Source organism: Moorella thermoacetica, from assembly GCF_001267405.1.
GTDB classification, from domain to species: domain Bacteria; phylum Bacillota; class DSM-521; order Neomoorellales; family Neomoorellaceae; genus Neomoorella; species Neomoorella thermoacetica.
The window spans coordinates 57,672-147,500 of the sequence record NZ_CP012369.1 but is presented as its reverse complement, the minus strand read 5'-3'; the positions used below and the strand labels follow the sequence as shown (position 1 = coordinate 147,500).

At 58.3% G+C, this 89,829-nt stretch carries 94 protein-coding genes, 2 tRNA genes, 1 pseudogene and 1 riboswitch (1 of these 98 cut by a window edge); of the genes and pseudogenes, 9 read left to right on the top strand and 88 right to left on the bottom strand.

The annotated features are described in order from the left end of the window. Positions 1-294: 294 nt before the first annotated feature. The 14 genes from lysS to folK form a co-directional block, all read right to left on the bottom strand. Positions 295-1,764, bottom strand: a complete 1,470-nt coding sequence (lysS, locus tag MOTHE_RS00790; protein ID WP_011391699.1) for a lysine--tRNA ligase — start codon at positions 1,762-1,764, stop codon at positions 295-297. Between the two features lie 4 nt (positions 1,765-1,768). Then, on the bottom strand, positions 1,769-2,251 hold the full coding sequence (gene greA / locus MOTHE_RS00785; RefSeq protein ID WP_053094547.1) for a transcription elongation factor GreA: 483 nt from the start codon (positions 2,249-2,251) through the stop codon (positions 1,769-1,771). 260 nt (positions 2,252-2,511) lie between these two features. After that, positions 2,512-3,594 (bottom strand): polysaccharide biosynthesis protein, encoded by a 1,083-nt coding sequence (locus MOTHE_RS00780; RefSeq protein ID WP_011391697.1) that lies wholly within the window; start codon positions 3,592-3,594, stop codon positions 2,512-2,514. A 125-nt stretch (positions 3,595-3,719) separates the two neighbouring features. Then, positions 3,720-4,622 carry a DUF8754 domain-containing protein gene (locus MOTHE_RS00775; protein ID WP_053094546.1) on the bottom strand — a complete coding sequence of 301 codons (903 nt, stop codon included), beginning with the start codon at positions 4,620-4,622 and terminating at the stop codon, positions 3,720-3,722. A 150-nt stretch (positions 4,623-4,772) separates the two neighbouring features. After that, positions 4,773-5,300 carry a transcriptional regulator gene (locus MOTHE_RS00770; protein WP_011391695.1) on the bottom strand — a complete coding sequence of 176 codons (528 nt, stop codon included), beginning with the start codon at positions 5,298-5,300 and terminating at the stop codon, positions 4,773-4,775. A 41-nt stretch (positions 5,301-5,341) separates the two neighbouring features. Further along, entirely contained in the window at positions 5,342-6,346 is a 1,005-nt protein-coding gene (gene dusB, locus MOTHE_RS00765; protein ID WP_011391694.1) for a tRNA dihydrouridine synthase DusB, read from the bottom strand. Continuing rightward, on the bottom strand, positions 6,330-7,094 hold the full coding sequence (locus MOTHE_RS00760; protein ID WP_011391693.1) for a type III pantothenate kinase: 765 nt from the start codon (positions 7,092-7,094) through the stop codon (positions 6,330-6,332). Before MOTHE_RS00760 ends, dusB begins: the two co-directional genes overlap by 17 nt. A 374-nt stretch (positions 7,095-7,468) precedes the next feature. Continuing rightward, complete coding sequence (locus tag MOTHE_RS00755) at positions 7,469-7,831, bottom strand: DUF1284 domain-containing protein (RefSeq protein ID WP_011391692.1); 363 nt, start codon at positions 7,829-7,831, stop codon at positions 7,469-7,471. After that, positions 7,831-8,400 carry a biotin transporter BioY gene (locus MOTHE_RS00750; RefSeq protein ID WP_011391691.1) on the bottom strand — a complete coding sequence of 190 codons (570 nt, stop codon included), beginning with the start codon at positions 8,398-8,400 and terminating at the stop codon, positions 7,831-7,833. Before MOTHE_RS00750 ends, MOTHE_RS00755 begins: the two co-directional genes overlap by 1 nt. A gap of 180 nt (positions 8,401-8,580) precedes the next feature. Further along, positions 8,581-9,705, bottom strand: a complete 1,125-nt coding sequence (locus MOTHE_RS00745) for a biotin--[acetyl-CoA-carboxylase] ligase (RefSeq protein ID WP_201776966.1) — start codon at positions 9,703-9,705, stop codon at positions 8,581-8,583. A gap of 21 nt (positions 9,706-9,726) precedes the next feature. After that, entirely contained in the window at positions 9,727-10,113 is a 387-nt protein-coding gene (gene panD / locus MOTHE_RS00740; protein ID WP_011391689.1) for an aspartate 1-decarboxylase, read from the bottom strand. Continuing rightward, on the bottom strand, positions 10,113-10,964 hold the full coding sequence (gene panC / locus MOTHE_RS00735) for a pantoate--beta-alanine ligase (RefSeq protein WP_011391688.1): 852 nt from the start codon (positions 10,962-10,964) through the stop codon (positions 10,113-10,115). Before panC ends, panD begins: the two co-directional genes overlap by 1 nt. Before the next feature lie 140 nt (positions 10,965-11,104). Then, positions 11,105-12,028 carry a Rossmann-like and DUF2520 domain-containing protein gene (locus MOTHE_RS00730; protein ID WP_011391687.1) on the bottom strand — a complete coding sequence of 308 codons (924 nt, stop codon included), beginning with the start codon at positions 12,026-12,028 and terminating at the stop codon, positions 11,105-11,107. A gap of 157 nt (positions 12,029-12,185) precedes the next feature. After that, positions 12,186-12,701: a 2-amino-4-hydroxy-6-hydroxymethyldihydropteridine diphosphokinase gene (folK, locus tag MOTHE_RS00725; RefSeq protein ID WP_011391686.1), complete on the bottom strand. Its 516-nt coding sequence runs from the start codon at positions 12,699-12,701 to the stop codon at positions 12,186-12,188. A 198-nt stretch (positions 12,702-12,899) separates the two neighbouring features. Further along, a riboswitch (TPP riboswitch) is annotated at positions 12,900-13,003 on the top strand. 113 nt (positions 13,004-13,116) lie between these two features. Between folK and cytX the strand changes: the two genes are divergently transcribed. Beyond that, positions 13,117-14,412, top strand: a complete 1,296-nt coding sequence (cytX, locus tag MOTHE_RS00720; RefSeq protein WP_053094545.1) for a putative hydroxymethylpyrimidine transporter CytX — start codon at positions 13,117-13,119, stop codon at positions 14,410-14,412. 144 nt (positions 14,413-14,556) lie between these two features. Beyond that, positions 14,557-15,840, top strand: coding sequence for a hydroxylamine reductase (gene hcp, locus MOTHE_RS00715; protein ID WP_053094544.1), 1,284 nt, complete (start codon positions 14,557-14,559; stop codon positions 15,838-15,840). 41 nt (positions 15,841-15,881) lie between these two features. Here hcp and MOTHE_RS00710 read toward each other — a convergent pair whose 3' ends face one another. The 9 genes from MOTHE_RS00710 to rpsF all read right to left on the bottom strand — a co-directional run bounded on the left by MOTHE_RS00710 (position 15,882) and on the right by rpsF (position 23,799). After that, positions 15,882-16,970, bottom strand: a complete 1,089-nt coding sequence (locus MOTHE_RS00710; protein WP_011391684.1) for a DUF763 domain-containing protein — start codon at positions 16,968-16,970, stop codon at positions 15,882-15,884. 26 nt (positions 16,971-16,996) lie between these two features. After that, positions 16,997-17,557 (bottom strand): O-acetyl-ADP-ribose deacetylase, encoded by a 561-nt coding sequence (locus tag MOTHE_RS00705; protein ID WP_011391683.1) that lies wholly within the window; start codon positions 17,555-17,557, stop codon positions 16,997-16,999. 151 nt (positions 17,558-17,708) lie between these two features. Continuing rightward, complete coding sequence (dnaB, locus tag MOTHE_RS00700; RefSeq protein WP_011391682.1) at positions 17,709-19,043, bottom strand: replicative DNA helicase; 1,335 nt, start codon at positions 19,041-19,043, stop codon at positions 17,709-17,711. Between the two features lie 6 nt (positions 19,044-19,049). Continuing rightward, positions 19,050-20,939: a Lon family ATP-dependent protease gene (gene lonC, locus MOTHE_RS00695; protein ID WP_373878635.1), complete on the bottom strand. Its 1,890-nt coding sequence runs from the start codon at positions 20,937-20,939 to the stop codon at positions 19,050-19,052. An 82-nt stretch (positions 20,940-21,021) separates the two neighbouring features. Next, the gene (rplI, locus tag MOTHE_RS00690; RefSeq protein WP_011391680.1) at positions 21,022-21,474 is read right to left on the bottom strand and encodes a 50S ribosomal protein L9; all 453 of its coding nucleotides are present in this window, start codon (positions 21,472-21,474) and stop codon (positions 21,022-21,024) included. 5 nt (positions 21,475-21,479) lie between these two features. After that, positions 21,480-22,466: a YybS family protein gene (locus tag MOTHE_RS00685; protein ID WP_011391679.1), complete on the bottom strand. Its 987-nt coding sequence runs from the start codon at positions 22,464-22,466 to the stop codon at positions 21,480-21,482. 85 nt (positions 22,467-22,551) lie between these two features. Next, positions 22,552-22,779: a 30S ribosomal protein S18 gene (gene rpsR / locus MOTHE_RS00680; protein ID WP_011391678.1), complete on the bottom strand. Its 228-nt coding sequence runs from the start codon at positions 22,777-22,779 to the stop codon at positions 22,552-22,554. A gap of 235 nt (positions 22,780-23,014) precedes the next feature. Then, positions 23,015-23,479: a single-stranded DNA-binding protein gene (locus tag MOTHE_RS00675; RefSeq protein ID WP_011391677.1), complete on the bottom strand. Its 465-nt coding sequence runs from the start codon at positions 23,477-23,479 to the stop codon at positions 23,015-23,017. Positions 23,480-23,502: 23 nt separating this feature from the next. Then, positions 23,503-23,799, bottom strand: coding sequence for a 30S ribosomal protein S6 (gene rpsF, locus MOTHE_RS00670; protein ID WP_011391676.1), 297 nt, complete (start codon positions 23,797-23,799; stop codon positions 23,503-23,505). Positions 23,800-24,068: 269 nt separating this feature from the next. On the opposite strand from rpsF, the gene MOTHE_RS00665 reads away from it, so the two are divergent. Then, positions 24,069-24,578, top strand: coding sequence for a CGGC domain-containing protein (locus MOTHE_RS00665; protein WP_011391675.1), 510 nt, complete (start codon positions 24,069-24,071; stop codon positions 24,576-24,578). Here MOTHE_RS00665 and MOTHE_RS00660 read toward each other — a convergent pair. From MOTHE_RS00660 to MOTHE_RS00615, 10 genes are all read right to left on the bottom strand, one after another. Continuing rightward, positions 24,565-24,750, bottom strand: coding sequence for a DUF951 domain-containing protein (locus MOTHE_RS00660; RefSeq protein ID WP_025773685.1), 186 nt, complete (start codon positions 24,748-24,750; stop codon positions 24,565-24,567). The two genes, MOTHE_RS00665 and MOTHE_RS00660, sit on opposite strands and share 14 nt — an antisense overlap. Positions 24,751-24,811: 61 nt before the next feature. Further along, positions 24,812-25,672, bottom strand: coding sequence for a HEAT repeat domain-containing protein (locus tag MOTHE_RS00655; protein WP_011391673.1), 861 nt, complete (start codon positions 25,670-25,672; stop codon positions 24,812-24,814). Between the two features lie 13 nt (positions 25,673-25,685). Continuing rightward, positions 25,686-26,267 (bottom strand): sulfurtransferase-like selenium metabolism protein YedF, encoded by a 582-nt coding sequence (gene yedF, locus MOTHE_RS00650; protein ID WP_011391672.1) that lies wholly within the window; start codon positions 26,265-26,267, stop codon positions 25,686-25,688. Between the two features lie 112 nt (positions 26,268-26,379). Further along, complete coding sequence (locus tag MOTHE_RS00645) at positions 26,380-27,810, bottom strand: aminopeptidase (RefSeq protein WP_053095194.1); 1,431 nt, start codon at positions 27,808-27,810, stop codon at positions 26,380-26,382. A 70-nt stretch (positions 27,811-27,880) separates the two neighbouring features. Further along, positions 27,881-28,591, bottom strand: coding sequence for a hypothetical protein (locus MOTHE_RS00640; RefSeq protein ID WP_011391670.1), 711 nt, complete (start codon positions 28,589-28,591; stop codon positions 27,881-27,883). A 14-nt stretch (positions 28,592-28,605) separates the two neighbouring features. After that, the gene (gene panB, locus MOTHE_RS00635; RefSeq protein ID WP_011391669.1) at positions 28,606-29,415 is read right to left on the bottom strand and encodes a 3-methyl-2-oxobutanoate hydroxymethyltransferase; all 810 of its coding nucleotides are present in this window, start codon (positions 29,413-29,415) and stop codon (positions 28,606-28,608) included. A 276-nt stretch (positions 29,416-29,691) separates the two neighbouring features. Then, complete coding sequence (locus MOTHE_RS00630) at positions 29,692-30,147, bottom strand: DUF441 domain-containing protein (RefSeq protein WP_053094543.1); 456 nt, start codon at positions 30,145-30,147, stop codon at positions 29,692-29,694. A 73-nt stretch (positions 30,148-30,220) separates the two neighbouring features. Beyond that, on the bottom strand, positions 30,221-30,952 hold the full coding sequence (locus MOTHE_RS00625; RefSeq protein WP_025773678.1) for a 2-phosphosulfolactate phosphatase family protein: 732 nt from the start codon (positions 30,950-30,952) through the stop codon (positions 30,221-30,223). A gap of 128 nt (positions 30,953-31,080) precedes the next feature. Further along, positions 31,081-31,896 (bottom strand): phosphosulfolactate synthase, encoded by an 816-nt coding sequence (gene comA, locus MOTHE_RS00620; protein ID WP_011391666.1) that lies wholly within the window; start codon positions 31,894-31,896, stop codon positions 31,081-31,083. Between the two features lie 127 nt (positions 31,897-32,023). Then, positions 32,024-32,299 carry a YqhV family protein gene (locus MOTHE_RS00615; RefSeq protein ID WP_011391665.1) on the bottom strand — a complete coding sequence of 92 codons (276 nt, stop codon included), beginning with the start codon at positions 32,297-32,299 and terminating at the stop codon, positions 32,024-32,026. Between the two features lie 74 nt (positions 32,300-32,373). On the opposite strand from MOTHE_RS00615, the gene MOTHE_RS00610 reads away from it, so the two are divergent. Next, complete coding sequence (locus MOTHE_RS00610; protein WP_011391664.1) at positions 32,374-33,594, top strand: MFS transporter; 1,221 nt, start codon at positions 32,374-32,376, stop codon at positions 33,592-33,594. 36 nt (positions 33,595-33,630) lie between these two features. Here MOTHE_RS00610 and phoU read toward each other — a convergent pair whose 3' ends face one another. The 16 genes from phoU to MOTHE_RS00530 form a co-directional block, all read right to left on the bottom strand. Beyond that, positions 33,631-34,335, bottom strand: a complete 705-nt coding sequence (gene phoU / locus MOTHE_RS00605) for a phosphate signaling complex protein PhoU (protein ID WP_011391663.1) — start codon at positions 34,333-34,335, stop codon at positions 33,631-33,633. A gap of 70 nt (positions 34,336-34,405) precedes the next feature. Beyond that, complete coding sequence (gene pstB, locus MOTHE_RS00600) at positions 34,406-35,164, bottom strand: phosphate ABC transporter ATP-binding protein PstB (RefSeq protein WP_011391662.1); 759 nt, start codon at positions 35,162-35,164, stop codon at positions 34,406-34,408. A gap of 22 nt (positions 35,165-35,186) precedes the next feature. After that, complete coding sequence (gene pstA, locus MOTHE_RS00595; RefSeq protein ID WP_011391661.1) at positions 35,187-36,119, bottom strand: phosphate ABC transporter permease PstA; 933 nt, start codon at positions 36,117-36,119, stop codon at positions 35,187-35,189. Further along, on the bottom strand, positions 36,116-37,018 hold the full coding sequence (gene pstC, locus MOTHE_RS00590) for a phosphate ABC transporter permease subunit PstC (RefSeq protein ID WP_053095193.1): 903 nt from the start codon (positions 37,016-37,018) through the stop codon (positions 36,116-36,118). The genes pstA and pstC overlap by 4 nt, the downstream gene beginning before the upstream one ends. 129 nt (positions 37,019-37,147) lie before the next feature. Continuing rightward, positions 37,148-37,672, bottom strand: a complete 525-nt coding sequence (locus MOTHE_RS00585) for a phosphatase PAP2 family protein (protein WP_011391659.1) — start codon at positions 37,670-37,672, stop codon at positions 37,148-37,150. Between the two features lie 112 nt (positions 37,673-37,784). Beyond that, positions 37,785-38,993 (bottom strand): dihydropteroate synthase, encoded by a 1,209-nt coding sequence (folP, locus tag MOTHE_RS00580; RefSeq protein WP_011391658.1) that lies wholly within the window; start codon positions 38,991-38,993, stop codon positions 37,785-37,787. 200 nt (positions 38,994-39,193) lie between these two features. Beyond that, positions 39,194-40,873, bottom strand: coding sequence for a formate--tetrahydrofolate ligase (locus MOTHE_RS00575; RefSeq protein ID WP_011391657.1), 1,680 nt, complete (start codon positions 40,871-40,873; stop codon positions 39,194-39,196). A 168-nt stretch (positions 40,874-41,041) separates the two neighbouring features. Beyond that, positions 41,042-41,488 carry a hypothetical protein gene (locus MOTHE_RS00570; RefSeq protein ID WP_011391656.1) on the bottom strand — a complete coding sequence of 149 codons (447 nt, stop codon included), beginning with the start codon at positions 41,486-41,488 and terminating at the stop codon, positions 41,042-41,044. 18 nt (positions 41,489-41,506) lie between these two features. After that, on the bottom strand, positions 41,507-42,016 hold the full coding sequence (locus tag MOTHE_RS00565; protein ID WP_011391655.1) for a transcription repressor NadR: 510 nt from the start codon (positions 42,014-42,016) through the stop codon (positions 41,507-41,509). A gap of 103 nt (positions 42,017-42,119) precedes the next feature. After that, positions 42,120-42,539 carry a nucleoside-diphosphate kinase gene (ndk, locus tag MOTHE_RS00560; RefSeq protein WP_011391654.1) on the bottom strand — a complete coding sequence of 140 codons (420 nt, stop codon included), beginning with the start codon at positions 42,537-42,539 and terminating at the stop codon, positions 42,120-42,122. After that, complete coding sequence (gene ftsH, locus MOTHE_RS00555; RefSeq protein WP_053094541.1) at positions 42,540-44,477, bottom strand: ATP-dependent zinc metalloprotease FtsH; 1,938 nt, start codon at positions 44,475-44,477, stop codon at positions 42,540-42,542. Positions 44,478-44,571: 94 nt separating this feature from the next. After that, positions 44,572-45,939 carry a tRNA lysidine(34) synthetase TilS gene (gene tilS / locus MOTHE_RS00550; RefSeq protein WP_011391652.1) on the bottom strand — a complete coding sequence of 456 codons (1,368 nt, stop codon included), beginning with the start codon at positions 45,937-45,939 and terminating at the stop codon, positions 44,572-44,574. A gap of 102 nt (positions 45,940-46,041) precedes the next feature. Beyond that, positions 46,042-48,057 (bottom strand): SpoIIE family protein phosphatase, encoded by a 2,016-nt coding sequence (locus MOTHE_RS00545; RefSeq protein WP_162490009.1) that lies wholly within the window; start codon positions 48,055-48,057, stop codon positions 46,042-46,044. A gap of 188 nt (positions 48,058-48,245) precedes the next feature. Next, positions 48,246-48,320 (bottom strand) — tRNA-Glu (locus tag MOTHE_RS00540). A gap of 8 nt (positions 48,321-48,328) precedes the next feature. Then, positions 48,329-48,405: transfer RNA gene (locus MOTHE_RS00535), tRNA-Met, on the bottom strand. 66 nt (positions 48,406-48,471) lie between these two features. Beyond that, complete coding sequence (locus MOTHE_RS00530) at positions 48,472-48,903, bottom strand: DMT family transporter (protein WP_011391650.1); 432 nt, start codon at positions 48,901-48,903, stop codon at positions 48,472-48,474. A gap of 66 nt (positions 48,904-48,969) precedes the next feature. Between MOTHE_RS00530 and MOTHE_RS00525 the strand changes: the two genes are divergently transcribed. Then, entirely contained in the window at positions 48,970-49,968 is a 999-nt protein-coding gene (locus MOTHE_RS00525; RefSeq protein ID WP_053094538.1) for a L,D-transpeptidase family protein, read from the top strand. On the opposite strand, the gene lpdD is transcribed toward MOTHE_RS00525, so the two are convergent. The 23 genes and pseudogenes from lpdD to MOTHE_RS00410 form a co-directional block, all read right to left on the bottom strand. Next, complete coding sequence (gene lpdD, locus MOTHE_RS00520; RefSeq protein WP_011391648.1) at positions 49,901-50,323, bottom strand: prenylated flavin chaperone LpdD; 423 nt, start codon at positions 50,321-50,323, stop codon at positions 49,901-49,903. The genes MOTHE_RS00525 and lpdD overlap by 68 nt on opposite strands. Before the next feature lie 158 nt (positions 50,324-50,481). Beyond that, positions 50,482-51,222 (bottom strand): annotated as a pseudogene (locus tag MOTHE_RS13970) (ABC transporter permease). A 318-nt stretch (positions 51,223-51,540) separates the two neighbouring features. Beyond that, the gene (locus MOTHE_RS00510) at positions 51,541-52,281 is read right to left on the bottom strand and encodes an ABC transporter ATP-binding protein (RefSeq protein ID WP_011391646.1); all 741 of its coding nucleotides are present in this window, start codon (positions 52,279-52,281) and stop codon (positions 51,541-51,543) included. Further along, complete coding sequence (locus MOTHE_RS00505) at positions 52,278-53,264, bottom strand: ABC transporter substrate-binding protein (RefSeq protein WP_011391645.1); 987 nt, start codon at positions 53,262-53,264, stop codon at positions 52,278-52,280. The genes MOTHE_RS00510 and MOTHE_RS00505 overlap by 4 nt, the downstream gene beginning before the upstream one ends. Before the next feature lie 38 nt (positions 53,265-53,302). Next, positions 53,303-54,160 (bottom strand): UbiA-like polyprenyltransferase, encoded by an 858-nt coding sequence (locus MOTHE_RS00500; protein ID WP_011391644.1) that lies wholly within the window; start codon positions 54,158-54,160, stop codon positions 53,303-53,305. After that, positions 54,147-55,583: a menaquinone biosynthesis decarboxylase gene (locus MOTHE_RS00495; protein ID WP_011391643.1), complete on the bottom strand. Its 1,437-nt coding sequence runs from the start codon at positions 55,581-55,583 to the stop codon at positions 54,147-54,149. Before MOTHE_RS00495 ends, MOTHE_RS00500 begins: the two co-directional genes overlap by 14 nt. Positions 55,584-55,639: 56 nt before the next feature. Continuing rightward, positions 55,640-56,206, bottom strand: a complete 567-nt coding sequence (locus MOTHE_RS00490; RefSeq protein WP_011391642.1) for a UbiX family flavin prenyltransferase — start codon at positions 56,204-56,206, stop codon at positions 55,640-55,642. Next, complete coding sequence (locus MOTHE_RS00485) at positions 56,203-57,093, bottom strand: Ppx/GppA phosphatase family protein (protein WP_011391641.1); 891 nt, start codon at positions 57,091-57,093, stop codon at positions 56,203-56,205. Before MOTHE_RS00485 ends, MOTHE_RS00490 begins: the two co-directional genes overlap by 4 nt. An 80-nt stretch (positions 57,094-57,173) precedes the next feature. Beyond that, positions 57,174-57,566: a S1 RNA-binding domain-containing protein gene (locus MOTHE_RS00480; RefSeq protein ID WP_011391640.1), complete on the bottom strand. Its 393-nt coding sequence runs from the start codon at positions 57,564-57,566 to the stop codon at positions 57,174-57,176. A gap of 80 nt (positions 57,567-57,646) precedes the next feature. Further along, positions 57,647-57,991, bottom strand: a complete 345-nt coding sequence (locus MOTHE_RS00475) for an FtsB family cell division protein (RefSeq protein WP_011391639.1) — start codon at positions 57,989-57,991, stop codon at positions 57,647-57,649. Next, positions 57,966-58,208, bottom strand: a complete 243-nt coding sequence (locus tag MOTHE_RS00470; protein ID WP_011391638.1) for an RNA polymerase sigma factor — start codon at positions 58,206-58,208, stop codon at positions 57,966-57,968. The genes MOTHE_RS00475 and MOTHE_RS00470 overlap by 26 nt, the downstream gene beginning before the upstream one ends. 110 nt (positions 58,209-58,318) lie before the next feature. Next, a complete protein-coding gene (gene yabQ / locus MOTHE_RS00465) occupies positions 58,319-58,795 on the bottom strand; it encodes a spore cortex biosynthesis protein YabQ (protein WP_011391637.1) in 477 nt (158 codons plus the stop codon). Further along, positions 58,792-59,058, bottom strand: a complete 267-nt coding sequence (yabP, locus tag MOTHE_RS00460) for a sporulation protein YabP (protein WP_011391636.1) — start codon at positions 59,056-59,058, stop codon at positions 58,792-58,794. Before yabP ends, yabQ begins: the two co-directional genes overlap by 4 nt. A gap of 69 nt (positions 59,059-59,127) precedes the next feature. Further along, positions 59,128-60,057, bottom strand: a complete 930-nt coding sequence (locus tag MOTHE_RS00455) for a SpoIID/LytB domain-containing protein (protein ID WP_011391635.1) — start codon at positions 60,055-60,057, stop codon at positions 59,128-59,130. Between the two features lie 70 nt (positions 60,058-60,127). Then, positions 60,128-60,397 carry an RNA-binding S4 domain-containing protein gene (locus MOTHE_RS00450; RefSeq protein ID WP_011391634.1) on the bottom strand — a complete coding sequence of 90 codons (270 nt, stop codon included), beginning with the start codon at positions 60,395-60,397 and terminating at the stop codon, positions 60,128-60,130. A gap of 57 nt (positions 60,398-60,454) precedes the next feature. Further along, the gene (locus MOTHE_RS00445) at positions 60,455-60,730 is read right to left on the bottom strand and encodes an HU family DNA-binding protein (RefSeq protein ID WP_011391633.1); all 276 of its coding nucleotides are present in this window, start codon (positions 60,728-60,730) and stop codon (positions 60,455-60,457) included. Positions 60,731-60,811: 81 nt separating this feature from the next. Then, the gene (gene yabN / locus MOTHE_RS13750) at positions 60,812-62,284 is read right to left on the bottom strand and encodes a bifunctional methyltransferase/pyrophosphohydrolase YabN (protein WP_011391632.1); all 1,473 of its coding nucleotides are present in this window, start codon (positions 62,282-62,284) and stop codon (positions 60,812-60,814) included. Positions 62,285-62,367: 83 nt separating this feature from the next. After that, positions 62,368-62,919, bottom strand: a complete 552-nt coding sequence (gene spoVT, locus MOTHE_RS00435; RefSeq protein WP_011391631.1) for a stage V sporulation protein T — start codon at positions 62,917-62,919, stop codon at positions 62,368-62,370. 162 nt (positions 62,920-63,081) lie between these two features. After that, positions 63,082-63,993 carry a mechanosensitive ion channel family protein gene (locus tag MOTHE_RS00430; RefSeq protein ID WP_053094537.1) on the bottom strand — a complete coding sequence of 304 codons (912 nt, stop codon included), beginning with the start codon at positions 63,991-63,993 and terminating at the stop codon, positions 63,082-63,084. Positions 63,994-64,004: 11 nt separating this feature from the next. Next, the gene (gene mfd, locus MOTHE_RS00425) at positions 64,005-67,556 is read right to left on the bottom strand and encodes a transcription-repair coupling factor (protein ID WP_011391629.1); all 3,552 of its coding nucleotides are present in this window, start codon (positions 67,554-67,556) and stop codon (positions 64,005-64,007) included. Between the two features lie 146 nt (positions 67,557-67,702). After that, positions 67,703-68,134 (bottom strand): hypothetical protein, encoded by a 432-nt coding sequence (locus tag MOTHE_RS00420; RefSeq protein ID WP_011391628.1) that lies wholly within the window; start codon positions 68,132-68,134, stop codon positions 67,703-67,705. A gap of 82 nt (positions 68,135-68,216) precedes the next feature. Beyond that, a complete protein-coding gene (gene pth / locus MOTHE_RS00415) occupies positions 68,217-68,789 on the bottom strand; it encodes an aminoacyl-tRNA hydrolase (protein ID WP_011391627.1) in 573 nt (190 codons plus the stop codon). Between the two features lie 247 nt (positions 68,790-69,036). Then, positions 69,037-69,663, bottom strand: a complete 627-nt coding sequence (locus tag MOTHE_RS00410; protein ID WP_011391626.1) for a 50S ribosomal protein L25/general stress protein Ctc — start codon at positions 69,661-69,663, stop codon at positions 69,037-69,039. Positions 69,664-69,762: 99 nt separating this feature from the next. Between MOTHE_RS00410 and MOTHE_RS00405 the strand changes: the two genes are divergently transcribed. Further along, positions 69,763-70,425, top strand: coding sequence for a PRC-barrel domain-containing protein (locus MOTHE_RS00405; RefSeq protein WP_011391625.1), 663 nt, complete (start codon positions 69,763-69,765; stop codon positions 70,423-70,425). Here MOTHE_RS00405 and MOTHE_RS00400 read toward each other — a convergent pair. The 5 genes from MOTHE_RS00400 to ispE all read right to left on the bottom strand — a co-directional run bounded on the left by MOTHE_RS00400 (position 70,422) and on the right by ispE (position 75,342). Then, entirely contained in the window at positions 70,422-71,369 is a 948-nt protein-coding gene (locus MOTHE_RS00400) for a ribose-phosphate diphosphokinase (protein WP_025773653.1), read from the bottom strand. The two genes, MOTHE_RS00405 and MOTHE_RS00400, sit on opposite strands and share 4 nt — an antisense overlap. A 62-nt stretch (positions 71,370-71,431) precedes the next feature. Beyond that, a complete protein-coding gene (glmU, locus tag MOTHE_RS00395) occupies positions 71,432-72,814 on the bottom strand; it encodes a bifunctional UDP-N-acetylglucosamine diphosphorylase/glucosamine-1-phosphate N-acetyltransferase GlmU (protein WP_053094536.1) in 1,383 nt (460 codons plus the stop codon). A gap of 191 nt (positions 72,815-73,005) precedes the next feature. Then, on the bottom strand, positions 73,006-73,758 hold the full coding sequence (locus MOTHE_RS00390; RefSeq protein ID WP_011391622.1) for a nucleotidyltransferase family protein: 753 nt from the start codon (positions 73,756-73,758) through the stop codon (positions 73,006-73,008). Positions 73,759-73,770: 12 nt separating this feature from the next. After that, the gene (locus tag MOTHE_RS00385) at positions 73,771-74,469 is read right to left on the bottom strand and encodes a GntR family transcriptional regulator (protein ID WP_011391621.1); all 699 of its coding nucleotides are present in this window, start codon (positions 74,467-74,469) and stop codon (positions 73,771-73,773) included. Between the two features lie 15 nt (positions 74,470-74,484). Next, positions 74,485-75,342, bottom strand: coding sequence for a 4-(cytidine 5'-diphospho)-2-C-methyl-D-erythritol kinase (gene ispE / locus MOTHE_RS00380; protein WP_053094535.1), 858 nt, complete (start codon positions 75,340-75,342; stop codon positions 74,485-74,487). A gap of 199 nt (positions 75,343-75,541) precedes the next feature. On the opposite strand from ispE, the gene MOTHE_RS00375 reads away from it, so the two are divergent. Beyond that, a complete protein-coding gene (locus MOTHE_RS00375; protein WP_011391619.1) occupies positions 75,542-75,835 on the top strand; it encodes a late competence development ComFB family protein in 294 nt (97 codons plus the stop codon). Here the strand turns inward: MOTHE_RS00375 and MOTHE_RS00370 are convergent. From MOTHE_RS00370 to MOTHE_RS00350, 5 genes are all read right to left on the bottom strand, one after another. Next, positions 75,832-76,521, bottom strand: a complete 690-nt coding sequence (locus MOTHE_RS00370) for a response regulator transcription factor (protein ID WP_011391618.1) — start codon at positions 76,519-76,521, stop codon at positions 75,832-75,834. The two genes, MOTHE_RS00375 and MOTHE_RS00370, sit on opposite strands and share 4 nt — an antisense overlap. A 45-nt stretch (positions 76,522-76,566) precedes the next feature. Then, a complete protein-coding gene (locus tag MOTHE_RS00365; protein WP_011391617.1) occupies positions 76,567-77,637 on the bottom strand; it encodes an ABC transporter ATP-binding protein in 1,071 nt (356 codons plus the stop codon). A 28-nt stretch (positions 77,638-77,665) separates the two neighbouring features. Next, positions 77,666-78,403 carry an ABC transporter permease gene (locus MOTHE_RS00360; RefSeq protein WP_011391616.1) on the bottom strand — a complete coding sequence of 246 codons (738 nt, stop codon included), beginning with the start codon at positions 78,401-78,403 and terminating at the stop codon, positions 77,666-77,668. A gap of 71 nt (positions 78,404-78,474) precedes the next feature. Then, the gene (locus tag MOTHE_RS00355) at positions 78,475-79,377 is read right to left on the bottom strand and encodes an ABC transporter substrate-binding protein (protein WP_011391615.1); all 903 of its coding nucleotides are present in this window, start codon (positions 79,375-79,377) and stop codon (positions 78,475-78,477) included. A 270-nt stretch (positions 79,378-79,647) separates the two neighbouring features. Beyond that, on the bottom strand, positions 79,648-79,974 hold the full coding sequence (locus tag MOTHE_RS00350) for a winged helix-turn-helix domain-containing protein (protein WP_011391614.1): 327 nt from the start codon (positions 79,972-79,974) through the stop codon (positions 79,648-79,650). Between the two features lie 205 nt (positions 79,975-80,179). Here MOTHE_RS00350 and MOTHE_RS00345 point away from each other — a divergent pair, with 205 nt between their 5' ends. Together MOTHE_RS00345 and nifJ are read left to right on the top strand one after the other, a co-directional pair. Next, positions 80,180-81,460 (top strand): DUF4830 domain-containing protein, encoded by a 1,281-nt coding sequence (locus tag MOTHE_RS00345; RefSeq protein ID WP_011391613.1) that lies wholly within the window; start codon positions 80,180-80,182, stop codon positions 81,458-81,460. A 194-nt stretch (positions 81,461-81,654) separates the two neighbouring features. Continuing rightward, positions 81,655-85,170 carry a pyruvate:ferredoxin (flavodoxin) oxidoreductase gene (gene nifJ / locus MOTHE_RS00340; RefSeq protein ID WP_053094534.1) on the top strand — a complete coding sequence of 1,172 codons (3,516 nt, stop codon included), beginning with the start codon at positions 81,655-81,657 and terminating at the stop codon, positions 85,168-85,170. Positions 85,171-85,298: 128 nt separating this feature from the next. Here nifJ and MOTHE_RS00335 read toward each other — a convergent pair whose 3' ends face one another. From MOTHE_RS00335 to MOTHE_RS00310, 6 genes are all read right to left on the bottom strand, one after another. Continuing rightward, the gene (locus MOTHE_RS00335; RefSeq protein ID WP_025773645.1) at positions 85,299-86,216 is read right to left on the bottom strand and encodes a glycosyl hydrolase family 18 protein; all 918 of its coding nucleotides are present in this window, start codon (positions 86,214-86,216) and stop codon (positions 85,299-85,301) included. Positions 86,217-86,370: 154 nt separating this feature from the next. Further along, positions 86,371-86,799: a ferritin-like domain-containing protein gene (locus MOTHE_RS00330; RefSeq protein ID WP_011391610.1), complete on the bottom strand. Its 429-nt coding sequence runs from the start codon at positions 86,797-86,799 to the stop codon at positions 86,371-86,373. Between the two features lie 146 nt (positions 86,800-86,945). After that, positions 86,946-87,224 carry a ferredoxin family protein gene (locus MOTHE_RS00325; protein ID WP_011391609.1) on the bottom strand — a complete coding sequence of 93 codons (279 nt, stop codon included), beginning with the start codon at positions 87,222-87,224 and terminating at the stop codon, positions 86,946-86,948. Further along, complete coding sequence (locus tag MOTHE_RS00320) at positions 87,224-88,522, bottom strand: FAD-dependent oxidoreductase (protein ID WP_053094532.1); 1,299 nt, start codon at positions 88,520-88,522, stop codon at positions 87,224-87,226. The genes MOTHE_RS00325 and MOTHE_RS00320 overlap by 1 nt, the downstream gene beginning before the upstream one ends. Positions 88,523-88,572: 50 nt before the next feature. Further along, positions 88,573-89,598 (bottom strand): electron transfer flavoprotein subunit alpha/FixB family protein, encoded by a 1,026-nt coding sequence (locus MOTHE_RS00315; protein WP_053094531.1) that lies wholly within the window; start codon positions 89,596-89,598, stop codon positions 88,573-88,575. Positions 89,599-89,614: 16 nt separating this feature from the next. Next, a protein-coding gene (locus MOTHE_RS00310) for an electron transfer flavoprotein subunit beta/FixA family protein (protein ID WP_162490008.1) crosses the window boundary here: on the bottom strand, positions 89,615-89,829 show its 3' portion. It continues 595 nt past the right edge of the window; the window shows 215 of its 810 coding nt (coding positions 596-810); its start codon lies off the right edge, out of view; the stop codon is at positions 89,615-89,617.

The following is an 89,829-nucleotide window of genomic DNA, read 5'->3' as shown; positions in this document are numbered from 1 at the left end:
TTTATTTTATCACTTTCCGCGTCACCTTGTCAAGAGCTTTTTTTGCCTTCGCTCCTGACTTCCTCCCGGTCGCTCTCGCAACCGGCAAGTTTGTATTTTACTCTTCGCGAGGGTCCTTGTCAAGGGGTTTTTCTCCCCCAAATTCATTGGGCCCTCGTCGAAACGCAGGTGTTAATATAACACGAAAAAGGGTGGCGATCAAGGAAGGGCATTTCCTTTTAAGCGCCACCCATGGCTTTTTACACGCGTTAAGACCTGTCTTTCCCGCCCGTTTGAGCTTATAGGGCGTTTTGCTCATTCTTCCTTCGGCCGCATAGTGGGGAAGAGGATAACGTCCCTGATGGAGGGCGAATCCGTAAGAACCATGACCAGGCGGTCGATGCCGATGCCCATCCCCCCTGCAGGCGGCATGCCGTACTCCAGGGCCTGCAAGAAGTCTTCGTCCATCATGTGGGCCTCTTCGTCGCCGGCCGCCCTTTCAGCCATCTGGGCTTCAAAGCGCCGTCGCTGGTCGATGGGGTCATTGAGCTCGGAGAAAGCGTTGGCCAATTCCCTGCCGGCTATAAAGGCTTCAAAGCGGTAGGTAAAGTCCGGGTTTTCTTTTTTTCGCTTGGCCAGCGGGGATATGGCCACCGGGTAATCCAGGATGAAGGTCGGCTGAATAAGATGGGGTTCGACTGTGGCTTCAAAGACCTCGTTGATTATTTTCCCCCGCTCCATGCCCGGCTCTATCTCCAGGCCCAGGCTGATGGCTGCCCGCCGGGCGTCCTCGGCCGTGGGCAACTGATCAAAGTCCACGCCGTAGTATTTCTTAATAGCTTCCAGCATGGTTAACCGCGGCCAGGGAGGGGTGAGATCCAGCCTGTCCCCCTGGTAGGTAACAACAGTGGTACCCAGAGCCTCCCGGGCGACATAGGCTACCATTTCCTCCAGCAGATCCATCATGACATAATAATCGGCATAGGCCTGGTAGAGCTCCAGCATGGTAAACTCGGGGTTGTGTTTGGTGGAGATGCCTTCATTGCGGAAAATGCGGCCCATTTCGTAGACCTTTTCCAGGCCGCCCACCAGCAGCCGTTTTAAATGCAGTTCCAGGGCAATGCGCAGGTAGAGGTCAATATCCAGGGCGTTGTGATGGGTGATAAAGGGCCTGGCAGCGGCGCCGCCGGCAATGGGATGCATGGTCGGTGTCTCTACTTCCAAAAAGCCTCGGTTGTCCAGGAAGGACCGGATGGCGCGGATGATCCGGGCCCGGGTGATAAATACCTGTTTGACCTCCGGGTTGACAATCAGATCCAGGTAACGCTGCCGGTAGCGCAGGTCGACATCCTTCAAGCCATGCCATTTCTCCGGCAGGGGGCGTAAACTCTTGCACAGGAGTGTCAGTTGACGGACTTCTACTGATATTTCGCCGCGATGGGTACGAAAAACCTTGCCGCGGACGCCGACGATATCGCCGATATCGAGTTTTTGGAACAGTTCATAAATCCCGGGACCTACATTATCGAGGCGAATGTAAAGTTGCAAGCGGCCCTCCCGGTCCTGCAGATCAGCAAAGGAAGCCTTGCCGTGGCTCCTGATAGCCAGGAGGCGACCGGCCAGGGCTACCTCCTGACCTTCGAGTTCATCGAAGCGCTCCCGGATGGCGGTAGTGCTGTGGGTGACTTCGAAGGGGCCGCCGTAGGGTTCGATGCCGGCTTCCTGCAGCTGGTGCAGCTTTTCCAGCCTTACGGCCATTAAATCATTTTCAGCTTCCAACTTCATCCCCCTAGTGAACCTTGGCTATATTTAAAATCTGGTAACGCAGGTTGCCGGCCGGCACCTGGATAGTGACTGTTTCACCGGTATGATGCCCCAGGAGGGCCTTGCCCACGGGTGATTCATTGGAAATACGGTTTTCGGCCGGGTCGGCCTCCATGGATCCGACGATTTCGTACTGGATCTCTTCGCCTTCGTCCAGGTCCTTTAAGGTCACCCGGGAGCCCAGGGAAACTACGTCGTCAGATACCTCGCTGGCCACAATAACCTTGGCGTTACGCAGTTTCTTTTCCAGAGTAAGGATGCGGCCTTCGATGAAGGCCTGCTCGTTTTTGGCGTCCTCATATTCGGAGTTCTCACTGATGTCGCCAAACTCTATGGCCTGTTTTAAGCGTTCGGCCACTTCCTGGCGTTTGACGGTTTTAAGGTACTCCAGTTCTTCCTCCAGTTTTTTTAAGCCGTTGGCAGTCAACAAGGTTTCTTTTTCGGCCATCCTCTGCTCGCTCCCCTTAATACCACTGTGATAATTAGGTTGCCAGTGCTATCTCAATATATGTCTTTCCCCGCCTCTTTATGCGGGCAGCTAACAGGGCTAACTACCATAACAAGCACCGGGGCTTTCCGCCCCAGTGCTTGTTATACTTGCCCTCTCATGGTTATACTTTCCCTCTCTTTGTTTATGTGTATTATAGGTCTGCCCGGCAACCATGTCAAGACTTTTCATTTATCATTCACCGCCCTGATGGCGCGGGGTTAACGGGCCAGGGCGGCCCGCTGCCGTGCTCGCTCCCTGATGGCCGCCACCTGCTCCTCGGAAACAGGTAGTTCAAAGCTGCGGAAGCCGGCAACTTGAAAGCCGTGCTTGGCGGCCAGCCGGTTAATGGTGTCGATTTGTTCTACCGTCAACTCCCGGCCCAGGGTAAAGTTTTCAATCCTGCCCTCCAGGGCCAGGATCATGGTTTCGGCCATACAGGCGTAGGAGAGGCCCGGGGGATAGCCAAAGTTAAAATGGAAGTCGACATCCCCGGGGACCTGGACGACACCGCCGTCGATAACCAGGACGTCGTCGCGCACCTCGGCTACCCGCCGCGAGACATCCCGGGGCCGGGCGACGTCGCAAACTACGGCACCTGGTTTCAGGTCCTCGGGTTCAATCACGGTATCTACCGCCGAGGTGACGGTAATAATGACATCGGCCCGGCGCAGGGCTTCCCGGGAATGATTGGTTACCCGGGCCTTAAGACCGGTTTCTTCTTTAATCTGATGCGCCAGGCGGGCCAGTTTTTCTTCATTACGGGCAATCAGGGTCAGGTGCCGGCAGTTGCGGGCCAGAATCCGGGCACAGACGGCGCCAATGGAGCCCGTGGCCCCCATAATCGCTATCTCGGCCCGGGTCAGGTCGATGTCCATCATTGCAGCAGCCTTGGCGGTGGCTTCGAGGGCAGTGGCTACCGTGTAGCTGTTGCCGGTGGTGACGGCTATGTTCAGGTGGCGGGCAATGGTGATGCCGGCATCGCCCACTACGGAGGTCATGGCCCCCAGGCCCAGGATCTCGGCTCCCAGTTTTTCGGCCAAGCGACCGGTACGGATTAGCTTTTTGATGACCAGATCCTGGGGCAGAGAGAGCATCTGGCGGCTTGTCAGGGAGCAGGCCACAAACCACCCCTCGGTTTCAGCGTAGGCGGAGCGGACGCCGGTAATATGGGAAGCCTTGATGGGCGGCAGATAGCGTACCGCTTTCTCCAGCAGGGCCGGAGGCAGGTGGCGGGCAACAGGGAATTTACGGGTAACGTCGTGGATGTCCAGGGGGTGGATCATGAAGGCGAATTTATGCAAGGGCCATACCTCCTCCGAGAATAGGTCTACCAAAAATGGTTGTTGCTGGTTTGAGTTGCCCCAGCCTGTATTTTCATTGTTCGCGGATGGGGGCGCCAGCCCCCATGAGGGGCTGCAAGTTAAGATTAGGTCAGGTTGACTATCCGGGGTTTGAAGTTTAGTTGATCCAGGAGCCGGTTATAGTCGTCCGGGGTGACTGTATCCGGAGTCTTGCCGCTTAAGGTCAGGAGGACCCCTTCCATGACGTTGGTCCCGAAGGAGCGGCCGTTAAACTCCGGGGTGGTGGTTATGAGGGTTTTGATTCCCTGGCGGCGTAGTTCTTCGATGTCGGCGGCAGTGACGGTATTGGTAATGATAATCCGCCCCGGCAGTTCCGGCGGCAGGTGGCGGCGGATGAAGAGGAAATCCCCGGCGACGATCTCTGCGTCTTCATAGTAATGCTGGTATCGGTTATCGATCTTCTCCTGTTCTTTCCCCGTCGGATAGAGTATTTTAAAGGGCAGGAGGCGGACAATGGGCGCCAGCAGGTAGGCCACCCGCTGGAAGTTCGTCAGGGAGCGAATGGGTATGGGTATGCCCAGACCGAAAATCAGATCGCCGCAGATAAGGTCGGCACCGGCGGCATCCAGGGCTTCGGCCATGCCGAAGCGATCGACGGCGCTCACCATGAGGACCTTTTTGCCCCGGAAGTTTATGACCCCTTCCCGATCCAGGCAGGCGATTACCCGCCGTTCCAGGGTATCCTTTAAACCGCCGCCGTCGACCATCGGGGTTATCCGGGCAGCCCGGGCTACCCTGGCGGCATCGCGCAGGAGGTAGCGCCTGGAACCCACCCGGATGTAGAGGTCCATCCCCCCCAGGCCGAAGGCGTCCACCCGGCCGTCGAGCTCCCGGATCATGGTAATCATCCGCTCCATATCGCCGTCGGTGCCGATACGTTCGATCCGGAATTTTTCGCCCAGGAATTCGGTTTCTACCTGGTGGTCCCGTTTGGAGGATCCCAGGCTGATACTAACCACCCTTTTCATTTGTTTTCCTCCGAAAATAGACTTGTGTTTTCCACATCCCGTTCACCGCCGCCGAAGCTATCGGCTTTGCGTAAAGTTTACTTACGCCTCGAAGCAAGCCGCCCTTTAGCCTGTACTTTCCAGTCCCTTGCTTCAGCCCACATTTCTCCCTCAATCCCGCCCCAGCTGGTGTACCAGGCGGCGTAGTTCTTCAACGTCGACGGTGCGATCCCCCTGGATGGGGGAGGTGCCGATGCCGTACCCGACTACTTCCCGGCCCAGGAGGGCCTCGCTTACTTTGATACGGTAGTCGGAACCGATGATGATGACCACATCGTAATCCCGGAGCCGGGTGATAATCTCCATGAGGGAGTTAAACAGGTCCAGGCCGTTTTTCTGGCGTACGAAATCCCAGCGTTCGGCGTCGGTCAACAGCAGGATATATTCGACTCCTTCCTGCCGCAGTATGGCTTCTACCTCCGCCTTGTTGGCGATGGGAAAGCCGACCACCGCTATCCGCCTGCCGCGGCGGACCTCCCCCAGGGTCTCCAGCCGGGAGACGAAGGAACGATCCACACCGACCTGGCGGGCGGCCTCTTGCTGGGAAAAGCCCTGGCAGCGCAGGGTAAAAATGCGTTCCAGGGTGGCGTTAATTTTCCGCCGGCTGATGAGTTTATCGCCTATGCGTATGAGGTCCATCAAAATGCCGCCCCTTTGTGCACACATCTGTGCAAGGCAGATTATAGCAAAAAGTTATAGTCCTGGCAAGGGTAGTCACGCAGGTAGGCTTTGATAGCGGCGATAACTTCGGCAGCAGTGGTGAGGGTATTGATTTGCTGCCGCAAGCGGGCGGCCCCTGGCAAACCGCGGAAGTAACAAGCCAGGTGCTTGCGCATCTCTTTGACGGCGGTAGTCTCCCCTTTGAGTTCTACCAGGAGCTTTAAGTGCCGGCAGGCCATGGTCATCCTGGTCCTGACATCTACTGGCGGCGGTTCCGGTCGGCCTTCCAGGACGGCGCGGATGGCCGTCAACAGCCAGGGGTTACCGACTGCTCCCCGACCCACCATGACCCCGTCGCACCCTGTTTCCGCTAGCATGGTGACAGCGTCCCGGGCCGTTCTGACGTCGCCGTTGCCGATTACCGGCACATCCACGGCCTCCTTGACCCGGCGAAAATAGCTCCAGTCGGCGCGGCCGCTGTAAAACTGGCTCCTGGTGCGGCCATGGATGGCCACTGCCGCCGCGCCGGCATAAACCACCGCCCGGGCCGCCTCCACCACATTGATGGAATCCTCGTCCCAGCCCAGGCGCATTTTTACCGTTACCGGCACCGGGCCGGCGGCCCGGACCATGGCGGCAACAATGGCCGCCGCCCGGGGCAGGTCCCGCATCAGGGCCGAACCCTCGCCATTTTTGACGATCTTGGGGGTGGGGCAGCCCATATTCAGGTCAATGATAGCAGCACCGGCGGCTACGGCGATGCGGGTCGCTGCGGCCATGATCTCCGGTTCCCGGCCGAAGAGCTGGACCGCCACCGGACCCGGTTCCCCCTTCAGGTCTAGGAGGGCATGGGTGTTTTTGTTGTTATAAATAAGTCCCTGGGCGCTGATCATTTCTGTATAAGTCAGGGCCGCCCCAGCCTCCCGGGCCAGGAGGCGGAAAACGCGGTCCGTATAACCGGCCATGGGAGCCATAATCAGGGGGGCGGCCAGGGTGACCGGGCCGATTTTAAGTGTTGCGCTCATAAACTATCCGTAATCCCTCCAGGGTCAGCATGGGATCCACCCTGTCGATACAATTCACTTCCGGGCCGATAAGGCCGGCAAGCCCTCCGGTAGCCACCACTATGGCCTTACCGCCCATTTCGGCCTGCATGCGGGTAATAATCCCCTCCACCTGGCCGATAAAACCGTACATAATGCCGGCCTGCATGCAGGCCACGGTGTTTTTGCCGATGAGCCGGGGCGGGCGGACCAGCTCGACCCGGGGGAGTTTTGCAGCCCGGGCGAAGAGGGCGTCGGTGGCAATGCCAATGCCCGGGGCAATAGCTCCTCCCAGGTACTCGCCCTTTTCCGAGATGGCATCAAAGGTGGTGGCCGTGCCGAAATCAACTACAATGGCCGGGCCGCCGTAGAGTTCGTAGACGGCCACACCATTGACTATCCGGTCGGCCCCCACTTCCCGGGGGTTCTCAAAGCGGATGGGCATGCCGGTCTTCACCCCCGGGCCGATGACCAGGGGCTGGTGACCGAGCTGTTTGGTAATCATTTCCGTTAAAACCTGGGTCAGGGTGGGGACCACAGAAGCCAGGACCACTCCCTGGATCTCCTTCAGATCGAGGCCCTGGTAATGGGCAAGCTGGCGCAGGATCAGGCCGTATTCGTCGGCTGTCTTCTGGCGGTCGCTGGCCACCCGCCAGTGGCACTTCAGTTCGTGCCCGGCAAATATACCCAGGACGATATTAGTATTGCCTACATCTATGGCCAGTAACATGGCTGCATCTTCCTCCCGTCTGTTAACCTACCCTAAAAATAACTTCTCCCCAGGATGACATTGTTTTGCGGCTCCGCTGATCTTCCCTCGGTTTTGCCCAGGCTGCTCTACCGCTCGGCCCAAGATGCTCGCTACAAGCAAATGCCAGCCCGTTATTTTCAACCTTCTGGTGGTACCGCGCCAGCAGCATGGGTGTCTTGTTCAATTATTCCACAACACTGGCATTTATCCTCTTTGCCGGGAAAAAACAAGCCCCCTCCGGGGGGATGCAGGGCCTGGTGTTCTCCGGGTAGTATCGGTGCCCGGAGCAAAAAAATAGACCCCCGCAGGGGTCACTTGCCGTGGCGACGTCCTCGTTAATTGTGCGGGAGCGTTTACCAGCGACAGTAGCCGCCGTCCAGCCAGCGGCACCCGGTGCAGATATAGGTGGCAGCCCGGGAATCAATTTTCCGGTGGACCAGGTCCTGTGCCGCTGCCACCTCCAGGCGGGCGCCCGGGGCGAGACCCAGGCAGGCCAGGACCCTGGCGTCCCTGGCAGCGGCCTGGCGGCAATTGGAGGTGTCCCGGTTGGGGCAGGCCCGGCACCAGGCGTCGTGGCTCCGGGTAATGGTCAGGATGAGTCCCGGGCGGTGCCGCCACAATGCTATTACCCGGCTCACCCGCCGGACAAAGGCTTCACTGTAGCCATAGCCCCGGAACTGGAGGGCGCAAAGGAGGTGATGGGCCCGGATTCGCATCAGGATTCCCTCCGGGCTTCCCGGGAAACCAGGAAACCGGCCTGGCGCAGGGCCCGGCGCACTTGACGGCCGGCTAACGCCGCCACCACCAGCTTGGCGAGATCCAGGGGGATGAAGGGGATTACCCCCAGGAAAAGGCCCTTGACCAGGTTGACATGGAGGATGGCCGTTAGCTGGAGGGTGCCCAGGAGGTAGACCACCACCAGGCAGAGCAACATCCCGGCAATCAGGCGGGGATAGCCCGGTTCCCCTTTACCTGTTTCCAGGATCATACCCATGATGTACACGCCAATGGGGTAACCCCAGAGGTAGCCCCCGGAAGGACTGGCAAAGACCGCCAGGCCGGCGCCGCCACGGGCGAAGACCGGTAAACCTATAAGTCCCAGGAGTAAATAGACCAGCATGGCCAGGGCACCTTTGTTTTTGCCCAGGATGGCCCCTGTCAGTAGCACCCCCAGGACCTGCCCGGTAATGGGGACGGGGGTAAAGGGCAGGGGAATGGAGACCTGGGCCAAAACGGCCACCAGGGCGGCGAAAAGGGCTACCAGGGCGATATCTCTGGTTCGCATGCAGACACTTCCTTTCGTTCTGGTTAACTTGGGAACGGCCGGAGCAGTTCCCGGAGGGGCCGGTGGCGTCCTCTCTATTTTCCCCCCCGGCCAGGCCTATCGAAGGTTTTTGTTAACTGTTTATTGTATTGCTGGTTAACATTAGGGGTAATAATTATGTTGTCCGGCCCCGTTTTAAATCTACACCGGTCGCAGGCTTACTTCGCCGGAATTGAAACGCCGGATCCGGCCGCCAGCATCGCGGACGAGGAGGCTGCCTTCGTCGTCAATATCCAGGGCCACACCCTGGAATACCTCCCGCCAGGAATTTACCCGCACTTCCTGTCCCAGGGTTATGCTGGCCTCTTTCCAGGCCTCCCGGACCGGCGCGAAGCCTTCGTCCTGCCAGCGTTCATACCATTTTTCCAGGCAGGATAATATCCTCTGGAATAAAGGCAGCCGCTCTACCGGCCGTCCCAGTTCCAGGTAAAGGGAGGTGGCCTGCGGGCTGACCTCGGGGCTGAAGTCCCCGGCTTCCAGGTTGGCGTTGAGGCCGATCCCCAGGACAATATACTCGACGGCATCGATCTCCGCCTTAATCTCCGTGAGGATGCCGCAGACCTTGCGCCCGCCGGCCAGGAGATCGTTGGGCCACTTGATGCCCAGGGGCAGCCCCGTTCGCTCCCGGACGACGGCTACGACCGCCACAGCAGCCAGGAGGGTGAGCTGGGGCGCCTGGGCCGGCGCCACCCGGGGCCGTAAGATTACTGAAAACCAGATGCCTTTGCGGGCTGGCGATATCCAGCTACGTCCCCGCCGGCCCCGGCCGCCAGTCTGGCATTCGGCAACGATGACCGTGCCCTCCGGCGCGCCGTCGTCGGCTAGTTCCTTGGCCACCTGGTTGGTGGAGCCTACCTCGTCATAGTAATAAAGGGTACGCCCCAGCCAGGCGGTCTCCAGGCCGGCGGTCACCTCCTCCGGGTAAAAACAGTCGGGGGTGGCCAGCAGGCAGTAACCGCGTCGGGTCTGGGCGTCGATACGGTAGCCCTCCTGGCGCAGGGACTGAATATGTTTCCAAACGGCCGTCCGGGATATAGCCAGGTCACGGCTGAGGTCCTCCCCGGAGATATACTCTCCCCGGTGGCGGCGCAGGAACTCCAGCACCTGTTGTTTACTGCCCTCTATAGCCATGCTTATATTGTAATCTTCCTTTTCCTGGTTGTCAACTATTTCTTGCTCAAGCGGGTTAACATATTTTCCGGGAAAAGTACCCGGAAATATCCAGGTGGTAATTTCTGACTGGCGTTTGTTGCAACGTGGGAGCATCCTGCCGCTGGATGAAGCGACTTATACCCAGACCTGGCCCGGTTGCTCTCCTTTTTTGACGGCGGTTATTTTATTCCGGGCATCCAGAAAAATAACCCGGGGCTGGTAGGTCCTGGCCTCCCGGTCGTCAAAGATGCCATAGGCAATAATAATTATAATGTCGCCGGGTTGCACCAGCCGGGCAGCGGCACCGTTGGCGCAGATTACCCCGCTGCCGGCCGGGCCGGGGATAGCGTAGGTCTCCAGGCGGGCGCCGTTATTGTTATCGACTACCTGGACTTTCTCATTGGGTAAAATATCGGCGGCGGCCATCAAGTCGCTGTCAATGGTTATACTGCCGATGTAGTTCAGGTCCGCAGCGGTCACCGTCGCCCGGTGGAGTTTGCTTTTCATCATGATGCGCCACATCAATCATTCACCTCCAGGACTACATTATCAATCAGGCGAGTGTTGCCGACCCACACAGCCAGGGCCAGTAAAACCCGGCCGGCAATTTTCTCCAGGGGCTTTAGGGTGTCGGCATCGCTGATAGCGACATAATCAATCCTGGTCTCAGGCCAGGCGGTGATCTCTTTTTCCATCGCCCTGCGTACGACCGCTGCCTCGCGCTCACCGGCTTTGATGAGATCAGATCCCAGGTGTAGGGCCCGGTGGAGGGAAAGGGCGCTCCGGCGCTGCTCCGGGGTCAGGTATTTATTGCGCGAACTCAGAGCCAGGCCGTCGGCTTCGCGGACGGTGGGGATAGTTATAATTTCTATGGGAAAGTTTAAATCCCGGACCATTCTTTTTATTACCAGGGCCTGCTGGTAGTCTTTCTGGCCGAAATAGGCCCGGTCGGGCTGGACGATGTTAAAGAGCTTGCTGACGACAGTGGTCACGCCCCGGAAGTGACCGGGCCTGGAGGCGCCGCAGAGGACCTCCGTCAGGCCTTCAACCTGGACATAGGTGGCATACCCGGCGGGGTACATCTCCTCCACAGCCGGGGCGAAGACGGCGTCCACCCCTGCGCCTGCGGCCAGTTCCCGGTCCCGCTCCAGGTCCCGGGGATACCTGGCGAAATCTTCGTTGGGGCCAAACTGGGTCGGGTTGACAAAGATGCTCATGATAACAACGTCGTTTTGCTGCCGGGCCGCCCTGGCCAGGCTCAGGTGCCCCTCATGGAGGTAACCCATGGTGGGCACCAGGCCAATGCTCAGGCCCCGCTGCCTGGCCGCGGCAACATAATTGCGCACCGCTGCTATTGTTTGTAGTAACTCCATTACGGCTATCTCCTTTGAAAATAAGATTCTACCAAAAAATGGTTATTGCAAAACGCCGTTCTTCTGGAATTGGTTATCCTGAAAATAATGTTCTCTGCCATTTTCATCCTTCTGCTGGTGCCGCGTAGCAGCATGGACGTCTAGCTTCGTTTTTTATTAGGGCTCCGGCCGGGGACCCTGACCGGGGACTTGCCCCGGGAGTTTGCCAGGAGCTGTCCCAGGAGGGCTGCCCTGCGGGCGTTCAGGCTTCCCTTCCGGCCGGCCACGCCGATGGTATAACGACCCACGGCGCGGTAGATTTCTTCCAGTTCCGGAGCCCGGGCTGCCATAGCCTGCAGGTGACTGGCTATGGTGGCTACATCGCCCCGGGTGATAGGCCCGGTAAGGGCCCGGGGAACGCCTTTTTCTTTAATATTGCCCCAGGTGCCCTCAATTAGTGGCGCCAGGGCCCTGGCAACCATATCCGGCGCCATGCCGGCGGCTTGCATCAACCGGTAGCTTAAATCTACTATGCTGACCAGGTAATTGGAGGCCACGCAGGCAGCGGCATGGTAAAGGGGCTTGGCCTCCGGGCTGATGATAAAATACTCGCCCTCCAGGTCGTTAACCAGGCGCTCACCCAGGGGCAGGGCCTCCCGGTCGCCCTCCAGGCTGAAGACGGAACCAGGCAGGTTGGCTACGGCCATATCGGCGTCGGCACAGGACTGGAGGGGATGGAGGGCCAGAGCCAGGGCGCCGGCCTGCCGGGCCGGGTCCAGGACGGCCGAGGTCAGGGAACCGCTCATGTGGATTACCGTCTGCCCGGGGCAAAAGCCGCCCCGGCCGGCGATGGCTGTGGCCACCGGGCCGATGGCCCGATCTGTGGTGGTAATGAAAACTATCTCGGATCGCCGGGCCACGGTTTCCGGGTCGGCAAAGGCAGGGCAGTTTAACCTGGCTGCCGCCCGTTCAGCTGAAGCCATGGTCCGGCTGGACACGCCGGCGATGGTGTAACCACGCCGGCTCAACAGCAGGCCCATTCCCGTACCGACGGCTCCGGCCCCGATGATACCGACGCGCATCATCACCCCTCCTAGCTAAACAAAAAAGCTCCCGACAGGCTGCCGGAAGCTATTATTCCCTTGCACCCGTCTCGGTCCCTGGAGATCCAAGCGGCCTGGATGTAATTAAATTTAAAGTAGCCTCCGGTGCGCTCCACAGGTGGTAGCGCCCGCCTTTATTTTAGCACCTGGTACCCTTATACGGCAATACTTCCTGGCCGGGGAAGCCCTCCCGGGCGGCATCCGCCGCCCGCCGGCCGTCTGGCAGGAGAAGGTCGGGAGCTATTTCCGCCAGGGGTATCAAGACAAAGGCCCGTTCCAGCATTCGGGGATGGGGTATCTCCAGGTCCGGTTCGGTCACCTTGATATCATCATAGAGCAGGATATCAATATCGATGGTCCGCGGTCCCCAGCGTTCCCGCCGCACCCGTCCCAGGCGTTGTTCCACCGCCATGACGGCCCGCAGCAGTTCCCGAGCTGGCATGGTGGTCTTGATCCGGGCAACACCGTTTAAAAACCATCCCTGGTCAATCTTACCCACTGGAGCTGTTTCATACCAGGATGAGAGCCGTTCAACCTCGATGCCAACAATGGCATCGAGGAGAGCAACGGCCTGCTTTAGATTTTCTTCCCGGTTTCCCAGGTTGGAACCCAGACCCAGGTATGCCAGCTCACAGTTGCCTTCGTCGAGGGGCATTTTATCATCTCCGCTCTACAGGTTGCCGCGGCCCTCTGCCAGTAGCATATCCCCATTATGTTGCGACCCTGCATGGTCTAAAGGGTCCGTAATAAAAGGAAATATGTATAATTTTTTTCGACATTGAACCGGCATATCCTGCTAACGGCGGCCTTGACTCGGGAGAATTACAGGTGTTAAAATAGTTATAAAATTTAGGAGCGACCGTGGGGGAGCTTTAATTTAAGCTGAGATGGGGTAAGCCCCAAACCCCGGAACCTGATGTGGGTAATGCCACCGTAGGGAACGGTCGCTGGCACCACCCCCATCCCGGAGGTGACCCGTCCAGCAGCCGGCTCTACGCCGGTAATTTTTTTGCCTGTAGAAAGACGAGGCGTGCAGCCCCTGCTACCAATTTTTTTAAGGAGTGATCATCGTGAATAACATCACCCCCATCCCCCCAGGTGAAAGGACCATGAGCGGCCTGGACTTTTTCTTGCTATGGGCCGGGGCCGGCATCTCCCTGGCCGAGGTAATGGCCGGCGGTTTCCTGGCCCCCCTGGGATTCGGCGCAGGTGTCCTGGCCATCCTGGTGGGGCACCTGATCGGCAATAGTCTTTTTGCCGCCGGGGGCCTTATTGGCAGCAACTATGGTATACCAGCCATGGTCTCCACCCGTCCGGCCTTTGGAATCCGCGGCTCTTACCTGGGAGCGTTACTCAACATCCTCCAGCTTATCGGCTGGACGGCCATCATGCTCATCGTCGCCGCCCGGGCCGCCGACAGTCTGGGCCAGCATTACCTGGGTTCTTCCCACCTGCAGCTCTGGACCATCGTCATCGGCCTGGCCACCACTGCCTGGGCCTGGGCCGGCCGCCATTCCTGGCCCAAGCTGCAAAAACTGGTAACCAGCCTGCTGATCCTCCTGTGCCTGTACATGACTTATGTCGTCTTCCAGGGGCAGGGTTTAAGACGGCTCCTGGCGACAACCGGCGACGGCACCCTGGGTTTCGGCCTGGCTACGGATCTGGTAATTGCCATGCCCCTCTCCTGGCTGCCCCTTGCCGCCGATTACAGCCGTTTTGCCCGGGATAACGGCAGCAGCTTTGCCGGTAGCTGGCTGGGATACTTCCTGGCCAGCAGCTGGATGTACATCCTGGGCCTGGGGGCCACCCTGTTAACCGGCAGCGCCGACCCCATACCCATGATGCTGGGGTTGGGTCTGGGGCTCCCGGCCCTCTATATCATCTTCTTTTCTACTGTAACGACGACCTTTATGGATGTCTACTCGGCGGCCATTTCCAGCCTGGACCTCTTCAGCGGCTGGGATGAAAGACATACGACCATCGCCGCCGGCCTCGCCGGAACCCTGATAGCCCTCCTCTTCCCCATGGAGGCTTATGAAAACTTCCTGCTCCTCATCGGCGGCGCCTTCTGCCCCCTCTTCGGCATCGTCCTCACCGACTACTTTATCTACCGCCGCTGCCGCCTGGAGACCGGGGATCTCTTTGGTCCTGGCGCCTACTGGTATACCGGGGGCATCAACCTGATGGCCGTTATTACCTGGGTCCTGGGCTTCGGGCTTTACCTGTGGCTCACCAGGAGCGGGTTCCCCCTGGGCGCGTCTGTCCCCAGCCTGGTGGTCACCGGCGGCCTTTATTATTTCACCATGCTCTTTTACCGGCAACCGGCCTGGCAAGGGGGAGTAAACAGGTCGCACCAGGGGAAATAAATATTGAAAATATGGCCTCGGCCGTGGAAACCGCCCTTTGACAAAAATCTCCGTTTGTTGTGACCCAGGTCACAGTTTGCCCCCCTGTTTCCGTGTATGATGGGAGCCGTAAAAGAAATCCTTTGACCAAGGGGGAGAGGAAAGATGTTTTGTTACCAGTGCGAGCAGACCGCCGGTGGTAGCGGTTGCACCAGGGTAGGTGTCTGCGGCAAGAACGAGGATATCGCCAGCCTGCAGGACACCATCATCATCGGCCTGAAGGGTATTGCTGCCTACGCCTACCACGCCGGCGAACTCGGTGCCCGGGACCCTGAGGTAGACGCCTTTATGCACGAGGCTTTGTTTACCACCCTGACCAACGTTGATTTTGATCTTAATCGTCATATTGAAACGGCTTTAAAGGTAGGGGCCATGAATCTCAGGGTTATGGAGCTGCTGGACAGGGCCCATGTGGAGCGTTTCGGCGCCCCGGAACCGACGAAGGTCTCCACCGGTACCAAGGCCGGCCCCGGCATCCTGGTCACCGGCCACGACCTGCTGGATCTCTATGAACTCCTGCGGCAGACCGAGGGTACCGGCATCAACGTCTATACCCACGGCGAGATGCTCCCGGCCCACGCCTACCCGGAACTGAAGAAGTTCCCCCACCTGGTGGGCAACTACGGCTCCGCCTGGCAGAACCAGAAGAAGGAATTTGAGGACTTCCCCGGCGCTATCCTGGGAACCACCAACTGCGTGTTAATTCCTAAGGAATCTTACCGGGAACGCATGTTCACCTGCGGCATCGCCGGCCTGCCGGGGGTAACCCATATTAAAAATCGCGACTTTACCCCGGTAATTGAAAAGGCGAAATCCCTGCCGCCCCTGGAAGAGAAAGCCGGCGGCGAGCTAACCACCGGTTTCCATCACCAGGCCGTCTTAAAATTGGCCGGACAGATCATTGATGCCGTGAAGGCCGGCAAGATCCGCCACTTCTTCCTGGTAGGCGGCTGCGACGGCGCCAAGCCGGGCCGCAACTACTACACCGAATTTGTGGAGAAGGTGCCAAAGGACTGCGTCGTCCTGACTCTGGGCTGCGGCAAGTACCGCTTCAACCACCTCGACCTGGGCGACATCGACGGCATCCCGCGGCTCCTGGATATGGGCCAGTGCAATAACGCCTACTCGGCCCTTCAGGTGGCCCTGGCCCTGGCCGACGCCTTTAAATGCAGCGTCAACGAGCTGCCCCTGAGCCTGGTCCTGTCCTGGTTCGAGCAGAAAGCTGTGGCCATCCTGTTGACCCTCCTCCACCTAGGCGTCCGCAACATCCGCATCGGCCCGAGCCTGCCGGCCTTCCTGATGCCTGGCGTCCTGAAGGTCCTGCAGGAAAAATATAACCTGAAGCCCATCACTACGCCGGAACAGGACCTTAAGGAAATCCTGGGCTAAGTTAAAAAAACGCCACGCAGTTCATGCTGCGTGGCGTTTTTTTAACTTCCATTAGCCAATCTGCTCAGCCTTTTTAAAGCCTGTATTTTATCGGTCCGACCGATTTTAGCGGCCGCCAGGGCCTGTTCCAGGACGTTAATGGTGCGGTCGTATACCTGGCGGTCGACGGGGTAGGGATGGCCGTCCTTGCCGCCGTGGCTAAAACTGTAGCGAACGGGGTCCCGGAAGCTGGCCGGCGCGCCATAGGCCACTTCGGCCACCATGGCCAGGGCGCGGATGGTCTTGGGACCCACTCCTTCGATCCCCAGGACACCGGCGAAGTCCCGGGGCTGGACGTCGTAAACCTTTAACAGGGCTTTATTCAGGTAACCCGCCCGGGGCACGTCGTGGCGCCAGGGCAGGGCCAGGTTGGGGAGGTCCTTTTCCAGGATGCGGCTAAACTCGGCTACCACCTTCGCCGGTTGCTGGCGTACCAGTTCGGTTACCACCTGGCGGGAAGCCTCGCTTTCCCTGGCTACCATGTTCAGGGCCGTTTCCCTGGCGTCACAGCAGACGGCGGCGTGGGGCTCGCAGGCGAAGTCCTGCATCCCTTCCCCCAGCCAGTGGTAGCGCCGGGCCAGGCGGCTGGTTTCATTCATCCCCTGCTGGACGACGGCCCACTGGCCGTCAAAGGTGAAGATAAAGACGTGGTGGTAGAGCTGGTAGCCGTCCTGGAGGGCGGTGTTATCGACCTTGGCCGCCATGCGGCTGGCATAAACCAGATCTTCAGGCTCGAGGGAAGTCAGGGCCAATCTGTCGACCGCCGTTTCGATCTCATGGGGCGTCTGGCGGGAGGTACGGCCCTTGCCGCCGGCTATGACCAAGCCCAGATCCTTTTCCCGGCCGCGCAAACCTTCTTTGAGGGCGCCGCAAAGGGTGGTGGTCAGGCCCGAGGAGTGCCAGTCAAAACCCAGGACACAGCCGAAGGCCTGGAACCAGTGGGGATCGCTTAAGCGTCTTAAAACCTCCTGGGGGCCGTATTCCTGCACAATTACCTCCAGGATGGCCGGCCCCAGGCGCTGCATGCGCTCGAAGAGCCAGGGCGGGCAATGGCCGCCGTGGAGGGGCAGGCTGGCGGTACCGGTACGCATATAAAATCATCCTCAAAGGCCTTATTTTATTGCGGGCCGGCGTCTAATACCCCGGCCAGGGTCTTTTCATAGACTGCCAGAACAGGCTGGGAAAAGAGGACAAAACGTACTTCGCTAAAGATACCTGGATTGGCGGTCAAAAAATCCTTAACTGTGGTCAAGGCTATCCCGGCCGCCCGTTCCAGGGGGAAGCGATAGGCGCCGGTGCTGATGGACGGGAAGGCCAGGGATTTGATACCCTTCTCCCGGGCAAGCTGGAGGCTGCTGCGGTAGGCGCTGGCCAGGAGCTCATCTTCTCCCTCCCGGCCACCGCGCCAGATGGGACCTACGGTATGGATGACGTAGCGCGCTTTGAGGAATCCTCCGGAGGTGATGACTGCCTGGCCGACGGGGCAGCCACCCTGTTCCTCCCGGATACGGCGGCACTCTTCAGCAATGGCCGGTCCCCCGGCACGGTGGATGGCGCCGTCGACGCCGCTGCCACCCCAGAGGCCGGTATTGGCGGCATTGACTACGGCCTCGACCTCCTGATCGACAATATCCCCCTGCAGGAGTTGCAGCAAAGTACCGGCAATAATTGCTTCCATCGGAGTACCCCCTCGCTAAAAGCCAAGCCACGGGCTCGAGCCTATCTTTAACTTCCCCTGCCGGGAAATTCCCGCCCGTAAGGGCGGGGATGAAAGGCAGGGAGATAATCTTGGCATATAAGGTTGACTGTCCTATTCATGGTCCTGGCCTTTACCCGGCCGGTTCGGGGGCCAGGTCGACAAACTTGGTATACTCGGGTAGAAAGGCCATTTCCACCGTTCCCACGGGACCGTTGCGGTGCTTGGCCACGATGACTTCGGCGATGCCCTTTTTATCGGTGTCGGGATCGTAGTATTGGGGCCGGTAAAGGAAGATAATGACATCGGCGTCGGCCTCGATGGCGCCGCTTTCCAGGAGGTCGGCCATGACCGGGCGTTTATCCTGGCGCTGCTCGACACCCCGGTTCAACTGGGAGAGGACCATGACCGGGACGTTCAATTCCCGGGCCAGGGCCTTCATGGCCCGGGAGATGAGGGCGATCTCCTGCTGGCGACTGTCCACCCGGCGATGGGCCTGCATCAGCTGCAGGTAGTCGACTACCACCAGGCCCAGACCGGTCTCCGACTGCAGTCGTCGCGCCTTGGCCCGAACCTCCAGGGCGGAAATGGCCGGCGTATCGTCAATATAAATGGGCGCTTCACCCAGAATGCCGGCGGCGTTGACAAGCCGGGCCCAGTCGTCTTCCGTCAAATAGCCAGTCCGCAGGCGTTGCTGTTCGACCATGGCTTCGGCGGCCAGCATCCGCTGTACCAGCTGCTCCCGGGACATCTCCAGGCTGAAAATGGCTACCGGTAGTTTTTCCTTGACAGCCACCTGCTGGGCAATGTTCAGGCAAAAGGAGGTCTTGCCCATCCCCGGCCGGGCGGCGCAGATAATCAGGTCGGAGGGCTGGAGACCGGAAAGGAGACGGTCCAGATCGTGAAAGGTTGGCACTCCGGTGACCTCGCCCTTGTGGGTGCTCAGGCGCTCCAGCTGTTCGAAGGTCTGGAGAAGGACGTTTTTAATGGGAACGAAACCGCTCCGGTGCCGCCCCCCGGCTACTTCAAAGATCAGACGTTCGGCCTCGTCGAGAATCTGGTCGACGCTGCCGCTCTCGCTGAAGGCCATCTCGGTGATCTGGGAAGCTGCCTGGACGAGGGAGCGCAGGGCAGCCTTCTCAGCCACCAGGCGGGCATAATATCCGGCATTGGCGACGCTGGGGACATCCCCGGTCAGGGAAGTGAGGTAGGCGACACCGCCGGCTGCCTCCAGTTCACCCCGGCGACGGAGTTCTTCCGTCACCGTCAGCAGGTCGACGGCCTCGCCCCGCTCATTCAGGTCCAGGATGGCCCGATAGATCATGCGGTGGGCTTCCCGGTAAAAATCGTCTACCTTCAGGGTTTCCAGGACAGCGTAGAGGGCTTCCCGGTCCAGCATGATAGCCCCCAGAACCGATTGCTCGGCCTCTATACTCTGGGGCGGTACCCTCTCTATTTCTGCGGCCATAACCCTTTAGGCTCCCGTCCGGTTACGCCGGCGGCCCCGGCCCTCACCAGGACCCATTAGCAGATAATCCAGGGCCTCCTCCACGGTGGCTACCGGCTGGATGGCGATCCCCTGCAGGCTGTCCGGTACCTCCGCCGCATTTTCCGCCGGGAGTATAACGAGTTTCATTCCCGCCTGTTTGGCGCCATATATCTTCTCCATGACGCCCCCCACCGGCTTAACCTTGCCCCTGATAGATATCTCGCCGGTAACGGCTACATCCTGGCGTACGGGCCGCTCCTGGATGGCGCTGATGATGGCGGCGATAATGGCCAGGCCGGCCGAGGGGCCGTCAATATTGCCCCCGCCGACGACATTAACGTGGACATCGTAATTGGCCAGGTCGTCCCCAGTCAGGAGGCGATAGACGACAGCGGCATTAAAAACGGAATCCCGGGCCATGCTGCCCGCGGTCTCGTTGAAACGGATACTGCCCTTGCCCGCTTCCCGGGCCGGAAAGGCCATGGCCTCGACCTCCAGCACCGAGCCGACAAAGCCGGCTACGGCCAAGCCCAGCACCCGGCCCACCTCCGGCGTGTCCTTGGCCCGCACGGTGACGTAAGGGGTCAGGCGGGCATTCTGGATGACCTGCATGACGTTGGCCACGGTGATCAGCCGCCGGCGGCGACCCTTTTTCCGCTGTTGCTGGTAAAGGCTCAAGCCGTAGGCTTCGGCCAGGATGTTAATGGCCTTGCGGCCTTCAATGGTGTACTCGGCGATTAGACCCGGTACGGCCGGTTCCAGTTTTACCCCCAGCCGTCCCGCCCCTTCCCGGACAATGGTCTCTACGTCGGCCGGGGTCAGGGGCTCAAAGAATACCTCGGCGCAACGGGAACGCAAGGCCGGGTTTATCTCCTCCGGTTCCCGGGTGGTGGCACCGATGAGGATAAAGTCCGCCGGTGCTCCCTCGGTAAAGAGCTTCTTGATATACTGGGGTACGCTCTCGTCGTTGGGGTCGTAATAGGAGGAATCAAACTCTACCCGCTTATCCTCCAACACCTTGAGGAGCTTGTTGAGAAGAAGGGGGTCCATCTCGCCGATCTCATCGATAAATAATACCCCGCCATGGGCTTCAGTTACCAGGCCAAGCTTGGGTTCGGGAACGCCGTTCTCCGCCAGATCCCGTCTCGCCCCCTGGTAGATGGGATCGTGAACCGAACCCAGGAGGGGATTGGTTACCTCCCGGGGATCCCAGCGCAGGGTGGTCCCATCAACCTCAACGAAGGGTGCGCTGGCTTTAAAGGGTGAGCTGCTGATTTTCCTGGCCTCTTCCAGGGCCAGTCGGGCGGCTGTGGTTTTCCCCACCCCGGGGGGACCGTAGATAATCATATGCTGGGGGTAGGGGGAGGCCAGCTTGGCCAGGATGGACTGGACGGCCTGCTCCTGGCCGACAATTTCCTCCAGCCGCCGGGGGCGCAGGGCCTCCATGATTGTCCGCGAGAGGCTGGTATGGGACAGCTTTTCCAGAATAGCCAGTTTTTTAAGGGTCTGGGCGTTTTCCGGACCGCTACCTTCCTTTAAAACCTGGCGCCGGATCTCCTGGACATACTCCTCGTGGCGCTCCTGCATTTTTTCCGCGATGCGCTGTTCCAGTTTATCCTCTACCGTCCGCCGGGCAATAAACTCGGCTATTTCCTCCTGGATGGCCACCAGGATGGCCGGGATATCGCTTTCGGACGGGACATCGGTGATGGTTGGGTCCTCGTAGACCAGCTTCTGCAGGGCAAGGACTCGCTCTGGCAGAGCTTCCGAGCGCATCAGGTCCAGGGCCTCCAGCTTGCTGGCCTTTAAAACCACCTTGTCGGTCCCATAGATATCGCAGAGAACGTTAAAAAGGGCTCCCACCTGGCGACTCATTAAATTGAAATCATTGGCCAGAATGGGAAGCAAATCCACGTCATTAATGTTGATTGCTGCTCCGGCATTTTTATTCATATCTTTAACTCCCCTCCGCCACCACCTGGACCCGCAGGTGCGCCTGGACAGTTGGATGGAGCTTCAAGGTGACTTCATAACTCCCCAGGGCTTTAATGGGTTCTTTGAGATCTATTTTACGCCGGTCAAGGGAGATCTGAAAAGTGTTTTTAATTGCCTCGGCTATTTCTTTATTGGTAACCGAACCAAAAAGCTTGCCCGTCTCTCCAGCCCGCGTGGTAATCTTTACTACAGCGCCGTCCAGGCGGGCAGCCTGGCGCCGGGCGTTCTCCAATTCCTGGTTTTCCTTCTTCTCCCGGCGTTTCTTTTCCAGATCTAATTCTTTAAGGCGCCCGGCAGTGGCTTCCACGGCCAGACCCCGGGGGAGGAGGTAATTACGGGCGTAACCCTCGGAAACCTCCACCAGGGTACCCCGGTTGCCAAGTTTCGCGACGTCGGCGGTCAAAATAACCTTCATGGGTCTCACTCTCCTTTATCTGCCGGCGGCCTGAGGTGCCGTCGGAAACCGAAAAAGGGTTCAAATAGCCCCAGGGTTACCAGGGAGACCAGGGCCACGGGAAAGTACATCAAGGCGACAAGGACCAGGACCGCCTTGAAAAAGGGGGCCAGGCGCAGGTGATAGAAGATAAAGGTTACTGCCGCCAGGCCATTACCTGCCAGCAAGGGCAGATAAACATAAAGAATGTTTACCCCCACCCTGCTGGCCAGGGCCAGGTGATAGTAATCGCCCAGTTGCCACAGGGCCAGGCCTGCAATGACCCCCCATACGGCGTACCAGGGCAACTGCCAGTAGCGAAAGGGAGGAAGCCCCGCTGCTTTCAGGCCCAGACGCTGCAGGACTTTTTCAGCTACCAGGTAGTTGGCAAAGGCCGCCAGCAGGGAGGCCGTCATGAGAATACCCGGTAATAAGAGCTTTAACAGGTTGATCATGCCCTGGAGGCTGGCCTGAATCTGATCCGGGGTCAACCCCTGGCCGGCCAGGTGATCCAGGATCCCCGCCCGGCGGTAGAATTCCATGGCATAATTGACCGTACCCTCGAACTCCTGGATCAGGCCTCCCACCGGCAGGCCCGTCAGTTTGAAGGTCAGGGCCAGGGTCAGAAGCAGGGATAAAAGGGCAACCAGGGCTCCGATGACGATCGTGCGCCCGGCCCCGGCCTTGATTTTAAACAGGTAGCCGTAGACCAGCCCCAGGGCGGCAAACTGGACGAAGAGGAGGGTGGCGTTCAGGGGCCCGGTAAAGAGGGCGATTACCACCCCGGCAATAAAGGTGGCCATTACCCCCAGGCGCAGGTTCTGGCGGACAATGAGGACGACAATGGGCACTGTCCAGATGATATTGGTCAATAGCTGTAGCGGCGGGATAAAGTAGCCGGTCAAGACCAGAACAACCGTCAGGGCGGCCATTAAAGCCCCCTCCGCCAGAGCCGTTACCCTGCCTTCTGCCATAAATCTCCCACCCATCGTACCTCCGTTTCAGCTCAAGAATAGTGAAAAGAGGGAGTTATTATCCTCCCTCCTTAAATCCTTTTAATTATTCGGCCGTATACGGCAACAGGGCCAGGGCCCGGGCACGTTTAATGGCCCTCGTCAGCTGACGCTGGTGGTGGGCACAGTTGCCGGAGATACGGCGGGGTAAAATCTTACCCCTTTCGCTGATATACCGGCGGAGGCGGTTGACATCTTTGTAATCGACCTGTTCTATTTTATCGACACAGAAGCTGCACACCCGCTTCCGGGAACGTTTCTTATCACGTCGCAAACCTTTTGCACTCCTTTTTCACCTTTTCACCGGCGGCGGTAACCGGACCGCCCCGGAAGGCTTCTCCGAAAATAGGGTTCTCCCAAATCAGGCCTTTATTGGTTGGCTTTCCTTGCCTCGAACCAATTCGCCCTCCGTCTGTACCCTCCAGCCCCTTGCTTTAGCCTGGATTTCCTTGTTTATGGCGGAGGCGCCTAGGCGCCAGCCTCCATGAGGGGCTCTTCCGAAAATGCTCCTAAAAGGGGAGATCGTCTTCTCCTATTTCCACCTCGGTGCCAAGATCACTGAAATCCTGGTTGAAACCGCTCCCGGCCGTCTCCATACCGCCACCTGTCCCCGGACCAGCAACCGGACCACTGCCAGCCGGTCCCCGGCCTTCTTTGGGCCAGTCCAGGAAACGGACATCCTCGGCTACCACGTCCGTTACAGAACGTTTCTGGCCGTCGGGGGTTTCGTAGGTACGCGTCTGCAGGCGGCCGTCGACGGCCACCAGGCGACCCTTGCCCAGGTGGTTGGCGCAGGTTTCGGCCAGCTTGCGCCAGACGGTAATCCGGATGAAGTCAGTACCCCGTTCCCCCTGCTGGTTGACAAAATTACGGTCTACCGCCAGGGTAAAGGTAGTCATGGCTACACCGCTGGCTGTATAACGCAGCTCGGGGTCACGGGTGAGGCGGCCGATTAGAATTACCCGGTTTAACATCCTTCTCCCACCGCCTTTGTTCTTTAGCTGGCCTCTTCTTCCAGGCGTGTAATGAGGTAACGAATAACGTCGTCGCTAATTTTTAGCACCCGTTCTAATTCTTGGGCGACGGCCGGTGTGCCTTTGAACTCGACCAGGACGTAATAACCTTCCCGGTACTTGCGCACTTCATAGGCCATCCGCTTTTTACCCCATTGGTCGACCCTGGTAACCTGGCCACCCTGGTCGGTGATCAGCTGGGTAAATTTCTCTACCACTGCTGTGGTGGCTTCGGCTTCCAGGTCGGGCCTAATTACAAAGACGACTTCGTAATTACGCATCGCTGGAGCACCTCCTCCCTCTGGACTTATGGCCCCACTTCGTAGTGGAGCAGGGAAGCTTTTCCGGTTGATTATATCATACTTGATTCCCAGGGGCAAGGTTTTGTAAGGCGTATTAGCTCTCCTTTATATTTCGTAAAATTATTAAGTTGGGTTACTGGCAAATTCCGACATGATTTTTGGGTTAGATGTGCTAAACTACTCTTGTTGTGAAAATAAGCTGCATAAAACATAAATTGTCAACAATTGTAAAAAGGAGTTCTCTTAAAATGTTACGCGTTGGTATTATTGCTTGTCGAGATTACTGGAAGAAGGGTTGTCCCGGTTATCAAGCCCACATCCTCTGCTTCCTGGCCCGGGAAAAGCATCAAGGACCCCTGGGCGAGCTGGAGGGAGCAAATATTGTAGCCATGCAACCCTGCCCGGGTTGCCCGGGAACCGGTCGCCTGGCACTGGCCCGCAGGATGATCGCCCACGACAGGGTCGACTGCTTTGTTTTCCCTTCCTGCCTCTTCTTTAACAATCACTGCCCCACAGCCGCCAGCCACGCCAGGGCCATCGAGGCGGCCACCGGCCGGCCAGTTTTGCTGGGGAGTTACCTGGAGGCTGCCAGGGCCCGTTCCTGCGCTTCGGTGATTATCAAGCCCGGTGATATCCCCAGCATCACCGAGTGCCGCCAGCGGCTCCTCAACCTTAACTATTTACAATACCTCTATGACCGGCAGGCGAGCGCCCCCCGGAAGGCCCTGCAAATCCTTACGCTCCTCAAGATGGCTTAGGCAAAACCTTCTTGATACTCTTTTCCGCCTTTACCCGGGGTATGAGGATTAACCGGCCGCACCCCAGGCAGCGCAGGCGAAAATCCATCCCCACCCGGAGGATTTCCCACCGGTCGCTGCCGCAGGGGTGGGTTTTTTTGGTCTGGACGATATCACCTATGTGAAAATCCATGCTGCAGTTTTCCTCCGAAAACCTTCTATTCCCTCGCTGCAAAACATAGAAGCTCAAATTTTCAAATCTCCCTGGCGGCAGCGACTTCCTGCAGGGCTGCCGCCGCTGCGGCCCGGACTTCCCAGGCCCCGTCGTCCAGGCAGGCCTGGAGTTGTTTTCTAGCTTGCCGGTATTTCAGTCGTCCCAGGGCCCGGGCCGCCGCTGCCCTTACCCCGGCCTCCGGATCCGCCAGGGCCAGTTGCAGGAGTGGAGCGGCCCGTGCCAGGCCCATCTCACCCAGGGCCCGGGCCGCCGCTTCCCGGACCGGTGCCGGGCCCCTTTGCAGGCAATCTTCAAGGTCCGGGAGGGTCCGGGGGTCTTTAAATAATCCCAGGATGGCTATCACCCGGACCGCCAGTTCCGGCGCACTCTGTTTCAGGAGCGCCAGCAGGGGCGGGATACTCACCGGGCCCAGGGCCAGCAGTATTTCGGCCACCCTGGCCGGCGGCCAGCGCCGGGGTTCCGCCAGGGCTGCCAGCAGGGGTTCCAGGCAACGTGGGTCCCGCAGGCGGATCAGGGCTGCCGTTGCCGCCAGCTGGACACCCTCTTCCCTCTCCCCCAGGGCCTCGAGGAGGGGTCCCAGGGCCCGCCCCACCTCCATCTCGCCCAGGATGGTAGCCGCCGTAACCCTGGCCCCGGCCCGGCCCCGGGCCAGGAGCTCCAGCCAGCGGTCAACAAACCCCTCTTCTTCTGCCAGGGATACCAGCTGGCTCCGGATATCCGGCCCCAGCCGGGGCCAGGCAGCGATTAGCAAAGGGGCCAGCTCCAGGGGGTCCAGCAGTGAGAGTTGACGGCGCAAGCCCCGGCCTATTCTACCCCGGCATTGCTCCAGGTCTGTTATCAGGTGCTGCCGGTCCCGGCGGCGCCAGCCCGGCCACAACAAGGGGAATCCCCCCTCACAGGGAAATTACCTTCTCCGCTGCCATCAGGTGCTCGACAATGGTGTACATATTGGTAACGCTACCGACACAGAGTTTATCCTTGAGGTGATAGTAGTCCAGGCAGGTACCGCAGGCCAGGAGCTCCACTCCCTTTTGCTCCAGGGCCAGGAGGCTGTCCAGGACGGGTGAGCCCTGGCAGCAGAGCTGAACCCCGCTGTTGAAAAAGAGCACCCGGCGGGGCAGCACCTCTGCTTCACTCAGGCTGTAGAAGAAGTTGCGCATAAGGATGCTGCCCAGTTCTTCGGAACCGCGGCCCAGGGTAGCGGAACCGACCAGTAACACCTGGCCGGCAGTTAAAGACACCCCCGTCGTGGGCATGGCTCCTTTGCGGATCCGGATGTAGTAGTCACTCCCTTGTTCCTTAACCTCAGCCTCCCAAGCCATGCTCCGGGCCAGTTTCAGGACATTATCCCTGGCTACTTCGTTATCAACAATGGTCACCAGCTCGGTTTCTGGCCCTAGAGATTCCATGGCCTTTTTGGTCTGGATAACCGGCTGGGGACAGGCCAGGCCCCGGGCGTCGACAACCTTTTCCACTTCCGCCAACCCCTTTCTAAAAGAAAAGCACCTGGCGCAGAGCGCCTATGAGGTGCTGCTTTTATTTTTATTAAGTTTTCTACAGGGATAGTCGGTTTTCCTGCTGAACCTTTTAACTGGCAAGGAAGGCGCCATAGGCCCGGTAAGCCATATAGATATCTACTTTGCTGGCGATCTCCAGGGGGGCGTGCATGGAGAGGAGGGCCGGACCGCAATCGGCGACATCCAGGCCGAAATAGGCCAGGAACTTGGCAATGGTGCCCCCGCCGCCAGCGTCTACTTTACCCAGTTCGCCACTCTGCCAGATGACGCGGTTGTGGTTAAAGATATCCCTTAACCGGCCCATGAACTCGGCGCTAGCATCATTGGCATCGTATTTACCCCGGGAGCCTGAGTATTTATTGAGGACTACGCCGTATCCCAGGAAAGAGGCGTTATACATATCAAAGTAATTTTCGTAGGTAGGATCCACCCCGGCGGTTACGTCGGCGGATATAGCCTGGGAATTGGCCATTATCCGGCCGACATTGACGATACTGGCCGAACCCATACGGGCCGCCAGCTCCGTCAGGGCATACTCCAGGAAGCGGGAGTGGGCGCCGGTGTTGCCGGTACTGCCGATCTCTTCTTTATCGACCAGGAGTACCAGAGCTGTATGGCCGGGGTTCTCCAGTTCCAGGACGGCCTGCAGGGCGGTATAAGCGCACACCCGGTCGTCCTGGCCGTAGGCCCCTACCAGGGAACGATCCAGACCCAGGTCCCGCGCCGGACCGGCCGGTACCAGTTCCAGTTCGGCGGTGATGAAGTCTTCTTCCACCAGGCCGTAACGCTGGTTCAGGAGCTGGAGGATAGCCAGGCGGATCTTATCCTTGAGCTCTTCTTCACCCTCAAAGGGCAAGCTGCCAACCACCAGGTTCAGGTCGTCGCCGCTTAAGGCTTCTTCCATATTCTTTTTCATCTGCTCCTTGGCCAGGTGGGGCAGGAGGTCGCTGACGCTAAAGATGGGATCGCCGGCGTCTTCGCCGATTACCACTTCCACCCGGCGACCGTCGCGGAGCATGATCACGCCATGGAGGGCCAGGGGCAGGGCGGTCCACTGGTACTTCTTGATCCCCCCGTAGTAGTGGGTTTTAAACATGGCCAGACCGTCCTTTTCATACAGGGGCATGGGTTTCAGGTCCAGGCGCGGGGCGTCGACATGGGCCCCGACCAGCCTGATCCCTTCTTCCAGGGGAGCAGTACCGGCTATCCCCAGGAGCATGACCTTATCTCGCCAGGTTAAAAAGAAGCGGCTGCCGGGATCCAACCCCCGGCCGGAGGGAATATCGTTCAGGGAGATAAAGCCGTGACCCCGGGCAGCCTCCAGAGCGGCCCGAATGGCCTCTCGCTCGGTCTTGGCCCGGCTTAAGAAACCCTTATACCCCTCGGCAAAGGCAAAGACCTTTTCCCTGGTACCTGGCTCCAGGCGCTCCCAGGCGCTCTTACGGGGCAGACCCAGTTCTTTTTGTAGTTTCTTACCCCTGCTTTCTTCTCTTTCAGCCATTTTATCCATTCCTCCTTTTAAATGCCGGGACGGGGTTGGCCAAAACCCTATGGTTCCCGGCTGCCGGCTTCTAAATTAGGGTATGCAGTAAAGTGGCCAGCCAATCATAAAAATCGCCCAGTATGGCTGCTACCCCGGAGCTATGCAGTTGCCTAACCAGGGGTAGAAATACGGGGGCTGCCGTCATGGACGGAATGGTGAAGAGGGAACGCAGGATGCCGATGGCCAGGGCCAGACCGAAGGCCGGACCCAGGACACCCAGGAGCAGCCCCAGCCCCCGGTCAGCCATTTCCACGGTTCCTCTGGTCCCCGGGGAAAAACGCCGGGCAATATGCCGCAGGAGAAAAAAGCTGCCGTAAAAAAGGACTACCAGGATCAGCAGTTCCAGCCCCAGAAAGGCTATCTGCCCGGCCAGTACCTGGCCCACGGTTCCCCCGGAGGCCCTGTCCAGGGCACCCAGCAGGTTTTGCTGTACCGGCCCCGGCAGGGGCAGGCCGGATAAAAAACTCTCCGTTTGCCGGATGGCCGGCGTGCTCAGGGGCTGGTTCAGTACCGCTCCAGGCAGAGGTAGACGGGAGGCCAGTTCCCCGCCCCAGCGGCCGGTTAGGTGCCAGGTTTGATTCACAATTTCCGCCAGGGGCCGGGAGTAAATGGCAGACACCAGGCCTGCCACCAGGTAGCTGATCCACCCGGCCAGCAGGTTCACCAGGCCCAGGCGGTAACCCCGCCAGGCACCCCGGGCCAGGATTATAAGCAGGATCAAGTCCAGGTAATTCAGCACTGGGCGGCCATCCTTTACTTAAAGCTGTGCTCCTGATCCGGGAATTTACCCTGGCGCACCTCGTCCCGGTATTTTTCCAGGGCGGCGACTGTCGCTTCAGCGAGATTGGCGTACTGTTTGACGAATTTGGGGCGAAAACGGTCAAAGAGGCCCAGGAGGTCGTGGTAAACAAGCACCTGGCCGTCACAATCCGGCCCGGCGCCAATGCCGATGGTCGGCACCGGTAAAGCGGCCGTTATCCGGCGGGCCAGGTCGGCCGGGACACACTCCAGGACCAGGGCAAAAACCCCTGCCTCCACCAGGGCAGCCGCATCGGCGGCAATCTTCTCCCCTTCGGCCTCGCTCCGTCCCTGGACCCGGAAACCACCCAGCTGGACAGCCGACTGGGGTGTCAGACCCAGGTGTCCCATAACCGGGATTCCGGCGTTCACTATGGCCCGGACCGTAGGCACCACGGCCTGTCCCCCTTCCAGTTTTACGGCGTCGGCTCCGCCCTCCTTGATCAACCGGCCGGCGTTATAGACGGCATCGGGTACGCTGGTCTGGTAGGATAGGAAGGGCAGATCGGCCACCACCAGGGCAGCAGGATTGGCCCGCACCACTGCTTTGGTGTGGTGGATCATCTCGTCCATAGTTACAGGTACAGTGCTTGAATAGCCCAGGACTACCATTCCCAGGGAATCCCCCACCAGGATCATATCCATACCGGCCCTATCGGCCAGTAAAGAGGATGGGTAGTCGTAGGCAGTTACCATGGTAATCCTCTCGCCCCGCTCCTTCATGGCCTGGAGCTGGGGCAGGGTTACCCTGGAGCGTTGCGCCATCTTTATTCCCCCTCAATCCATCTATTGCCATTATAGCAGTAAAAGCGTTTTTTCGCCAGTTTACCCGGCGCCTGTTGGCCATTAAAAAATCCCCCTGGGGGGGATTGGCTACCGGTTCGTCCCAGGCGGGCAGCTCCGGCGGCGCGGTCTCGGGATGGGGCACACTGTTGGGCTCCGGGGCTTCCCGGGGCCAGTCAGGTATAATGATGCGGTTTACCAGTTTTACTGCACCTGCCTTTTTTACTTAGTCTGCCCACCCGGCACCTGGCTATGCGGTCACCGCAACCAGGCCATTAAATGGACCAGGAGGGCAGCGATACCCCCGGCCATGAGGGGGCCAACCGGTATACCGCCAAAAAAGGCCACCCCAATAATGGAACCGATAACCATACCGATCATCATCTGGGGGAAGCGTTGCAGGAGCTCCAGGCCCTGGCAATTCATATGGGTGGCGATGATGCCGCTGGCGATGGCAATTAACCCCGGCAAGGAGACAAAGGATTGGAGCATGTCTCGGGGAGCTACCCGGCCGGAAGCAAAGGGAACCAGGATCGAAACCACCAGAAAAATAAGGCCGGCCTCCAGGGCCCGGCGTTCGAGGATAGGATAAAACCTTTGCAGGCTGGTAAATTGCAGCAATAAAAGAAAGGCAGCCGCCGCCGCAATAACATTGGAGCGGCCCAGAATACCGAGCAGCATTAGCAGGATAAGAATTACGGTCGCTGCGCTCATGAAGCCAACGCCCCTTGTACCGGCCATTCATTCCCATTATATGCCGGGGCGTTCGTTGCAAGAACCGGGCCTCCTATTCTGTTCCCCGGTCCGGACTTTTGATAATTCCGCTGCTGTATACCGGGACAATGGTCGTGATGTCCACCTGGGCACAGTATTCAACATCATCCTCCATGCCCAGGCCGGCCAGGAGCTGGCCATGGTAGCTGGCTTTCATGGCTGCTTCCGGGTCTTCTCGGTGCAAACGGTAGTAATCCCGGGCCACCCGGGCACCGTCGCGAAGGGTAAAATCTCCCTGGTTGCCCAGTTCATCTACCAGCAGGCCGGCCGTTAAAAAATCCTCCAGGGAAAAGCGATCCCTCGTACCGGCGCAGATAATTGTTATATCCGCGGCGCCGGCGGCGGCAACCCTGGCTACCGCCGGACCGTTGATCATGGCTCCCAGGAGAACCTGCCGCCCGCTGGCGGCACGACGAATGGCCCGGGTGCCGTTGGTGGTGGTTATGATTAGCCTTTTGCCGGCCACGACGTCGGCCGTATATTCCAGGGGCGAATTACCCAGATCAAAACCTGGTATTTTCAGGGCGTTACGTTCACCGCCCAGGAGTACCCGGTCGTCTTCCAGCCGTTCGCGCATTTCGATGGCTTCTTCTGGAGTCAGGACGGGGATAATTTCCAGGCAACCGGCAGCCAGGGCTGCGGTGATGGTGGTCGTAGCCCGTAGGACATCGATTACTATGATGGTTTTGCTGTTTATGGTCTCATCAGGTATACCATTCAGGGTAGTAAAAACTTCGATCTCCATATCTTTACCTCCAATCATCACCAAGCCCTGTATATATTCGCACCGTCAGGCCTAAATTCCTGCCAGCCGTATCTACCTTTCCCACAGGCTGGAGATATTTCCCGGAGCCGCGCAGTCCAGTATTGTGCTTAACTGACTCCCTCCCGCACCAGAGTCGTCCGCAGGGTGTCTCCCCGGAGGCCTACCCGCAGGGCTTCCAGGGCCAGTACGTCCCCGGGCTGAACGTTACCCAGGTTGACATTAGCCCCCAGGTTTATGATTAAGACCTGCTGTTGCTGTTTCTGGGGTGCTTCCCAGATGATCCGGTCCAGGTCGCCGATGCCCTCGATCAGGTAGGCCAGGGTGTCCTCTTTAACGACGCCGCGGCTGTCGTAGATTACCACCCCCTGGCCGGACTCCCGGCCTTCAACGATCACATAATCGGCCCCGGCCTCCAGATCCATGGCTATCTGGCTCAAAATATGGGTATCGCTCAGGGCGTCCCGCGGGTCCTTCTTACCGACCTCGGTTATGACGCCAAAGCCAGCAGCCCGGGCCTGGCGCAGGGCGGCATACCGCAGGGTGCGGCTGAGGTCAATAGTGCCGTCCGAGATTTCAATAAAAGTGTACCCCAGCTCCCGTGCCGTCTGAAGGTAGAGGGACAGGCGGCCCTGGAGGACGGCCACTTCAAAGAAGGTGCCGCCGGGGAAAATGTCAACGGCGTGGGAACGAGCCAGGCGGATCTTCTCCCGCAGGATGTCCGCCGGGTAAAAAACTGAGGTGCCAAAGCCGAGCTTAATAAAGTCGATATAGGGCGCTGCCACCTCCAGCAGGTCTTTAAACTCCGTCAGGCCCAGGCCCTTGTCAATGACCATGGTCTTTCCCGTCCGGCGTGGTTTTTGCTGGCGACCGCCAATGGGAAACTCCAGGACATCCCGCCAGGCACTCTGATCCTTATACTGCATATAAAGTCGCCCCTTCTTGATTATTTTTTCTGGCTGCTTTTTTATCTTTATGCCTCCGGCGGGAAAGGGGTAACAGGTGGCGGGGCGGTAGTTTTTCACAGGTCCGAGGACTGTGCCCCCACCATCTTTAATGCCTGACACCATAAAAAATCAAACCGACTCCCAGGATAATGGCCAACATCTTTTCGGGGTGGATTTTTCCGGCCAGGCCCCAGAGTCCCAGGGCCATAACCAGCATCATGATCGTCGGGCCGACCAGGGCCAGGGTGGCATTTATTTTTAAGGCCGCCTCAACCTGGTTTAATTTAAGCATCAGCATGGCCGCCGTTAACTCGATTAAACTCGATAATACCCGCATGGCTGCCATGGCCAGGACATGCTTGTCCGGTAGAAAGAAAAACATGGCATCTCCTCCCGTTATCTTTTATGCTGCGGGAGGGCAAAATAGAAGCAGGCCCGAAGGAGGAATGAGCGAAATTGAAAGCATCTATGAAATTACCCTTTGCTATCCTCTGTACTGTTCCCTTCATTATGGTCCTGGGTAACTCGATGCTGGTTCCCCTGTTACCCCTGATGCGTTCGAGCCTCAATGTTACCCTGGTCCAGGTGAGCCTTTTCATCACGGCCTTCTCCCTGCCGGCCGGGATAGTAATCCCTTTTGCCGGCTTTCTGTCCGACTGCTACGGCCGTAAAACCATCATGGCCCCGGCCCTCATCATCTACGGAGCCGGCGGGATCCTGGCCGGCCTGGCCGCCTGGCTGGTAGCCTCCCCCTATTACCTGATCCTGGGTAGCCGCATCCTGCAAGGTATCGGCGCCGGTGGCACCTACCAGCTGGCTATGGCCCTGGCCAGTGATATCTTCCAGAGCAACGAGCGAACCAAAGCCCTGGGCCTGCTGGAGGCGGCCAATGGCCTGGGTAAGGTCGTCAGCCCCATTGCCGGCGCAGCCCTGGGCCTGCTGCTGTGGTTCGCCCCCTTTTTTGTCTATGGAATTCTGGCCATTCCCATCGGCCTGGCAGTATGGTTTCTGGTCCGGGAACCTGAACAGGGGAATAAAAACAAGACCGATTTTCATAGTTATTTCCATAACCTGGGGCAGGTCCTCCAGGAGAAAGGTCTTTCCCTCATGGCCAGTATCCTGGCCGGGATGATTGTTCTTTTTATTTTGTTCGGGGTCTTGAGTTATGTATCCGACCTGCTGGAAGGGAGGTACGGCGTCACAGGCATCCGCATCGGCCTGCTCATTGCCATCCCTGTAGGAACCATGGCCCTGACTTCCTATTTATCCGGCAGTTACTTACAGAAAACAGCCGGCAACTTTCTCAAAATCGTAATCATTGCCGGCCTGGTGCTGGAAGCCGCCGCTCTGGTGATCATGGGCTTCTTTGCCAATATTTATATCTTTTTCCTGGCTATGATCCTCATGGGTTTCGGAACGGGAATTGTCCTACCGGCGGTCAATACCCTGATTACCAGCGCTTCCGCCAGGGAACGGGGTGGTATTACCTGTCTTTATGGCTCGGCCCGGTTTTTTGGCGTCGCCCTTGGGCCCCCGGCCTTCGGCCTGGCCATGACCCTGGGAAAGTTACCCCTGTTCCTCGGAGCCGCCGTGCTGGTGGGGATTATTGCCTTTTTGACTATTGCCTTTATCCAGACCGAAAAGATGCTCCCGCCGGAATTACTGCCGGGACATTAAAAACCCCGGGGTCGTGAGACCCCGGGGTTTTCCCCTTCAGTCATTTAGTTCTTTTCGTTCGCCCGTGACCAGGTAAATGGCATCCTCGGCGATATTGGTCGCATGGTCGGCAATGCGCTCCAAGTAACGGCTGACAAAAAGGAGATGGGTGGCCTGATTGATTGTTTTGGGGTCTTCCATCATCAAAACCAGTAGCTCCCTGAAAACCTGATTGTGGAGGGAATCTATCTGATCATCCGCCCGGGCAACCCTGTAGGCCAGTTCGGTGTCTTCGCGCACGTAAGCGTCCAGGGATTGTTTGACCATCACCTGGGCCAGTTCGGCCATACGGGGAATATCTATCAACGGCTTGATCAGCGGTTGACCCGTGGCCAGGATCCTCTGGGCCGTACGGGCGATGTCCACCGAGTAGTCGGCCATCCGTTCCAGGTCGGTGATGATCTTGAACCCGGCGGCGATTTTACGTAAATCCTTGGCCATGGGCTGCTGGGTGGCAATCAGCTTTAAACACTGGTTTTCGATCAGGAGTTCCAGGTCGTCGACAACCACGTCCCCCTCAACTACTTCGGCCGCCATTTTGTCATCCTGTTTAGCGAGGCATTCAACCGATTTGGCAATGGTTTGCTCCACAATACTGCCCATCCGCAGGATATTCTGCTGTAACTCTTCCAGGGAATTCTGGAAGCCCTGCCTGGTGGTCGAGGCCATGGCCAGCCCTCCCGTAAGTTTATTACCTTCCATTATACTCACCTCCCTGTCTTTCTACTACTTATCATTCTTAAAAAAATACTGCTCCCATGTAAAAGGAGCGTTAACCGAAGCGCCCGGTGATATAATCCTCCGTCCGCTTGTCCCGGGGTTTGGTAAAGATGATCTCTGTCTCATCGTATTCTACCATTTCCCCGTTAAGGAAGAAAGCCGTATAATCGGAAACCCGGGCCGCCTGCTGCATGTTATGGGTCACAATGACAATGGTGTATTTTTCTTTCAAGTTATGAATTAGTTCTTCAATCTTTAATGTGGAAATGGGATCCAGGGCCGAGGAGGGCTCGTCCATCAGGACGACTTCCGGTTCCACGGCCAGAAGCCTGGCAATGCAAAGGCGCTGCTGCTGGCCCCCGGATAACCCCAGGGCCGAATGGCGCAAACGGCCGGCCACTTCGTCCCACAGGGCAGCGGCCTTGAGGCTGCGTTCAACAATCCCATCCAGTTCCCGGCGACTGGTTATACCGTGAATCCTGGGCCCGTAGGCGATATTATCATAGATGGACATGGGGAAAGGGTTGGGACGCTGGAATACCATCCCTACTCGCTTACGCAGGGCCACCACATCGACCTCGGGGGCGTAGATATTCTGCCCATCCAGGAGAATTTCCCCGGAGATACGGACCCCATCAATCAGGTCATTGAGGCGGTTCAGGGTCCGCAGGAAAGTGGATTTACCGCACCCTGAGGGACCGATAAGGGCTGTTACCGCATGAGCCTGTATTTCCAGGTTGACATCCTTTAAGGCCCTGTTGGAACCATAGTAAAAGTTTAAATTATTGATGGTAATTTTCGGTTGCGCCATTCTCTGGCATGCCTCCTACAGCCTAACTGGCCGTCATGCGCCGGTACAAAACGTTTCCCAGCCAACGGGCCAATAGATTAAATACCAAGACAACGATAATCAAGAGGGCGGCGGAACCGTCGGCCACCCGCCTGACATCGGGAATTAACCCCTCCGAGTTGATTTTCCAAATGTGAACTGCCAGGGTAGCCGCCGGCCGGAAAGGATTTAAGGGGGAGTTGGGATGCAGGGGGTTCCAGTCGCTGAAATCCAGGACCGGGCTACTCATTCCGGCGGTATACAAAAGGGCAGCGGCCTCGCCGAAAACCCGGCCGGCGGTAATGATCCCGCCCGTTACCAGCCCCGGGAAGGCGGCCGGCAAAACTACCTTCCAGATGGTCTCCCAACGGGAAGCCCCCAGGGCCAGGCTGGCCTCTTTGAGGTCCCTGGGTACTGCTTGAAGCGCTTCCAGGCTGATACGCACCATTACCGGTAAATTCAAGACCGTCAGGGCCAGAGCCCCGGCCATCAGGGAGTACCCCCAGCCGGTGCTGACGACAAAAACTAGCAGGCCAAAAAGGCCAACGACAATGGAGGGGAGGGAAGCCAGGGTCTCGATGGAGAGATTTAATGCCGCCAGCAGGTAATTAGTCGCCCTTTTGCTACGGGGCAGAGCAAGGGCCGGGTTTACGTCGCCGCTGCCAGCGTATTCCGCCAGGTAAATACCGGCCCCTACACCCAGGGGAATGGTAAAGAGCATGGATAAGACCAGGAGGTAAAAGGAATTAAAGAGCTGGGGCCCAACACCGCCGCCGGCTTTAAGATTCTCCGGCGGCCGGGTAATAAAAGCCAGGTCGAGCCACTTGCCCCCTTTAAACAGCACGTAGCCTACCAGGACGCCCAGCAACACCAAAATAATACCCGCTCCCAGCCAGAAAAAAAATGTTGCCACGTGATCCACCAGTCGAGCTTTCACCGGTAAACCCTCCCCTTGCCTACCAGTCGAATAAGGATAATAAAGCCGAAGGTAATAAGCAACAGGAGGAGACTCATGGACCAGAGGGCGTTATTCCAGGCCGTGCCTGGTATCGTATAACCCATATCAATGGTTATGGCGCTGGTCAGGGTGGTCATGGGCGACAATATGGAGGTCGGCAGGCTGCGGGTATTACCAATGACCATTTGCACCGCCAGGGCCTCCCCGAAGGCTCTGGCCAGCCCCAGCACTATGGCGGTCATAATGCCCGGCCTGGCCGCCGGTAAAAGGACCCTGGAGATCGTTTGCCAGCGGGTGCTGCCCAAAGCATAAGCAGCCTCCTTGAGATCCCTGGAAAGGGAACGCAGGCTATCGGCGGTCAAGCTGACGACGGTGGGGATAATCATCACCGCCAGGACCAGGCAACCTGCCAGGAGGCTGAAACCAAAGGTATGCAATTCGCGCCGCAGGAAGGGTACAAGGAGGCTCAGGCCAATCCAACCGTAGACTACCGAGGGGATACCGGCGAGGATTTCGACGGCCGGTTGCAGCACTCTTCGCCCCCACCTCGGAGCGATTTCGACCATAAAAACGGCGGCCACAATGCTTAGCGGGCCACCAATTAAGACCGCCAGCAAGGAGACGGCAATTGAGCCTACCGTAAAGGCAAGAGTACCGACCAGGGGACCTCCCTCACTCAGAGGGCGATCCGGTTGCCACTTGGTGCTGAAGAGGAATTGCCAGGGATTGATGTGATTGGCAAAGAACGTCGCCAGTCCCTGGAGGGCGATAAAAACAACGATGGCCACGGTAATGACAATCAACAGGGCTGCGCAGGCGAAAGTTAAATAATGGCCCAGGTATTCCCGGTAGAGTTGCTTTCGCCTGGTCGCCGTCATGGTACCAGTACCGCGCTGCACCGGTAGACCCACTCCCTATCTTCGGCCAAAATTCGACCTTTAATACCATTATAAATTATATGCCAGCCCTGTTAAGGTTTTATTAGTATTTTGTTAAGCTTAGGTTAATTACCAGGGCCAAGAGTGAACTATATAGGCAAAAAGGGCGCCCATGGTAGCTCCTCCCAGGACATCCGTAGGATAGTGCATGCCCACATACATGCGGCTGATGCCCGTCAGCCCGGCGAGGGCTACCAGAGGCAAGGTAAGGGCTGGAAAATTAAGGGCAAAAATAATAGCCAGAGAGAAGCTGGCCGCAGTATGCCCAGATGGGAAAGAGTAGTCCTGCCAGGGCCTGGCCAGGTAACGGGCCCCGGGCAGGGCCAGGTAAGGGCGGCAGCGACCTACCCAGTTTTTAAACAATCGGACCATGAGGTGACTCCCTGTCAGGGCGAAAAAGGCCTGCCAGCCTGCCGCCCGGGCCTGCTCCCGTCCCAGGATGGCTGTAGCCAGGGAAAAAAACAGGGCGAAAGCTGCACTCCCGAGTATGGTAAAGAAGGGCATAACCCGATCCAGGAAAGAGCACTGCAATCGCTGGTTGACATAATAGAAAAGGTAATAATCCCCCGCCTGCACCCAGCGCCTGATATTCATGCCGGGGCCTCTCCCTTTTCGTCAGATTACCCTTCTATTTTACCTTACCGGCATTTCCTGCGACAACCCGGATACTGTAAAACTTTTGTTAAGAGCACCCATGGGGTTACGCTCATCGGGTAGAGCCCTTTTTTCGGCGAACTATAGCGTCGGTCATCCGGGCTACCCGCACCATGGCCCGGACGTCGTGGACGCGAACGATATCCACGCCCCGGGCAATACCCAGGGCGACGGTGGCTGCCGTTCCCTCCAGGCGCTGATCAACGGGCAGGTCCAGGGTCCTGCCGATCATTGATTTACGGGAAGTTCCCAGCAGGACCGGTTTCCCCAGGACCTTAAACTCCTCCAGACGCCCCATCACCTCCAGGTTCTGGTCCAGGTCCTTTCCAAAACCGATACCCGGATCGACAATAATTTTTTCCGGGGGAACGCCGTTGTCCTCAGCCATTCGGATGCTCTGGCGCAGGAAGGTAAGGATGTCAAACATCAGGTCCTTGTAGCTGGTCCCCTCCTGGTTATGCATAAGGACAACTGCCGCCTGGTACTGGCCGCAAACCCGGGCCATTTCCGGGTCAGCCCGGAAGCCCCAGATATCATTGATTATGTCAACTCCCATCTCCAGTGCCCGGCGAGCAGTACTGGCTTTATAGGTATCTACCGATATGGGCACCTTGATTTCCCGGGTCAGGCGTGTCAGGACGGGCTCCAGGCGCCGCCATTCCTCTGCGGCACTCACCGGTTCATGACCGGGACGGGTGGATTCCCCGCCGACATCGATAATGTCAACCCCTTCAGCGACCAGCTGATGGGCGTGTTCCACCGCCGCACCCGGGTCATAGAATTGGCCACCGTCGGAAAAGGAATCCGGGGTGACATTGACGATGCCCATAACCAGGGTCCTCTTACCCAAAACCAGAGGACCCCGGGGACAACCTATTTTCCGGACGTCGTTCCTTTCCCAGTTGGCCAGGGTAGTTTTAATACCAGCCGCAAGTTTATCTAAGCCGAAGCCCTGGACGGGAAGTTTCGCCACCAGGAGTTCCAGCTGGCGCCGGGTGGCGAAAATGAGCACATCGGTCTTATCTACCGACCAGCCGGCTACCCCGGCAGCCATGGCGGCCTCGCCGCCCCGGGCCAGGATCTCCTGCTTGAGGATATTGGCCGCCCGGGCCGGTACATCCTTGAGTTTGAGGCAGTAGAAGCAGGCCTTAGGAAGCATCAGGTCGATCCCTCCCGCGTCAGCACCTACTTCCTGCATCAACCTGGCGGCAGTGGCGGCATCGGCTACGGTAATAACTTCTATCTCGTCATGCCAGGACATAAATCGTTCCTCCTCCGGTAAACAGAGTTCTAACATGAATGATATCTTTTTGCATTTTCGTGGTTCATGGGCGGTGGCGCAGCCCCTATGATAGGTACGGCTTGGAAAACCAGCTTCTTAGATTATATCATTCTCATATAGACAGCAAAAACCCCACTCCCTGGAGGAGTGGGGTAGGGATAGGCTTTACTCCAGGCATACTAGAAAAGACCGGTAATGACGCCGTCGGCATCGATGTCGATGTTGCAGGCCGCCGGGCGTTTGGGCAGCCCGGGCATGGTCATTATGGCGCCGGTGATGGGGACGATAAAGCCTGCTCCGGCCGAGAGGCGCACCTCGCGCACGGTGATGGTAAAGTTCCGCGGCCGCCCGAGCTTGGTCATGTCATCGGAAAAGGAGTATTGGGTCTTGGCCATGACCACCGGCAGGTTGCCGTAGCCCAGGGATTCATAACGCTGGATAGCTTTGTCGGCTTCGGCCGTATAGTTGACGCCGTCGGCCCCGTAGATCTCGGTGGCGATTTTGGCAATTTTGTCTTTAATACTCAGGTCCAGGTTGTAGAGGACATGGAAGTTGGATGGCCTGCTCTCCAGGGTCTGCAACACCTTCCGGGCAAGTTCCAGACCGCCTTCGCCGCCCTTAGCCCAGACTTCCGAGAGGGCAACTTCGGCCCCAGCTTTGGCGCACAACTCGTAGAGGAGATTTAGCTCGGCCTCGGTATCGGTGGGGAAGGCATTGATGGCCACGACTGCCGGTACGCCGAACTTGCCGATATTTTCGATGTGTTTCTCCAGGTTGGCAAAGCCTTCCCGCAGGGCTTCCAGGTTTTCAGTGGCCAGGTCTGATTTGGGTACGCCGCCGTGCATCTTGAGGGCGCGGACGGTAGCCACGATGACTGTGGCATCGGGTTTAAAGCCGGCATAACGGCATTTAACGTCATAGAACTTCTCGGCACCCAGGTCGGCACCGAAACCGGCTTCCGTCACGACATAATCCGCCAGTTTCAGGGCCGTCTTGGTTGCGATAATGCTGTTGCAACCGTGGGCGATATTGGCGAAGGGACCACCGTGGATAAAGGCCGGCGTATTCTCCAGGGTTTGGACCAGGTTGGGTTTAATGGCGTCCTTCATGAGAAGAGCCATGGAACCCTGGGCCTCCAGATCGCCGGCGGTGACCGGTTTGCCGTCATAGGTGTAGCCGACAACAATGCGGCTGAAACGTTCCTTGAGATCCATGAGGTCGCTGGCCAGGCACAGGCAGGCCATAACCTCCGAGGCAACGGAGATGTCAAACCCTGTCTCCCGCGGTACGCCGTTGGCTTTGCCACCCAGGCCGATGACTATGTTCCTCAGAGCCCGGTCATTAAGGTCGATGACCCGGCGCCAGGTGATGGTACGGGGATCAATATTCAGGACGTTACCCTGCTGCAGGTGGTTATCCACCATGGCCGCCAGCAGGTTGTGGGCATAGGTGACGGCGTGGATATCGCCGGTGAAGTGCAGGTTGATATCTTCCATGGGTACTACCTGGGCATAACCACCGCCGGCGGCACCGCCTTTGATACCAAAGCTGGGTCCCAGGGAGGGCTCCCGCAGGCAGACCATCACCCTTTTCCCCAGGCGAGCCAGGGCATCGGTGAGACCGACACTGGTAGTAGTTTTCCCTTCGCCGGCCGGAGTAGGGGTAATGGCGGTTACCAGGATTAGTTTCCCGTCAGGCTTGTCTTTGAGGCGACGATAGACATCGAGGGAGATCTTGGCCTTGTACTTACCATAAAGCTCGACCTCGTCCTCTTGGATGCCCAGTCCCCGGGCCAGTTCCATGACCGGTTTCATTTTGGCTGCCTGGGCAATCTCAATATCACTGGGTACCTTGGACAATGTAATCCACTCCTCTCATTCGAAAAAGTGAACATCCGGTTGCACGTCACATATTGTGAAGTTCTACACAAAGTTCGGTTTTCCTGCTTGTGCAGTTGTAAATTGAATATTAAATTTTTTGTTTCTTTATAGTCTACCAGGTGACTATTCATTATTATATACCAGTAATCATAAAAAACAAACAACATTTTTTGCCGTGTATAAAAATGATAATAACAAATAAACAAACATTAAACGGTACTGGCATCGGCCTTTCTCGGAGGCTTCTCGCAAAGGCTCCCGGGGAGTAGCCCCGGCAATTAGAGGTAAACGATCAAGCAGGAGGGCATGCTGAACCACTGCCAGGAGGGCTTCTACCGGTGCAGGACTAAGGTTTCCCCCGGTAACCTGGACGTTATAGTTCCTGGCCCCAGCCCGGACCGTCTCGAGGACACGCACCAGGGAAAACTCCTGCCAGCCAAAAATCCGGACCACTACCGCCGCCCCCCGTTCACTTTCCTGTCCCCGGGCGACAACGTCCCGTCCACCCTTCTGGTTCAATATCCGGGCCAGGTGATGGGCCACGCGGACATCATCGGTGCTGAGGTAAAGGGTGTACTCCAGGAATCCCGGCATTTTAATCCCTCCCCTACTTCATTTAAGGAGAAAACCGGCCCGGGCCAGCCTGTCTTCTATGGTATCTAAAAGTTCCTGCCGGCTGGCTTCCACCGTATGCAGGTGCACCCCGTTACCGGTGAGGGTATACAGGGGCCGCGCATCGCTGGCCTTCAGGTCGGTGACAAATTTGCGCACCTCGTAACGAGAGGAGAGCATCAGGTAACCCCGGATCTCGCCGTAGAGGGGATGCTCAACGATTACATCTATCACCTTGCCGCCGTAATCAACCATCAGGAGAAGCTCTTGCTCCAGACCAGCCAGGTCGTGCCGGCAGGCAAAGGTACGCCTGCATAAATTCTCCCGCCCGGGGAGGAGATAACCCTGGGGGGTAGCCAGGATATTGACACCCGCGGCCCGGAGGACAGCGATGTCCTGGACGATTACCTGGCGGCTGACGCCCAGGGCAGCAGCCAGGTCGGTTCCCTTCTGGGGGAGGTTGTTATCCAGGAGTTCCAGGATTTTTTGCCGCCGTTCCTTGGTTTTCATGGCAAGACCCGCAGCCTCCGGTTGTTACTCAATCCGCAAATGAATTAGCCGTCCAACGCCATGAACGGCCCATAAGAAAAAGGCCGGTTAACCGGCCTGGGCCTCACCCCAGTTCCGCCGGGGTAAAGTAAAGGGCTATTTCGCGCTCGGCGCTGGCTGGAGAATCGGCGCCATGGATGACGTTATCGCTCGTTTCCAGGGCAAAGTCCCCGCGGATGGTACCCGGAGCTGCTTCCTGGGGGTTGGTAGCCCCCATGAGCCGGCGCAGGCCGGCAATAACCCCGGGACCTTCCAGGACCATGGCTACTACCGGCCCGGAGGTGATATGGTTAATCAGGTCCTGGTAAAAGGGTTTATCCCGGTGTTCGGCATAGTGGGCAGCAGCCATTTCAGGTGTGAGCCGCAGCATTTTTAAAGCAACAATCCGGTAGCCCTTTTGTTCCAGGCGGGCCAGGATGGCTCCTACCAGGCCCCGCCGGACTCCTTCCGGTTTAATCATACTGAAGGTGCGTTCTACAGCCAACTACCATACCCCTTTCAGGCCCTGCAGGAAGGTTAACTTAATAAGAGTATTCCCGGGGGTATCTTTTCCCGTATCCTGGCCGCCGGCAGCTGCCGGTTTCCCGGCGTCGGAAGAATTCTCAGGAACCCCGTGTTCCCGGTCATAAGCCTCGATAATAGCCGTAAACTCCTCGGCTTCCAGGGTTTCTTTTTCCATCAACGCCCTGGCCACCAGGTGCAATTCCGCCAGGTGCTTCTGGAGCATTTCCTTTGCCCGGTTATAACACTCATCGATGATGTGCCGGGCTTCTTTGTCGATGGAAAAGGCTACAGCCTCGCTATAATTGCGATCCCGGGCGATATCCCGGCCCAGGAAGACGGTTTCCTGCCTGCGTCCGAAGGTCAAAGGGCCCAGTTCCTCCGACATGCCGAACTCGGTGATCATCTTACGAACCAGCTCGGTGGCCCGTTCCAGGTCGTTCTGGGCACCGGTACTGATCTCTTTAAGAACCAGGGCCTCGGCAACCCGCCCACCCAGGAGCATGGTGACCTGGTCGATAATCTGGGATTTGGTCATATAGCGACGGTCTTCCTTGGGCAAAAGCAGGGTATAACCGCCGGCCCTGCCCCGGGGAATAATGGATACTTTGTGGAGGGGATCCGTATGGGGTAAATAATGCCCCAGCAGGGCATGGCCCGCTTCGTGGAAGGCCACCAGCCTTTTCTCGTAGTCGCTGATGACCCGGGACTTTTTCTCAGGCCCGGCGATGACCCGTTCGATAGAGTCCTCCATTTCTTCCATACTGATTTTATGTTTACCGCGCCTGGCTGCCAGGAGGGCCGCCTCATTGACCAGGTTGGCCAGGTCGGCACCGGTGAAGCCAGGGGTACGGCGGGCAAGGACGTCCAGGTCAACGGTTTCATCAAGGGGTTTCCCCCGGACATGCACCTTTAAAATATCCTTCCTGCCGTTGACATCAGGTATATCAACTACAATCTGGCGGTCAAAACGGCCCGGGCGTAGCAGGGCCGGGTCCAGGATATCCGGCCGGTTGGTGGCGGCAATAATGATAATGCCTTCATTGGCATTAAAACCGTCCATCTCTACCAGCAGCTGGTTCAGGGTCTGCTCGCGCTCATCGTGGCCGCCGCCCAGGCCGGCACCTCGCTGGCGGCCGACGGCATCAATCTCGTCAATAAAAACGATACAGGGCGAATTTTTCTTGGCCTGTTCAAAAAGATCCCGCACCCGGGAAGCGCCCACACCGACGAACATTTCTACAAAGTCAGAGCCGCTGATACTAAAAAAGGGTACCCCTGCTTCTCCGGCCACAGCCCTGGCCAGCAAGGTTTTGCCTGTACCTGGCGGGCCGAAAAGGAGAACCCCTTTGGGTATCCTGGCCCCCAGCTCATTAAATTTGCGCGGGTTCTTCAGAAACTCGACGACTTCCTCCAGTTCTTCCTTGACCTCATCGGCCCCGGCAACATCTTCAAACGTGACTTTCCGCTTATCATCGGTATGCAACCTGGCCCGGCTCTTGCCGAATTGCATGACCCGCGAACCCCCACCCTGGGTCTGCTGCATCATAAAGAAGACCAGCCCCACCAGCAGGAGGATAGGTAAAAGGCTGCCCAGCAGGCTGGTCCACCAGGGCGGCTGGGGTGACGGCTGGGTTTTGATCCTGACGCCTTTGCTGATTAACCTGTCCGTCAGCGGGGTTGAAGACAGGGCATTAACGATAAACTTGGTGTTGTCCTTTAAGACCCCGTCAACTTTAATAATGTTGTCCTGAGGTGTCAAGGTTACTTCCCGAACCTGGTCCTGATCGACGGCCTGATAGAAACGGGTGAGATCCCATTCCTGCGCTGGTTTCTCCGGCGGTGTGGAAAGCCCGATAACGGAAACCGCCAGTAATACTATTAAAAGATAGATAGCCAGGTTCTTAAAAATTCGGTTCAAAGGGTTACCCTCCTCTTGCCCCGCCCCTTCATCTTATAGGTATATATTGTAGCACAGGGAAAATATGATTGCAATTTACCCTTTATGAACATTTTTACGGCCATGGCTCCAATTTCAGATGCAGGGTCTCCCGGGTTGCGGGTGTGACTTTGAAGTCTTCGGCCAGGCCAAGTCCTGCAACCCAGGCAATGCGGCCTTCACTGATAACCAGGGGTATCAGGGGGCGTCGGGCAGCCGGGAGGTGCCTGTCGATAAAATAGTCCTGTAGCTTTTTCGTCCCCTTCATTCCCAGGGGCCGGAAACAATCCCCTGGCAGCCAGTTACGTACCAGGAGGGGTTGTTTTAATTTGGCGCGGTCCAGCCAGGCCTCATCCTCCCTCCCGGGTTTAAAGGCCCGAGGTGGTGGAGCGATCTCCGCCCTGATGGCCTTGCCTACCTCCGGCAGGGGGGTCAGGCCGGGAACTTGCAGTTGATAAGAGAAGGAGACTTTACCAGCTGACTTGCCGGGTAACTGGAGGTGCAGCTCTGCACCCCGGGCCCGGATACTTAACCGGCCCGGCCAGGTCAGGGTGCCCCCTTCCCGGGCCACTGCCCGGGCCTTTTCCACCTGGTTAAAACTTACGCGCCGGCCCAGGGTAGCTGCCGCCAGCCTCAGAACCCGGCGCTGGAGGGCCGGGGCCAGGTCCTGCCACCCCTGGCGGTCCAGGACCAGGGTTTCCCCTTCTCGCCTTTTAATAATTCCTTCCAGGGCTCTGTGGGCCAGATCCGCCAGGAGGGCTTCGTCTTCCTGGAGGATCAGGGCCGTCCGCCCCAGGGTGGCAACTATGGCCGGGTTATACTCCCGGGCCAGGAGGGGGAGTAGCTGGTGCCGGATTTTATTGCGCCGGTAGGCCGGGTCCTCGTTGGTAAAATCCCGGCGCGGATGGAGGCCGTTATCCCGGCAGTAGGCCTCAATCTCGGCCCGGGTAACAAAAAGCAAAGGCCTGATAAGCCGCCCTCGTCGGGGCAACATGGCTTTTAGCCCGGTTAAGCCGCTGCCGCGCAGGAGGTTCAGGAGGACGGTTTCCGCCTGGTCTTCCGCCTGGTGGCCGACGGCTATCCTGGTCGCCCCGACTGCTGCCGCCACTTCCTGGAAGAAATTATAGCGTACCTCCCTGGCGGCGGCCTCGATGGATAGGTGGTGTTCCTGCCGGTAGGCTAAGACGTCGCGTTGGGCGACGGTAACCGGCAGGCCCCAGCCTGTGGCCAAATCGCGAACATACTCAGCATCAGCCGCTGCTTCCGGCCGCAGCCCGTGGTTTAGATGGGCTACCTGGAGGGTATAGCCATACTCTTCCTGCAGGGTCATGAGGCTGTGCAATAAAGCCAGGGAATCCGGCCCCCCGGACACCCCGACAACTACTTTGTCCCCCGGTACTAGCAGATGGTAGTCCTGAATTGTCTGCCGGACCCTGTCCAGCACCTGGCCCATTCCTCCGTAGTTTTGGCTCCTGAGTTCCTTATTTCGTCGTTAAGAGCCTTTTTCCTGCTTTCTTTTGGGGAGTTTTTCCTGAATTAAATGCCTTTATGCGCTGGCGGCCTTCTCCACCCTGGCAACTACCACCGTCATGTCATCGGGAGGATTGCCGCCGGCCAGGGCCCGGGCCTGTTTCAACAGACGATCGGCAATCTCCTGGGGCCGGGCATCCCCGGCTCGCTGCAGGGCTTTACTCACCCACTTTTCCTTTTCATTTAAATCGCGGTGGGCCTCCAGGACGCCGTCGCTGACCATTACCAGCAGGTCTCCTTCCTGCAGTTCTTCCTTGAGGGCTTCTACCTGGAGGTCTTCAAGGATACCTACCGGCAGGGAGTGGCTCCGCAAGATCTTGACGCCATCCTTCCCCTGGATAAAGCTGGGACAGGCCCCCAGCTTATAGAATTCAGTCTGGCCATTGTGGCAATTGACCATGGCCAGGTCAATGGTGGTAAAGTTCTCGCGGGTCGTTCTTAGCAGTAGCACCATGTTGACTGTCCGCAGGGCGAGCTCGGGGCTAAATCCGGCGGCCAGTAAATCCTGGAGCAACTCCAGGGCTGTGCCGCTGGCGTCTGCCGCTTCCCGCCCGGCGCCCATACCGTCGCCCAGAATTAACAGTTGCCTGCCTGGTTCCAGGGTAGCTGCGACGAAGGCGTCGCCAGTGACCTCCGCCCGGTGGCGCGGGGTAGCAGCCATACCAACGCTGATCTTCAAGGCCGGTTGACCGGTGCCGCTGCCCGCTGAATTTTCTTTTTTGATCCCCCTGTTTTCGACCATGACCGCCAGGTTATCAAAAATACTGGCCAGCCAGTTGGTCAGGCCATCCTCCAAGGGCTGGGGTTGCCCCTTGCCGGCCCTGGTGGTCAGGGCGGCCAGGAGTTCACGGCCGCGATTGCAACGCGAAGCCAGCCATTCGGGGAGGGCGGCCAAGGTCAGGGGGCCCTGGCTGCCCCGGTGCAATAGCTCCTGTAAAGTATTGAGCATCTGTTCCCCTTCAAGCTCCCAGCAAACCTTACCTGCCGGGCACCCGCGGCAGGCAGCCCTGGCCACCTGACGAACGGTCTCCAGGGGACTTTCGTTGAAACCATGGAATTTGAGGTTTTGAGCCAGGCTTTTCAGGGCAACTTTGAGGTTGTCCCGGGGGCTGGTATCTGCCGGCGCCTGCTGGGCGGCCACCGGTACCGCCAGGAATTCCCGAAAGTAATAAACCAGGAGGGGCGGTGTAGCCACCAGGAACAGGACAGCCAGGCCGCTTTCCCTCAGGGCGGCCTGGACACCGTCACTGCCTAGGAAGTAGTTGGCCAGTACCAGGTGGGCCAGCAAAAAGCCGCTAATCACTCCTGGTTTGCCCAGGTTCTTTAAAGAACCGGCCACCAGGCCGGTGAAGGCCATTAACCCCGCCAGGGAGGGTGTAATCAGGGTTGAAAGGCTGGGTAGGAAACCTACAGCCGCCCCGGCGGCAGCTCCTGTTCCTGCCCCCCCGGCCAGGGCTGCCAGGAGCAGGATATAACGGCTGATGATCCCCTGGATGGAAAGGCCGGATACCTGCCACCCCTGTAAACCCAGGAGGAGCCCCAGGAGGAAGAGCCCCCCGCCCAGCAGACGCTCCTCCTGGCGCCTGGCCGTGGCGGTTTCCAGCAACCCCAGGCTCAGTCCCCAGGCCAGAAGAGCTTCAAAGATCACCTGCACCCAGCCATAAAAGGAGGGTTGCCAGAGGGTCAGGCCCAGGCCCCTTACGAGGGTAATGGCTACCGGTGCCAGGGTAGCCCGGGTAAGGGGACCGCGCTGGTTGAGGGAAGGATAAAGGGTGCAGGCCAGGCCCAGGAACAGGAAAATCAGCAGGCGGCTGTATACCTGGGGCAGGCCGGCCAGCCAGGCGCTGACGGCTGCTACCACTACCGCCGGCCAGAGGAGGCGCCGCCTGGCACCGACAGCAATTATTACCGCCGGACCGAAGGGAAAGAGTTCCTCCAGAAGGGCCGCCCGAACAAGGAAAAATACTGCCCCCAGAAGCAAAACATCGAGAAAAAACTCGCTCCCTGCCAAAACCCCGGTTTGCTGTCGCATAGAGTGGGCACGGGTTTGACCGGACATGAAAACCACCGCCTTTACCATTACCTGGCAATATTATAAGCCATATTTTGCTAAAAATATTGTCAGCTCAAGGGAATGGTAAAGGACAATTTTTCGACAAAGAAACAGGGTCACCCCCCTACCGGAAAATAAAAAACCACCCTGCTGTCAGGGTGGTTGAGTGGTGACCCGTGGGGGAATCGAACCCCCGTTACGAGCGTGAAAGGCTCGTGTCTTAACCTCTTGACCAACGGGCCATGGGACATGGTAGCGGTGGTAGGATTCGAACCTACGACACTGCGGGTATGAACCGCATGCTCTAACCAACTGAGCTACACCGCCACGCATATGTTATTATGCCTGAATCGCGCCCGGTTGTCAAGGGTAAAATCAACCCCTCTGGTTGTCCTAATTTAACATCAGGCGGGCGCCGGTGGCCAGAAGGATCAGGCCGGCAGCCTTCCACCAGGTAAAGGGGATTTTATCCAGGCCAAAGAGACCGAGGTGGTCTATGATGAGAGCCGTCGTCACCTGGCCCACGATGATGGCTGTAGTAGCCAGGGCCACACCCACCCTGGGAATGCTGGCCACCACCCCATAGGTAATAACTACGCCAATCAGGCCACCCAGCCAGAGATACCAGGGGCACTGCCAGATCCGGCCCAGGTGGCCGTCGCTCAAAGGGAAGAAAAGGAGGACTCCCACTGCCAGGGTGGCAGTAAGGTGGACGACCAGGGTAGCCTGGAGCAGGCCGGTGATTTTGGCCAGGGCAGAATTCAAAGAACCCTGGAAGGCCATGGCAATACCGGATACCAGGGCGATTAAGAGGGCCAACCACATGGATGCATCCCTGCCAGCAAAATTTCTTTCCCCCTTAATGTTCCCGCCGACCGGGGGTATCTAAACATGAATATCCCCCTCCCGGCGCATACTATTCTGGAGGTATTTTACTGGGAGGAAAGGACTATGGTTCACGGGTACTGTCGCATCCTGGTTTTCCTGGCCTTTTTTTGCCTCTTTATGAACCCTGCCCTAGCCCATGGGCCCTGCCCCTGTAACGATACTGATTCCCGGGTCCTGGAGTTAACCGAGCCCCCCCTTACGGGCCTGGACGTCAGTGATCTCCAGCTGCGCCTGGCCCAGATGGGTTATTACTTCGGTCCCCTGAACGGTATTTATAATAAAACCACCCAGCGGGCCGTAATTAACTTTCAACGGGAACACCATTTAACCCCCCTGGGCCGGGTCGGGCCGGCTACCTGGAAGGAACTAGCCCGGGGTATCGCAGTCGCCCACCAGGCCCCGGCCGGCCCACCTCCCGGGAAAAACTTGAAGATTGTCATCGATACCGAACGCCTGGTACTGACAATTCTGGTGGATGGCCGGGTCTTTCAAAAATACCCCGTGGCAATAGGCAAATACACCAGCCCCTCGCCCGTCGGCGAGTGGAAAATCGTCGACAAGGCTTATGAGTCCGGGGGTGCCTTTGGCACCCGTTGGATGGGCCTCAATGTCCCCTGGGGCAACTACGGCATCCACGGCACCAACCGGCCCTGGTCCATCGGCTGGGCGGCCTCGGCGGGCTGTTTCCGCATGTTCAACGAGGATATCGAGACCATCTACCCCTGGATCCCGGTGGGAACCCCGGTAGTAGTTAAAGGGCCCTATATCATGCCCACCGGTCCCCTGAAACCCGGCCAGGGCTCCCCGGAGGTCATCACCCTGCAGGCCCGCCTACGGGAAAAGGGTTTTTACCTTTTCGGGCCCACTGATGGCGACTACGGCCTGATGACCGAGCTGGCCGTCAAGGAGTTCCAGCTCTACCACGGGCTCACGGCTACCGGGGTGGCTGATGCCCGGACCCTGAGGGCCCTGGGGTTCGACGTACCCCTTTCAGATACTTAAGGACCCCTGCCACAGCCCGGCGGGCATTCTCCTGGAGCTGTACCAGTTCCCCCGGCGTGGCCCCGTCCAGGTGAATGCCCGCGACGACTACCACCGGGGCCTGACAGGCTGCCGCCAGGGTGGTAGCAGCCGGCCGGGCCACCTCGTCATCCTTATGGCCCGTCAGGGTCAATACCGATGTAGTGGCGCTCGCACCCTCTCCCCGCAGACTCGGGCGCGGTATCCCCAGGGCCACTGCCCCCACATGGGGTTTTTCGCCCCCCAGCAGGTGGGCGATAAGGCCCTCGCCGGTGACAAAGACCCGGCAAGATACCCGGTAGCGTCCCCTGCCGGCTATGCAGTTTATACCCCGCATCACCTATCACCCCTTTCTTGTTAGGTTTATCCTTTCACCAGGCGCTTCGCGCCCAGACCAAGCTGCTTACTTCAGTAAATATCCGCCCGGAGAGTTTTCTTGCCCACGCCAGTATAGCCTCGTGCAACCACAGGAGGCTGCCAGAATCGTACCGGCTGCTACCGTTCCCACGGGCAGAGGAGGTATTCAAATAGATGCAGCAGGATATATAATACCAGGCCCATACCGGCCATGGTCAGGATGCCGGCGAACATGGCCCCGTAGTCGGCCCGGAAAAGGCCGTCCAGGATGAAGTACCCCAGGCCGCTATTACCGGCTATGGTCTCGCTCAAAAAAAGGACGGAAATGGCGCTGCCCAGGGAAACGCGGCTGGCCGTAATAATATCCGGCAGGCAGGCCGGCAGGATTACCTAGCGGAACAGGCTGGCTTTGCCGGCTCCCAGGGAGGCGACGGAGAGCAACAGCTGGTCCGGGATCTTACGGGCCGCATCCCGGGTGGTTATCAGGATCTGGTTGAAGATTACCAGGAAAATAATGAGCATCTTGGCCCCGTCCCCGATGCCCAAAAGGACCATGGCCACCGGCAGTAAAGCCACCTTGGGAACAGGGTAGAGGAGGTAAACCATGGGGGCCAGAAAGGAGTCAACAGCCCGGTTACGGCCGGCCCAGAGACCCAGGGGCACCGCCAGGAGCAGGGCCAGGGCCAGGCTGACCACCACCCGATAAACACTGAAATAAAGATGCCGGGCGAGTTCAGGCCAGAAACGGGCCAGCCCCTGCAAGGCCAGCCGGGGCTCCGGCAAACCGGGGTTGTTGATTCCCCGGGCCAGCAGCCACCAGCAGCCAAACAAAAAGAGAATGGATCCCAGGTAGGCGACTATTTTGTGTTTAAAAGGCATATCCACAAAAGCCCTCCTCATGGGGGCTAATGTCTCCGCCAGCGAACAATGAAAATGTAGGTTGAGGCAAGGGCTGGCGGGTACAGGCGGAGGGCGACTCGGTTCGAGACGCAAGCTTTGCGCCAGGCCGCGGCGCGGCGGTGGTGAACGGGATAGGGATGGTAACGTGGTTTCAGAAACGAGAAGTATCACGCCCCAAGCCACCACCGCCGCTTAAGCAACTGAGCGCCAAGTTTGTTCGCTTAAGCACCCGGAGCCCGGAGCTGCACCCGCCGGCTCCGAAACTGAATGGCATCTGCATCCCTTTTTACCAGAAGCCTATTTTTGGAGAAGCTGGCGCACCCGGGAGCAGTTACGGTGGAAGGTTTCGGAAAAGCGGTAGTCCGGGGTTCCTGCTTCCGGGTTCTCCAGGACGGCCTTGAGGCGCCCCGGGGCGGCCGTCAGGACTACAATCTGCTGCCCCAGGAAGACGGCCTCTTCGATGTTATGGGTAACCAGGACCGTCGTTAGACATCGCTGCCGGCGTATATCCACCAGGGTCTGCTGCAGGCCCTCCCGGGTCAGGGCGTCGAGGGCCGAAAAGGGTTCGTCCATCAGAAGGGTATCAGGTTCCAGGGAGAGGGCCCGGGCGATGGCTACTCGCTGCTTCTGGCCGCCGCTCAACTGGGCCGGGTAGCGCTTCTCCAGGCCGGACAGGCCTAGGGCAGCCAGAAGGGGTTCAAGGATCTCTTGCTGTCGCTGCCGGGAGCAGCCCCGCAGGGCCAGGCCCAGGGCGGCGTTTTTCCAGACTGTTTTCCAGGGCAGGAGGCCGTAATCCTGGAGGATAATGGCCGTCTGCCGGCGCGGCCGGGTCACCCTGGCGCCGTTAATCCGGATCTCCCCCCGGGTGGGTTTTAATAACCCGGCCAGCAGGTACAACAGGGTTGTTTTGCCGCAGCCCGAGGGCCCTATCAGAACGCAGGCCTGCCCGGCAGGTATGGTGAGGTTAATATCCTCCAGGGCCGATACCCTCGCGCCGTTGTTTATATAAGTATAGGAAACGCCGGTAACCCGGATCACCGGTTGTTCCCACCGGGGTTAACCAAATCCGGGTCAACCAGCTCTTCGTATTTATAGGGTGCGGCCAGGAGTTTTTTGGCCACCATCCAGTCCATCACCGCCGCGACCTCCTCCTGCCGGGGCAGTTGCGGCGGGGAGTATTGGGGCGCCAGGTAGGTGTCCCGGAGTTCCGCCGGTATCCTGGCCTTTTCAATAAATAGCTCCCGGTAGGCGGAGGGGTTCCGGGCAATCAAGCTCGCGGCCCCGGCATATACCTGGAGTAGCTTCTTAATAGCCGGTGTCTTATGTTTGATGGCTTCCTCCCGGAAGATAAGTACCACCTGGGAGAGATTGCGGTTAATTTTCGTATCGTCCAGGATCACCCTGGCCCCTTTCCTGGCGGCCAGGGAAGCAAAGGGATCAGGCAGCAGGGCGGCGTCCAACTTACCACCCAGCAAGAGCTGGAGCCGTTCCGGGATCTGGGGTACGGCGACTTTCTGGACGGAGCCGGGGTCTACCCCTCCTTCCCGCAGGAGGCCGTCAGCGACATACTCGATGATGGTGTTTTCCGAGATGCCGACGGTCCGGCCTTTGAGCTGGCCGGGGGAGCTGATATCGGCCCCGGGCCGGGCCAGGAGGGCGAAGCGTCCCTCGGCCGGGGTGGCCCCCATGGTCAGGGAGACGATCTTCACCGGCGTTCCGCCTTTACGTAGCAGGGCCGTAGCGACAATATCGGCCACCTCGCCGTCGATACTCCCGGACTGCAGGGCCAGATCGCGATCCCGGGCACTATTAAAGGGTACCAGTTCAACCTTCAAGCCGGCTTTGGTAAAGAGGCCTTCCTTCTCGGCGACAAAAAAGGGGAAGTTATCCTCCACCGGGATTAACCCCAGCTTCAGGCTCTCTTCCTGGCTGCTCCCGCTGCTAGCCGGGCTGCCGCAGCCAGATACGACAGGGACCAGGAAGAGTAGGAGTAAAAGAAGGGCCAGTCCCCTGATTTTCATATTCAACACCTCCGGATAGGGTCAGCAATCCCCGGCTGTTATTCAAGGGTTAAGGCCAGCAGGGTAAAGACAAACATCAGCACGCTCAAATAACCATTCATATTTAAGAAGGCCAGGTTCAAGCGCGACAGGTCTTCCGGCGATACCAGGCGATGTTCATAGGTCAGGATTACTGCGGCCAGCAAGACGCCCAGGAAGTACAGCCAGCCCAGGTGTAAAAGGTAGCCCACGCCGGCCAGCATGACGATGGAAAAGGCGTGCAGGTAGCGGGCGATAACCAGGGCCCGTTCTTTACCGAAACGGGCCGGGATGGAATGAATACCGTAGCGGCGGTCAAAATCATAATCCTGGCAGGCATAGATGATATCAAAACCCGCCACCCAGGTCCCCATCCCCAGGCCCAGGATGACGGCCGGCAGGTCAATGGCCGCCCGGATGGCCACCCAGGCCCCCACAGGCGCCAGGGCATCGGCCAGACCCAGGGCGAAATGGCAGGCCCAGGTCCAGCGCTTGGTATAGGAGTAGATGACCAGGACCAGGACGGCTATGGGCATCAGCTCCACACAGAGCCAGTTCAAGCGGGTGGCGGCAAAAAAAAGCAGGCCGAAAGACAGGATGGTATAGAGCCAGACTTCGGTTACGGATATAAGTCCCCGGGGCAGGGCGCGGTCGGCGGTGCGGGGATTGAGGGCGTCAATATGGCGGTCTATCAGCCGGTTCAAGGACATGGCCGCCGTGCGCGCCCCGAACATGGCCAGGGTTATCCATCCAAGCTGGGCCGCCGTCGGGCGGCCGCCAGCAGCAATAAAGGCCCCCAGGTAGGCAAAGGGGAGGGCGAAAATGGTATGTTCAAATTTAATCATGGCCAAAAAAATCCTGATTTTACGCCAGACCATACTCCTGCCACCTCCTGTCGATGAGTTCCAGGACCTCCCGGGCAGCCCGGGCCTCCTCCGGCCAGGGACGCGAGGCTCCTTCTTCCGGCAGTTTCCGGGTGGCATCCAGTCCCATCTTGCTACCGAAACCCCTGCGGGGAGCGGCGTGATCCAGGATATCCACCGGCCCGTCGACTATAACGGCATCCCGGCGGGGGTCGATATTACCCAGGACGCGCCAGGCGACCTCTTGAAGATCATGGACGTTGACATCGGCATCGACTACGATGATGAGCTTGGTAAACATCATCTGCCCCATCCCCCAGAGGGCATGCATGACCTTGCGCGCCTGGCCGGGGTAAGCTTTACGGATGGCGACAATGACGCAGTTATGGAAAACCCCTGCGGGGGGGAAGTTGATGTCCACCACCTCCGGGAGCTGGAGCTGGATCAAAGGCAGGAAGAGGCGTTCCGTTACTTTCCCCAGGTAGGCGTCCTCCATGGGCGGCGGTCCCACCACCGTAGCCGGGTAAACCGCCCGGCGGCGCCGGGTCAGGCAGGTCAGGTGAAAAACGGGATAATTGTCAGCCGGGGAGTAATAACCCGTATGGTCGCCGAAGGGGCCCTCTAGGCGGGTTTCCCCAGGGTCGACATAACCCTCGAGGATAATCTCCGCCCGGGCCGGGACATCGATATTCACCGTCAGGGCCGGTACCATCTCCACCGGTTCCCGGCGTAAAAACCCGGCCAGGAGCATCTCGTCCAGGCCCGGAGGCAGGGGGGCAGTGGCGGCGTAGATCACCGCCGGGTCAGCTCCCAGGGCGACAGCTACTTCCAGGCGGTCCCCGCTGCGGCGCAGGTGCTCGGCCCCGTCCTTGTGGATATGCCAGTGCATGCCGGTGGTGACCGCGTCAAACACCTGCATTCGGTACATGCCTACATTCCGGCGGCCGGTCAGGGGGTCATGGGTAAAGACCAGGGGCAGGGTAAGGAAACGGCCGCCGTCTCCCGGCCAGAGTTGCAGTACCGGCAGTTCCTCCAAAGATGGCGGTTCTACCCTGACCTCCTGGCAGGGAGCCTCCTTTACCCGGCGGGGGAGGTAACGGCCCAGTTCTGCCAGGCGGGGCAGAAAGCGCAGCTTATCCAGCCAGCCACCCGAATCGGCCGGCAGTTCCAGGAGGGCCCGGAGGCGCCGGGCCGGTTCCTCCAGGTCGGTCACTTCCAGGGCCGCCTTTACCAAGTCTATACTGCCGAAGAGGTTGGTGGCCACGGGCAGGGTCGAACCCTTTACCCGCTCGAAGAGCAGGGCCGGGCCGCCCCGTTTGACCACCCGGTCGCTGATGGCCGCAATCTCAAAGATGGGGTCGACCTCTACCTTAACGCGATGCAACAGTTTGTGGGCTTCTAGATAGGCCAGGTAGGCCTGCAAATCCTGGTGAGCCAAATTCCTTCTCCTTTCCCGGGAATAAATTCGCCGCCGGGCGGGTATTTCCTCCCGGCCTAATCCTCCCCGGGGGAGCCCCAGCGGGGTACCAGGTCCTGCTCCAGGCCCAGATGGTCCAGGATCCTGGCCACCAGGTGGTTGACCACATCGTCAACGGTTCGGGGCCGGTAATAAAAGGCCGGCATGGGAGGCATGATCACCACTCCCAGGCGAGCCAAGGTTAACATATTTTCCAGATGAATGGGGCTTAAGGGCGTTTCCCGAGGTACCAGGATCAGCTTGCGCCCCTCCTTGATGGTGACGTCGGCCGCCCGCATGATCAGGTTGGCGGCATAACCGTGGGCAATACCGGCCAGGGTCTTCATGCTGCAGGGGACAACTACCATCCCCTGGTGTTGGAAGGAACCGCTGGCTACCGGGGCTGCCAGGTCATTCTCCTGGTAGCAGCGAGTAGCCAGGCCCCGCAGGGTATCTACTGTAGTATCCGTCTCCAGGCGCAGGGTCTCTCCGGCCCAGCGGCTTAATACCAGGTGGACTTCGCTCCCCGTCGCCCGCAAGGCTTCCAAGAGTCTGACGGCGTAAACAGCCCCGGTGGCTCCGGTAACTGCGACAACCAGTTTCATTTTAGTCGTTCCCCCCGGGCCATGGCCAGGAGCAATCCCCACAGGAGGTCGGCCTCACTAACCTGCAGGTTGGCCGCCCCCAGCCCGGCCAGAATTATTTCCAGAATGGTTACTCCGGCTACGATAATATCCGCCCGCTCCGGCTGCAGGCCCGGCAGGTTGCGCCGGGCCTCCAGGGGCAGGGCCGCCAGGCGCCGCCGCCAGTCCTCCACCCTTCCTGCCGGTAAGACCAGGCCGTGAACCAGCTCCGGCCGGTAGGTGGGCAGGGCTAGTTCCAGGGCCGCCAGGGTGGTAATAGTACCGCCGGTACCGATAATAAACCCCGGCCGGCTCTTCCGGACCCGGGCCAGGACCGGGGCCAGCAGGGACCTGATGGCCTCCCGGTCCAGGGACTCTTCCATAACCCGCACGGCCCCCACCCTGACACTGGTAAACTGGACTTCCCCGCCCTCCCGCCAGCTAAACTCCGTGCTGCCGCCGCCAATGTCGATAACCAGGGGGTTGTCTACCGGTACGGTCAGGCCGGCCAGGGCTCCCCGGTAGGTCAGGCGGGCTTCGACAGAGCCATCAATAATAATAACATCCAAACCGGCTCCGGTCGCTACTGCGGCCGTTAAGATTTCCGGGTTGCGGGCCTCCCGGGCGGCACTGGTGGCGATGCAGGCCATCCCTGCCGGGTGATAGCCCCGGGCCAGGCCGGCCAGCTCGGCCACAGCCGCTGCCGTGCGCCGGACAGGTTCCTCCTGGAGCCAGCCGCCGGTGGCCCCGGCCAGGAGCCGGGTACTCCGGAGTTCGGCCCGGCGGGGCTTTACGTGTTCCCCCGCTACCTCTCCCAGCAGCAACCGGACCGAATTGGAGCCTATATCCAGGGCAGCGTAAAGGGTCATTATAACCATCACCTGCTGGCAAAATTTAAGGGCACCCTTAAGGTGCCCGGAGGAATTAGCACATATAATAAGTCCCTATTTCAATACCGCGTACCACGACCGCCCCTCTTGGAATCCGTATGCCGCTTTAAATCCTGGATGCGCTCCTCGCTCTCCTTCATAAAACGGGCCAGTTTATCCTCGAAGGAGGCTGAAGCAGCCTGGCGGCTGTGACGTGGCCCGCGCCGCTCCACGTAATCGGGATTGGCGCGTTTAATGGAAAGGCCGATTTTTCCCTTTTCATCGATGTTGATAACCTTTACCCTGACCCGGTCTTTTTCCTTCACGTAGTCATTGACATCTTTCACGTAGGTATCAGCAACCTCGGAAATATGCACCAGACCCGTCAAGCCGCCGGGTAATTCCACGAAGGCACCGAACTTGGTGATCCCGCTGACCACCCCTTCCAAAACAGTGCCTACAGCGATGGACATACGAGCGGAATTCCTCCTGTTCTCATCAAGCTGATCCCATTATATGCAAGAGTTAAGAAATTTGTCAATAACCAAGATGGTTAATCGCGAAATTGATGTCCCGGCTCCGGCGGTTTGTAAGGCCTTACCTGGCCGGGCTGAGCGGACATAATCACCCGCTCACCGGGTTTGACCAGTCCCAGTTCTTCCCGGGCCACCTTTTCAATATAACTATCGCTGTTTAATTCCTGGATTTCCTGGCGCAGGCGGGCATTCTCCTGAAGGAGGGCGGCCTTCTGGTTTTCATAGGCCTGTATCTGCAGGTTGGTCTGATAGAGAGCCAGGCCCAGGTGGGCAAAGGAGTACAGGAGATAGACGGCAACCAGTATAATTATCAGCTCAGGCCACAACCGGCGCTTTTTAGGCAGACGGATTACCTTGCTCATCCTCTTCCTCCGCAAATATTCCCAGGGTTTCGCCAGGCAGGACAATTACCACCTGATAGCCCTTAGTCCGGGCCCGGTGGTAAAGGGTAGCCACGCTGCTGGCACTCAGGCCCAGGCGCCGGGCAACCTCTTCGTTACTTAAGCCCATCTCCTTGAGGGCCACTACCTGGCGCTCCCGGAAACTCAGTTTTTCCGCACCCCGGATTTCAATTTGCACGTTCTCTTCCCCAGGTTTATCCACATATTATGCACAAATTGTGGACAACTATTGGACAAGTATATAATTCGCCGCCAGGGAGGGGAATCCTGCCAGCCGGGGTAAATAAATTAACCGCCTGCCGACCCTCCGGGACCGCCGGGCCGCCGCCAGCGGCGCCATATAAATTGCAAGGTTTTACGGGGCCAGGCCAGGAAATTGAGGGCCAGGCGACCGGGCAGGAGGACAACCAGCACCGTCCGGTTGAGAAGGCGCCGGCCCAGGGCCAGGGCTGACCCCAAAATACGCCCCCCGGCATAGAGGCAGCGGCGAGTGCTGCGGCTCAGGAAAAGGCCGTAAAGTAAGGCTCCCAGGACCAGGGCTAGAAAGGTATAGGCCCGTACCTCGCCCCAGTTGATGAGCATGAGCAGGATAAAGGTAAGGAGGGTAAATAAGAGCCAGAAAAGGGCATCCCCGACCATGGTAGCCAGGGACCGGGGCCGCCAGAAATAACGGCCCACCCGGTAGCAGTCGAAGGCAAAGGCCAGCACCATCCCCGCCCCGGCCAGGGCTAAAAATATCTGCCACTGGTCGAGAACAGGGATCATTTAAACAGGCGCTGCATCAGGCCTTTACCCCTGGCGCCCTTCCCCTCGCTGTAGCTGAGATTATTCACCCGGCCGCTGAGCTCCAGGTTGCCGGTCTCAAGGCTTAAATTGCTGATGTTAAAATTGCTGCCCTTAATAACCAGGTATCCCAGGGTGGTCTCCAGGAGAATTTCTTCTTCATCATAGTTCAGGACCTGGAGGACGCCGCTGATAACCAGTTTCTCCCGGTTGATTATGGACAGCTGGTGTTGCCCGTCAGCCATCCCGCCATACCCCCTCCCGTAAATTTTATGAGGTGAGGGGGTAAAAAAGTATAAAAAAAAGCCGGCGGCCTACCAGGCCTTGACCAGCTGGATGTCTTTGAAAAAGTATTTGATTATATCCTGGGGCGATTTCCCCTGCTGGGCCAGGGCCCTGGCCCCCCACTGGCTCATACCCACGCCGTGGCCGTAACCTTCGCCTTTAAAGGTCACCCGGCCGCCGCTGGTGGTGATCCCGGTTATCAAGGTGGAGCGCAGCCGGTCGTTGCCCAAGGCCAGCCGCAGGGCCGGGACATCGACGGTGAGTCTGCCGATTCTTAGCTGAGTGGCCCGGCCCGAGGGCCCTCTGGCGGCTACCCTTACACTGGTAATCGGCCCCGGGTCCTGGCCGGTAATCCTACGTACGGCCGCTGCCAGTTCGGCATTACTAAAGCTCGCCGTCCAGCTTTTATTTTCCGCCGTGGTGATGGCCATCCCCGGATCGGGTACGCTCTGGATATAGGGTGCCGGTTCACTACGAAAGTTCAGGCCTTCTATGGCCGAGGAGGCCGTCCGGGACCCGCCGGAGGCGTAGAACCAGGCGTTAATATAATTACCATTGTACTTGACAACCTCGCCCCGGGTCATCTCTACGGCCCGGCGAACGTTATCATTGATTTTAGTGGGATCATAGGCTTGAAACTCCTCGACGCTGGTGGAAGCATCAGTGCCGTGGGCCTTGACGCCGCCCTCCTGGATTTTTTTCATAGTGAAGGTCCGGGCTAAAATCGCCTGGGCTGCCAGGGCGTTGAGGGGCCAGGTGGGATCCATTTCCGCCGCCACCACTCCGGGCAGGTAGTCCTCGATCTTCATCCGCTTAACCTCGCCGGTTTGGTTTACATAAAGGGAGATTATTGGTTCCTGGGCTGCCGGTTTCCTGGCTGGTGCCCGGCAACCGGCAAAGAGTTGACTTAATAGCAAGATATTCAGGAGAACCGCTACCAGTTTAAACCCGCGCGCCATATCCTTCCCTGCCTTTAAAGGATTTAACCTTATTATAGGCCGGAAGGAGGCCGGAGTATGCACACCGGCCCTATTTTTCGGGATTCTCAGCCTGGCCTTCGGCCAGGACCCGGTAGGTTTCCCGGGCCTGGTTGGCGGCGATGTGTTCCGGTGTGGCCAGGACTTCAACAGTCTGCCAGCGATTGCCCAGCTTTAGAGTTAGGACGTCCCCCGGTTTTACCTCGGTGCTGGCCTTGGCCGGCCGGCGGTTAACCTCAACCCCGCCGCCGTCGCAGACCTCCTTGGCCAGGGTTCGCCGCTTTATCAGCCGGGACACCTTGAGAAATTTATCCAGGCGCATTGTATACCTCCCCCAAAAAGAAAATCAGGCCGTGGCCTGATTTTCTTTTTGCTTTCATTAGCGGGCGACAGCGTCTTTTAAGGCTTTACCCGCCTTAAAGACCGGCGCACGGGTGGCGGCAATCTGGATTTCTTCCCCCGTCCGCGGATTACGGCCTACCCGGGCCGCCCGTTCCTTGATCTCAAAGGTGCCGAAACCAACCAGCTGTACCTTTTCGCCCTGGGCCAGGGCTTCTTCGATGCTTGCCAGGACCGCGTTAACCACCTTTTCGGCGTCTTTTTTTGTCAGGTCCGTTTTTTCGGCGACGCTGGCAATCAGGTCCATTTTATTCATCCTTACTCAATCCCTCCTGCTGTGACATTTGCCCCTGTCGTCATGTATTCGCTATAATCCAACAATCTCCTGCATTTCCAGCTAAGATGGCCTAATTTTTTTCGCTTCTTCCCAGAGGGCGTCCATCTCCGCCAGGGAGAGATCCTCGATATCCCTGCCTCCCTTCAGGGCGGCCTTTTCTATATAATTGAAGCGCCGAGCGAATTTAGCAACCGTTGCCTGAAGCGCCGCCTCCGGTTCAATCTGGAGCCAGCGGGCCAGGTTGACCAGGGAGAAGAGGAGATCCCCCATCTCAGCCGCCTGCTCCTCCACCCCGGCGCCGGCAACCGCTTTTTTCAACTCGTCCAGTTCTTCTTCCACCTTGGTCCAGACTTCCTCTATCCGGGGCCAGTCAAAACCCACCCGGGCGGCCTGCTCCTGGACCTTCAAGGCCTTTAAGAGGGCCGGCAAGCCCCGGGGCACGCTCAATACCGACGGTGCTTCTTCGCCTTTTTCTCTCCTTTCGGTAGCCTTGATCTGGTCCCAGCGCGCCAGTACTTCCCCGGCCGTATTCAGAACGGCCTGGCCGAAGACGTGGGGGTGGCGCCGGCGCATCTTGGCACAGATACCCTCCAGGCAGTCGGCCAGGGTAAAATCACCCTCTTCCTCCGCCAGCCTGGCGTGGAAGACCACCTGTAGCAGTAAGTCTCCCAATTCTTCGCATAGTTTATTCATGTCCCCGGCGTCGATGGCCTCCAGGACCTCGTAGGTCTCTTCTACCAGATAACGTTTCAGAGTGATATGGGTTTGCTCCCGGTCCCAGGGGCACCCCTCCGGACTTCGTAAGCGAGCCATAATGGCTTCCAGGCCCGCCAGGGTGCGATCCCGGCCCTCGGGGTAGGGTGCCAGGTAAAGACTGGTTAAGTGATCAAGCCATTCCAGGCGGTCGATGGTGTAGAGGGGCACGGTGGCTACCCTTTCGCCGTCAGGAAGACCGGCGCCGCGGACGACGGTTACCGGGTATTCATCCGGGTAGACAGTCATAAGGTCTAATTTAATCTCCCCGGCTACCCGGCGGTTATATACCTGGGTAAGGATTAAACCCCGGGCCGGGTCCAGGCCAGCCACCGTGAAGGTCAGGGCGTCGGCTACGGTCAACCCCAGGGCGGGGTCTATTTTGAGGGTGGCGTAAAGGGCATCCAGGCAGCTCATTGCCGGAATAATCTCCAGGTCGACACCGGCTGCCGGGGCCTTTTCTAGCAGCAGGGCCACGCTTCGCTCCGCGACCAGGGGATGACCCGGTACGGCGTAGGCCAGTTTCTTATCTGTCTTAGCTACCGCGGTGAGGAGAAAACTGGCTATGCGCTGGTAGAGTTCCTCGAAGTCCGCCGCTTCCTCATAAAAAGAATCAAAGGTTTCCCACTTAAGGCCCCGTACCTCCAGGGCGGCTACCGCCGGGTGGTGGGCGGTTCTCAGGTAAATCTTATCCGCCCCGGCCAGGGCCTTAAGGACAGCTTCTGGCACCTGGGCCGGGTCCCCCGGCCCCAAGCCGGTAACTATCACCTTGCCTGCCATTACTTTCGCCTCACAGGAAAGGAATACCGCTTTATTGTACCAGAAACCAAGTCAAAAAGAAAGCAGCGCCCGGGGCGCTGCCATTATTGTTCCATTTGTTTGGCCAGGAAGCCTGCCGCCGTCTCCGCCAGCTTTAATTCCATATCTCCCATTTTTACCCCCGGTTCCCGGGAGCAGAGGATGACGGCTCCGATAGGGTCTCCTTCGGCGATGATTGGAGCGATAACTTCAGCTGTAAATTTATAGGCCTCGCCCTCGCCGTCAATGGGGAAAAGGTCTTCACTCGGGGAATTGGCCAGAAGAGGTTTCCTTTCCTCCATTACCCTCTCTATTGCCTGGCCGATAGGTTTATCCAGGAACTCCTTCTTGGGGGCACCTGCCACCGCGATAATATTGTCCCGATCTGCGATACAGGCAATATGACCGATGGCTTCGTGAAGCGAATCTGCGTACTCCTTGGCAAAGTCTCCCAGCTCGCCAATGGGCGAGTATTTTTTTAAAATCACCTCGCCCTCGCGGTCAACGAAGATCTCCAGGGGATCTCCTTCGCGGATCCGCAGGGTTCGCCTGATTTCTTTAGGTATCACTACGCGTCCTAGATCGTCGATGCGCCGTACAATGCCTGTTGCTTTCACTGCAATCTATCCCCCCTTTACCCTTTTTAAGGTAGCCTTTTTCCTAAGATAGCTTTCACTGTTAGTATATAATCCGCTGCAAGGGTTTATTCATTTTTTCCCTTCCTTTTCTATAACTGGAGCCAGGTATAAAATCAGGTTCTTTTGCTAAGACTATGGTATTTATAGCATCGGCGAGTTGCTCCCCGCCGGGACCTCTTCGCCGCCGGGCTGGTTGCCGACATAAACCCTGGTGGGGTAGGCCAGGCGGATACCGTTATCCCGGCAGGCCTGCCAGATCTTTTCCCGTAAAGCCCTTTCAACGGTCCAGAGGGCGCCGGTCCTGGTACGGGCCGTAATGGTAAACTGGCCCCCCTTATCCGTTTTATCAATATCAGTGACTCCGTAAATCTGGGGTGGCTCGGCCAGGCCCTGGCCAGAGGGGTCGGGGATAAATTCTTCATGGTACTCCCTTTCTACCTCACGGCACACCTGCTCCAGAACCGTCCGGATGCGGCGCGGGTCTTCCTCGAAGGGAAAGGTAACCGTAACAATGGCCCGCAGCTCATCCCGGTTATAATTGCGGACGGTTTTGATCTCGCTGTTGGCGATATAAAACTTCTTGCCGCTCCATTCCCGGACGGTGGTCATGCGCAGGCCCAGTTCCTCTACCGTCCCGGTCACCTGGCCGTTGATCTCCACCAGATCGCCGACGTGGAACTGGTCCTCAAAAATAATAAAGAAACCGGTAATGATATCTTTGACCAGGCTCTGGGCGCCAAAACCTATGGCCAGGCCCACCACTCCGGCACCGGCGATAATTGGGGTTATGTTAACAAACTGGTTTAAGGCCATCATGGCGGCTACAGTATAAATGAGGTAGCGCACGGCAGAGCTGAGGAGGATCTCCAGGGTTTTTTCCCTCTGGGGATCCCTCCTGGCAACCTGGAAAATGCGGTGAATAAACCTGGAGATCAGCCGGTAGAGGACCAGGGCGGCCACCATGATGACTGCGGCCCGGAATAATTTCGTGAGGATTGAGAGCAACCCCGGCTTAAGGCCCTGCCAGAGCCGGGTAAGATCATCCGAAAGCAATGTCGACCCTCCTAACTTGCTGCTTCGGTTACCAGGTACTTGATCCTGGTCAGGACTTTCTCCAGCAGGTCCAGTAATTCTTCCTGGCTCAGACCCATGACCCGTACCCTGATGGTAAGGCCGCCGGCTGAAGAGAAAGCCAGCTTCCGGGGGAAATACTGGTTGAGCTGCAGGAGTTTTTCTCCCCGCAGGCCGGTATGCTGGCCAAAGCTCAATTCTACTTCCCGGTTTTTCTGGTTGACGCTTATTACCCCTACCTCACGGGCCAGGATGCGGACCCTGGTCAGGGCCAGAAGGTTCCTGGCTTCCGGCGGCGGCGGTCCGTAACGGTCCTCCATTTCCGCGGCGATATCCTCTACGGCAGCTAGATCCCCGGCATTCATCAGGCGGTGGTAGAGTTCCATTTTTAAGGTAGCCTCCGGGATATAGTTATCACCCAGGAAGGTATCTACCGACAGTTCAATGGGGGTGGCCTGGGGTTCCGCCAAGGCTGGCCGGGGCACTCCCTCGCCACGTTGCTCCTTCAGTTTGCGGACTGCTTCCTCCAGGAGCTGGCAGTAGAGGTCAAAGCCGACGGCCACCATATGGCCGTGTTGCTCGGGCCCCAGGAAATTACCTGCACCCCGGATCTGCAGGTCCCGCAGGGCAATCTTATACCCCGAACCGAAAGCCGTAAACTCCCGGATAGCGGCCAGGCGTTTTTCAGCTATTTCACCGAGTACCTTGTCCGGCCGGTAGGTGAAGTAGGCATAGGCCAGGCGGTTGGTGCGGCCGACCCGGCCCCGGAGCTGGTAGAGCTGAGCCAGGCCGAAGTTATCACTCTCATCGACAATCAGGGTATTGGCATTCTGAATGTCCAGACCGTTTTCCACGATCGTGGTACTGACCAGGACGTCGTAGCGGCCGGAGATAAAGTCCAGCATCACATTCTCCAGCTCTTCTTCGCCCATCTGGCCGTGGCCGATGCCGACCCGGGCTTCCGGCACCAGTTGCTGAATATGGTAGGCGAAGCGATCAATATCCTGCACCCGGTTATGAACTATAAAGACCTGCCCGCCTCGATCCAGTTCCCGGCGGATGGCCTCCCGCACCAGCTCCGGGTTATACTCCACCACATAGGTCTGGACGGGGAAGCGGTCTTCGGGCGGTGTCTCAATCATACTCATATCGCGTACGCCGGCCAGGGACATATGCAGGGTCCGGGGTATAGGGGTAGCCGTCATGGTCAGGACGTCAACGCTGTAACGCAATTGCTTCAGCTTTTCTTTATGGGCAACGCCGAAGCGCTGTTCCTCATCGATAATCACCAGGCCGAGGTTTTTAAAATTTACATCGCTGGAGAGAAGCCGGTGGGTACCGATAACTATATCCACCTCACCCCGCTTTAAAGCCTCCACGACTACCTTTTGTTCCCTGGGCGAACAAAAGCGGCTCAATACGGCGATTTTTACCGGAAAAGGGGCAAAACGGGCTTTAAAGGTCTCGTAATGCTGCTGGGCCAGGATAGTGGTGGGTACCAGGACAGCCACCTGCATACCATCCATGACCGCCTTGAAGGCCGCCCGCATAGCCACTTCCGTCTTGCCGTAGCCCACGTCGCCGCAAAGGAGGCGGTCCATGGGCCGGGGCTTTTCCATATCGGCCTTAACCTCGGCGATGGCCCGGAGCTGATCCGGCGTTTCCGTATAAGGGAATGCCTCCTCGAATTCCCGCTGCCAGGGGGTATCGGGCCCAAAGGCATGCCCGGGGATGGCCTCCCGACGGGCATAAAGGTCCAGCAGTTCCTGAGCCATCTCCTGGACGGCCTCCTGAACCCGGCTCTTGACCTTGTTCCATTCATTGCCGCCCAGGCGATACAGGCGGGGAACATGCCCCTCACCGCCGACATACTTCTGGACCAGGGAAACCTGGTCCACAGGTACATAGAGGCGGTCCTTGCCCGCATATTGAATGAGGAGGTAGTCCTTTTTAACCCCGCCTACGTCCAGTTGTTGCAGGCCCAGGTAACGACCGATACCGTGGTGAACGTGGACAACATAGTCTCCCTCTTTGAGGTCAGTAAAGGAGCTAATCTTGCTTCCTTCGCGGGGCGTCTTGACCCGCCGCGGCCTCCTGATCGGGCCGTAGATCTCCGTATCCCCGATAATGGCCAGGCGCATCTCCGGCCAGGTAAAGCCCTGGCGCAGGCGGCCGGAGACCATTATTACCTCTCCCCGTCCCAGGGTGTCCCTGGCCTCAGGATGGGTCAGGGCCTCGATACCCTGCTCGGCCAGGGCCTGGCGCAGGGCTACCACCCGGTTCGGGTCAGCTACCATCAGGATGATCCGGTACCCCTCGCGGCGCCAGCGGGTCAATTCTTCTACCACCAGGCCGAGTTTACCCTGGAAAGCCGGTATGGTCTGGGCACTGATACCTACTGCCGGCCGGGGATTGCTCCCCGGTACCCGACGGGGTAGCAGGGAGAAATACAGGCGCTGGTAGCGCTGCCACAACCGTTCCAGGTCGGCGCTATCCAGATAGGCCTGGCCCTGGGAGGGCAGAGCCAGGCCAGCGGCCAGCATATCGGTAAAAATTCCCAGGCGCTGTTGCTCCCGACGGCGCATCTCTTCCAGCAGACGAGCCGGGTCGTCAAGGACCAGCAGGGGTTGGCGCTGGAAGTATTCAAAAAGGGTGGCCTGCCGGGGGTAAAAGAAGGGTTGGAGCTGGCTGCTACCACCGGGCCAGGAACCAGCCTCCAGCATGGCAATCAACTCCTGGACCCGGTCCTTCAGTTCCCTGGCGGCCTGGGGCTGGCGCTGGCGCAGGGTGGCATAGGTCTGGGAAAATTCTGCCTTCAGGGTTTCCAGCCCCGGCCCCAGGTCCGGGGGCGGGAGGACTTCCTGGGCCGGCCCCACGACTATAGCCCGCAGGTCGGCCACCGAGCGCTGGCTGACGGGGTCAAAGCGGCGCAAGGAATCGATTTCATCGCCAAATAATTCTAAACGCACCGGTTCCTCGGCTCCTAGGGGGAAGATATCAATAATACCTCCCCTTACCGCCAGCTGGCCCGGGGCCTCAACCACCTCTTCCCGCCTGTACCCCAGGCCAGTTAATTTCTGCAAAAGGGCCTCGCGGTCAATAATCTGGCCTACCTCCAGGGACTGGAGGGAATGGCGCAGGGTATCCGGCGGCGGCAGCTTGCGGAGCAAGTCCTCCACCGGCACCACAAGGATGCGGGTCCGGCCGCTGACCAGGTTCGTCAGGACCTTCAGGCGCTGGGCGGCCAGTTCCGGGCTGGGGGTATAAACCTCCAACGGCAGGAGCTCAGACGGCGGCAGGTAGTCAATGCCCTCCCCCGGCCAGAAGGATTCTATATCCGCTGCCAGGCGCTGGGCTTCTTCGCTCCCGGGGGTGACTACCAGAATGGGGTTAAATTCATCCAGCATAGCCGCCAGCCACAAGCCCTTCATCCCTTCCGGCAGGCCATAAAGCTGCACCTCGCCTGCGCCCCGACGCAGGCCCCCGGCGATGGCGTAAAATTGTTCGCTATCTCTGATAATTTGTAATATGCTGTTATTGTACATCTACCGCACTCCATTACCCAGGACAGGCCTCATTGGACTAATAAAAGGCCCTTTTAACCCGGGCCTCTTTTATATTCCCAATATAAGTTCAGTATATATTATATTCGGCCCCACTAAAGGAAGTCAAGTTTCCTTCCCGCGTAAATTTAGCGATGTAAGGCCAGGACGGCCCTGTTCCAGGCCAGATGGGCCAGGAGGCCCATAGCCCAGGCCGTACCTGGATGTCCGGTACGGGTATAGGTCAATAATACCAGCAAACCAAAAAAGGAATGGCCGCCCCAGGCCGCCAGGGCCGGCCCTATCCAGGCGCCAGGATACCCCCGGACCGGGGCGGCTGGAGCCCCCGGCGGGGTCCCGGCCGGCAGTTCCCAGAGTCCCTCAATCAGGCCAAAGGTGCTGTGGACGCCGGCCAGGGAGGCCCCGGCAGCCAGGGCCAGACCCGTTTTTAACGTCTCCTCGATAACCGGCCCCAGGAGGGCTGGGACTCCGTGAACTCCCAGGTGCAGCAGCAAGCGGTTGAGGAGCCAGGCGCAAAGGGCAGCGCTGAGACCCACCAGCAGGGTTTTAACGAAAAACATCACCTGACTTACTCCATGGCTGGCATTTGATGCTGCGAGAAACACGGAACAGGAAGAACATGCCAGCCGGCGGCAAATTTAGTTAATGGTTAAAGCGATTCATGGCCTCGTCCATACTGCCCCCTTCCAGGAGAAAACGGGCAGCCCGGGCGGCCTCGAGGAGCACCGGGCGTATCAGTTCCCAGTCCCCTTCACTGAAGGGCTTGAGGACGTAATCAATTACATTTTGCCCCAAGGGAGGCCTACCGATACCTATTTTTAACCGCGGAACGGCTGTTGTCCCCAGATGGGTGATAATCGACTGCAGGCCGCGGTGCCCCCCCGAACTCCCCCCGCGCCGGAGACGCAACCGCCCCGGCGCGAGGTCCAGGTCATCGTGGATGACCAGTATTGCCTCCGGGGCGATGCCGTACCAGCGGGCCAGTGGGGCTACCGCCTGACCGCTATTATTCATATATGTCTGGGGCTTGACTAAAAGAACCCGGTTGTTTCCTACCAGGCCCTGGCCGGTCAGGGCCTGTTCCCGGGTACGGTCCAGAGTAATCCCCAAATCATCAGCCAGGAGATCGACCACCATGAAACCGGCATTATGCCTGGTCGTTGCATAACGGGGCCCGGGATTGCCCAGGCCCACCACCATCAGCACCAGCGCCAACCTCCGCTCCCAGATTTATTACTTTAACTGGCGAACTAGCTAACGATGTTAAGGAGGTGGGTTCCTTCCAGCTTAGCAGGTCCCGGGCCGCGGCCAAACCCGGCCTGCTGGCCATGAAACTCTGGCCGCGCTTTTTTACCGGTCCGCCCCGCCCTTCGGAGGGCGCCCCCCCTTGCGCGGCTCCTCCGGGAACCCGCCCTACCATCAAGCAGCGGCTGTAATTATAAGTAGCTGCAGGAGACCGGTTTTATTCAGCTGGCTGGGCTGGCGATTCCCCGGTAGTCGTCTCCTCTTCGGTTTCCGTCTCGACCGCGCGGGTAGTTACTACAGTCGCTATGACGGTATCAGGTTCCGAGAGAATCTTGACTCCAGCCGGCACCTTAATTTCGCCTACCGTCAGATGCTCCCCTACGCCCAGGTGGCTGACATCAACGACGATACTCTCCGGCAAGTCGGCCGGAAGGCTTTCAATTTCAATCTCCCGGACCCCGTGCTGGAGAATGCCGCCTTCCTTGACGCCCCGGGCTTCGCCCTCCAGGATAACAGGTACCGTGGCCCGGAGTTTATCTTCCATGGAAACCTGATAGAAATCAACATGGGTCAAGTTCCCCTTGAGGGGGTGACGCTGAACTTCCCGGATTACGGCGGTAAATTCCTTATTCTGGCCATCACCGCTGACAACCAGCTTTAACAGGGCGTTTTCCCCCTCGGTGGCCAGGATGTGTTCGAGTTGCCGGGCGGGAATAATCACTGCCAAGTTAGCGATCTTCTTACCATAGATTATCCCGGGTAATTTACCCTGCCGGCGCAGTCGCCGGGCAGCTTGTTTGCCTACTTCCGGGCGCATAGTTACCTCTAATGTTTGGGCTTGCATGGCCCTCAACTCCTTTCACTTTTTAATTTTAGCCTGCTGGTAGTCAGCATAAACCTCTCCCCGGTTGAATAAGCATGTATAAGCCGGGAGGTGAGGCTGATGTTTTATACCAGCAAAAAACTCATGGGCATGCCGGTGGTTAGCCTGGCCGACGGTCACCAGCTGGGCCGCATTAAGCGCCTGCTCATTGACCACTCGAAGATGGCTATCGCCGCCTTTACCGTTGATCGCAAAGGGTGGTTCAAGGAACAACCGGTCGTCCCATATAGCCATGTTAAAAGTGTCGGTAGCCATGCCGTTACTGTAGATGAGGCCAGCGCCGTGGTGAAACTCAGTTCCCTGCCCGAGCTGGAGGCCCTGGCCAAACACCCCCTGCCCCTCCTGGGGGCCAGGGTCATCACCGAAGAGGGCACCGTCCTGGGCACGGTAGAAGATTTCCGCTTCGATCCCCAGGACGGCAAAATCCACTACCTGGACATTAAAAGCGGCCTCCTCCACGGGGCACGCTCCCTGGAGACCGACCAAATCATCACCTGTGGCCGCGACGCCCTTATTGCCCGGGCTGGCGCCGAAGAGGCCCTCCAGAAATCAGGCGGCCTGCTGAGCGTAAAATTACAAGATGCTTGCAAGAGCGCCGGTAAAACCTTTGACAGTGCCGGCACTATTACCAGGAAAGTTGGTGAGACTGTCAACCGTTACTGGCAGCGTCTGCCCTTCAGCCAGAAGAAGAACGACGGGCCGCCCCCCGGAGAGAACAGTTAATCGAAAAGTTTACTGACCGAGAGGTCTTCGTGGATGCGAATAATGGCTTCCCCCAGGAGGGGAGCTACGGAGAGGCGATGCAGCTTGGGTATTTCTTTCCCCTCCGGGACAGGAATGGTATTGCAGACAACTACCTCCTGCAGGGGAGAGGCCATCAGGCGTTCCCGGGCCGGTCCGGATAGGACCGGATGGGTACAACAGGCATAAACGGCGCAGGCGCCCTGCTCCATCAGGGCTTTAGCTCCTAGGCAGATGGTCCCGGCGGTGTCGATGAGGTCATCAATCATGATGACCGTTTTATTTTTCACATCGCCGATGAGGTTCATGATCTCAGCGACGTTGGGCGCCGGCCGCCGCTTGTCAATAATGGCGATCTCAGCGCCTATGCGCTCGGCGAAGTTACGCGCCCTGGTCACGCCCCCCAGGTCCGGGGAAACAATCACCGCCTTTTCAAACCCCTTGCTGTTAAAGTAATCGGCCAGGATGGGGACTGCCGTCAGGTGATCTACCGGAATATCAAAAAATCCCTGGATGGCCGCCGCGTGCAGGTCCATGGTCAGGACCCGGTGGGCGCCTGCGGCGGTAATGAGATTGGCCACCAGCTTGGCGGAGATAGGGTCCCGGGCCCTGGTCTTGCGCTCCTGGCGGGCGTAGCCATAGTAGGGTATGACGGCCGTAATCCGCCTGGCGGAAGCCCGGCGCAGGGCATCGATCATGATCAAGAGTTCCATCAGATTGTCATTGACGGGTTCACAGGTGGGCTGGATGACGAAAACATCCTCCCCCCGCACGCTCTCGTCAATAACGACGCTTATTTCCCCATCGCTAAAGCGTTTTACCTTGGCCGCTCCCAGGGGCACACCCAGGTAGGCGCCGATTTCCTCGGCCAGTTTGGGGTTGGCGTTGCAGGTGAAGATCTTCAGGCGTCCGCTCTCGGTTTCCATTTGCTTTTTTATAACCTCCAAGTTTACCGGGGAAAGGTTTAACTCTATCTATTTCGCCCTGATTAACCTTTTTCCTGCCTTTTTTCGCTACTTTTTTTACTGCGGCCGGATAAGTTTACCTGCCTTCCCCGGGCCAGGGCCATAGAACCGGCGGGTACATCTTCCGTTATGGTAGACCCGGCCCCCACCAGGGCTCCGGCCCCTACCCGGACGGGAGCAACCAGGTTGCTATTACTACCGATAAAGGCTCCATCCTCAATGACCGTCGGCCACTTCTTCTCACCGTCGTAATTACAGGTAATGGTCCCGGCGCCGATATTCACCCCGGTACCCACCGTGGTATCACCTAGGTAGGTCAGGTGAGGTACTTTGGAGCCAGCCCCAATCCGGGAGGCCTTGATCTCTACGAAATCCCCAACCTTGACCCTGGCATCCAGGACCGTCCCGGGACGCAGGTAGGCAAAGGGACCTACCTGGCAACCAGGGCCTATTTCACTCTCCAGGGCCACGGTATGGATAACATGGCTGCCCTTACCTACCTGGCAGTCCCGGAGGGTAGTTCCCGGGCCAAGGGAGCATCCCTCCTCAATAATAGTATTCCCTTCTAAAAAGGTGCCGGGATAAATAATGGTGTCCGGGCCGATCCTGACGGTGGCATCGATATAAGTAGTTTCCGGGTCTATAATGGTTACCCCGGCTTGCATCAGGCCCATGTTTATCCGGCGTCTTAAAATAGCCCCGGCTTTGGCCAGCTGAGCCCGGTCATTAACCCCCAGGATCTCTTCCGGATCGCCGGCGGCTACAGCCTGGACGGGCAGGTTTTCCCGGCAGGCCAGGCCCACCACATCGGTAAGGTAGTACTCTCCCTGGTCGTTATTCGGCTGTAATTGTTCCAGAAAGGGCCAGAGGTAAGCAGCTTCGAAACAATAAATGCCGGCATTGATCTCCCTGATAGCCTTCTCTACCGGGTTGGCGTCCCGCTCTTCGACAATCCCCGCAACCATACCCTGGCCGTCGCGAATAATGCGGCCATATCCGGTAGGGTCATCGAGTACGGCTGTTAAAATAGTAACGGCAGCTTGCCTGTCCCGGTGCTCCTTTAGAAGCCGGGCCAAGGTTGCCGGCCTGAGGAGGGGGGTATCCCCGCAGAGCACCAGCACGGTTGCTGCCGTGCCAGCCGCTTCCCGGGCCCGGGCCAGGGCGTGGCCGGTGCCCAGTTGCTGCTCCTGTAGGACATAGGTATATTCCGGGCCCAGGGCCTCCCGAACTTCTTCCGCCCCGTGGCCGATGACGACGATCTGCTTTTTTATACCGGCCTCCCCGACTGCCGCCAGGACATGTTCCACCAGGCAGCGACCGGCAATACGGTGTAATACCTTTGGTCGCCGGGAATGCATCCGCTTCCCCTGGCCAGCGGCCAGGATGACGGCGACTGTATCTGCCATAAGAGATCTCCTCCCAAAAAAGCTATTATACCATTACCGGGCGGGCTGGCTTGGTTATCGTTAGCTCCATGGTCCTAGGGGAGCGGCTAGTATTCAACTCCCCCCTCCTGGCAGCGTTTGAATGCTGGCCGCTTCGCTGCTTGGACGCCAATTCTCCCCCTCCGCCCAAGCCAGTCCGAAATTACATATCATTAGTACCGGCCGCCGTTATGGGGGCTGACAGGGGCCTCGCCGCCCAGAACGCCACGAGCGAGTTCCAGGTCGCTCTCTTTATCGACGTCGATGCCGATCTCCGGGTAGGGGGTAATTACGCCTACCCCCTTGGCTCCCAAAAGATGGGAAAAGCGCTCCTCGGCCTCGGCAATAGTCAATTGCCTGGTAAGGAACTTCAAAATAAACCCCAGGCCTATTAACCGGCTCAGGGCCAGGGGGCTCTTACGCAGCCGCACCAGTTTCTGTCCCTGGCTGGCACAATCGTTCAGGGCACTGGCCTTGATCAAAACCATATTCCCGCCGGTGAAGGTGCCCTCCCGCAGGCGGACATAGGTACGTTTGACGCCTGGATAGCTGGCCTCACTAGCCTCCCGGCTGACAATGGGGTAATAGAAATCCGCCGGTCGTTCCTGGCAGCGCTGCAGGAAGTCTTCCACCGCCGCGGGTTTCAACAAGGGGATGTCCGCAGTCACCATGAGGAGCCATTCCGCCCCGGGAAAGGCTGCCGCCCCGTTCAGGGCGCTCTCGACGGTAGTCTGCCCCGCCGGCACCAGGATAACATCCGGGGGAAGGATGGTTTCAAGCTCCGGCAGGCCGGATACTGCCAGCCGGCGGATACTGGGGGAGGCCTCAAGGGCGGCCACCACCCAGGAAATCATCGGACGGGTCCCAATGGGAAGAAGGGCCCGGCCTTCTTTATCCCCGGCCAGGATAATGGCATCAACCTGCATCTTCTTGCCCCCTCAGGCCTTACGGCCGCCGCCGGAACGCATCTCTTCCCTGATGGCTTCCATCATGCGGTTTTCAGCGTTTTCTATATGCTCCTGGGCGATCCGCTGGGCCAGTTCCACGTTGCGCTCCGTGATGGCTTCTACCAGTTGTTTATGCTCCTCCAGGGTCTCCCGCATGCGCCCCGGGGTGCCCATGGAGATAGTCCGGAAGCGCTGGATCTGTTCCCGTAAATTATTGATGATCTGCACCAGGCGGTCGTTACGGCTGGCCTTATACAAGACGTCATGGAACTGGGTATCCACTTCGACCAGGGTCTCCAGGTCGTTGGCGGCCGTACAGTCGGCCACCCTGATGAGGAGGCGTTCCAGTTCATCCAGTTCCTCCTCGGTAATGCGCTCGCAGGCCAGGGCTGCCGCCAGGGCTTCCAGGGCCGAGCGGATCTCAAAAACGTCGGCTATATCCTTGGTGGAGAAGTCGGCCACGTAGGCTCCTTTGCGGGGGATCATGACGACAAAGCCTTCCAGCTCCAGCTTGCGGATGGCTTCCCGCACCGGGGTCCGGCTGACGCCCATTTCCTCCGCCAGCTGGACCTCCATCAGCCTTTCCCCGGCCTTGAGCTGGCCGTTGATAATGGCCTCCCGCAGGGCTTCAAAAACTATTTCCCGCAAGGGTTTATAATTTTCCAGTTTGCCACTGAGTAGATTCTTCACGGCTGGCCTCCTCGATCATAAGGTCCGGGTGACTATAGTTTCGGGGTAAGTCTCCTGTAACCGGGAGGCGATGCGCCTGGCGGTTTCTCCATCGGCAGCCACCCCGAAGACCGCCGGGCCGCTGCCGCACATCACCGCCCGCTCTGCCCCTTCGGCCAGGAGATGCATCTTAATGGCCATAACTTCCGGGTACAGGCGGCAGGTGACTGCTTCCAGGTCATTACCCAGGGATGCCATAATTCCTGCCCGGTCGCCCCGCCTAATGGCCGCCAGGGCCCTTTCCTCGTCGGGGGCCTCCATGGGGGTTTGGCCGGGGCTGGCATCCCAACCCCGGTATACGGCTGCCGTACTGACCCCGAAGGACGGTTTTACCAGTACCAGCCATAGTGTCGGGAGGGGAGGTAAAAGGAAGAGTTCTTCCCCCCGCCCCCGTCCTAAGGCCGTACCACCAATAACGCAAAAAGGGACGTCCGACCCCAGGGCCGCCCCTTCCCGGGCCAGCTGGCCGGGGGTCAGGCCCAGGTTAAAAAGGGCATTCACACCTATCAGGGTAGCCGCAGCATCAGCGCTGCCCCCGGCCAGGCCGGCTGCCAGGGGGATTTGCTTCTTCAGGGTTATCCGCACCCCGGGAAAACCGTAACGGGACTGCAACCGGGCTGCTGCCCGGTAGGCCAGGTTTTCCGGTCCTTGCGGTACCGGCAGCCCTGAGGTTTCCAGGCGTATTCCTTCCCGGCAACGGCTGAAAGTGAGTCTATCCGCCAGGGCAATTGACTGGAAGATGGTGCTCAGGTTGTGATAACCGTCGGAACGCCGCCCGAGGACCTTTAAAGTCAGATTTATTTTACCATAGGCCGGCAAGGTGAGGACATCCAAAAATAAACATCCCCCTAAATTTTGCTCACCTATGTATGATTAGCCATTAAAAAGAAGATTCCTCTTTCTTAATATGGACCTATTAAGATTATTACCATTAAAAACAGGGAAAAAGCAGGAAGGAAAAAAGGGAAGGCGAATATGTAACAGGCAAGATAAACTCCCCCATGGGAGTTACTCAAAAAGGAAGGAGAAAGCAATGGCCAGAGAGCTCTTTCTTAAAAACTATATGGAGGATTGTGTCTGGGAATTGCTGGACCAGGTCCTTAAACGGGACCCGGAGGCCTGTCGCTGCGATACCTGCCGCCACGATATAGTCGCCCTGGCGCTGAACCAGCTACCGCCCCGTTACGTGGTCCGGGAGCAAGGGGCTATCTATTCGAAAATAGCCATGCTCGAAGCCCAGCACCGGGCTGATATTTACAGCGCCCTGACCAGGGCCCTGATGATTGTCAAAAAGGCCCCCCGCCATGGCCAGGAAGATCGCAGCTAGTCACGAAATTTATAGCCCACCCCGCGGACGGTAATGATATAGCGGGGATTACTGGGGTTTGCTTCTATCTTCTCCCGCAGATGCCGGATATGAACGTCTATGGTCCGGGTGTCACCATAGTATTCCCCTTCCCATAAACGTTCCAGGAGGGCTTCCCGGCTAAAAACCCGGCCCCGGTTTTCCGCCAGGAGTTGTAAAAGCTGGTACTCTTTCAAGGTGAGATCCACCGGTTTACCCCGTACCGTCACCAGATGGCTGGCGGGGTTTATCACCAGGTCGCCGACGGTAATTATACCATCGTTCTGTTGCTGTTTTTCCGCAACCCGACGTAGAATTGCCCGCACCCTGGCAACCAGTTCCCGGGGGCTGAAGGGTTTGGTCAGGTAGTCGTCGGCCCCCAATTCCAGGCCCAGGACACGGTCCACCTCTTCCCGGCGGGCCGTCAGCATCAAAATAGGCATGCTGCCCCTGGCCCTGAGGCTCCGGCAGACCTCAAAACCGTCTACCTTCGGCAACATCACGTCCAGGATAATGAGGTCGGGTTTTTCGGCCTCAGCTTTCTGCAGTGCTTCCGCACCGTCACTGGCAGTTATGGTGGTAAAACCCGCCTGTTCCAGGTTAAATTTTACCAGCTCCACAATAGCCGGCTCATCATCAACTACCAGTATTTTAGGCAGTTTTATCACCCCTTCCCGGGCTATTATACCTGCTTGACGGCAAGCCTGCAAGTATCAAGCTGGTATCAGGTGGACGGCCTCGGGGGGAAAGGTTACCATAACCTCCCGCCCGGGGACCATAAAACTCCGGCGTATCTGGGCGGCCCCGGCCAGGGCCACCAATTCCAGGCCACAATCTACCTCCACCCGGTACTGCCCTCCCAGGGGCACCACCCGCACAATCCTCCCCCGGAGGATATTTGCCCCCTGTTTCCCCTCCTGAAAGCCGCAGATGTTTATCTCTTCCGGGCGGAGGCAGGCCACCACCCGGCCCTTGACCCTGGTCCCGGCCAGGATGGTAGTTCCTCCCCTCAGGCGTACCCTGGCAGGACCAGCACCGTTCAAGCTGGCCTCCCCCGGGAGGAGATTGGCGATCCCCACAAAGGCTGCCAGTTGTATACTGGCCGGATGCCAGAGAATGGCCTCCGGGGTGCCGGTTTGAACAATTCTCCCTTCCTGGAGAGCTGCCACTCTGTCCGCCAGAAAGGGTAGTTCGGTGAAGTCATGGGTTACGAAAACAGCCGTTATGCCTGTGGCCTCAAGGATGTGATGGAGTTCTTCCAGGAGGGCGGCCCGGGTCGGGGCGTCCAGGGCGGCAAAGGGTTCATCCAGGAAAAGAACCCGGGGCTCCAGGGCCAGGGCCCGGGCCAGGCTAACCCGCTGCGCCTCACCCCCGGAAAGCCCCCTGGCCGGCCGATCGGCCAGGTCCTCGATTTGCAGGGCCTTTAACCAGCGTTCGACCCTTTCCTTAATAACCGGCCGCGGCAGGCCGCGGAAACGCAAACCCGTAGCCACATTATTAAACACGGTGGTATTTAAAAGTAAAGACTCCTGAAAGACAACGGCCAGCTGCCGCCGCCAGGGTAATATCCGGCGGTAGTCAACCTTCCGGCCGGCGAACCAGACCTCTCCCGTGGCCGGCTTTTCCAGCAGGGCCAGGACCTGAAGCAGGGTGCTCTTGCCGGCGCCGTTGGGCCCTATAAGGCCCCATACCTCACCGGGCCCGATTTCCAGGTCATCGACTGCCAGGACCTGACGGCCGCCCTTGATTACCCGCACGTCCCTGGCGCAGATGCTGATACCCATGGCCTTCCCCCTTTTAGAGCACTCCCGGTTAACTCCTGAAAAACCGCAAAAACCTTCTTTTATTAGCCTTTCCAGTACGTTCCCTCTGTTGCAATACAGTCAGGGCGAAGGTGACAGCGAAGGAGAGGCCGAGCAAAATGAAGCTCAAGGCCATAGCCACATCAAAGTGCCCCCGGGATACCTCCATCACCGTGGCCGTTGTCAGCACCCGGGTCTGGTGCATAATATTGCCGCCGACCATAGTTGCCGCCCCGACCTCGGAAATAACGCCGCCAAAGCCGGCGATAACAGCCGCCAGGATGCCCAGGCGGGCCTCCTTGAGTAAAGTCCAGTAGAGTTGCCCCGGGGTAGCCCCCAGGGCCAGGACCTGGATCTTCAGCCCGCGGGGCAACTGCTGGATGGCGGCCATGGTCAGGCCGGTAATCAGGGGGGCGGCAATCAGGGCCTGAGCAATTACCATGGCCGCCGGGGTATAGATAAGCCCGAAGTACCCCAGGGGTCCGCTACGCCAGAGGAGAAAACTCACCACGAGCCCGACGACCACCGGCGGCATACCCATACCGGTATTGACCAGGCTGACGACCACCTGGCGGCCAGGAAAAGCCTTCAAGGCCAGAAAGATGCCCAGGGGCACCCCTATCAAGATGCTGATAGCCGTCGCCAGACCGCACACCTTCAGGGTGAGGGTTACCACTTCCATAACCCCGGGGTCCAGCTTGATAATTAACAGGAAGGCCTGTACCAGGCCCTGCCAGATTGCTTCCACCGTTTAAGCTTTGCCTCCGCAAATAACTTCGCTACCGGCCGGCATTGTTGGGGTCCCCAGGACGAGACCCGTTACTGCCCCAGGGTATTCTCATCCTTGCCGGCGTCGGGGAAGAAGAGGGACTGACCGAATTTATCCTTACCAAAATCACCGATAACCTTCTGGGTCTCCGGAGCCACCATGAAATCTACAAAGGCCTTCGCTCCCTCGCTGTTGATCTTCATTCCGGGGAACTTCTCCGGGTTGACCTGCATAACATGATAGATATTGAGCAGGGTCTTTTCCCCTTCTAACATAATATCCAGGTTAAGGTTCTTTTTTAATGCCAGGTAGGTGCCACGGTCCGTCAGGGTATAGCCGCCTTTTTCCGAGGCTATATTTAAGGTCTGGCCCATGCCGGCACCGGCTTCCTGGTACCACTTGCCTTGGGGATTGATCCCGGCTTCTTTCCAAATATCCTTTTCCTTCTTATGGGTGCCGGAATCGTCTCCCCGGGAGACAAAGATGGCCTGCTTGGCGGCAATCTTTTTAAAAGCGTCGGCCGCTTTTTTTACCCCTCTGATCCCGGCCGGATCGCTTGGCGGGCCGACGATGATAAAGTCATTATGCATGACCAGCTGGCGGTTAATGACTGTTCCTTTTTGTACCAGTTTGACCTCGTCGGCCGGGGCATGGACCAGCAAGACATCGGCGTTACCCTGATCGCCCATGGCCAGGGCTTGCCCGGTACCTACGGCATTTGGTTTAACGATATAGCCGCTCTTTTCTTCAAACATGGGAATAAGGACGTCGAGTAAGCCACTGTCCATAGTACTGGTGGTAGTGGCCAGGATAAGGTTTTTATTGACAGGTCCGGCGGCTAGCGGCGTCTGCTGCTTGTCCCCTGTTTTTGTCCCCTGGCCGCATCCAGTAAACGTTAATAACAGGATTAGGGTCGCCAATAAAACCAGCCACATTCTTCTTATTTTCGCCATTATGTATCCCCCCGAACAATTATTTATCTTGAGCCCACATGGTACCCGGTAAGGACAGATTATCTCCCCGATATTGCCCGGATGGTTATATTATTTGGTGCTACCCGCCTTGTTTTTTTCACCGCCCCGTGGCCATTGCTGGTAAATGCCAGCCGGCAATATTCGTCTCTCGATAGTCATGGGGTGTTAAGGCCTCTGGCAGTCCTCCCCCCTTTACACCTACCAGCTTACACGCCTTATGTTTTAGCCAGCATAACGGCGGTATAAAAATTACCCGAAATAGCGTTGGAAGGCTGTCTCAATAGCCCCGGCAGCCTCATTTTTAAATTGCCTGTAACGCTGCACCAACGACCTCCCTTCGGGAGTTAACTCCGCCCCGCCACCGGTTTCCCCTCCTATCCGGGTAAAGAGAAGACGCTGCCCCAGCCTTTCCTCCGCCTTTTTCACCTGACCCCAGGCCTGGCGGTAAGACATCTTCAGGCTCCGGGCCGCCTGGTTTATCGACCCCAAGCGATCGATTTCCTGCAGGAGTTCAAAGAGGCCCTCACCGAAGACATGTTCCCCCTCTTCCAGCCAGAGCTTATAGCGTACCTGCATCGTCTTCACCCCTGTATTCCCCTTTATTGTAAGCTGATGGTGGCAGAAAGGTCAAGAACTTCTTGGCCTCCAAGCACCCGGGGGAAAGGTTATTTTCCTCAATGGCCGGGAACTTTATAAAAAAACCGGCGTCTATTGATATTGAGGCGGGACAGGGATATTATTATAGATTAGACTAAGCCATTTGAAACAGGGAGAGAAGCCAATGTTCCGGCGTTTGCTTGCCTGCTTTTTAATTCTACTTTCTTTAAGCCTCGCCGGGTGCCGGGCGGAAAAACAGCCGGTTACTGCGACAGCCAGTTTTAAGGAGTTCAAAAGCAACATTGTAGGGCTTGAATTTTATGTAAACCAACCCTCAGGCGACCCCAAGCAGGTCATCAACCTTAACGACAAGCAACTTGCCCGGCGGTTCCTAGATTTTTTGGGCCAGTTACCAGTTACCAACCCGCCGCCGGACTCCTGGACGGGGGCTCGCGACTTCCTGGCCTTTAAATTTACCCATAATGGGGAGATTCTGGCCAGCAAGCAGTACCCCTATTACCACCAGGACAACGGCCCCGGTTACCTTGAGCTGGAAGACGGCTGGCACCAGGTGCCGGCTGCTTTCAATTCCCGGCTGGCCACCCTGGCCCAGTACCCTGAGGCCACCAGCAATGTGGACCCGGCCGATGTGGCCTTTCTCAAGCAATACGGCTGGACCATCTTTTATAAAATCAAGACTTACAGCGGCCGCCTGCCGGATAAGCTCCTCCACGAATCAGGAGAATACCCCGTAGCCCTTTACTATGCCTACAACAACGAACTTAGCAAGGACGTCGGCCTGGACCTGACCCCCTACCTGGGAAAGAATGTCCAGATTAACCTTTACAAACTGGAAGAGCCCCTGCCGGCTTTTATGAAACCGCGCCAGGACGCCGGCCGGGCCGTAATAGTCAGGGACGGCGATAAAATTGTCGGTGCCTGGCTGGACGCCGGTGGTCCCGATGCTTTTGCCTGTTCCTTAAAGGGCCGGCGGTTGGAAGAAATCACCGGAAAATCCTGGGGTGAATGGGTCGATCAGTATATCGATCACCGCAACGAGCAGGAGAAACTCATCAGCCAGATGAACCCGGAAAAGGTTATTGAGACTTACTATGAAGCCATCGACCATAAAGACCCGCGGACGGCCCATGCCTGTGAAACCCGCCGCCGCCTGGTCACTTACCTGTTCCGCAACATGGACAATAACCGCCTCTATAATTACTCCTACGCCACCAATGATGCCGATGAGATCAATAATATCACCCGGGCCAGGGTCATCCGCATCCAGCCTTACCAGGGTCCCGGGCCGGAGCAACCAGATGTAAAGAAGTATATGGTCGAGGTTGATATAAATGTTCGGCGGGTTATTACTTACGACAGCGGTCGCCAGGTACGCTTTTTCACCCTGCGCCGGGAAACACCCACTACCGGCTGGCGAATCGACGATATCAGTACCGGGCCATAATTATATACCCGCACAAGGTAAGCAGATACACTTTCGCCCCCGGGGAGGTAACCCCCGGGGGTAGTTTTTAATGTAGATCTCATATCATTTTGTCTTTTTTATACATTATACTTAAGTATTGACCATTAGTATAGGTAGTGTTAGAGTAATATGGGGTAGAGGGGTAGGTTTAATTTTTTCAAGGAGGGTGAACCATGCCCAAGCAAACACTTGATGGCAACACAGCAGCCGCCCATGTGGCCTATGCCATGTCTGAGGTGGCTACTATTTATCCCATCACGCCATCCTCACCCATGGCCGAAATTGCTGATGAATGGGCCGCCCATGGTCGCAAGAACATCTTTGGTAAAACCCTGCAGGTAGCTGAAATGCAGTCAGAGGCCGGTGCCGCCGGAGCCGTCCACGGTTCCCTGGCCGCAGGCGCCCTGACAACTACCTTTACAGCTTCCCAGGGTTTATTGTTGATGATCCCTAATATGTATAAGATTGCGGGAGAGTTACTGCCCTGTGTTTTCCATGTAGCTGCCCGTGCCCTTTCAACCCATGCCCTCTCTATCTTTGGCGACCACGCCGATGTCATGGCCGCCCGGCAGACAGGTTTTGCCATGCTTTCCTCCGCTTCCGTACAGGAGGTAATGGATCTGGCCCTGGTAGCCCACCTGGCCACCCTGAAGGCCCGGGTTCCCTTTGTTCACTTCTTTGACGGTTTCCGGACCTCCCATGAAGTCCAGAAGATCGACGTCATTGAGTATGAAGATATGGCCAAACTGGTGGATTGGGACGCCATCCGTGCTTTCCGGCAGCGGGCCTTAAATCCTGAGCATCCCCACCAGCGGGGTACGGCCCAGAACCCGGATATCTACTTCCAGAGCCGCGAGGCGGCCAACCCCTATTACCTGGCCACGCCGGGAATTGTAGCCCAGGTAATGGAGCAGGTCGCCGGGCTGACGGGACGTCATTACCACCTCTTTGATTACGCCGGTGCCCCTGATGCCGAACGGGTCATTGTTTCCATGGGTTCATCCTGCGAAGTTATCGAGGAAACCGTCAACTACCTGGTTGAAAAGGGCGAAAAGGTAGGCCTTATTAAAGTGCGCCTCTTCCGGCCCTTCTCTGCCGAGCATTTCCTCAAGGTTCTGCCGGCTTCCGTCAAGAGGATCGCCGTCCTGGACCGTACCAAGGAACCCGGTTCCCTGGGTGAACCCCTCTATGAAGACGTCCAGACCGTCCTGGCCGAGCACGGCAAGAATATCCTGGTCGTCGGCGGACGTTACGGCTTGGGTTCCAAAGAGTTCAACCCGTCCATGGTCAAGGCTGTCTTTGACAACCTGGCGGCAACCACGCCCAAGAATAAGTTCACGGTGGGCATCACCGATGACGTTACCCATACTTCCCTGGAAATCAAAGAACACATCGATACGTCACCTAAAGGAACCTTCCGCTGCAAGTTCTTTGGCCTGGGTTCCGACGGTACCGTGGGTGCCAACAAAAACTCCATTAAAATTATCGGCGATCATACCGATATGTATGCCCAGGGTTACTTTGTTTATGACTCCAAGAAATCGGGTGGCGTCACCATTTCCCACCTGCGCTTCGGTAAACAACCCATCCAGTCGGCTTATTTAATCGACCAGGCTGACCTGATCGCCTGCCACAACCCCTCCTATGTCGGCCGTTACAACCTGCTGGAGGGGATTAAACCCGGCGGTATTTTCCTCTTGAACTCCACCTGGAGTGCCGAGGAAATGGACAGCCGCCTGCCGGCTGATATGAAGCGGACCATCGCTACCAAGAAACTGAAGTTCTACAATATCGACGCGGTGAAGATCGCCCAGGAAATCGGCCTTGGTAGCCGCATTAACGTTATTATGCAAACCGCCTTCTTTAAGATTGCCAATGTCATTCCGGTGGACGAGGCCATTAAGTATATCAAGGACTCCATCGTTAAGACCTACGGCAAGAAGGGCGATAAAATCCTGAATATGAACTTCGCCGCCGTAGACCGCGCCCTGGAGGCCCTGGAGGAAATCAAATACCCGGCCAGCTGGGCTGACGCCGTTGATGAAGCGGCAGCCACCGTTACCGAGGAACCGGAATTCATCCAGAAGGTCCTGCGGCCCATCAACGCCTTGAAGGGCGATGAGCTGCCGGTTAGCACCTTTACTCCGGATGGAGTCTTCCCTGTAGGGACGACCAAATATGAAAAACGGGGCATCGCCGTTAACATCCCCCAGTGGCAGCCGGAGAACTGCATCCAGTGCAACCAGTGCTCCCTGGTCTGCCCCCATGCTGCTATCCGGCCCTACCTGGCCAAACCAGCAGACCTGGCCGGAGCGCCGGAGACCTTTGTTACTAAAGATGCCATCGGCAAAGAGGCTGCCGGCCTCAAGTTCCGCATCCAGGTTTCACCCCTGGACTGCACCGGTTGCGGCAACTGTGCCGATGTCTGCCCGGCCAAGGTCAAGGCCTTGACTATGGTACCCCTGGAGGAAGTGACGGCCGTCGAAGAGGCCAACTACAACTTCGCCGAACAGTTACCGGAAGTCAAGGTCAACTTCAACCCGGCCACCATCAAGGGCAGCCAGTTCCGCCAGCCTTTACTGGAGTTCTCCGGTGCCTGCGCCGGTTGCGGCGAGACGCCTTATGTCAAACTCGTCACCCAGCTTTTTGGCGACCGGATGATCATTGCCAATGCTACCGGTTGTTCCTCCATCTGGGGTGGCAGCGCGCCGGCCTGCCCCTATACTGTGAACCGCCAGGGACATGGTCCTGCCTGGGCCAGCTCCCTCTTTGAGGATAACGCCGAGTTCGGTTACGGTATGGCCCTGGCCGTGGCCAAGCGCCAGGACGAACTGGCCACAGCTATCAGCAAAGCTCTGGAGGCTCCCGTCAGTGCAGCCTTTAAGGCCGCCTGCGAAGGCTGGTTGGCCGGCAAGGACGACGCCGACCGTTCCCGCGAATACGGCGATAGAATTAAGGCCCTCCTGCCCGGCGAGATCAGCCAGGCCAGCGGTGAAGTGAAAGACCTGCTCCTGGACATCGACCGGCAAAAGGACTACCTGACCAAGAAATCTATCTGGATCATCGGTGGCGACGGCTGGGCTTACGACATCGGTTACGGCGGTCTGGACCACGTTCTGGCCAGCGGTGCCAACGTTAACGTCCTGGTCCTGGACACTGAGGTCTACTCCAACACCGGCGGTCAGTCCTCCAAGGCCACCCAGACGGGCGCCGTGGCCCGCTTCGCCGCCGGTGGTAAATTCACCAAGAAGAAGGACCTGGGCCTCATGGCCATGTCTTATGGCTATGTCTACGTGGCTTCCGTAGCCATGGGCGCCAGCCACAGCCAGTTGATGAAGGCCCTGATCGAGGCCGAGAAATACGACGGGCCTTCCCTGATAATAGCCTATGCGCCCTGCATCAACCACGGCATCAACATGACTTACAGCCAGCGGGAAGCCAAAAAGGCGGTGGAAGCCGGCTACTGGCCCCTCTATCGCTACAACCCGCAGCTGGCGCAAGAGGGCAAAAACCCCTTCATCTTGGATTACAAGACCCCAACAGCTAGCTTCCGGGACTTCCTGATGGGCGAGATTCGTTACACCTCCCTGAAGAAGCAGTTCCCGGAGAAGGCCGAACAGCTCTTTGCCAAGGCCGAAGCCGACGCCAAGGCCCGGCTGGAGCAGTACAAGAAGCTGGCCGAAGGATAATCGCCTGGTACGCCGCAAGGCCAGGAGTGCAAACTCCTGGCCTTTGTTTATTTTACCTGGCAAAAAGGTGATGGCTGGTTGGATTGCATTCCAGCCTCTTTTAGGGATTGGTAATGACCATATTTAACCTACCCCCGGAGTTCCCAGATGCGCTGGTCTTCCAGGCCCAGGCGCCAGACAGCAATACCAGGCAGGTTGTACTCCCTGACCAGCCCCAGGCGAACGCTAAAGCTGCGCACGTCTTCAAACCACACCACATGGGGCGTATTATCCTCAACATAAGTAAAGGTCGACTCCTGGGCATTGGGGTCATAGTAGATGCTGGCCCCGACACGACGGGCCAGGTCAAGGACCTGGCTGTGGGATAGGGTCACCGGCACCCTGGCCCCTTCGGCCCAGTCATAACCGTAGACAGCCATGCCCAGGCGAATCTTTTCCCGGGGAATTACCGTCACGGCATAATCCAGGACCTGGCGGATAAAACTGGTAGAGGCTATGGGACCCGGGGTGGCGAAATGTTCATCGTAAGCCAGGATATAAACCTGGTCGCTGGCGGCGGCCAGATTCGGATAGCTGAAAGCCCCCGAGAAGGGGTGGCGGGGATTGTCCCGGAGTTCCGCCGGTACGGAAATAGTTGTTAAAAAGCCGGCCCCTTTCAGGGTCTGCCCCAGCTGGTTCAAAAAACTGGTCAGGTAGGGACGATCCTCCGGCGGGACGAACTCAAAATCAATATTCACCCCGGCAAAGTCCCAGCGATACATCAGGTTCAGGATATTCTGGACCAGGGCCTGGCGCAACCCTTCTGTCGTCAGCAGGCGATGGATGAGGGGACCGTACTGGGGGCTGGAGTAATTGTGGACAATGGCCAGCACCGGCAGATTGTAGCGGCGGATGGCTGCCAGTCCCCCGGTGTCGGCCTGGTCCACCAGGCCACCGTTCTCAGTTACGCCAAACCAGAAGGGCAGGACATATCGTAGCAGGCCACCGTAGCTGCGTAAGGAGGCCAGCCCCGACGGGTCGGGGACATAGTACCAATTGTTTTCCAGTTGTCGTTCCTGCAGGGCCAACGTTAACTCCCCCTAGAAAAGGCATTATTAACCATAATATGGTTTTTGTTAACTGGGGGTTCGTTACCAGCCGTACGCAGCCGGGCATAAAAAAATGGAACCCGACATGGTCCCTAAAATAAATTCCTTATATTTACCTGACTTTCTGGATGCCCAGGGATTTCTCCAGGTCGATAATGTGCCCCTGTTCTACCAGGGCGATCTCGCGGATGACCTGGGCGACATCGTAGAGTTTGAGGGCTTCCAGCTGCTCAATGCGCTGGAGATAACGGTGCAGGGCGTCATATTCCGCCTGAAGATCCTGACGCAGCATTTCCACGTTACTGAGGGAGGTCTTGATTTCCTGGACATTAACCGTCGGGAAGCCCCCCAGATACTGGATCTTATCGGTTAATCTGACTGCATGCTCATGCTCATCCTGGGCATGCTGGAGTTCTTCATCGATAATGGCAAAATACTCGGGCCCGGTCAACAGGCTAGCATGCTGGATATACTGGATCATGGCGGCGTACTCCCAGGAGAGGTCCAGGTTCAGTAAATTAATTATCTGGTCAATGGTCATCAAGCACACCTCCGGGTTGGTCGTCGTTAATATATAATATTTTACCGACCTGGAAAGTGTGCCCAAAGGGATAGGAAGACTGCAGGGTTTTTATGTTTAAGCAGGGCGTAAAGCCATGCCCGGCCGGTGCCACGTGGATGATTAAGTTAACCATACTTATACAAGATACCGAAACCGCCGCGGGGATAGCGCCAGTCGATGTTATCATGGGCACACCCGTAGCGGCAGGTGCCGCATTCGACGCAACCTTCATAGGCGGTCTCGATGCGTTCTTCCCTTTCGTTCCAGACGTAAACCCGGGCCGGGCAGATAAAGGTACAGGGTTTGCCCTCGCAGTGGCGGCAGACCTCCCGGTCCTTGATGCGCAGGTGAGGGTGTTTGTCGGTCTGATAACGATTAAGAAAGAGTTTATCCTCCAGGCGCATCAGCCCATCACCCTCCAGAGGTTATAGAGATCGCGGGCAATCTGGAAACGGCTGCGGGAGGTGATAATCTCCCGCAAAATCCGCTTCTGCTTCTCACGCTTGGGGACGTTGTCAACGGTTAAAAACTCCCTGGCGGCCCGGGAGAGGAGGCCGGGGTACAGGGTGAAGAATTGGGGGTTCTGGTCGAAGAAAAATGGGGCCCGCTGGTATTTCTTCAGGTCCTTCAGGACAAAGCTCTCCTCCAGGGCCTGGCGATAAGGGGCCAGGTTGGCTTCACTGTAGTCACCCTTCTCCCTGGCGGCCAGGATAGTCCTGGCTGCCAGCAGGCCGGAGGTCAGGGCCAGATTGGAACCTTCCCGGTGAATCCCGTTGACCAGCATGGCGGCATCCCCGACTACCAGGACGCCGTTGCCGTAGAGTTTAGGAACAGCCTGGTAACCGCCCTCGGGGATAAGATGTCCCTGGTACTCCTTGCTCTCGCCCCCGGCCAGGAGAGGACGTACCATGGGGTGGGATTTCAGGTGCTCCAGGAGGTCGTTGGGGTTCAGGCGGCGGCGCACCAGGCTCGCCAGGAGGACCCCCACACCTACGGAGAGGGAGTCCTTATTGGTATAGATAAAGGCGGTGCCCAGCATCCCCTTGGTGGCTTCCCCCAGGAGTTCAATGGTGCAGCCCTGGCCCTCTTCCAGGTTAAAACGATCCTCGATTTTTTCCCGGGGCAGGGCAATAATCTCCTTCACGGCCACGGCCAGCTGGTTGGTGTTAATGCCGTCGGGTTTCAGCCCGGCCTTCTGGGTCAACAGGGAGTTGGCCCCCTCGGCCAGGATAACCACTTCCGCCCGCACATCGCCCCCTTCCCGGCCTGTCCGTACCCCGATGACGCGCTCGTTTTCCCACAGGAGGTCTTCGACGACGGTTTCGTTGATCAAAAGCGCCCCGGCGGCTACGGCCTGGTCGGCCAGCCAGCGGTCAAAACGGGCCCGCAGGACGGTAAAGGCATTGAAGGGTTCGCCGGCAAAAACCATATCTTTATAGCCCAGGGTCAGGGCCGCCTCCTCGGTGAGCAACCACAGGCGCTGTTCCACCACCGGTCGTTCCAGGGGAGCCTGGTGGTAAAACCCGGGGACCACAGTTTCTGTCGGGTGGCGGTAGAGGACGCCACCCATAACGTTTTTGCTGCCCGGGTGTTCTCCACGCTCAAAGACAATTACTTCCACCCCGGCCCGGGCCAGGGTCAGGGCCGCCGCCAGGCCGGCCGGACCGGCCCCGACAACTACTACCTCAAAGCGCTCAGCCATCCTCGCACCCCTTCCGGAAGAGAGATTCTTGCAACCGGCGGCGCCGGTTTTCAGGCGGATCTCGCTGCCAGCTGCCGGCGGAACTCCTCCGTCAGCGCCGGTACTACCTCCTGGAAATCGCCAATTATACCGTAGGTAGCCACCTTGAAGATGGGCGCCTCCGGGTCCTTGTTGATGGCCACAATCACTTCCGAGTTCTGCATGCCGATCAGGTGCTGGATGGCCCCGGAAATACCGATGGCGAAATATACCTTTGGCCGGACGGTAATACCCGTCTGGCCTACCTGGTACTCCGGTGGCAGCCAGCCGGCTTCTACTGCCGCCCGGGAAGCCCCCAGGGTGCCCCCCAGGACACCGGCCAGTTCTTCCAGGAGGCGCAGGTTTTCCCTGGACCCCAGTCCCCGGCCGCCGGCAACGATAATCTCCGCCCGGTCGAGGTAGATAGCCTTTCCCTTCTCTTCGATAACCTTAAGGACCGTGGCCAGGGCCTCTTCCTCTTTTAAAGCTATTCCTACCCGTACCAACTCCCCCTGGCGGCCTTCCTGCCGGGGCGGCAGAGGCATGACCCGGGGCCGGACGGTAGCCATCTGGGGCCGATGCCGTTGACAGAGAATGGTAGCCATGACGTTGCCGCCAAAGGCCGGCCGGGTCTGTTCCAGCAGGCGGGTTGCGGGGTCTATATTCAAGCCGGTGCAGTCGGCCATGAGGCCGGTTCCCAGGGCTGTGGCCACGGCCCCGGAGAGATCCCGGCCCAGGCTGGTGGCCCCCAGGAGCAGTATCTCTGGCCGGTAGCGTTGAACCAGCTCCACCAGGGCCCGGGCGTAGGGAGCTGTACGATATGGGCCCAGGACAGGGTCTTCCACCAGGTAGACCCTGTCGGCCCCGTAGGCCCAGGCTTCACTAACCAGACCCGCTACTCCCTGACCCAGGAGCACGCCGGCCAGTTCGACTCCCAGGGCATCGGCCAGTTGTCGGCCGGCTCCAAGCAGCTCCCACGAAACCGGGGCCGGTTCGCCGGCCACCTGTTCGATAAAGACCCAGACGCCGCGATATTCGGCATTGGAGACTGTAGTCAAGCCCGCGTCAGCTCCTCTACTTATCCGCTATAATCTTGGTCTGGACCAGTTTGGCTACCAGGATGGCTGCCGCCTGGCGGGGGTCGCCGGGGATGAGCTCCCCGCCCGGCCGGGCCGGCGGGGCGAAGATGCGCCGGACGGAAGTGGGCGAACCCTTGAGGCCGATGGAGGCCGGGTCGAGGTCCAGGTCATCTTTACTCCAGGTGGTAATTGTGGCCCGGGCGGCCCGGA

What these genes read in the sequence shown, in the direction of transcription:
- MOTHE_RS00485 (WP_011391641.1), bottom strand. Translation starts at nt 57,093, where the DNA reads ATGACCCTTTACGCTGCCCTGGATATAGGCTCCAATTCGGTCCGGTTG.
- glmU (WP_053094536.1), bottom strand. Translation starts at nt 72,814, where the DNA reads ATGGCAGATACAGTCGCCGTCATCCTGGCCGCTGGCCAGGGGAAGCGG.
- phoU (WP_011391663.1), bottom strand. Translation starts at nt 34,335, where the DNA reads ATGGAAGGTAATAAACTTACGGGAGGGCTGGCCATGGCCTCGACCACC.
- MOTHE_RS00625 (WP_025773678.1), bottom strand. Translation starts at nt 30,952, where the DNA reads ATGGAGATCGAAGTTTTTACTACCCTGAATGGTATACCTGATGAGACC.
- folK (WP_011391686.1), bottom strand. Translation starts at nt 12,701, where the DNA reads ATGCCCCTCGACGAAGGCAACTGTGAGCTGGCATACCTGGGTCTGGGT.
- panD (WP_011391689.1), bottom strand. Translation starts at nt 10,113, where the DNA reads ATGTGGCGCATCATGATGAAAAGCAAACTCCACCGGGCGACGGTGACC.
- MOTHE_RS00405 (WP_011391625.1), top strand. Translation starts at nt 69,763, where the DNA reads ATGTTTTATACCAGCAAAAAACTCATGGGCATGCCGGTGGTTAGCCTG.
- greA (WP_053094547.1), bottom strand. Translation starts at nt 2,251, where the DNA reads ATGGCCGAAAAAGAAACCTTGTTGACTGCCAACGGCTTAAAAAAACTG.
- MOTHE_RS00750 (WP_011391691.1), bottom strand. Translation starts at nt 8,400, where the DNA reads ATGCGAACCAGAGATATCGCCCTGGTAGCCCTTTTCGCCGCCCTGGTG.
- pstC (WP_053095193.1), bottom strand. Translation starts at nt 37,018, where the DNA reads ATGACGGCGACCAGGCGAAAGCAACTCTACCGGGAATACCTGGGCCAT.
- MOTHE_RS00355 (WP_011391615.1), bottom strand. Translation starts at nt 79,377, where the DNA reads ATGGCGAAAATAAGAAGAATGTGGCTGGTTTTATTGGCGACCCTAATC.
- MOTHE_RS00375 (WP_011391619.1), top strand. Translation starts at nt 75,542, where the DNA reads ATGGCCAGAGAGCTCTTTCTTAAAAACTATATGGAGGATTGTGTCTGG.
- MOTHE_RS00770 (WP_011391695.1), bottom strand. Translation starts at nt 5,300, where the DNA reads ATGGACCTCATACGCATAGGCGATAAACTCATCAGCCGGCGGAAAATT.
- MOTHE_RS00705 (WP_011391683.1), bottom strand. Translation starts at nt 17,557, where the DNA reads ATGGAAGCAATTATTGCCGGTACTTTGCTGCAACTCCTGCAGGGGGAT.
- MOTHE_RS00760 (WP_011391693.1), bottom strand. Translation starts at nt 7,094, where the DNA reads ATGTTACTGGCCATAGATGTAGGCAATACTAATATCGTCCTGGGTATA.
- panB (WP_011391669.1), bottom strand. Translation starts at nt 29,415, where the DNA reads ATGGCGCAACGCTCCAGGGTAACCCTGCCCCAGCTCCAGGCCATGAAG.
- pstB (WP_011391662.1), bottom strand. Translation starts at nt 35,164, where the DNA reads ATGGCGCAACCGAAAATTACCATCAATAATTTAAACTTTTACTATGGT.
- dnaB (WP_011391682.1), bottom strand. Translation starts at nt 19,043, where the DNA reads ATGGCCGCAGAAATAGAGAGGGTACCGCCCCAGAGTATAGAGGCCGAG.
- MOTHE_RS00545 (WP_162490009.1), bottom strand. Translation starts at nt 48,057, where the DNA reads ATGCGACAGCAAACCGGGGTTTTGGCAGGGAGCGAGTTTTTTCTCGAT.
- MOTHE_RS00665 (WP_011391675.1), top strand. Translation starts at nt 24,069, where the DNA reads ATGTTACGCGTTGGTATTATTGCTTGTCGAGATTACTGGAAGAAGGGT.
- rpsF (WP_011391676.1), bottom strand. Translation starts at nt 23,799, where the DNA reads ATGCGTAATTACGAAGTCGTCTTTGTAATTAGGCCCGACCTGGAAGCC.
- MOTHE_RS00365 (WP_011391617.1), bottom strand. Translation starts at nt 77,637, where the DNA reads ATGGGTATCAGCATCTGCGCCAGGGACGTGCGGGTAATCAAGGGCGGC.
- MOTHE_RS00755 (WP_011391692.1), bottom strand. Translation starts at nt 7,831, where the DNA reads ATGCGAATCCGGGCCCATCACCTCCTTTGCGCCCTCCAGTTCCGGGGC.
- MOTHE_RS00730 (WP_011391687.1), bottom strand. Translation starts at nt 12,028, where the DNA reads ATGATGCGCGTCGGTATCATCGGGGCCGGAGCCGTCGGTACGGGAATG.
- MOTHE_RS00475 (WP_011391639.1), bottom strand. Translation starts at nt 57,991, where the DNA reads ATGAGCAAGGTAATCCGTCTGCCTAAAAAGCGCCGGTTGTGGCCTGAG.
- MOTHE_RS00330 (WP_011391610.1), bottom strand. Translation starts at nt 86,799, where the DNA reads ATGACCATTGACCAGATAATTAATTTACTGAACCTGGACCTCTCCTGG.
- nifJ (WP_053094534.1), top strand. Translation starts at nt 81,655, where the DNA reads ATGCCCAAGCAAACACTTGATGGCAACACAGCAGCCGCCCATGTGGCC.
- yabQ (WP_011391637.1), bottom strand. Translation starts at nt 58,795, where the DNA reads ATGATCCCTGTTCTCGACCAGTGGCAGATATTTTTAGCCCTGGCCGGG.
- MOTHE_RS00480 (WP_011391640.1), bottom strand. Translation starts at nt 57,566, where the DNA reads ATGTCCATCGCTGTAGGCACTGTTTTGGAAGGGGTGGTCAGCGGGATC.
- MOTHE_RS00525 (WP_053094538.1), top strand. Translation starts at nt 48,970, where the DNA reads ATGAATATCCCCCTCCCGGCGCATACTATTCTGGAGGTATTTTACTGG.
- MOTHE_RS00505 (WP_011391645.1), bottom strand. Translation starts at nt 53,264, where the DNA reads ATGAAAATCAGGGGACTGGCCCTTCTTTTACTCCTACTCTTCCTGGTC.
- MOTHE_RS00775 (WP_053094546.1), bottom strand. Translation starts at nt 4,622, where the DNA reads ATGAAAAGGGTGGTTAGTATCAGCCTGGGATCCTCCAAACGGGACCAC.
- comA (WP_011391666.1), bottom strand. Translation starts at nt 31,896, where the DNA reads ATGCAGTATAAGGATCAGAGTGCCTGGCGGGATGTCCTGGAGTTTCCC.
- MOTHE_RS00345 (WP_011391613.1), top strand. Translation starts at nt 80,180, where the DNA reads ATGTTCCGGCGTTTGCTTGCCTGCTTTTTAATTCTACTTTCTTTAAGC.
- MOTHE_RS00585 (WP_011391659.1), bottom strand. Translation starts at nt 37,672, where the DNA reads ATGAATATCAGGCGCTGGGTGCAGGCGGGGGATTATTACCTTTTCTAT.
- MOTHE_RS00530 (WP_011391650.1), bottom strand. Translation starts at nt 48,903, where the DNA reads ATGTGGTTGGCCCTCTTAATCGCCCTGGTATCCGGTATTGCCATGGCC.
- dusB (WP_011391694.1), bottom strand. Translation starts at nt 6,346, where the DNA reads ATGAGCGCAACACTTAAAATCGGCCCGGTCACCCTGGCCGCCCCCCTG.
- MOTHE_RS00320 (WP_053094532.1), bottom strand. Translation starts at nt 88,522, where the DNA reads ATGGCTGAGCGCTTTGAGGTAGTAGTTGTCGGGGCCGGTCCGGCCGGC.
- MOTHE_RS00420 (WP_011391628.1), bottom strand. Translation starts at nt 68,134, where the DNA reads ATGTTTTTCGTTAAAACCCTGCTGGTGGGTCTCAGCGCTGCCCTTTGC.
- panC (WP_011391688.1), bottom strand. Translation starts at nt 10,964, where the DNA reads ATGGAGTTACTACAAACAATAGCAGCGGTGCGCAATTATGTTGCCGCG.
- MOTHE_RS00490 (WP_011391642.1), bottom strand. Translation starts at nt 56,206, where the DNA reads ATGAAACTGGTTGTCGCAGTTACCGGAGCCACCGGGGCTGTTTACGCC.
- yabN (WP_011391632.1), bottom strand. Translation starts at nt 62,284, where the DNA reads ATGGCAGGCAAGGTGATAGTTACCGGCTTGGGGCCGGGGGACCCGGCC.
- MOTHE_RS00675 (WP_011391677.1), bottom strand. Translation starts at nt 23,479, where the DNA reads ATGTTAAACCGGGTAATTCTAATCGGCCGCCTCACCCGTGACCCCGAG.
- lpdD (WP_011391648.1), bottom strand. Translation starts at nt 50,323, where the DNA reads ATGCGGGGTATAAACTGCATAGCCGGCAGGGGACGCTACCGGGTATCT.
- MOTHE_RS00450 (WP_011391634.1), bottom strand. Translation starts at nt 60,397, where the DNA reads ATGCGCCTGGATAAATTTCTCAAGGTGTCCCGGCTGATAAAGCGGCGA.
- MOTHE_RS00745 (WP_201776966.1), bottom strand. Translation starts at nt 9,705, where the DNA reads ATGCTCCCACGTTGCAACAAACGCCAGTCAGAAATTACCACCTGGATA.
- lonC (WP_373878635.1), bottom strand. Translation starts at nt 20,939, where the DNA reads ATGAGTCGCCAGGTGGGAGCCCTTTTTAACGTTCTCTGCGATATCTAT.
- MOTHE_RS00325 (WP_011391609.1), bottom strand. Translation starts at nt 87,224, where the DNA reads ATGCGCCTGGAGGATAAACTCTTTCTTAATCGTTATCAGACCGACAAA.
- rplI (WP_011391680.1), bottom strand. Translation starts at nt 21,474, where the DNA reads ATGAAGGTTATTTTGACCGCCGACGTCGCGAAACTTGGCAACCGGGGT.
- MOTHE_RS00500 (WP_011391644.1), bottom strand. Translation starts at nt 54,160, where the DNA reads ATGGTCTGGCGTAAAATCAGGATTTTTTTGGCCATGATTAAATTTGAA.
- MOTHE_RS00350 (WP_011391614.1), bottom strand. Translation starts at nt 79,974, where the DNA reads ATGCAGGTACGCTATAAGCTCTGGCTGGAAGAGGGGGAACATGTCTTC.
- hcp (WP_053094544.1), top strand. Translation starts at nt 14,557, where the DNA reads ATGTTTTGTTACCAGTGCGAGCAGACCGCCGGTGGTAGCGGTTGCACC.
- MOTHE_RS00390 (WP_011391622.1), bottom strand. Translation starts at nt 73,758, where the DNA reads ATGCAGGTTGATGCCATTATCCTGGCCGGGGATAAAGAAGGCCGGGCC.
- MOTHE_RS00400 (WP_025773653.1), bottom strand. Translation starts at nt 71,369, where the DNA reads ATGGAAACCGAGAGCGGACGCCTGAAGATCTTCACCTGCAACGCCAAC.
- MOTHE_RS00445 (WP_011391633.1), bottom strand. Translation starts at nt 60,730, where the DNA reads ATGAATAAAATGGACCTGATTGCCAGCGTCGCCGAAAAAACGGACCTG.
- MOTHE_RS00615 (WP_011391665.1), bottom strand. Translation starts at nt 32,299, where the DNA reads ATGTTTTTCTTTCTACCGGACAAGCATGTCCTGGCCATGGCAGCCATG.
- MOTHE_RS00630 (WP_053094543.1), bottom strand. Translation starts at nt 30,147, where the DNA reads ATGAGCGCAGCGACCGTAATTCTTATCCTGCTAATGCTGCTCGGTATT.
- MOTHE_RS00685 (WP_011391679.1), bottom strand. Translation starts at nt 22,466, where the DNA reads ATGGCAGAAGGCAGGGTAACGGCTCTGGCGGAGGGGGCTTTAATGGCC.
- MOTHE_RS00710 (WP_011391684.1), bottom strand. Translation starts at nt 16,970, where the DNA reads ATGCGTACCGGTACCGCCAGCCTGCCCCTCCACGGCGGCCATTGCCCG.
- MOTHE_RS00645 (WP_053095194.1), bottom strand. Translation starts at nt 27,810, where the DNA reads ATGGCTGAAAGAGAAGAAAGCAGGGGTAAGAAACTACAAAAAGAACTG.
- MOTHE_RS00410 (WP_011391626.1), bottom strand. Translation starts at nt 69,663, where the DNA reads ATGCAAGCCCAAACATTAGAGGTAACTATGCGCCCGGAAGTAGGCAAA.
- lysS (WP_011391699.1), bottom strand. Translation starts at nt 1,764, where the DNA reads ATGAAGTTGGAAGCTGAAAATGATTTAATGGCCGTAAGGCTGGAAAAG.
- mfd (WP_011391629.1), bottom strand. Translation starts at nt 67,556, where the DNA reads ATGTACAATAACAGCATATTACAAATTATCAGAGATAGCGAACAATTT.
- MOTHE_RS00660 (WP_025773685.1), bottom strand. Translation starts at nt 24,750, where the DNA reads ATGGATTTTCACATAGGTGATATCGTCCAGACCAAAAAAACCCACCCC.
- folP (WP_011391658.1), bottom strand. Translation starts at nt 38,993, where the DNA reads ATGTCCTGGCATGACGAGATAGAAGTTATTACCGTAGCCGATGCCGCC.
- yabP (WP_011391636.1), bottom strand. Translation starts at nt 59,058, where the DNA reads ATGGCTGACGGGCAACACCAGCTGTCCATAATCAACCGGGAGAAACTG.
- MOTHE_RS00455 (WP_011391635.1), bottom strand. Translation starts at nt 60,057, where the DNA reads ATGGCGCGCGGGTTTAAACTGGTAGCGGTTCTCCTGAATATCTTGCTA.
- MOTHE_RS00570 (WP_011391656.1), bottom strand. Translation starts at nt 41,488, where the DNA reads ATGCCGGGATTCCTGGAGTACACCCTTTACCTCAGCACCGATGATGTC.
- MOTHE_RS00565 (WP_011391655.1), bottom strand. Translation starts at nt 42,016, where the DNA reads ATGAAAACCAAGGAACGGCGGCAAAAAATCCTGGAACTCCTGGATAAC.